This window comes from Variovorax sucrosi (assembly GCF_051216635.1).
Lineage (GTDB): Bacteria > Pseudomonadota > Gammaproteobacteria > Burkholderiales > Burkholderiaceae_C > Variovorax.
Genome location: NZ_JBPJZU010000008.1, coordinates 55,588 through 165,962 on the forward strand (window position 1 = coordinate 55,588; position 110,375 = coordinate 165,962).

Sequence of the window (110,375 nt, forward strand, 5' to 3'; positions counted from 1 at the left end):
TGAGGATTTCCTGGTAGCCGGTCATGGCGGTGTTGAACACCACTTCGCCGGCGGTGGAGCCGGTGGCTCCGATCGAGTTGCCGAGAAAGACCGTGCCGTCTGCGAGCGCCAGGATGGCGGGAGGGAAGGCTCCCTGAAGAGACAAAAGCACTGGGTTCTCCGGATGGATGACGCCCAAAGCGAACCCAAGTCACCCCATCGAGGATGCGAAGGTTGCGGCTTTCGTCGAAAAGTTGGCTTGCGTGCGCTGTGGGCGGGGGTGTGAGCGGGAAAGCCCCCGATTATAGCCGGCGAGCCTTCACCCTTTGGCGCCCGCGGCACTGGCGTGAAGACATATCGCGGCCGCCGCAGCCACGTTCAGCGACTCCTCGCCGCCCGGCTGCGTGATGCGGATGTGGTGCGCGGCGCGTGCCTCCAGCGCCGGCGACACGCCCTGGCCTTCGTGGCCCAGCAGCCAGGCGCACGGATGCGGCAGCTGGGTCCGATGCAGGAACGCGCCCTGGTGCGAGCTGGTCGCCACCAGCGGAACCGTCATCGCGTCCAGCGCGTCGGCATCGACGCCTTCGATCAGCCGCAGGCCGAAATGCGCGCCCATCCCGGCACGCAGCACCTTGGGCGCCCACAGCGCAGCCGTGCCCTTGAGCGCGATGACCTGGCCGAAGCCGAAGGCCGCGGCGCTGCGCAGGACCGAGCCGACATTGCCGGCGTCCTGCAGCCGGTCGAGCACGACCGTCGATGCATCGGGCTGGAGGTCGGGACGCATCGGCAGGTGCAGTACGAAGCCCATCGGTGCCGGCGATTCCAGGCCGCTCGCGGCGGCCAGCAGCGCATCGGCCACGACGACGGTCTTGTCGGCCGCCTCGGCCCACTCGAACTGCGCCTGCGGCCAGAAAGATTCGGCGAAGACCGCCAGCGCGGGGCGGACCCCACGCACCAGCGCCGCACGGCAGAGGTGATCGCCCTCCAGCCAGACGCGGCCGAGCTTGCGGTAGGCGCCGGGGTCCTGGGCCAGCTTGCGCAGGTCCTTGAGCAGCGGGTTGTCGCGTGCGGTGATGTGGGTCGGTTCGGGCAGGCTCACGGGTCGGCCCGGTCGGTCAGGCGCAGTGACACGCCGGCGCCATAGACCACATCGGTCACCGGCAGATCGACCGGTGCGGGCGCGGAGGCCGCCGCTGCCGCCCGCCCCAGGGCCGCCGCGACGGGCGCGAAGGAGCGCCGGTGGTGCACGCAGGCGCCATGGCGCAGCAGCGCCTCGAGATGCTCCGGCGTCCCGTAGCCCTTGTGCCCTGCGAAACCGTAGTGCGGGAACTCCACATGCAGCTCCTGGCAGAGCCGGTCACGGTGCACCTTGGCGAGGATCGAGGCGGCGGAAATCGCTTTCACCCGCGCGTCGCCCTTGACGATGGCTTCGGCCAGAACGTCGAGGGTCGGCAGCCGGTTGCCGTCGACCAGCACCTTGGCCGGCTTCAGCCGCAGCCCTTCGACAGCACGCCGCATGGCAATCATGGTGGCCTGCAGGATGTTGTGGGTGTCGATCTCTTCGACCGTGGCGTGCGCCACCGAGCAGCACAGCGCCCGGGCCAGGATCTGGTCGTTGAGGCGCTCGCGCTGCAGCGCCGTCAGCGTCTTGGAGTCGGCCAGACCACGGATCGGCCGACGGTCGTCCAGAATGACGGCCGCCGCCACGACCGGGCCGGCCAGCGGACCACGGCCGGCCTCGTCCACGCCGGCCAGCAGCCCGGGCGCGTCCCACAGCAGCGCGGCTTGCTCAGCCTTCAAGAACTTTCTCGATCGCATCGGCGCAGAGGGTCGGGGTGTCGCGCAGCAACTCGGCGTGCAGCGCGGTGAATCGGTGTTGCAGGGCCTCCACTTTGGCCGGCTCCGCCAGCCATTGCAAGGTGGCGGACGCCAAGGCCTGCGGCGTCGCGGCTTCCTGCAGCAGCTCGGGCACCACGAAGTCGTTGCACAGAATGTTCGGCAGGCCGACCCACGGCTGCAGTTGCTGCCGGTGCATGAGGTGCCACGACACGCGGTTCATGTTGTAGGCGATGACCATCGGCCGCTTGAACAGCGCCGCCTCCAGGGTGGCAGTGCCGCTGGCGATCAGCGTGGCGTCGCAGGCCGCGAGCGCCGCATGCGAACGGCCCTCGAGCAGTCGTACAGAGGCGGTTGTGCCGCTCGACTTCAGCGCGTCTTCGATCTCGGCTCGCAGCCCGGGAATGACCGGCACCACAAAGCGGATGTCCGGCTGCAGGCGGTGCATCAGCGTCGCGGCCTGGAAGAAGCGCAACGCGAGGTAGCGCACCTCCGACCGCCGGCTGCCGGGCAGCAGGGCCACCACGCGTGCCTCGGGATCGAGATCGAGCGCCGCGCGGGCAGCGCGCTTGTCGGGCTGCATCGGAATCACGTTGGCGAGCGGATGGCCGACATAGCTGGCGGCCACGCCCTGCTCCGCCAGCAGCGCCGGCTCGAACGGGAAGATGCACAGCACATGGTCGGCGGCGGCGCGGATCTTGTCGATCCGGTCGGCGCGCCAGGCCCAGATCGACGGGCAGATGAAATGCACCGTCTTCATGCCGCGGCTGCGCAGCCCGGCTTCCAGATCGAGGTTGAAATCGGGCGCGTCGATGCCGATGAAGAGATCGGCCCAGTCGCGCAGCAGCCGCGACTTCAGCTGGCGCCGGATGCCTGCGATCTCGGCGTAGTGGCGCAGGACCTCGATGTAGCCGCGCACCGCCAGCTTCTCCTGCGGCCACCAGCTGTCGAAGCCGCGCGCGAGCATCTGGGGACCGCCGATGCCGGCGCCCTGCATGCCTGGCCAGCGGGTCCGCAGGCCGTCGAGCAGCAGCCCCGCCAGCAGATCGCCCGACGGCTCACCGGCGACCATCGCGAACCGTCGCGTTGCGGTGTCGACCATGTTGCCGTCGTCAGCGCGCAATGCCGCTGACGGAGGTGGCGAGAAAGTCGTCCATCAACCTGGCGTCGGCGGCCGCCTCTGCATCCTGGGCAGCCAGCGCTGCGATGGCGACACGTGCCTCCTCCACCGTCTTGCCCTGGCGGTAGATCAGCTTGTGCATTTCGCGGATGGCGGCGATGCGCCCGGCCGAAAAATCGCGCCGGCGCAGGCCGACCAGATTGACCCCGCGCACGGCCAACGGGTTGCCGTCGACCACCATGAAGGGCGGGATGTCCTTACCGATGTGGCTGGCAAAACCGATCATCGCGTGGGCGCCGATGCGCATGCGCTGCAACACGCCGGTGAGCCCCCCGACGGTGACCCAGTCGCCGACCTCGACATGCCCTGCCAGCGTCGCGTTGTTGGCCATCGTGACCTGGTTGCCGATCTGGCAGTCATGCGCGATGTGCACGTAGGCCATGATCCAGTTGTCGTCGCCGATGCGCGTCACGCCGACGTCCTGGACCGTGCCGAGGTTGAAGGTGCAGAACTCGCGGATCGTGTTGCGGTCGCCGATGACCAACTCTGTCGGCTCGTCGGCGTACTTCTTGTCCTGCGGTGCGGCGCCCAGCGAGGCGAACTGGAAGATCCGGTTGTCGCGGCCGATGGTGGTGTGCCCTTCGATCACGCAGTGCGCGCCGACCGTGGTTCCGGCACCGATTCGCACGGCCGCGCCGATGACCGCGTATGGCCCGACCACCACCGACGGATCGAGTTCGGCTTTCGGGTCGACGATCGCCGTCGGGTGAACCTGCGTCATGCCGCGCGGCACTTCAGCTGATCTGGCGCATCGCGCACATCAGCGATGCTTCGCAAGCCAACTCCTTGCCCACCAGCGCGCGCCCCTTGAACTTGGAAATGCCGGCTTTCATCCGCTCGATCTCGACCTCGAGCGTGAGTTGGTCCCCCGGCTCGACCGGCCGCTTGAAGCGGGCGCCGTCGATCGCAGCGAAGTAGTACACGGTGTTGTCGTCCGGCACGATGTCGAGCGACTTGAAGGACAAGAGCGCGGCGGCCTGCGCCATCGCTTCGAGCATCAGCACGCCCGGCATCACCGGCCGATGCGGGAAGTGGCCGTTGAAGAAGGGTTCGTTCATCGTCACGTTCTTCAATGCGGTGATGCGCTTGCCTTTCTCCATGTCGAGCACACGGTCCACCAGAAGAAAGGGGTAGCGGTGCGGGAGCAGTTTGAGGATCTGGTGGATATCGAGCGTCGTCGTCATATTTTTTCTATCCTGCGTCGGCTTTTTTTTCCAACGCCTTGAGCCGGTCGCGCAGACCGTGCAGTTGCTTCAGCGTGGCAGCGTTCTTTTCCCAGGCGGCATTGTCGTCGATGGGGAACATACCCGTGTACTGGCCGGGCTTGAGGATCGACCGTGTCACGACCGTGGCCGCCGAGATGTGGACACCATCTGCCAAGGTCAGATGACCCAACACGATCGCACCGCCACCGACCGTGCAGTGCGCACCGATGACGGCACTGCCCGCCACACCGACGCAACCCGCCATCGCGGTGTGCTTGCCGATGCGTACGTTGTGGCCGATCTGGATCAGGTTGTCGAGCTTCACGCCGTCTTCGATGACGGTGTCTTCGAGCGCGCCGCGGTCGATGCAGGTGTTGGCGCCGATCTCCACGTCGTCGCCGATGCGCACGGCACCGAGCTGCTCGATCTTCACCCATGCGCCTTCGTGTGGTGCCAGCCCGAAGCCGTCGGCGCCGATCACCACGCCGGGATGCAGCAGGCAGCGCGCGCCGATCTGGCAGTCTTCGCTCACGGTGACGCGCGACTTGAGGACCGTGGCAGCACCGATGCGGGCGCCGCGCTCGACGACGCAGAGGGCACCGATCGATGCACTCGGGTCCACCTCGGCATCCGGATGGACCACCGCACTCGGATGCACACGCACGCCCTCGGGCCGCGCATGCGAGGCCTTCCACAACTGCGTCAGCCGCGCGAAGTATAGGTATGGGTCAGGCGTCACGATGAACGCGCCGCGGGCAGCCGCTGCTTCGCGCATGGCGGGCGACACGATGACGCACGCGGCCTGTGAAGCGGCAAGCTCCTTGCGGTACTTGGGATGGCTCAGAAAGGAGAGCGCGTCGGCGGGCGCCGTCTGCAGGGGCGCCAGTCGCTCGATCATCGCATCGCGCTCACCGTTCAGCTCGCCCCCCAGGGCATCGACGATGGCTCCGAGCCGCAATGCCACGCGGGTGCGGCCTACTTGCCGCCGGTGGACGCAGGGGCAGCGGAAGAAGCAGCGTTCAGCGCCTTGATCACCTTCTCGGTGATGTCGTGCTTAGGATTGATGTAGATCGCTTCCTGCAGGATGGCGTCGTACTTCTCGGCTTCGGCCACCTGCTTGACCACGCGGTTGGCGCGGTCGTACACCTGCTGCAGCTCTTCGTTCTTGCGCGCGTTGAGGTCTTCCTGGAACTCGCGACGCTTGCGTTGGAATTCGCGGTCCTGGTCGACCAGGCCTCGCTGGCGCTGGGCGCGTTGTGCCTCGGGCAGCGTGGGCGCTTCGCGCTCGAACTTTTCCGACGCGGCCTTGAGCGTCTCGCCCTGCGCAGTGAGGTCGCGCTCACGCTTCAGGAATTCCGACTCCAGCTTGGCCTGTGCGGCCTTGGCCGGCTGTGCTTCGCGCAACACGCGGTCTGGATTGACGAAGCCGATGCGGAAGCTCTCCTGCGCCTGTGCAGGCACGGCAAACAATGCGACCGAGGAGAGCAACAGCGCGCCGGCGACGCGGTACGGGTGATTCATCAGAAGGAGGTACCGATCTGGAATTGGAAGCTCTGCATTCTATCCTTGTAGATGCCGGCGGCCGTGTCCTCTTCCTTCTGGGAACGTACCGGCTTCGCGTATGCGACGCGCAGCGGCCCCAGCGGCGAAATCCAGCTGATGCCCAGGCCGACGGAGGCGCGGATCTTCTTCTGCGCCGCCCACTGCGCATCGGTCTGCGTGCTGCGATCGCTGAACACATTGCCGGCGTCGAAGAACCCGTAGAGGCGCAGGGTGCGGTCATTGCCGGCGCCTGGAAATGGTGTGCTCAATTCCGCATTGAAGATCGCCTTCTTCGTACCACCCAACGCTGCTTCGGTGACCGCGTCGCGCGGCCCGAGCGAATTCTGTTCGAAGCCGCGGATCGAGCCCAGGCCACCGGCGTAGAAGTTCTTGAAGATGGGGTATGTGCTGCCGCCGAGCGCCTTGGCGTAGCCCACCTCGCCATTGAGGGCCAGCGTGTACTGCTTGCTGAGCGGGAAGTACTGCTGGACCTGGTAACTGCTCTTCAGGTATTTCAGATCGCCGCCGGCGCCCCACTCCACGTTGGCACGCTGCAAGCGGCCCTTCGTCGGCACCAGCGCGCTGTCGCGGTCGTCGCGCGCCCAGCCGATCGTCACCGGAATGCCCCATTTGCTGTCGTCGGAGCACCCCGTGATGGTCTGCGACGCTGCGTCGAACTGGCAGTTGAAATAATCGCGGTAAGCCTGCGGCACGGCCCCTGCCACGTTCGAACCCGGCTGGAAGTTAAACCGCTCTAGGCCCGCGCCGAAGAACACGGTGTCGACTTCGCTGAACGGCACGCCGAACTTGACGCTGCCGCCCTCGCTGACCAGCTTGTAGTCGCCGTCGCTGTTGTAGTAAGGGCGGGTGGTCTGGTGGAACAGGCTGAAGGTGCGAGAGATGCCGTCCGACGTGAAGTACGGGTCGGTTGCGGTCAGCGAGATCGTGCGGTAGTACTTGCTGGTGTTGACCTGTATGCCCAGGAAGTTGCCCGAGCCGAACACGTTTTCCTGCGAGATGCCGAAGGTCAATGAGACCTTTTCCGAGCTGGAGAAGCCCGCACCCAACTGCAGCGAACCGGTCGGCTTCTCGGCCACGACGACCGTCAGGTCAACCTGGTCGGGCGAACCCGCCACTTCCTGCGTTTCGACATTCACATCGGTGAAAAAGCCCAGGCGGTCGACACGGTCGCGCGACAGCTTGATCTTGTCGCCGTCGTACCAGGAGGCTTCGTACTGGCGGAACTCGCGACGGATGACTGCGTCGCGGGTCTTGTTGTTGCCGCCGATGCTCACGCGGCGCACATACACGCGCCGTGCGGGCTCCGCCTGCAGCGTCAGCAGCACACGGTTGTTGACGCGGTCGATCTCGGGTTGCGACTCGACCTTGGCAAAGGCGTAGCCAAAGGTGCCGAAGTAGTCGGTGAAGGCTTTGGTGGTCTCGGTCAACTGTTCGCCGTTGTAGGGCTCGCCCGGCTTGATCGTCACCAGCGACTTGAACTCTTCCTCGCGCCCCAGGTAGTTGCCCTGCAGCTTGACCCCGGACACGACGAACTTCTCACCCTCGGTGATGTTGACGGTGACCGTCAGATCCTGGCGATCGGGCGAGATCGCGACCTGGGTCGAGTCGATGCGGAACTCGAGGTAGCCACGGGTCAGGTAGTACGAACGCAGCGACTCGAGGTCGGCGTTCAGCTTGGCACGCGAGTACTGATTCGACTTCGTGTACCAGCTCATCCAGCCACCGCTGTCCTGGTCGAACAGGCTCAGCAGCGTCGATTCGCTGAACGCCTTGCTGCCCACCACGCGCACCTCGCGGATCCGTGCCGACTCGCCCTCGGTCACGGTGAAGGTCAGGTTGACCCGATTGCGCTCGATTGGGGTGACCGTCGTCACCACCTCGGCGTTGTACAGACTGCGGCTCACGTACTGGCGCTTGAGCTCCTGCTCGGCGCGATCGGCCAGCGCCTTGTCGTACGGCCGGCCATCGGCCAGGCCCACCTCGCGCAGCGCCTTCTGCAGCGCCGCCTTGTCGAACTCCTTGGCGCCGACGAAGTCGACATCGGCCACCGTCGGACGCTCTTCCACGATCACCACCAGCACATTGCCGCTGACGTCCAGCCGCACGTCCTTGAACAGGCCCAGCTCGAACAGCGCACGGATCGCGGCCGAGCCGCGTTCGTCGTTGTAGGTGTCGCCCACCCGCAGCGGCAGCGAGGCGAAGATCGTCCCCGGCTCCACGCGCTGCAGGCCTTCGACCCGGATGTCCCGAACGGTGAAGGGATCGATGGCCCAGGCCGCCGTGGCGGCGAGCGTGCTGGCGATGAGCGCGGCCACGCTGCGCAGACGGAAGCGACTGTTTGAAGTGTTCATGAGTGAGTTGCTCCGGCGCACGAAGGGCCGGCGAGAGTTAACCAAAGAGCCCGAAGAGTCGGTTGACGTCGTTGAAGAGTGCGATGGACATCATCACCAGCAACAACGCCACCCCGCCGCGCTGAAGCCGTTCCATCCATGCATCCGAGACACTTCTACCGGTCAGGCCCTCCCAAAGATAATACATCAGGTGCCCCCCATCGAGGACCGGCAGCGGCATGAGGTTCAACACCCCCAGGCTCACGCTGATGAGGGCCAGAAACACCAAGTACTGGGTGAAGCCCAGGCTCGCGGACTTGCCGGCATAGTCGGCAATCGTGAGCGGCCCGCTCAGGTTCTTGAGCGACGCTTCGCCGATGACCATCTTGGCCATCATCCGGACGGTAAGTGCCGAAACCTCCCAGGTCCGGACGACGCCGCGCCAGAGCCCTTCGATCGGCCCCTGGCGCACCGTCAGCATGGCCGGCGGTGCACCGACATACGCGGCGATGCGGCCGACCTTGGCGCCGTTGTCGTCGCGCAGCTCGGGCGTGACCTCGACCGTCATTTCCTGGCCCGCACGAACAATCTGCCAAGGCTGCGTGCGCGGCTGCGCACCATCGACGGACGCGCGGATGAGTTCGCGCAATTGCTGGCCATCGACCACCGGCGTCGCACCGACCGCACGCACCAGATCGCCGGGTTGCAGTCCTGCCCGTTCCGCTGCACCGCCCGCCACAAGTTCACCGAGTTCCGGGCGCGTCAGCGGCGCGACCACGCCGATCCGGCGGAACAGCTGCGCGTCGGCGTCCTTGGCCTCGATCCGGCTGAGCGGCAGCACGAGGGTGCGCGCCGGCTGCCCGTTCTCGGCGGCCACTTCGAGCGTGAGGTCGCGGCCGTCGAGCGCACCGCGCGTCATGCGCCAACGCAGATCGTCGAAGGACTCCACCGGCGCGAGCGTGCCGTCGAAGCCGGCGCGCGCGATCCGCTCGCCACCGCGCAGGCCCGCCTGCTCTGCCAGTGATGCGGCCACCGGCCGGCCGAGCACGGCGGCCGGCTCCTGCACGCCGATCCAGTTGACGACGGTGTAGAGCGCCACCGCCAGCAAGAGATTGGCGATCGGTCCGGCCGCGACGATGGCGGCCCTGGCGCGAAGTGGCTGCGTGTTGAAGGCGCGATGACGCTCCTCCGGCGGCACCGGGCCCTCGCGCTCGTCGAGCATCCGGACATAGCCGCCGAGGGGAAAGGCGCCGATCACGAATTCGGTGCTCTGTCCGTGGCGCGGCCGCTTGGGCTGCCAACGGTACAGCGCGGGGCCGAAGCCGACCGAAAAGCGCAGCACCTTCACGCCGCAGGCCACCGCCACCCGGTAGTGACCGTACTCGTGCACCGCGATCAGCACGCCGAGCGCGACGATGAAGGCAAGGACCGTGAGCATGGGGAACTCCCTGGTGTGAGGGTGGAGGAAAGCGAACGTCCGGCCCGTCAGGCCGCGAAGCGCATGGCCGCCGCATTGGCTGCCGCACGCGCCGCCGCGTCGAGCGCCAGGAGGTCGGCCAGCGATGCAGGCTTCGAGGGCGCCACCGCCTCCAAAGTTTCCATGTTGACCGCATGAATGCGGTCGAAGCGCAGTCGCCGGTCGAGAAAAGCCTCGACGGCCACCTCGTTGGCGGCGTTCAGCACGGCCGTCGTTCCGGGTGTGGCGCGCAGGGCATGCCAGGCGAGCGACAGGCCCGGAAACAGCGCGTCGTCGGGCGCATCGAAGGTCAGCGCGCCCATCGCGCGGAAGTCGAGCCGGGCGGCGCCACTTTCCAGGCGCTCGGGCCAGGCCAGCCCGACGACGATCGGCACGCGCATGTCCGGAGTGCCGAGTTGCGCGATGACCGATGCATCAGTGAACTGCACCATCGAATGCACGACGCTCTGAGGATGGATCACGACCTCGATCTGCTCGGGTGCGACGCCGAACAGATGGCGCGCTTCGATCACCTCGAGCGCCTTGTTCATCATCGTCGCGGAGTCCACCGAAATCTTGCGCCCCATGCGCCAGTTCGGGTGGGCGCAGGCCTGCTCCGGCGTTACGCTGGCCAGCGTGCCCGCCTCGCGGGTGCGGAACGGCCCACCCGATGCGGTGAGGATGATCTTGTCGATGCGCCGCGCCCAGGTAGACGGATCCTCCGGCAGCGACTGGAAGATCGCCGAGTGCTCGCTGTCGATCGGCAGCAGCGTGGCGCCGCCGTGGCGCACGGTATCCATAAACAGCTCGCCCCCGACCACCAGGGCTTCCTTGTTCGCCAGCAGAAGCCGCTTGCCCGCACGCGCCGCCGCCAGGCAGGGCCCGAGGCCGGCGGCACCGACAATCGCCGCCATCACGCTGTCGACCTCGTCGTGCGAGGCAATGGTCTCCAGCGCGCCCTGCCCTTGCAGGACGCGGGTCGGCAGGCCGTTGTCGCGGAGCAGCGCCGCGAGGCGCTCGGCATGCGGCGCACTGGCCATGACCGCGAAGCGCGGCGAGAAACGGGCGCATTGCGCCAGCATCTCGTCGACCTTCGTGGCCGCCGACAAGGCGAAGACTTCGAATCGCTCGGGGTGACGCGCCATGACGTCGAGCGTGCTGACGCCGACCGAGCCGGTCGAGCCGAGCACGGTGACACGCTGTCGTGCCGGCCCGTTCACAGCGACGCCAACATCATCGCGATCGGCAACGTGGACAGCAGGGCATCCACCCGATCGAGCACGCCGCCGTGCCCCGGCAGCAGGTTGCTGCTGTCCTTGGCGCCGGCACTGCGCTTGACCAGCGACTCGACCAGATCGCCGACCACGCTCATCGCGGCCAGGAACAGCACGCCGATCAGGAGCAGCCACCAGCCGCGCGCGGCCAGTCGCGTGTAGAGACTCGCGACGCTGGCTTGCGCCGACGCATCGACCCAGACCCAGGCCAGTGCCAGAACCAGCACCCCGACCATGCCGCCCCACACGCCTTCCCAGCTCTTGCCGGGACTGATCGACGGCGCAAGCTTGTTGCGCGTGAACCGCAGACCGAAGCGCCGCCCGGAGAAATAGGCAAAGACGTCCGCCACCCAGACGAGGACCAGCAGCGACAGCAGGAAATTGATGCCCCAGGTGCGTGCCTGCACTGCCGCGAGCCAGGCCACCCAGAGCGCCAGCAGGCCTCCGACGAGCCGGACGGCCCGCGGGATGCGGGGCCACCCGGGCACAGCACCGCGCAGCAGCCATGCGCCGCCGAGCACCCATGCCGCACTGGCCGCCAGCCAGATGCCCATCAGGCGCTGTTCCAACAGGCCCAACCACCAGGACAGGGCACACAAGAGCACCATCTCGATGCCGAGGAAGACCGACATCCGCGGCCCGTAGCCGTTGAGCCGGCCCCATTCCCAGGCGGCAGCACCGATCATCACCAGCATCACGCAGGCAAAGGGTGCGGGAGACGGGTAGAACAGCGCCGGCAGCAGGATCGCCAACAGCACGAGCGCGGTGATGATTCGTTGCTTGAGCATCAGGCGATCTGCCGATCGGTGGGAGATCCGTTCAGCTGCGCGGAGGTCTTGCCGAAGCGCCGCTCACGGTTCTGAAAGGCGGCGATCGCTTCGTCGAGCGCCTTCTCGTCGAACTCCGGCCACAGCTTGTCGCTGAAGAAGAGTTCGGCGTAGGCACTCTGCCACAGGAGAAAGTTCGACAGCCGCTGCTCGCCGCCGGTGCGGATAAAGAGATCGGGGTCAGGTACATGGGCCAGCGCCATGGCGCGGTCGAGACTCGCCTCCGTCAGGGGTTCGCCTCGCCGCGCGAGGTCGGCCGCCGCACGTGCGATATCCCACCGGCCACCGTAGTTGAAGCACACATTGAGCACCAGCCGATGGTTCTGCGCGGTGGCCCCCTCGGCCTGCACCAGGGCACCCACCATCTTCTCGGACAAGCCGCCCCGTTCGCCCACGAAGTGCAATTGAACGCCGTCTTCCTTGAGTTTCGGAACCTCGCGAGCCAGGGCGCCGACCATCAGATCCATGAGGCCCGTCACCTCTTCGACCGGGCGGTTCCAGTTCTCCGAAGAAAAGGCAAACACCGTCAGCACGCCGACACCCCGGTCAGCGCAGGCTTTGACACAACGCCGGAGCGATTCGACGCCCTGCTTGTGCCCGGCCACGCGCGGCAAAAAGCGCCGCGTCGCCCAGCGACCGTTGCCATCCATCACGATGGCAATGTGTTGAGGCACCGCGGGCGATGCGCTCATCAGACCGCCATGATCTCGGCTTCTTTGGCCGCCACCAGCCGGTCGATCTCGGTGATGTGCCGGTCGGTGACCTTCTGGATCTCGGCCTCGGCGCGCTTCTGATCGTCTTCCGAGGCCAGCTTGTCTTTCACGAGCTTCTTGACTGCTTCGTTGGCGTCGCGCCGCAGGTTGCGCGTGGCGATCTTGGCGCTCTCACCTTCGTTGCGGACCAGCTTGGTCATTTCCTTGCGACGCTCTTCGCTCATGGCGGGCAACGGCACACGGATGAGTTCGCCCATCGACGCCGGATTCAGGCCCAGATCGCTCTCGCGGATGGCCTTCTCGATCTTGGCCCCCATGCCCTTCTCCCAAGGCTGGACGCTGATGGTGCGCGAGTCGAGCACCGACACGTTGGCCACCTGGCCGAGCGGCACCGACGAGCCGTAGTAGTCGACGTGGATCGAATCCAGCAGCGCCGGGTTGGCGCGGCCGGTGCGGATCTTGGTGAGATTGTTCTGGAAGGCGGCGATCGACTGGTTCATCTTCACGTCGGTCGCACTGCGGATGTCTGCAATGGTCATTTCAAGGTCTCCTCAAGCGTGCACCAGGGTGCCTTCGTCTTCGCCCATCACGACCCGCTTGAGCGCGCCATTCTTGAAGATCGAAAACACCTTGATCGGCAGCTTCTGGTCGCGGCACAGCGCGAAGGCGGTCGCGTCCATGATGCCGAGATTTTGCGCGATGGCTTCGTCGAAGCTCAACGACGCATAACGGGTCGCACTCGGGTCCTTCTTCGGGTCGGCGGTATAGACACCGTCGACCTTGGTGGCCTTGAGCACGAGCTCGGCGCCGATCTCTGCGCCACGCAACGCAGCGGCGGTATCGGTCGTGAAGAACGGGTTGCCGGTCCCGGCGGCGAAGATAACGACCTTGCCCTCTTCCAGGTACTGCAAGGCCTTCGGGCGGACATAGGGCTCGACCACCTGCTCGATGGCGATGGCCGACATCACGCGGGCGATCAGGCCCTGCTTGTCCATGGCGTCGGCGAGCGCCAGCGCGTTCATCACCGTCGCCAGCATACCCATGTAGTCGGCGGTGGCGCGGTCCATGCCGACCGAACCGCCTGCGACGCCGCGGAAGATGTTGCCGCCGCCGATGACGACGGCCACCTGCACGCCCATGTTCACCACCTCGGCCACCTCCTGCACCATCCGGACGATGGTCGCGCGGTTGATGCCGAAGGCGTCGTCGCCCATCAGCGCCTCACCCGACAGCTTCAACAAGATTCGCTTGTGGGCTGGGCGGGCATCGGGCATGGGCAATTCCTTCAAGTGGTGAGCGGGGCGAGTGTAAGACGTGGCGGTCGAAAATCGACGGCGCGGAGACCCCGCGCCGTCGTAGGCGGAAAGACTCAGGCAGCAGCCTTGGCTGCAGCGACCTGGGCCGCCACCTCGGCGGCGAAGTCGTCGACCTTCTTCTCGATGCCTTCACCGACGACGTAGAGCGTAAAGCCCTTGATCGAGGTGTTCACGGCCTTGAGCATCTGCTCGACCGTCTGTTTGTCGTTCTTGACGAAGGGCTGGTTGTGCAGCGAAACCTCCTTGAGGTACTTCTGCACGCCGCCTTCGATGCGCTTGGCGACGATGTCGGCTGGCTGGGGCTTCTTGCCTTCGGCTTCGGCCGTCTTGCGGTCTTCCTCGGCCTTGCCGGCGGCAACCGCACGTTCCTTCTCGATCAGATCGGCGGGCACGTCGGTGCTGGAGATCGCGACCGGCTTCATGGCGGCGATGTGCATGGCCACGTCCTTGGCGGCAGCGTCGTCACCCTCGAATTCCACCATCACGCCGATACGCGTGCCGTGCAGGTACGACGCCAGCTTGCCATTGCCACCGAAACGCTTGAAGCGGCGAAAGCTCATGTTTTCGCCGATCTTGCCGATCAGGCCCTTGCGCACATCTTCGAGCGTCGGACCGAAGCCGTCCTGCTCGTACGGGAGCGCGCCCAGGGCGGCGATGTCGGCCGGGTTGTTCTTGGCGACCAGCATCGCAGCGGCGTTGGCCAGCGCGAGGAAGCTGTCGTTCTTGGTGACGAAGTCGGTTTCGCAGTTGATCTCGATCATGCCGCCAGCTTCGCCGTCGACGAAGGCCGTGACCACGCCTTCGGCGGTGATGCGGCCCGAGGCCTTGCCGGCCTTGTTGCCGAGCTTGATGCGCAGCAGCTCTTCGGCCTTTTCCATGTTGCCTTCGGCTTCCGTCAGAGCCTTCTTGCATTCCATCATCGGCGCGTCGGTCTTTGCGCGCAGTTCGCCCACCATGCTTGCGGTGATTGCAGCCATTGTTCGTTCTCCGTATTCAAAAATCAGATCAAAAAAAGGGGCCACGAAGCCCCTTCTTCCAGGCTCGCGTGAAAGCGATCAGGCGGAAGCGCCCTCTTCGACTTCCACGAATTCGTCGCTGCCGGCTTCCTGCACCGCCTTGACCACGTCGTTGCCCGCGTTGTTGCGGCCTTCGATGATCGCGTCGGCGATGCCGCGGGCGTACAGCGTGACGGCCTTCGACGAGTCGTCGTTACCGGGGATCACGTAGTCGATGCCTTCGGGCGAATGGTTGGAGTCCACCACGCCGATCAGCGGAATGCCCAGCTTCTTGGCTTCGGCCACAGCGATCTTGTGGAAGCCCACGTCGATCACGAAGATGGCGTCGGGCAGCGCGGTCATGTCCTGGATGCCGCCGATGTCTTTTTCGAGCTTCGCGATTTCGCGCGAGAAGGTCAGTTGCTCCTTCTTGCTCAGCGAATCAAGGCCGGCTTCCTGCTGAGCCTTCATTTCCTTCAGACGCTTGATCGAGGTCTTGACGGTCTTGAAGTTGGTCAGCATGCCGCCGAGCCAGCGGGTGTCGACGAAAGGCACGCCGGCGCGACGAGCTTCGGCCGCAACGATTTCACGGGCCTGGCGCTTGGTGCCGACCATCATGATCGTGCCGCGGTTGGCGGTGAGTTGCTTGGCGTACTTCATCGCATCCTGGAACATCGGAAGCGATTTTTCCAGGTTGATGATGTGAATCTTGTTGCGATGGCCGAAGATGAACGGGGCCATCTTGGGGTTCCAGAAGCGCGTTTGGTGACCGAAGTGGACACCGGCTTCCAGCATTTCGCGCATGGTCGTCGACATAGGAATAACTCCAAAGGTTGGGTCTAAAATCCAGCCCGTTTTGCGGCTTCTGCTTGAGAGGCGCGCAACACCTTGCGTGGGCTGGTTTGCGGATATGTCTCGCGCTGCAGGATCCTGCTCGGCGAAACCCAAAGAGTATAGCACGCGTGCCCCCTCTCCCACCTCCTTCCCCTCTCCTCCCCACCATGCGCGCCGACCTTCACGCCACCCGCCTCGCCTTGCAGGCCGGCACCCGCACAGCGCGCACCGAAATCGAGCAGGCGATCGCCGCAGCAGAGGCGCCGGCGAACCGGCACACCTTCACCCGAACCCTGTTCGACGACGCGCGGCGCGAAGCCGTTTCGGCCGACCCCAGCCAGCCCTTGGCGGGGCTCGCGTTCTCTGTCAAGGACCTGTTCGATGTGGTCGGCCAGCCCACGCCCGCCGGATCGATCGTTCTGGCCCACGCACCGGCGGCAGTGGCGGATGCGCCTGCGGTCGCCCGGCTGCGCGCTGCGGGCGGTGCCCTGATCGGCCGCACGAACATGACGGAGTTCGCCTTTTCCGGTGTCGGGGTGAACCCGCACCACGGCACGCCCGCCAACGCCGCCGACCCGGCCACGCCGCGCATTCCGGGTGGGTCGTCGTCCGGTGCCGCGGTGTCCGTTGCCACCGGCGCCGCATTCATCGGCCTGGGGTCGGACACCGGCGGGTCGATCCGCATCCCCGCCGCGCTCAACGGCATCGTCGGCTTCAAGAGCACCGCGCGCCTGGTGCCGGCAGATGGCGCCGTGCCGCTGTCGACCACGCTCGACACCGTCTGCGCCATGACGCGCTCGGTACGGGATGCCGTCACCGCGCACGAACTGCTCGCAGCGCGGCGCATCGCCCTGGCCGACAAGCCGCTCGCGGGCTACCGCCTGGCCGTCGTCACCGATCTCTTCCTCGATGATCTCGAGCCGGCCGTGGCACGCGCCTTCGATGCGGCGCTCGCCCGCCTCACATCGGCGGGAGCCCGAATCGAGCGGATCGGCCTGGCGCCGCTGGCCGACCTGCCCGGCATCAACGCCACCGGCGGCTTTTCCGCCGCTGAAGCCTACGCCTGGCATCGCCTGCTCCTGGAGCGCAGCGGCGCCGGCTACGACCCGCGGGTGGCGCAACGCATCGTTCGCGGCGCGACCATGAAGGCCTGGGAATACCTCGAGCTGGGGAAGGCCCGCCGCGCCTGGATCGGAGCCATGGAAGCCGCGTTGCAGGGCTGCGACGCGGTGCTGTCGCCGACCCTGCCGATGACCGCGCCGACGATCGCCAGCGTGGCACCGGGCGAGGCGCGCGACGCCGAATTCTTCCGCGTCAACGGGCTGCTGCTGCGCAATCCGTCGGTGGTCAACATGCTGGACGGCTGCGCCCTGTCGCTTCCCTGCCAATCGCCCGGCGACGCACCGGTCGGTCTGATGCTGTGGCACGGCGCCCTGCACGACGACACCGTGCTCGCCCTGGCCGTCCAGGTGGAGCGCGCGCTGCAACAATAGCGGCCTGCGTTGCGGCTGCGCCCTGCGGCCGACGCCATTCCTTCACCGAAGATTCAATGAAAATCGCGATCGTGGGCGCTGGCATCATCGGCGTCACCACCGCCTGGGAGCTGGCCAGCGACGGCCATGAAGTGGCCGTCTTCGAGCGCCGCGGCGCCGCCGCCGAAGAATCGAGCTTTGCCAATGCCGGCGTTGTGGCGCCCGGCTATGTGACGCCCTGGGCCGCGCCCGGCATGCGGCTGAAGGTGCTGCGCTCCCTGCTGTCGACCCATGGCGCGATCAAGGTGCGCTGGCCGCTCGCGGCGCGCGATCTGCGCTGGATGAACCAGTGGCAGCGCGCCTGCAAGCTCGAGACCTACCTGGCGAACCGTGCCCGCATGCAGCGCCTGGCGTTCTACAGCCGCACCCGGCTGCACGAGATCAGCGAGGCGCGCGAACTCAGCTATGAGCGCAGCGACGGCTACCTGGTGCTGCTGCGCTCCAAGCGCGAGCGCAAGCTGGTGCAGCCCGGCCTCGAGGTGCTGCGCACGGCCGGCAGCGTGTTTCGCGAAATCGATGCCGACGAGGCGCGCAAGATCGAGCCCGCGCTCAGTACCGACACCGAGCTGGCCGGCGCCATCCACCTGCCGGACGACGAGGTCGCCAACTGCCGCCAGTTCGCACTGCTCCTCAAGCGCGAGGCCGAGAACCTGGGCGCGCAGTTTCACTTCAACTGCGACATCGCGCCGCTGAGCCGAGCGGCGCCCCGCTCGGTGGCGCTGGCCGCCGGCTCCGACGCGATCCCCTACGATGCCGTGGTGGTGTGCGCCGGCGTCGGTTCGGCCGCGCTGCTGCGTCCGCTGGGCATCCGCATGCCGCTGGCGCCGGTGTACGGCCATTCGGTCACCGCGCACATCCGCGAGCCGCTCAACGCGCCGCGCAGTGCGGTGATGGACGAGCGCTACAAGGTGGCCATCTCGCGCATGGGTCTGCGGGTTCGCGTGGCTGGCAGCGCCGAAATCGGCGGCGTCGCCGACCGCATGAACCCGAGCGCGCTGCAGACGCTCTACAAGGTTCTGCACGACTGGTTTCCGGGTGCGGCGACGCTGCAGTCCGGCGTGCAGCAGTGGAAAGGTGCGCGGCCCATGCTTCCGGATGGCCCGCCCGTCATCGGCCCGAGCGGCGTGCCCGGCGTCTGGCTCAACCTCGGGCACGGCTCGAGCGGCTGGGCGCTGTCCTGCGGCAGCGCCCGGGTGCTGGCGGACCTGGTCGGCGGCCGCGACGCCGGCATCGATCTCGAAGGCTTGGGGCTCGAGCGACTGCTCTGACGCGCAATGCTGCGCAGTGCCGCCGCACAATGAGCGCCATGCAACGCATCACCGCGAACGCCGCAGCGCCGCTCTTCGACATCGCGGCGACGCGCCGCATCGAACTGGCGGCCGCGGCCGCGCTGCCGCCCCACACTCTGATGCAGCGCGCTGGCCGCGCGGTCGCACGGCTGGCGATGGCGCTGACGCCGGACGCGCGCACGGTCTGGATCGCCTGCGGTCCCGGCAACAACGGCGGCGACGGCTTCGAGGCGGCAGCCGAGCTTCGACGCCACGGCTTCGAGGTGGTGGTCAGCGCGCTGCGCGAGGTGGGCCACCTGCCGCCCGACGCGCGTGCGTCGCTTGTCCGCGCCCGCGCTGCCGGCGTGGTGTTCGCCAAGGCGCCGCCCGCATGCTTCGACCTGGCGATTGATGCGCTGCTGGGCATCGGGGCCCGGCGCGCACCCGAGGGAACGATGGCCGACTGGCTGGCCCGGATGCACGCCGGTCCGGCACCGGTGCTCAGCATCGACGTGCCGTCGGGGCTCGATGCCGACACCGGCACCCGGTCCTTCATGCCCTCGCTCGGCGCGCCGCGCTTTTGCCTGACGCTTCTCACGCGCAAGCCGGGCCTTTTCACGGGCCACGGCCGCGATGCCGCCGGCGAACTGTGGTTCGATGACCTGGGCTGCGCGCCGGGCAACGAGACTGCGTCGGCCGGGCTCAATCCTCGACCGGCGCCTCCGATCCGCGCCCACGCCAGCCACAAGGGCAGCTTCGGCGATGTCGCGGTGGTGGGCGGCGCGGCGGGCATGGCAGGCGCCGCGCTGCTGGCCGCGTCGGCTGCACTGCACGCGGGCGCCGGCCGCGTCTATGTGGCACCGCTCGACGCTGCCGCGGCCATGCTCGACGTGCAGCAGCCGGAGCTGATGTTCCGCGCCCTGCCCGCGCTCGACATGGCAACGCTGACCGTGGTCTGCGGCTGTGGCGGCGGCGCGGCGGTACAGGCCGTCCTGCCGCGGGTGCTCTCGACGGCGGGCGCGCTCGTGCTCGATGCCGATGCGCTCAACGGCCTGGCACGGGACGCCTCCCTGAAGTCATTGACGTCGCAGCGCAGCACGCGCGCATGGCGCACCGTGCTGACGCCGCATCCGCTGGAGGCGGCGCGCCTGCTCGAAAGCACCACCGCGCTTGTCCAGGCCGATCGGCTCGGCGCGGCACGCCGTCTGGCAGACGCCTTCGGCTGCACCGTGGTGCTCAAGGGGTCCGGCACGGTGATCGCCGCGCCAGGCGAGACACCCCGCATCAACGCCACCGGCAACGCCCGCTTGGCCACCGCCGGCACTGGCGACGTGCTTGCCGGCATGGTGAGCGCCGCGCTCGCTGCGGGGCTGAGCGCCTTCGACGCGGCCTGCGAGGCCGTGTGGCGCCACGGCGACCTGGCCGACCGGTGGCCGGTCGCGCAGCCGCTCACGGCCGGCGCGCTGGCGAGCGGCCGGACGCCGCTCGCCTGAGCGTCGTCAGCCGCGCCCGACGAAGGGCATCTTGGTGGCCATGATGGTGTGGAACAGCACGTTGGCTTCCAGCGGCAGGTTGGCCATGTAGAGCACCGACTGGCCGACGATCTTGACGTCGATCAGCGGCTCGATTGCCAGCTCTCCGCTGGCCTGCGGTACGCCCTTGGCCATGCGCGCCGCCAGCTCGGTCATCGCATTACCCACATCGACCTGGCCCACCGCGATGTCGTACTTGCGGCCGTCGAGCGAAGCGGTCTTGGTCAGGCCCTTCACCGCGTGCTTGGTGGCCGTGTAAGCGATCGAGTTGGGCCGCGGCGTCGTCGCCGAGATGGAGCCGTTGTTGATGATGCGGCCGCCCCGCGGCGTCTGCGCCTTCATCACCCGGAAGGCCTGCTGGATGCAGAAGAACATGCCGGTGAGGTTGATGTCCACCACGCCCTGCCACTGGGCGGGTGTCCAGTCCTCGAAAGGCCCGGGCGGATTGCCGACGCCCGCGTTATTGAACAGCAGGTCGACCCGGCCGAAGCGCTCGACCGCGGCGGCGAACAGCGCCTCGACGGAGACAGCGTTCGCGACGTCGGTCGGCACGGCGAAGGCGCGCGCCGCGGCACCGGACTCGTCGGCCACCTCCGCCAGCGGCTCTGGCCGCCGGCCGGCCAGTGCCACGTTCCAGCCGTCGGCCAGCAGTGCCAGGGCGGCCGCGCGGCCGATGCCCGTGCCGGCGCCGGTCACGATGGCGGTGCGGGGTGCAGTGTTCTGTGTCATGGGTTCATGTCTCCTCGGTCCACGTTATCCACGGCGGGGCTTGCGCCCCTTCATCTTGTTGGCGGCCTTCTTCACCGCCGATTTGAAGGCCTGCATTGCAGACTGCGGACCGTCGGCCCGCTCCAGCGGCACCACGACCTCGGCGCTCTTCCCGCCGCGCGCACTGCGCTTGGCCGAGGCCTTCTGCGGCACGCCACCCGAGGCCACGCCCTTGTCTTTCATGGCGCGCGCCGTGAGCTCCTCGCCTTCGCGCACCAGGCGGAAGTCGATCTTGCGGCCGTCCAGGTCGACGCGGCTGACCTGCACCCGGACCCGCGTGCCGATGGCGTAGCGGATGCCGGTGCGCTCACCGCGCAGTTCCTGGCGCATCTCGTCGAACTTGAAGTACTCGCCGCCCAGTTCGGTGATGTGGACCAGGCCCTCGACGTACATGGCATCGAGCGTGACGAAGATGCCGAAGGTCGTGGCCGAACTGACCACCCCGCCGTATTCCTCGCCCAGGTGCTCGCGCATGTACTTGCACTTGAGCCAGGCCTCGACGTCGCGGCTGGCTTCGTCGGCGCGCCGTTCGTTGGCGCTGCAATGCAGGCCGGCGGCTTCCCAGGCCAGTGTTTCCTTGGTGGGCGCGACGACCGCTTTCTGCGGCTTGTTCGTCGGCACCTTCACGCGCGAGGCCAGCCGCTTGGCCAGCTTGGCATGCGCCTCGCCCGGCGTCGGCAGCATCGGCAGCGTGTACTTGTGCTTGTTGAGGATTGCCTTGATCACACGATGCACCAGCAAATCCGGATAGCGCCGGATCGGGCTGGTGAAGTGCGTGTAGGCCTCGTAGGCCAGACCGAAGTGGCCGCTGTTGATCGGCGTGTAGATCGCCTGGCTCATCGAGCGCAACAGCATCGTGTGGATCTGCTGCGCGTCGGGGCGTTCCTTGGTCGCTTCGGCAATCGCCTGGAACTCGCCCGGCTTCGGATCGTCGGTGATCGACAGGCCCACGCCCATCGCCTTGAGGTAGCCGCGCAGGACCTCCTTCTTCTCGGTGGTCGGACCTTCGTGCACGCGGAAGAGGCCCGGGTGCTTGCTGCCGGCAATGAAGTCGGCGCTGCACACGTTGGCCGCAAGCATCGCTTCTTCGATGATCTTGTGCGCTTCGTTGCGGGTGCGCGGCACGATCTTCTCGATGCGGCCCGCGTCGTCGCAGACGATCTGCGTTTCGGTAGTTTCGAAGTCGACCGCGCCACGCTTGGCGCGCTGCTTGAGCAGCGCCTTGTAGACGTCGGACAGGTTCAGCAGGTCCTTGACGCGGTCCTTGCGCTTGGCCGCCTCGGGGCCGCGCGTGTTGCCGAGGATCGCTGCCACTTCGGTGTACGTGAAGCGCGCATGGCTGAACATCACAGCCGGGTAGAACTGGTAGGCGTAGACCTCGCCGTCGGCCGCGACCAGCATGTCGCACACCATGCACAGCCGCTCGACCTCGGGATTCAGCGAGCACAGGCCGTTCGAAAGCTTCTCGGGCAGCATCGGAATGACGCGGCGCGGAAAGTACACGCTGGTCGCGCGGTCGTAGGCATCGATGTCGATCGGCGAGCCGGTCTGCACATACGCACTGACGTCGGCAATGGCGACCAGCAGCCGCCAACCTTTACCGCGGCCCACCTTGGCAGGTTCGCAGTACACCGCATCGTCGAAGTCGCGGGCGTCTTCGCCGTCGATGGTGACGAGCGGCACGTCGGTCAGGTCGACGCGGTCCTTCTTATCCTGCGGACGCACCTTATCGGGCAGCGCCTTCGCTTCGGCGAGGCCCGCCTCGGAAAACTCGTGCGGCACACCGTACTTGCGCACCGCGATCTCGATCTCCATGCCGGGGTCGTCGATCTCGCCCAGCACTTCCTTCACGCGGCCCACGGGCTGCCCGAAGAGCGCCGGCGGCTCGGTGAGTTGCACCACGACGACCTGCCCGGTCTTCGCCGTGCCGGTCGCGCCCTTGGGGATCAGGACGTCCTGACCATAGCGCTTGTCTTCGGGCGCGACGAGCCAGACGCCGCCCTCATGCAGCAGGCGACCGATGATCGGTTGCTCGGGCCGTTCGATGATTTCGACGACGCGCCCTTCGGGTCGACCGCGTCGGTCCTGGCGCACGATGCGCGCCTTGACGCGGTCCTTGTGCAACACCGCGCGCATCTCGTTCGGGGGCAAGTAAATGTCTGCTTCGCCGTCGTCGCGTTGCACGAAGCCGTGCCCGTCGCGATGCCCTTGAACAGTTCCTTCGAGTTCGTCCAGCAGCCCGCTGGAAGTGCCATTATTTTTGATATGATCTCCTTCTTTCCTGAAATTCAAAACATGACTGCTTCTTGCAGTCGTGAAGCCCAGATGGCGGAATTGGTAGACGCACTAGTTTCAGGTACTAGCGAGTAACATCGTGGAGGTTCGAGTCCTCTTCTGGGCACCAAGTTTAAACAGACCTTTACCAGGTCATTCGATTGAAGCCACCGCGTTCCGGTGGCTTTTTTCATGCCCGCTCGGTTCGCGAGATGGACGCTCCGACCGACGCGCAGTCGCGGCTTGCCAACAATGCACGCGTCGACCCGGCCGTTCTCGCAAAAAAGCCGACGGTGCGCCGCCAAGGTGCTTTGCGATACAGCATATAATTCGAGGCTTCGCTGAAATGCGAAACATGGCTGCTTCGGCAGGCATGAAGCCCAGATGGCGGAATTGGTAGACGCACTAGTTTCAGGTACTAGCGAGTAACATCGTGGAGGTTCGAGTCCTCTTCTGGGCACCAGATTTACACTGACCTCCGCCAGGTCATCCGAATGAAGCCACCGCTCTGCGGTGGCTTTTTTCTTGGTCATTCGAAACGACATCAAATGGGCAGCGCCACCAGATCGTGCCCCTCGACGCCGACGATGCGGGCGCGCGTGAACTCACCGACCTTCAGGGTCTTGCTGATCTTCTCGGGCGGCAGCAGGCGCACCGTGCCGTCGATCTCCGGTGCGTCGGCGTAGGTCCGGCCCACCCCCCCCTTGCGGCCCATGCCCGGCGCCGAATCGACCAGCACCTGCATCGTCGCACCGACGCGGCGGCGCAGCTTCGCGATCGACACCGCCTCGGCCACTTCCATGAAACGGGCGCGGCGCGCTTCACGAACCTCCGTCGGCAGCATGCGGGGGATGTCATTGGCCGCAGCGCCCTCGACCGCGCTGTACGCGAAGCAACCGGCGCGATCGATCTCGGCTTCGCGGACGAAGTCCAGCAGGTGCTCGAACTCCTCTTCCGTCTCGCCCGGGAAGCCGGCAATGAAGGTGCTGCGAATCACCAGTTCGGGGCAGGTTTCGCGCCAGCGCGCAATCCGCTCCAGGTTTTTTTCGCCGCTGGCCGGGCGCTTCATGCGGCGCAACACATCCGGGTGGCTGTGCTGCAGTGGCACATCCAGGTAAGGAAGCACCTGGCCGCTCGCCATCAACGGGATCACCTCGTCAACGCTCGGATACGGGTAAACGTAGTGCAACCGGACCCAGGCGCCGTAGGGCTCGGCGATCTCGCCGAGCGTGCGAACCAGTTCGAGCATCCGCGTCTTGACCGGCTTGCCGTCCCAGAAGCCAGTGCGGTACTTCACGTCGACGCCGTAGGCGGAGGTGTCCTGGCTGATCACCAGCAGTTCCTTCACGCCGCCTTCGAACAGGGCCTTGGCCTCGCTCAGCACATCGCCGACCGGACGCGACACCAAGTCGCCGCGCATCGACGGAATGATGCAGAAGGTGCAGCGGTGGTTGCAGCCTTCGCTGATCTTCAGATAGGCATAGTGCCGCGGCGTCAACTTGATGCCCGCCACGCCGAAGGCGTTGGGCACCAGATCGACGAAGGGATCGTGCGGCTTAGGCAGATTGGCATGGACCGCATCCATCACTTCCTGTGTCGCATGCGGGCCGGTGACGGCCAGCACGCTGGGATGCATCTGGCGCACGAGATTGCCGCCCTCCTCGCCGGTCTTCGCGCCAAGGCAGCCGGTGACGATCACGCGACCGTTGCTGGCCAACGCTTCGCCGATGGTGTCCAGGCTCTCGCGCACCGCGTCGTCGATGAAGCCGCAGGTGTTCACGATCACCAGGTCCGCGCCTTCGAAGGTCTTGGACGTCTGGTAGCCCTCGGCGCTCAGTTGAGTCAGGATCAACTCGGAATCGGTCAGGGCCTTCGGGCAGCCCAGGCTCACGAAGCCGACCTTGGGGGCGGCCGACGTGGTGGTTCGTTCGGGGGAGGCAACTTCGCTCATTGCCCTATTGTCCCAGTTAAACCAATGTCCATCGGCGGCGAGGCCTCCACGGGGCCACGCGGCGTTGCATTTCAGCTTTCCACAGCCGCGCGCATCGCACGAAACCGACGTAGGAGCATGCCAGGGATACCGCGGAACCGGCTCCGCCGGGCCGCTGGTATCGCCCCCTCGAGGGGGAGGCGGCGACACGCAGTGCGCCGCGTCGGGGGTGGGCTCATTTCAGGGGCGCTTGATACCAAAGGCGCCCAGCACCTGCTCGGTGTTCTTCTGCATCTGCTCCTGCATCTGCACGAACATGCTCTTCGACTGCTCGACGTAGTTGCCCATCAACCCGTGCAGCATCGGAGATTGGACCGTCATGAAACGCGCCCACATCTCGGGCGTCAGTTCCTCGGCTTTCTCGGCCAGTTGCGCCTGTACCTCGGTCATGGCCTGGATGTTCTTCTCCAGGTACGGCCCCATGTACCCTTGCATCGCCTGCCCGTAGAAACGGATGATGCTGGCCAGCACCGGCTCGGTGAACATCGGTGCGCCGCCAGCCTCTTCTTCGAGAATGATCTGCAGCAGGATGCTGCGGGTGAGGTCGTCGCCCGTCTTGGCGTCGCGCACGACGAAGGGCGTGCTCTGCATCACCAGTTGCTTGACCTCGGCGAGCGTGATGTAGGTGGAGGTGTCCGTGTCGTAGAGCCTTCGGTTCGGATACTTCTTGATCACGCGCTGCACCGGCTTGGAACCGGACTTCTTGCTCTGCACTGAGGACTCCTTCACGTGTTCACGCCGATGGCGCGCGAACGATTCTAGGGAGCGGTTTTGCTGCACCGCGCCAAGGTTTACCCTGACCAGTGCATCAGCCTCAGAGTGCGGTGACGTACTCCGCGCCACAGACCTTGCAGAGGGCCGATTCGGGCCGGTCCTCGCTCTGTTCGCGGTAGTGCAGTGGGCTCTTGATGCCATTGAACACCCAGCAGCGCGGGCAATGCTCCTGGCCGGCGCTCGGCAGGTAGGCACGCGCCCGTTGCTCTGCGCGCTCACGGGTCACCGGCGTGCCTTGACGCACGGTGCGCGCGACATCTTCTGCGGCCATCGTGCCGCTACGGCCGTTCGACTGGTCGTTGAGTCCATAGACGACGCGCGCGAACTCGAGCGGCGCATGCCGCAACAAGGCAGCCACGCGCAGTTCTTCGAGCGCGGGATCGGTCACGGGGGCTGAACTCATCGGGACACGGGGAGTGCGGAAATGGCGCTCAAGGTACCACATTCGGTACGTTTCATGCCATTCGTTCGAAGGGGATAGACCACGAGCAAAACCCGAGGTATCGGTTCGATGTGAGACCGGTGGTTGGCCGGTTCAGTGATCGAAATTGGTAGGCGCGATTGGACTCGAACCAACGACCCCCACCATGTCAAGGTGGTGCTCTAACCAGCTGAGCTACGCGCCTAAGGATGTGTCCGAGAAGCCTACGAGTATAGCAGGCAAAAACACGCTTTTTCAACGGCGACGCGAAGATCTCACACCAGACACCGCAGACACCACCTTCAGCACCTGCGAAAGCCGCGCCGTGTCGGGGATCTCCACCGTGAACGTCATCCACGCAGTGCCCTTGACCGACTGCGTCTGCACGCCGATGACGTTCATCTTCTCGCGCGCGAACACGTCCGAGATATCACGCAGCAGACCTTGCCGATCGGCCGCTTCGACGGCCACATCGACCGCGTAGAGCGATCCCTCTTCCACCTTGGGTCGACCCCATTCGACGTCGATCACGCGCTCGGGGTTGTGGCCGGCCATCGTGCGGAAATTGCTGCAGTCGCTGCGGTGCACGCTCACGCCGTGGCCGCGTGTGACGAAGCCGCCGATGGCGTCCGGCGGTGCCGGCCGGCAGCACTTGGCCAATTGCGTCATCAACGACGACACGCCCACCACCAGCACGCCGCCCTTGCCCGCCTTGTCGCTGGCACGGGACTTCTTCAGCAGCACGCCGTCGTCGGGCCCCGGTGCGGGCTCCGGCGGCCGCAGCAAGGTCTCGATGTTCCGCAATGAAAACTCGTCCTTGCCCACCACTTCGAACAGGTGGTCGGCCGACTTGAAGCCAAGCTGTGAGGCCAGGTCTTCCAGCCGCGTCGAGGTCTTGCCCTCACGCTGCAGCAGTTTCTCGACGGCTTCGCGCCCCTTGGCGATGGTCTCGTGCGTGACCTGTGCGTTGAACCATGCGCGCACCTTCGCGCGCGCCCGGTGGCTGGCCAGGTAGCCGAGCTCGGCGTTGAGCCAATCGCGTGATGGCCCCCCCTCCTTCGCTGCGATGATCTCGACGGTCTGGCCGTTCTGCAGCGGCGTGTTGAGCGGCACCATCGCGCCGTCGATGCGCGCGCCGCGGCAGCGGTGGCCGAGGCTGGTGTGCACCGTGTACGCGAAGTCGACGGCGGTGGCGCCTTGCGGCAATTCGACGATGGCGGCATCGGGCGTCAGCACATAGATACGGTCGTCGAACAGCCCCTGGCCCTGCTGGCCGCCCGACAGGTCGCGCTCCCATGCGAGCAGTTGCCGAAGCACCGCGATCTTGGCGTCGTATTCGCCACTGGACCACACGCCGGCGTAGCCCTTGGGGCCCGCCTCCTTGTACGCCCAGTGGGCCGCCACGCCATGCTCGGCGTGGTCGTGCATTTCCTCGGTGCGGATCTGGATCTCGATCGGCTTGCCGGCCTTGCCGTTCACTACCTTGCGCACCACCGTGTGCAGCGACTGGTAACCGTTGGGCTTGGGCCGCGCGATGTAGTCGTCGAACTCCTCGTCGATGGGCTGGAAGTGCGAGTGCACCCAGGCCAAGGTCGCATAGCAGTCCTTCACGTCGGGCACCACGACCCGCAGCGCCAGGATGTCGAACACCTGCGCGAAGTCGAGCGACTTGCCGCGCATCTTCTTCACGATGCTGTAGATGTTCTTGGGCCGCCCCTGCACCGTCGCACGGATGCCCTGCCCCCTCAGCTCCTCCTCGAGCTGCAGCCTCAGCTGCTCGACGTAGCCTTCGCGCTCGATGCGCTTCTCGTCCAGCAACTGGGCGATGAGCTTGTAGGTTTCCGGCTCGAGGAAGCGGAACGACAGGTCCTCGATCTCCCACTTGACCTGCCAGATGCCCAGCCGATTGGCCAGCGGCGCGAACACCTGCAGCGATTCGCGTGCAACGCTCTCGGGCACCGGTCGCTTGATCGACGCCGCATGACGCAGCGTTTGCAGCCGCGACGCCAGCCGGAGCATTACCACGCGCAGATCCCGCGAGAAGGCGAGCAGCATCTTGCGCACGTTCTCCGTCTGCGCACCGCCGCCATCGGCCCCATGGGCGCCGAGTGCGGCCATGCGCGCCTGCTTCTGCACATGCACGAGCTTGGTCGTCTCGACCGCGAGCGCTGCAAAGTTGTCGCCGAAGACCTTGGCGATCACCTCCTGCGGACGGTTCAGGTGCTGGCAGGAATAGACCAGGTAGCTGGCCGCCTGCATGGCCTCGGAGCCGCCCATGGCCGCCACGATGGCAGCGACCGCATCGGCATGGGCCAGCGTGTTCTCACCGGTGTCGAGCGTCTCGTCGGCGATCAGCGGTTCGGCGAACGCGCGGGCGCGCGCCAGCATGTTCTCCATGACAGGGCTGCGCTCGGCCGTCGCGGCCGACAGCGGATAGTCGATCACGGCATCGGCCGCAGGGCGCGCCGGAAGGTTGGAGGAATCGCGCTTCACTCAGTCGAGCAGAAAAGAGGTGACGGCCGCGACCTGGTCGGGCTTCACGAAAGTCGGCGCATGCCCCACGCCCGCGAATTCCACCAGCCGGGCCTTCGGCCCCCGCTGCGTCATCGCGAGTGCCGTGCCGTGCGACAGCAGGTCGGACTGCGCCCCACGGGTCAGCAGCGTCTGGGCGCGGACCGCATCGTAGAGCGACCACATGACCGTTTCGCCCTGGGCCGCGGCCTCGGGCGTGATCGCGCGGAAAGGCAGCGCGATCGCGGGATCGTAGTGCAGCACGAAAGGCGCATCGACCCCATCGCCGGCACGCTTGGCGGAGCCGTCGGGCGTGCGCCACGTCGCCGGCACGACCATGGGGCGCGAGAGTGCGAGCCATTCGTCCGGCGTGTGCGGTCCGAAGCCCTGCGAGATCGCCCACATCGCGTCGGCCGCCTGCTGCACCGATTCGAAGCGGCCGACGTGGCCGAGATAGCCGCCGATGCGCTCGATCGCGGCGGCGTCGATGGTCGGTCCGACATCGTTGAGCACCAACCGACGGATCGGCGCCGGCAGGGCCAGCGACGTGTTGCCGGCGAGCACCAGGCCGATGAGCCCGCCCATGCTGGTGCCCAGGTAGTCGAGCCGTTCGATCGCACGGTCCGCCTGCAGCTGAGTCAACAGCGCCAGCATGTCGGCCGCATAGAGCGGCAGCTGGTAGCCGGTCGGGTCGGCCAGCCAGTCGCTTTCGCCTCGGCCGACCACATCGGGGCAGATCACCCGAACGTCGCCCTGCGCGCGGGCGACCAGCGCCTGCGCAAGCAGGTCGAAATCGCGGCCCTGCCGCGTCAATCCGTGCACGCACAGAACAACGTGCGCGCTGCGCGCGTCGCCCCATTGCCAGAAGGCCATCCGGTGACCGCCCTGCGCATCCGCGCAGTCGACGAAGAAGAGGTTCGGCTCGGTCATGAAAACGGACTGAAACAGGGGGCTGTCGGCTGCAGATAATAGGCTCGCTGCATCCTAATTCATCCCGGGACGATCATCATGCGCCAACGCAAGACCGCCCTCCTGACGGGAGGATGGGACTACTTCAGCTGGACCGCGCCGGAGACGTTCACGACCACGCTCGTTTTGCCCGCCTCCACCGGCACCGGCGCATCGGCCGCGAAGGACTTGGCCTGCGCTGCCATCATGCGCGGGCGGATCGGACCGCCCTCGTTCGCGTTCACCGACACCTCGCGCAAGGTGTAGCCCGCGAAGCCGAAGCCCTTGGCCAGCTCGGCCGCCTTCTGCTTGAAGTTCTCGATGGCAATCGCTTGCGCCTCGGTTTCGACCTGCGCGCGCTGTTCGCGGCTCAGGCCGAAGCCGACGCCACCCACCGTGAGCGTGGTGATCCGGTTGGCGGCCTGCGTGATGCGAGGGAAATCACGCCCTTCCAGCACCAGCTCGGTCGAGCCCTGCCAGCCGTTGATCTTGCCTTCGCGGGTGTAGCGCGGCGACAGCGAGAAATTGCCGGTACGCACATCGAGCTGCCCGGGCTGCGCGCTCTTGCGTGCCTCGGTCAGTGCCGCATCGAGCGCGGCCTTGAGCTGGGACTGCACGGTGGCCGCCTCGGTCGCCTCGCGGGTGGTGCTGAGCGTCATGCTCAGGAGGTCCTGCTGGACTTCGACGATGCCGCTGGCCGACAGCTGAAGCACGTTCTGCGGTGGCTGTGTATCGGCCAGTGCGATGCCGGCACAGGCCATGGCTGCGCAGGCGGCCATCCATTTCATTGTTCTCAAAACGATCCTTCGGTGATGAACCGGCGCCCGACGGGCACCGGTGGGTGACGCTCACTGCCGCTGACTGCGCGGCAGCGTCAGTGCACGCTGGTCCAACGACGGCGGCGCCGCCGGAAGCTCCGGCAACGCTGCCGTCGCCCGCACGCCGACGTGCGGCGCATCGTAGCGCGGCGCCCACTGCTGCCGAACCTGGCTGCGCAGTTCGGACAATTCCGCTGGCGTGAGACGCCGCCCCGCCGACGCTTCCTCGCGCTGAAGCTCTTCCCGCTGTGCGGCGCGGTGCGCCTGGACGGCCTGCCGCACCTCCTGGCGAGTGGCACCTCCGACCTGCAGGAAGCCGGATGCGGCCGAGGACGTGGCGCAGGCCGCGAAGGCCAGCGCAGCGGGAATCGAGCGGACGGAAATCAACGGTTTCATGGGCGTTCGAGAGCGAGGACCCATGCACTGTGCCATCGCTGCTTGAAGCGGGAATCAACGCTCCGCGTGCGTCGGCAAGTTTTGTAACTTAGTGTCAGACAGCGACACAAAGCCGAAGAATGGCGACACAACGGCTTCAGAATCGCCCCTGTTACAAATCTCCGTTGTAGAAATGAATCAGACTCCCGCTCGTACAGACAAGGTCGTCATCGTCGACGACGACGCGCGCATCCGCGACTTGCTTCGCCGCTATCTCACCCAGGAAGGTTTCGAGGTGATCGTGGCCGAGGACGGCAAGGCGCTCAACCGCATCCTGCTGCGCGACACCGTCGATCTGATCGTGCTCGACCTGATGATGCCGGGGGAAGACGGCTTGTCGGTCTGTCGGCGCCTGCGCGCGGCGAACGACCGCACGCCCATCATCATGCTCACTGCCAAGGGCGAAGACGTCGACCGTATCGTGGGCCTCGAGGTCGGTGCCGACGATTACCTCGGCAAGCCCTTCAATCCGCGCGAACTGCTGGCCCGCGTGCACGCGGTGCTGCGCCGCCGCCCCCCGCTCGAAGCGCCAGGTGCCCCGTCGACCGACAACGAAACCGTCAGCTTCGGCCCCTTTACCTTCGACCTCGGCTCGCGCACGCTCAAGAAGGACGGCGAAGAGCTGTCGCTGACCACCGGCGAATTCGCCATGCTCAAGGCCCTGGTGCGCCATCCACGCCAGCCGCTGTCGCGCGAGAAGCTCGCACAGCTGGCCCGCGGACGTGAGTTCGAGCCCTTCGATCGCAGCCTCGACGTGCAGATCTCGCGCCTGCGCAAGCTGGTCGAGTCCGACGCCGCGGCGCCACGCTACATCCAGACGGTGTGGGGCGTGGGCTACGTGTTCGTGCCGGACGGCACGGCCTGAAGCGCGAGGAAATGCACGCGGAGGCCGCCGGCCCGAAGACGACCCAGCCGGCCCCTTTCTCGGACGAGGGCCCCCAGGTCACGATGCCTAGCCCGCTGGAGGGCACGACGCAGACCAAGCGGCGCGTCGGGTTGAAGCTCGGCTTCAGCCTGTTCTGGCGCACCTTCTTCCTGCTGGCATTGCTGCTGTTCGGCTGCACCGTGGCATGGTTGCAGACCTTTCGTGCGCTCGAGTACGAGCCGCGCGCCATTCAGACCGCGCACCAGATTGCCTCGCTGGTCAACCTGACCCGCGCCGCGCTGGTCTACTCCGATGCGATCACCCGGGTCTCGCTGATCAAGACGCTCGCCGACCAGGAGGGCGTGCGCATCCTGCCGCGCGAGCCGAATGACCGCTTCGAGCCCTACACCAGCGGCGCGCTCGACCAACGGGTGACAGAGGAACTCATCGACCAGCTTGGCGAAGGCACCACGGTGGCCAGCCGGGTCAACGACGAGCCCGGCCTGTGGATCGGCTTCACGATCGAGAGCGACACCTACTGGCTGCTGCTCGACCCGACGCGCTTCAGCCGTGTCGGCGGCCGGACCTGGCTGGTCTGGCTGATCACCGCCATGGGTCTGTCGCTGGCCGGCGCGGCGCTGATCACGCGCTTCATCAACCGGCCGCTCAAGCAGCTGTCGCGTGCCACGCGGCAGGTGCGCGAAGGCGAGTACGAGGCGCACCGCCTGGACGAACGCGCCCGCACCAACGAGATTCGGGCGGTCAACATCGGCTTCAACCGCATGGCGGACCAGTTGGCGAAGATCGAGCAGGACCGCGCCATCATGCTGGCCGGCATCTCGCACGACCTGCGCACGCCGTTGGCCCGCCTGCGCCTGGAGACGGAGATGAGCGTGGCCGACGAGGATGCGCGCGACCACATGGCGGCCGACATCGCGCAGCTCGACGCCATCATCGACAAGTTCCTCGACTATGCGCGGCCCGACCACGTGGACTTCAAGCCGGTGCTGCTGCGCGACGTGGTCGACGCCTGCACCTACGCCGTGCAGGAGTACGACGACATGAGGATCAAGGTCGAGGTGCCGACCGACCTGCGGGTGATGGCCGACGAGGTCGAGTTGCAGCGCGTGATCTCCAACCTGGTGGAGAACGCCCGGCGCTACGGCAAGACACCGGCAACCGGCGTGGCCGACGTGACGATCCAGGCCCAGGCGCACGACGAGGCGGTGCTGATCAAGGTGCGCGACCACGGCGCCGGCGTGGCGCCGGCCATGCTGTCGCAGCTGACCAAGCCCTTCTTCCGCGGCGACGCGGCACGCACCTCGGCCGCCGGCGCGGGGCTCGGCTTGTCGATCGTGGCGAAGAACATCGAGCGCATGGGCGGCACCTTCGCGCTCACGAGCACCCCGGGGCGCGGCTTCGCGGCGCACATCCGCATGCCGCGCGCCATGCCGCCCAAGCCGGTGGTGGCGCCGAGCAAGAAGGGCTGAGCCCGGACCGGCTGCCGCTGCTCAGCGGTGCAGCAGCACTGCGGCGCGCGCTTCCATGGCGCGGCCCTCGCCCACCGGGCCCAGCTTCTCGGCGGTCTTGGCCTTCACGTTGACCCGGTCGAGCGCGACCTCCAGTGTCTCGGCGATGCGCGCGCACATGACCGGGATGTGCGGCGCCAGCTTGGGTTCCTGCGCGATCACGGTGCTGTCGACATTGCCGATCTGCCAGCCGGCTGCGCGCACGCGCTTCGCGGCCTCGGCCAGTAGCACGGACGAATCGGCGCTTCGGAATTGCGCGTCGGTGTCGGGGAAATGCCGCCCGATGTCGCCCAGCCCCGCCGCGCCCAGCAGCGCATCGGTGATCGCGTGCAGCAGCACGTCGGCGTCCGAATGGCCCAGCAGACCGGTGCTGTGCGGCACCTCGACGCCACCCAGGACGAGCTTGCGCCCGGCCACGAGCTGATGGATGTCCCAGCCCTCGCCCACGCGGATGTCGAAAGAGGTCATGCGGGGCTCCGGTTGCGACGCGCGAGCAGCACGGCTTCGGCCAGTGCGAAATCTTCGGCGTAGGTGACTTTGAAATTCTGCGCGCTGCCCTCGACCAGCAATGGCGCCAGGCCGCGTGACTCGATGGCGCTGGCCTCGTCGGTGACGGCGTCGCCCACCTTCTCGAGCGCGTCGAGCAGGATGCCGATGCGAAACATCTGCGGCGTCTGCGCCAGCCACTTGTCGGCGCGCGCCAGGGTGGCGGCCACGCGACCATCAGGCGATGCGGCCTTCAACGTGTCGGGCACCCGGTGCGCCAGCAGCCCGCCGACCGCGTCGTGTTCGCAGGCGGCCAGCAATGATTCGATCTGCGTCGGCATGATCAGGCAGCGGGCGGCATCGTGCACGAGCACCCAGTCGTGGGGCGAGGCGCCGCGGTCGCGCAATGCGACCAACCCGTTGCGCACCGAAGCCGCGCGGCTGGCGCCGCCGACGCGGAGCAGCGCCTCGCCCGGGCCGGGGAAGCGCGGCAGCGCGGCATCCACCTCGCGATCCTCCGGCGCCACGACCAGCGCCACGGTGTCGAAGCGACCCGGCAGCGCCCGGAACGCTTCCAGCGTGTGCGCGACCATCGGGTGGTCGGCGATGCGCCGGTACTGCTTGGGCGTCTCGCCCCCGGCACGGCTGCCGAACCCGGCACTGGGGATGAGAACGAAGAAGCGGGAGGCGTGCATCGGAGGGTCGCGCGGTGCGCGACGGGCAGGAACGGGGCCGCCATTCTAGAATTGAGCCGTCTCACAACACCCCTCGTCACCCGACGCGGGGTGTTCTGCATTTCTCGAAGCACTTCATGGATCTCCCCGCTCTCCCTGCCGGCAAGCGATTCACGCTGCCGCGCCCTCCCCTGTCGGCCGACGCGCTGCTGCTCGCCCAGCTGGCCGAACGCGAAAAGAAGGCCGGCCGCGCCACCGCCATCTTCACCGCCGATGCCAACGACGCGCAGCGGCTCATCGACGAGATCGCCTTCTTCGCGCCCGAACTGCGTTGCGCCCTGTTCCCCGACTGGGAGACGCTGCCCTACGACAGCTTCTCGCCGCACCAGGACCTGATCAGCGAGCGGCTCGCGACGCTCTGGCGCATCAGCCAGAAGGAGGCCGACGTGGTGCTGGTGCCGGCGACCACGGCGCTCTACCGCGTCGCCCCACCCGCCTTCCTGGCGGGCTACACCTTCCACTTCAAGACCAAGCAGAAGCTGGAAGAGTCCAAGCTCAAGGCGCAACTCACGCTGGCTGGCTACAGCCATGTGACGCAGGTGGTGAGTCCGGGCGAGTACGCGGTGCGCGGCGGCCTGATCGACCTGTTCCCGATGGGTTCGCTGGTGCCCTTTCGCGTCGACCTGTTCGACGACGAGATCGACACCATCCGCACCTTCGACCCCGACACGCAGCGCAGCCTCTACCCCGTGCCCGAAGTGCGCCTGCTGCCCGGCCGCGAGTTCCCGATGGACGACGACGCCCGAGCGCGCTTTCGCAGCCGTTGGCGCGAACTGCTCGAAGGCGACCCGACCAAGAGCCGCATCTACAAGGACATGGGCAACGGCGTGGCCACCGCCGGCATCGAGTACTACCTGCCGCTGTTCTTCGAGGAGACGGCGACGGTGTTCGACTACCTCGGCACCGACGCAACGGTCGTGCTGCACGGCGACCTCGAACCGGCCTTCCAGCATTTCTGGCAGGACGCGGCCGAGCGCTACCGCCTGGTGCGCGGCGACCCGGAGCGGCCGGCGCTGCCACCCGAATCGCTGTTCCTGAATGGCGAACAGTTCTACAGCCGCGCCAAGCCCTACGCGCAGTTGGCGATCCGCGGCGCGGCCACCGAGGCGCCGTACGCCGAGTTCGACACGCTCCCGCCCTTCGCCGTCGTGCGCGGCGCCGAAGACCCGCTCACCAAGCTCAAGGACTACATCCGCGCGACGCCCAGCCGCCTGCTGCTGATCGCCGAGAGCGACGGCCGCCGCGAGAGCCTGCTCGACTTCCTGCGGGCCAGCGGCATCAGCCCGCCGGCCTTCGAGTCGCTGGCCGAGTTCGAGGCCGACGACGGCGAGAAGATCGGCATCGCGACGGCAGCGCTGGCCTCGGGCTTTGCCTGGCGCGAGCGCAACATCGACTTCGTCACCGAGACCGAGTTGTTCGCCGCCGCACCGACCACGCGCCGCCGCAACAAGCGCCAGGAACAGGTCAGCGACGTCGAGGCGCTGATCAAGGACTTGTCCGAGCTCAACGTCGGCGACCCGGTGGTCCACACCGCGCACGGCATCGGCCGCTACCGCGGCTTGATCAACATGGACCTCGGCCAGGGCAAGGACGCCGAAGGCAACCCGCTGCTGCAGGAGATGCTGCACCTGGAATACGCCGACAAGGCCACACTCTACGTCCCGGTGAGCCAGCTGCACCAGATCAGCCGCTACACCGGCGTGAGCGCCGACGAGGCGCCGCTGCACAAGCTGGGCTCGGGCCAGTGGGACAAGGCCAAGCGCAAGGCCGCCGAACAGATTCGCGATTCCGCCGCCGAGTTGCTCAACATCTACGCCCGCCGCGCCGCGCGCCAGGGCCACGCCTTCCGCTATTCCGCCGCCGATTACGAGGTGTTCGCCAACGACTTCGGCTTCGACGAGACGGCCGACCAGAAGGCCGCGATCCACGCCGTGATCCAGGACATGATCTCGCCGCAGCCGATGGACCGCCTCGTCTGCGGCGACGTGGGCTTCGGCAAGACCGAGGTCGCGCTGCGCGCCGCCTTCATCGCCATCACCGGCGGCAAGCAGGTCGCCTTTCTCGCGCCGACCACGCTGCTGGCCGAGCAGCACTACCAGACGTTGGTCGACCGCTTCAGCAAGTGGCCGGTGAAGGTGGCGGAGATGAGCCGCTTCCGTTCCACCAAGGAAATCACCGCGGCCGCCAAGGGCCTGGCCGACGGCAGCGTCGACATCGTGGTCGGCACGCACAAGCTGCTGTCGCCTTCCATCGACTTCAAGAACCTGGGCCTGCTCATCATCGACGAGGAGCATCGCTTCGGCGTGCGCCACAAGGAGGCGATGAAGGCCATCCGCGCCGAGGTCGACGTGCTCACGCTCACGGCCACGCCGATCCCACGCACGCTGGGCATGGCGCTCGAAGGCTTGCGCGATCTGAGCGTGATCGCCACCGCGCCGCAACGCCGGTTGGCGATCAAGACCTTCGTGCGCACCGAAGGCAACGGCGTGATCCGCGAAGCCGTGCTGCGGGAGCTCAAGCGCGGCGGCCAGGTCTATTTCCTGCACAACGAGGTCGAGACCATCGAGAACCGGCGGCAGAAGCTCGAAGAAATATTGCCCGAGGCCCGTATCGCCGTGGCCCACGGCCAGATGCCCGAGCGCGAACTGGAACGCGTCATGCGCGACTTCGTGGCGCAGCGCTACAACATCCTCCTGTGCTCGACCATCATCGAGACCGGCATCGACGTGCCGACCGCCAACACCATCGTGATGAGCCGCGCCGACAAGTTCGGCCTGGCACAGCTGCACCAGCTGCGCGGCCGTGTCGGGCGCTCGCACCACCAAGCCTATGCCTACCTCATGGTGCCGGACATCGAGGGGCTCACCAAGCAGGCCTCGCAGCGGCTCGACGCGATCCAGCAGATGGAAGAACTCGGCTCCGGCTTCTACCTCGCGATGCACGACCTGGAGATCCGCGGCACCGGCGAGGTACTGGGCGAGAACCAGAGCGGCAACATGATGGAGATCGGCTTCCAGCTCTACAACGAGATGCTGAGCGAGGCCGTGCGCGCCCTGAAAGCCGGGCACGAGCCCGACCTGCTCGCGCCGCTGTCGGTCACGACCGAGATCAACCTGCACGCGCCCGCCCTGCTGCCCGACGACTACTGCGGCGACGTGCACCTGCGCCTGTCGTTCTACAAGAAGCTCGCGACGGCCAAGACGCCGGACCAGATCGACACGCTGCTCGAAGAGATCGTCGACCGCTTCGGCAAGCTGCCGCCGCAGGCCCAGACGCTGATCGACGTGCACCGCCTGCGGGTGCTGGCGCGGCCCTACGGCGTGGTGAAGGTCGATGCGGCGCCCGGCGTCATCAACATCACCTTCAAGAAGGACCCGCCGATCGACTCGATGGCCATCATCCATCTGATCCAGAAGAACAAGCACATCAAGCTGGCCGGCAACGAGAAGCTGCGCATCGAGCGCGAACTGAAAGAGCCGAAAGACCGCGCCCAGATGGTGCGCGACGTGCTGCGCAGCCTCGGCCAACCCAAGACCCACCAGGAACCCGCCCCCGTATGAGCTCCACCGAATTCGCGCCCGGCCTCGTGGTGCAGCGCTTCACGCCGCCGCTCGCGCTCGGCGACTACAAGCTGATCGCCTTCGACATGGACTCGACGCTGATCAACATCGAGTGCATCGACGAGATCGCCGATGCCGTCGGCAAGAAGGCCGAGGTTGCTGCCATCACCGAAGCGACGATGCGCGGCGAGATCAAGGACTTCAAGGAAAGCCTGCGCCGACGCGTGGCGCTGCTCGAAGGCGTGCCGGTGGCAGCGCTGCAGCAGGTCTACGACGAGCGGCTGCAGCTCAATCCCGGTGCGAGCGAGCTGGTCGCGGCGTGCAAGGCGGCCGGGCTGAAGGTGCTGCTGGTATCGGGCGGCTTCACCTTCTTCGCCAACCGCGTGAAGGACAGGCTGGGCATCGACTTCGCGCGCTCGAACCTGCTCGACGAGGCCGATGGCCAACTCACCGGCCGCCTGGTGCAGCAGAGCTGGGGCGACATCTGCGATGGCGCCGAGAAGCGCCGCACGCTGCTGGAGGTGGCCTCGCTGCTGGGCGTGTCGCCGCAGGAATGCATCGCGGTGGGCGATGGTGCCAACGACCTGCCGATGATGGGCGAAGCCGGCCTGTCGGTCGCGTTCCATGCCAAGCCGAAGGTGCGCGAGCAGGCCATGGTGGCCATCAATGAAGGCAGACTCGACCGCCTGCTCGAAGTGTTGCGCTGAAGGCCAGGACGAAACCGGTTTCCTCCTAAGGGAAAACGACGCGCGCTACACCTAGGGTTGTTCAGGTGCCGGTCAGCTCTCCCGGATGTTGGAATGCCCTGTCGCATCGAAGAATGCGGCGGGATATCTCGATCCACAGAGCAGGAGACACCATGAAGCGCCGTCAATCCCTGAGCGTCCTGGCTGCAGCCGCGGTCGCCGCCACCTTCCCCGGACTGGCCTTCGCGGCCTACCCCGAACGCCCCATCACGCTGATCGTGCCCTGGGGCGCGGGCGGGGGCACCGACGCGGTGGCGCGCATCATCGCCGCGGAGCTCGAGCAAGAGCTCAAACAACCGATCAATGTGGTGAACCGCACCGGCGGCAGCGGCGTGGTCGGCCACCAGGCCATCGCTTCGGCCCCGCCCGACGGCTACACGATCGGAATCCTGACGGTGGAGATTGGCATGATGCGGCACGCCGGCCTCACCAAGCTCTCGGGCGAGGACTACACGCCGCTGGCGCTGATGAACTTCGATGCCAACGCTGTGATGGTGCGTGCCGACTCGCCCATCAAATCGGCGCAGGACCTGCTCGCTGCGGCCAAGGCGAACCCCGGCAAGCTCAAGGCCAGCGGCACCGGCCAGGGCGGCATCTGGCACCTGGGGCTGGCGCAATGGCTGGTCGACAACAAGCTGCCGGGCAACGCCATCGCCTGGGTGCCGAGCCAGGGCGCCGCACCCGGCCTGCAGGACCTGCTGGCGGGCGGCGTCGACGTGGTGTCGTGCTCGTTGCCCGAGGCGCGCGCGCTGATCGAGGCCGGCAAGGCCAACGCGCTGGTGCTGATGGGCTCCAAGCCCGACGGCATCTTCCCGAAGGTGCCGCTCTACAAGGCTGCGGACGGCACGCTGTGGAACATCGGCGCCTGGCGCGGCATCGCTGCCCCCAAGGGCCTGCCGAAGGACATGACCGACAAGCTCGCGGCAGCGCTCAAGAAGATCTATGACGGCAAGGGCTACCAGGACTTCCTCGCGCAGCGCGGTTTCGGTGCGCTCTACGCCGACCGCGGCGACTTCGCCAAGTTCATGGCCGAGAAGGACGCTGCGTCCGCTGCGGCGATGAAGGCCGCCGGCATCGCCAAGTGAGCGCATCGCACCGATGCGCATCCACGACAGCCTGATCGGCGGCGTCCTGCTGCTGCTGTCCCTGGCGGTGCTGTGGCACATCCAGGGCTTTCCACCTGCGGCGGGCCAGCAGTACGGCCCGGCGCTGTTCCCGGGCCTCGTCGCCATCGGTCTGGCGCTCGCGTCGGCCGTGCTGGCCTGGCAGGGCCTGCGCGTGCAGCAGCCCTGGGGGGTACTGAGCGACGGCCTGCGCTCGCCGCGGCACCTGGCGGCCTTCGCGATCACCCTGGGCAGCATGGTGTTCTACGTCCTGCTGTCCGAGACACTGGGTTTCATCGTGTGCAGCCTGGTGGTGCTGGTCGCGCTGCAGTGGGCGTGCGGGGTGCGCCCGCTGCTGGCCGTGGCGGTGGCCATCGGCGCCACGCTGGTGATCCACACCTGCTTCTACAAGCTTCTCAAGGTGCCGCTGCCCTGGGGCGTGCTGCAACGCTTCGCCTGGTGAAAGACCGCTGATGGACGCCGTCATCCTTGCCCTGCAGATGGTCGCCACGCCGACCGTGCTCGTCGTCATGCTGCTCTCGGGCATCTTCGGCATGTTCGTGGGCGCCGTGCCCGGCCTCACCGCCACCATGGCGACCGCACTGCTGGTGCCGATCACCTTCTTCCTGCCGCCGGTGCCCGCCGTCGCGGCCATCGTCACGGCCACCGCCATGGCGATCTTCGCGGGCGACATCCCGGGCGCGCTGCTGCGCATTCCGGGCACGCCGGCCTCCGCGGCCTACACCGACGAGTCGTACGCGATGACGCGCAAGGGCCATGGCGAAACCGCGCTGGGCATCGGCCTGGTGTTCTCGTGCATCGGCGGGCTGTTCGGCACCGTGGTGCTGATCGTGGCCGCGCCGGCGCTGGCCGAGGTGGCCATCAAGTTCAGCTCCTTCGAATACTTCTGGCTGGTGCTGCTCGGCCTGAGCTGCGCGGTGTTCATCACCAGCGACACGCCGCTCAAGGGGTTGATCACACTGTGCCTGGGCCTGCTGCTCGGTTCCGTGGGGCTGGAGAACCCGGCCGGCCATCCGCGCTTCACCTTCGACAGCCCCGACCTGCTGAGTGGCCTGAGCCTCATCCCGGCAATGATCGGCATGTTCGCCATTTCCGAGCTGATCCGCTTCACGCTCGACACCTCCAAGGTGGCCGAGTTCAAGGCGCAGATCGGCTCGGTGTTCAAGGGCATGGGTGGCCTGATGCGCAAGTACCCGAAGCAGACGCTGCGCGGCAGCGTGCTGGGCACGGCGGTCGGCATCCTGCCCGGTGCGGGTGCCGACATCGCGGCGTGGATGTCCTTCGCGATGAGCAAGAAGATGTCGAAGGAACCCGAGAAGTTCGGCACCGGCCACCCCGAAGGCCTGGTGGAAGCCGGTGCCGCCAACAACAGCGCGCTGGCCGGTGCCTGGGTGCCGGCGCTGGTGTTCGGCATTCCCGGCGACTCGATCACCGCCATCGTGATCGGCGTGCTCTACATGAAGAACATGAACCCTGGGCCGATGATCTTCATGAACAACCCGCAGAACGTCTACGCGGTGTTCATCGTGTTCATTCTGGCCAACCTGCTGATGCTGCCGCTGGGCTGGGCCTGCATCAAGGCCTCGGCGCGCATCCTGCGCATGCCGCGCAATGTGCTGATGCCGATCATCCTGGTGTTCTGCCTGGTGGGCGCCTTCGCCATCAACAATTCTCTGTTCGACCTGTGGATCCTGCTGGGCTTCGGCGTGGCCGCATGGGTGCTGGAAGAAAACGGCTTCCCGGTGGCGCCGGCCATCCTCGGCATGCTGCTGGGCAAGATGCTGGAGGAGAACTTCATCACCTCGATGATCAAGTCCGACGGCAGCTGGCTCGCCTTCGTCGAGCGGCCGATCGCCGCCGGCCTGGCCATCTTCACCCTGCTGCTGTGGGGCGGCTCGGCCTGGCTGGCCTGGCGCCGCCGCAAGCTGCGCCCGATCACCGATCCCGTTCCCGCATGACCGCTCCAACCGACACCGATTCCTTCGCTTCGTTGTACGAGGCCGACGCGCTGCGTCGCTATGCGACAGATCTCCTGCAGCGCGCCGGCCTCACGGCGCCGATGGCGGCGTGCGTCGCAAACACGCTGGTCGAAGGCGACCTGCTCGGCCACGACACCCACGGGCTCGCCCTGCTGGCCGGCTACGTGAAGGAGATCGAGTTGGGCGGCATGACGCACGACGGCGCGCCCGAGGTGCTGTCCGACCGCCCCGCCGCCGTGCTGTGGGACGGCCGCCGCCTGCCCGGCCCGTGGCTGGTGCACCAGGGCCTCGACCTGCTGATTCCGCGTGCCCGCGAACTCGGCACCGCGTCGCTCGTCATCCGACGCAGCCACCACATCGCCTGCCTTGCCGCGTATATGCTGCGCGCGCTCGACGAAGACCTGCTGATGCTGCTGGCCTGCTCCGACCCGAACACCGCGAGCGTCGCGCCCTTCGGTGGCACGCAGGCTGTGTTCACGCCCAACCCGCTGGCGATGGGCTTTCCGTTGACGGGCGGCGGCGTGATGGTCGACATCTCGGCCTCGATCACGACCAATGGCATGAGCAACCGCAAGCGCGCTGCGGGCGAGCGTTTCGCGGAAGAGTGGCTGATCGACGCGAAAGGCCAGCCCACGAACGACCCGCAGACCCTGTTCGACCAGCCGCCCGGCACGCTGCTGCCGGTCGGCGGTCGGAGCCACGGCCACAAGGGCTACGGCATGGCGCTGCTGGTCGAGACCTTGACGGCCGGCCTCGCCGGCCACGGCCGGGCCGATCCGCCCGAAGGCTGGGGCGCGACGGCCCACATCACCTTGCACGACCTCGATGCCTTCGGCGGCAAGGCGGACTTCCTGCGCCAGATGGACCATGTGGCCGCGCGCTGTCGAGAGAATGTACCGGCCGATGCCGGCAAGCCGGTGCGCCTGCCGGGCGAAGGGGGATTGAAGCGCCGAATGTCGCAGGAAAAGGACGGCGTGCGGCTGCACCCGTCGATCGCCGCCTCGCTGAAGGCGGCGGAAGCGCGCTACGGCCTGCAGCTGGCGCAGGCGCTGCGCTGAAGAAGCGGGGTCAGTCCTCGGCGTCCGCTTCGCCGGCCTCGGCGCTGTCGGTGGGCTTGTCGACCACCTTTCGCTCTCCACGCGGCCCGCGCTTGGCCGGCCTGGCGAGGATCTCGATGTAGAACTGCGTGCCCTCGGCTGTCACCACCGCGTCGATCGACGTGGTGATCTCCTCGACGTGAATGGCCTGGGCCGACTCGGCCTCGGCACCGAATCGGCAATCGAAGGCCCAGTAGTCCATGTCTTCCGGAAGGTCCCGGCGCTTTTCACGCTGGATGTACTTGCGGATCTCGTGCTTGACCGCTTCGAGGTGGCGGTCGGGGTGCTTGCCCTCGGGCTTGAGCTGAAATGTTTTTCTCATGATTGATCCTAACTGCGTGTGTACAGTCGACGTTTCGACGGACAACAGGTGAAAACGATGGCGCGAGCGAACGACTGGACAGGCAAGGTGATGGCGCTGGTGAACGGCGGCAACCGGGCGGCGGCCATCGCGCAGATCAAGGTCGCGCCGAGCGTGAAGGACCTGCAGGCCCTTCAGACGGTGATGAAGCTGTCGCGCCTGTCGGGCAAGTGGCCCGAGCTGGACGCGGCGATCGCGGACAACCTGGCGCTGCTGTCGTCGCCGCGGCTGCACCGCTCGCCCTGAGCGATCAAAGCGCCTTGCCGAGGCGGGCAATGCCCTCCTCGATCTTCTCGACGTTGGCCGTCGCAAAGCTCAGGCGCAGCGTCGACACATCCGGGTTGTTGGCGAAAAACGGCGCACCCGGCACGAAGGCCACGAGTTGCTCGATCGCCTTTTTGGCCAGCACGTTGGCATCGGCGATCTTGCCGTTCGCACCCGTGAGGCGCGCCCAGAAGAACAGGCCGCCGTTGGGCTGCGTGAATTCGATGGCATCGCCCAGTTCGCGTTTCAGCGCCGCGCCCATCGCCTTCGCGCGCTCGCCGTACACCTTGCGCACGTTGGCCAGCGTCGCCGGCATGCGGCCGCTCTTGAGGTACTGCGCGGCCGTGGCCTGGGCGAAGGTGCTGGTGTGTGCATCGCTGAACTGCTTGCACATCGTCGCTTTGGCGAGCAGTTCGGCCGGCGCGATCATCCAGCCGATGCGCAGGCCGGGGCTCAGCACCTTGCTCAGGCTGCCGCAGTGCGCGATGAGCTCGCGGCTGCCGGGCACGTCCTGGCTCAGCGCCAGGATGGACGGCGGCGGTGCCTCGCCGAAGTACAGGTCGCCGTAGGGGTCGTCCTCGACGATCAGCGTCTGGTACTTCACCGCCATCTCCAGCACCTTCTTGCGGCGCTCCAGGCTCAGCATGGCGCCGCTGGGGTTGCCGAAGGTCGGAATGAGGTAGACGAACTTCGGTTGGTGTTCGGCAATGAGCTTTTCCAGCTCGTCGGTCTTCACGCCGTTGGCATCGACCGGCGCGCTGATGAGTTCGGCGCCGTACAGGCGGAAGCACTGGATGGTCGCGAGGAAGGTCGGGCCTTCGACGATCACCTTGTCGCCGGGCGAGATCATGGTCTTGCCCAGCAGGTCGAGCGCTTGCTGGCTGCCGGTGGTGACGATCAGGCCGCTCGGCGCCACGTCCACGCCCTTGGTCTTCATGAATGCGCTGAGCTGCGTGCGCAGCGGCTCGTAGCCTTCGGTCGCGCCGTACTGCAGCGCACCGCCGGGTTCCTCGTCCAATGCCTTGGCGCTGGCTTCCTTCAGCCCTTCGACATCGAACATCGCGCTGTCCGGGAAGCCACCGGCAAAGCTGATGATGCCGGGCGTGCCCAGCAGCTTGAAGAGTTCGCGGATGGCGGAGGTTTCGACGTTGTCGAGGCGGGAGGCGAATTGCATGACGGAGTGGCTCACTTTCTGGGCGATATTGTCGCGGCGAAGCGATGGTGCTGCAGATACTACCCAAAGGTAGTTGATTGACTTTACTATTCATAGATAGTAATCTCGACTTACCACCTCAAAGTAGTAAATCATGCAATACCCCATCGAAACCAGCCAGCAGCTGAGCACGCTGCTGCGCGCGTTGCGGCAGTCGCGCCAGCTTACCCAGGCCGAACTGGGTGAACAACTCGGCGTGAACCAGAAGCGCATCGCCCGCATCGAGGCCGCACCGGGCGTCACCAGCTTCGACCAGATCTCGCGCCTGGTGGCGCTCATGGGTCACCGGCTGGTACTGGAGGAATTGCCGTCCGCCTCGGCGCCGCCGGTCGCGCGCCCAGCGGGAGACAAGACATGGTGAGCCCGAAGAAACGCGGCCGCGGCGCCCGCCACCCGCATCCGCTGGTGGTGTGGACCAATGGCCAGATCGTCGGCGAATGGTCCGTGCGCGAGGGCGAACACCGCTTCCAGTACGCCGACGAATGGATCGCCTCCCCGGCCGCGCGCCGGCTGTCGCTGTCATTGCCGCTGACACCCGGCAACGTGCCGCTGCGCGGCCCCGTGGTGCAGAACTACTTCGACAACCTGCTGCCGGACAACGACAGCATCCGTCGCCGCCTGCAGGGCCGCTTCGCCACCCCCAGCACCGACGCTTTCGACCTGCTCGAAGCCATCGGCCGCGAGTGCGTGGGCGCCGTGCAGTTGCTGCCGCCGGGCCGACCGCCGACCGGATTCGATCGCATCGAGGCCGAAGCGCTGGACGATGCGGGCGTCGAGCGCGCGATCAACGCCTCGCTGGCCGCCGGCCGCGTGCTGGGTCAGCGCGACGACGACGAGTTCCGCATCTCCATCGCCGGCGCGCAAGAGAAGACCGCACTGCTGCGGCGCGGCGAGGCCTGGTTCCGCCCGCTGGGCGCCACGCCGACCACGCACATCCTCAAGCTGCCGCTCGGCCTGGTGGGCAACATGCAGGCCGACATGCAGCAGTCGGTCGAAAACGAATGGCTCTGCTCGCGCGTGATGACGGCCTTCGGCCTGCCCACCGCGCACTGCGACATCGCCACCTTCGGCCAGCGCAAGGCGCTGGTGGTGCAGCGCTTCGACCGCGCGCTGCAGAGCGCCGGCACCGATGCCGAATGGATCGCCCGCCTGCCGCAGGAGGATTTCTGCCAGGCGCTCGGCGTGCCGGGCGCGCAGAAGTACGAGACCGACGGCGGCCCGGGCATGCGCGACATCCTGCGGGTGCTCGACGCCAGCGCCAACGCTCTGGCCGACAAGACCGCCTTCGTGAAAGCACAGATGGTGTTCTGGCTGCTGGCCGCAACGGACGGTCACGCCAAGAACTTCTCCATCTTCCTGGAGCGCGGCGGCGGCTATCGGCTCACGCCCTTCTACGACGTGCTCTCGGCCTGGCCGATCATCGGCAGCGGCGCGAACCAGCTTGCCCGGCAGAAGGCCAAGCTGGCGATGGCGCTGCGCGCCAAGAGCGCGCACTGGGGTCTGGTCGACATCCAGGCGCGGCACTGGGACGGCGTGGCCAAACTGGCCGGCCTGGGCGATTCGCGCGCGCTGTGCGACGAGCTGCTGCAGCAGTTGCCGGGCGTGCTGGGCACGGTCGCGTCGGAACTGCCGCCGGACTTTCCGCCGGCACTCGCCGAAGCGATCTTCGAAGGCATGACGACGACCGCGCAACGCCTGCACGACACCGAGCCCGCCCCTTCGCCCGCTTCGTGACCCGATGAAAAAAGAGAACATCGCCGCCTTCTTCGCCACCCTGGAGGCGGCCAACCCCACGCCCGAGACCGAACTCGAATACACCACGCCCTTCGAACTGCTGGCCGCCGTGCTGCTGTCGGCGCAGGCCACCGACGTCGGTGTGAACAAGGCGACACGCAGGCTCTACCCGGTCGCGAACACGCCGCAGGCGATCTTCGACCTGGGCGTGGAAGGGCTCGAGGGCTACATCAAGACCATCGGGCTCTATCGCAGCAAGGCCAGGCACCTGATCGAAGCCTGCCGCATGCTGATCGAGCTGCATGGCGGCGAGGTGCCGCGCACCCGCGCCGAGCTGGAGGCGCTGCCGGGCGTGGGCCGCAAGACGGCCAACGTGGTGCTCAACGTCGCCTTCGGCGAGCCGACCATGGCGGTCGACACACACATCTTCCGCGTCGGCAACCGCACCGGGCTGGCGCCGGGCAAGACGCCGCTGGAAGTGGAACTGAAGCTGGAGAAGCGCGTGCCGCCTGCCTACCGGCTGCACGCGCACCACTGGCTCATCCTGCACGGCCGCTACATCTGCATCGCACGCAAGCCGAAGTGCTGGGAATGCGCGGTGGCGCCCTACTGCGACTACAAGCCCAAGACGCCGGCGCCGAAGGCCTGACGCCACGCATCGACCGTCAGCGCGAGCCTGCGAGACCGCCCTGCCGCACCACCGTCACCCACTGGCCGAACGCGATCGGCTTGCTTGGCCAGGCCGCCGCGCTGTCGGGACACCGCACGCCGTGCTGCAACAGCATCACAGCGCGCATCACACCGGCATGCGTGACCCAGAGCGCGTCGCGCTGCGACGCCAGCCACTCGTCCCAGGCCGCGCCGACGCGGGCCATGAACGCACGGGTGCTCTCGCCATCCCGACCGGCGCGGCCGTCGGCGAAGTCGCTCATCCAGGCGTCGAAGTCGGCCCGGGGAATGTCCGCCCAGGGCTGGCCTTCCCAGGCGCCGAAATCCATCTCGGCCAGGCGCGGATCGCTCGACGGCCGGGCCTGGCCCGGCCGCTGTTCGGCGATGGCGTCGGCCAGCGCCGCGCACCGCCGCAGCGGCGAGCTGTGGATCGCGACCTCGGCCGGCAGCACGGCCGCGATGCCGGCGGCGACCTGCCGCGTGACCTCGGCCGAGGCCACGAGGTCGGTGCGGCCGTAGCACAGGCCGGCCGGCGCATCGACCGGGGCGTGGCGCAGCAGCCAGAGCGTGCTCACAGCCGTGCCGCCAGCGCCAGGTAGATCGCCAGCTCGCTGAGCTGTTGGGTCGCGCCCAGTCCGTCGCCGGTGAAGCCGCCGAGCCGCCGGCGCAGCAGCCGCACCATGAAGCCGGCCGTGAGCGCCGCCGCGGCCACGGCCGCCAGCCCGCTGACCCAGCCGCCGACGGCCAGCAGCAGCGCGGCGGCGGGCACCGACCACAGCAGCGCAATGGCCACCGACGCCCCGCTCACCGCATCGGCCATCGGCTTGGACTTGCTGCCCTCGCCGCCGACGTAGGGTGATGCCCGCATGACCGCCAGCGGCGCCAGCCGCGAGAGCACATGCGCACCGAGCAGCGCCGCACACGCGATGACGGCGCCCTGCCCCGCCAGCGACGCCAGCAGCGCGACCTTCAGGCCGACGGCTAGCACGAGCGCCAGCGCACCGAAGGCGCCGACGCGCGAGTCCTTCATGATCTCGAGGGCGCGCTCGCGGGTCGACGCGCCGCCCAGACCGTCGACCACGTCCGCCAGCCCGTCTTCGTGGAAGGCACCGGTGAGCAGGACCGTCGCGATGGTGCACAGCAGGGCCGCGACCAGCGGCGTCCACAGCAGGAGCGCAGCCGCCATCACCAACGCACCGACGGCCCCCACCACCCAGCCGACCGCGGGGAAATGCCCCGCGCTGGCGCGCAGCATCGCCGGGCTGTAGCCGACCCACTGGGCCAGCCGGCCGGTGACCGGAATGCGCGTGAAGAACTGCAGCGCCAGCAGGAAGTGGCGAACCGCGCTCATTCGCCGCCCTCGCCGCCCTTGCGCGCGACGCCCGCGGACTCGAAGCTGGCCATGTCGCGCAGGATGACGCAGGCCGACTCGAGCAGCGGCCAGGCCAGCGCCGCGCCAGACCCTTCACCCAGGCGCAGATCGAAATGCAGCAGCGGCTCGAGTCCCAGATGCGCCAGCAAGAGCGCATGGCCCGGCTCGGCCGACACATGCGCTGCCACGCAGCGCTGCACCACCTGCGGCCGCAAGGCCTGCGCCACCAGCACCGCAGCGCTGGCGATGAAGCCGTCGACCACGATCACGCGGCGCTCCACGGCGGCCTGCAGCACCGCGCCGACCAGCGTCGCCACCTCGAAGCCGCCGAAAGCGGCCAGTGCATCCAGCGGTGCGGTCGCCTGCGCATGCAGCGCCAGCACCTCGCGCAACACCCGCGCCTTGCGGCTGCGGCCTTCGGCGTCCAGGCCGGTGCCGGCACCGGTGCAGGCTTCGATGTCGTGCCCGACCAGTCGGGCCAGCAGCATCGCTGCGACCGAGCTGTTGCCGATGCCCATTTCGCCGAGCAACAGCGCATTGCCGGGCAGTGCACGCACCAGGTCCATGCCGTTGCCGATGGCCTCGGCGCACTGGGCCGCGCTCATGGCGGGGCCGAGCGAGGCGTCGGCGGTGCCGGCGGCGATCTTGCGCACCACCAGGCCGGCGCGCGGCGCGATGTCGCGGCGCACGCCGCAGTCGACCACGGTGAGTGCCAGCCCGTGCTGGCGTGCCAGCACGCTCACCGCGGCACCGCCGGCGAGGAAGTTGTCGACCATCTGCCAGGTCACATCGCTCGGGAAGGCCGAGACGCCGCGCGCCGCCAGGCCGTGGTCGGCGGCGCAGACCAGCATCTGCGGCTGTTCCAGCACCGGCGATTCGCTGCCGAGGATGGCGCCGATGCGCAGCGCCAGCGACTCCAGTCGCCCGAGCGCGCCCAGCGGCTTCGTCTTGTTGTCGATCACCTGCCGAAGGCGTGCCGCCAGCGCGGCGTCGTGCAGGTCGTCGATGGCGGGAAGCGTCAGGAGGGACATGGGGCTCGGTCGATGAGGGAGGAAAGCACACCGGGTTCGAAATGCGCGTCGATGAAGTCGGCCAGGCCGTCGAAGACGGCGTCGAGCGTGGGCACCGAGGCGCCGAACAGCGCCTGCAAGGCGGCCGGGTCTTCGAACAGGCCATGCAGGTACACGCCCAGCACGTTGCCGGCGGCGTTCTGCCAGGCCAGGCCGTCGGGCATGGCCGGGTGCGCACGGTCGCCGGCCGCTGCCATGGCGCTGTGCTCGGCCGTCTGGCCGTGGTGGATCTCGTAGCCGCGCACCGCAACGTTCGAGAGTGCGGCCCAGGCACCCGTGAGCGATGCGAAGCGCGCCTCGCGCTGGCGCACCGTCTTCTCGGGCGCGAACACGGTGACCAGCGGCAGCAGCCCGAGGCCGGGCGCGTTCCCGTCGATGCCGTGCGGATCGATCATGGCCTCGCCCAGCATCTGCAGGCCGCCGCACACACCCAGCACGCGGCCGCCCTTCGCGGCATGCGCGGCCACCGCGCGGTCCAGCCCCTGCGCGCGCAGCCAGGCCAGGTCGCCGCTGGTGTGCTTGGAGCCCGGCAGCACGACCCAGTCGGCATCCGCCAGCTCGGCCGGGCTGCGCACCCAGCGCAGCCGGACACCCGGCACGTTCTTGAGCGGCTGGAACTCGTCGAGGTTGCTGATGCGCGGATAGGCGATCACGGCGACGGTGCAACGGACCTCGCCCGTCGACCGGCTGCGGTCGTCGAACACGCCGTCCTCCTCGGGCAGGCCATGCTGCCACCACATCGGCAGTGTGGCGACCGTCGGCACGCCGGTGAGCGCCTCCAACTGCTGCGGCGCCGGGGCCAGCAGCGACGCATCGCCGCGGAAGCGGTTGAGCACGAAGCCGGCGAGCAAGGCGCGGTCCGCCTCCGGCATCAGCGCCCAAGTGCCGTACAGGTGAGCGAAGGCGCCGCCGCGGTCGATGTCTGTCACCAGCAGGCAGCGGGCATCGGCGTGGCGCGCGACGCGCAGGTTGACGATGTCACTGGCCATCAGGTTGATCTCGGCCGGCGAGCCCGCGCCTTCGATCACGACCACGTCGTTCTCGGCGCGCAGGGCATCGAGCGACGCGGCGATCTGCGGCCACACCCGCTCACTGCGGCCGCGCCAGGGCATGCCGGTCAGCTCGGCGCTGACTTGGCCGAGCAGCACGACCTGGCTGTGCGTATCGCGTTCGGGCTTGAGCAGCAGCGGGTTCATGCGCACCTCGGGCACCGCGCGCGCCGCCAGGGCCTGAAAGTACTGCGCGCTGCCGATCTCGCCGCCCGCCTCGCCCTGGCCGCCAGCCACGACCCGCGCGTTGTTGCTCATGTTCTGCGCCTTGAAGGGCGCGACCCGCAGCCCTTGGCGCGCATACCAGCGGCACAGCGCGGTCGCCAGCCAGCTCTTGCCGGCACCACTGGTGGTGCCGAGCACCATCACACAACGGGCACCTGCGCCCGGGACCGATTCGCTCATCGCCCGATTGTCCCTGACGGTCGGCCAGGCCCGGCGGTCGGCGACCCGGTCGAAAGCGGACGGTTCAACCCGGAATATTCGGCTCGACCAACTGGGCCAGCGCGACAAGCGACTCCTGCCAGCCCAGGTAGCACATGTCGGTCGGGATCACCTCCGGGATGCCTTCCTGCACGACGGACATTTCGGTGCCGCACGACACGGCGGTCAGCGTCACGGTGGTCTTCATGGTGCCCGGCAGGTGGGGGTCGTCGAAGCTCGCGTCGTAGGCAATGCGCTGGCCGGGGACCAGTTCCAGGTACGTCCCGCCGAAGGAGTGGCTGTGGCCGCTGCCAAAGGCGGTGAAGGACATGCGCCAGCCCCCGCCGACCACCGGGTCCATGCTGTGGACTTGTCCGGTGAATCCGAAGGGGGGAAGCCAGCGCTCGAAAGCCCGGGGTTCGACGAAGGCGCGGTAGATCCGCTCTGGCGGGGCGCGCAGCACGCGGTGCAGACGGACGGTATTGGTAGCCATGGCTGTGTTCTCCTGAGGGGCAGAGGATGACTCTCGGCGCATGCCCAAATGCCCTGAGGGCCCCGAGGGCGGCCGTGCGCCGAATCCCCAGGACAGGGCCTGCGCTCGATCACGTGCCGATGGCTCGGACTGTATGCCAGCCGCGGAGCCTCCGGCCGCCCTGCCGATGCCATGAAGCCAACATTAATACAATTGACTACATGCATTCCACCCACGACCTCGCTCTCACCGTCCAGCAACGCGCCGATGGCCAATACATCTGGGTGATGATGGAAGCCACGGAGCCGGCACCGGGCTCGGACGCCTTGTACTACCGCCCGGCCTGCATGGCCCTGGCGGCGCAGCCCACCTACTCGAGTGCCTTGGCGGTCGGAATCGCCGAGCTGACGCGGGTCGCCGCGGCCGGCTCCGCCCCCGCCGTCGCCTGAAGCTCGCCCCAGCCGCCGCCCAAGGCGCGGATCAGGCCCACCGTGGCTTGGTACTGCGCCGAGCGCACCTGCAGCGCCTGGCGACGGTTGCGCAGCTCGCTGCGTCGGGCGTCCAGCAGGTCGAGCTGGCTGATGTAGCCGTTGCGGTAGCGCGTGTCCGAGAGCGAGGTGGCACGCACCGACGAGCTCACGGCGCGGCCCTGCACCACCGCCTGCTCGTCCAGCAGCCGCAGCGATGCGAGCTGGTCTTCGACCTCGCGGAAGGCCACCAGCACCTGCGAGCGGTAGCTCGCCAGTGCGCCATCGAGCTGCGCGGACGCACTTTGAACCCCCGCCTCGCGCCGTCCGCCATCGAGGATCGGCAGCGACAGCAGCGCGCCGATGCCCCAGGAGCGGGCCGACCACTTGAACAGGTCGCCCAGTTCCGGTGACGCATAGCCGCCACCGCCGGTCAGCGAAATGCTCGGGAACCAGGCCGTCTGCGCGACGCCGACGCGGGCCTGCGCGGCCATCACCGTCTTTTGCGCCGCCGCGACGTCGGGCCGGCGTTCCAGCACCGTCGAGGGCAGCCCGGCCGGAATGCGCGGCAGCGCGGTGCGCCACTCGCCGCTCGGCAGGCTGAACTGCGAGGCCGCTTCGCCGGTCAGAACGGCCAGGGCATGCTCGACCAGCGCGCGCTGGCGGTCGAGCGCCAGGGCATCGGATTCGGTCGATGCGACTTCGGTCTGGACCCGCACCACGTCGAGTTCGGCCAGATCGCCGGCCCGCTCGCGCCGCTCCGTCAGGCGCAGCGTGTCACGGTAGGCCTCGACGGTGTCGCGCATCAGCGTGCGCTCGTCGTCCAGCGCGCGCAGCGCCAGGTAGTTCTGCGCTACCTCGGCCTGCACCAGCAGTCGGGCGCTCTGCAGCAGTGCTGCACTGCCCTGTGCATCGAGCGTCGCCGCATTGCTGGCGCCCGACAGGCGGCCGAACAGGTCGAGTTCGTACGACACGCTGGCTCCGGCGTTCAGCAGGGTCGACGGTCGGTTGCTCTGGTTGCGGTCCAGTCCCTGTGCACGGCTCGCACCGCCGTTCAGGCCGACTTGCACCGAGCGGTCCGAGTCGACGCTGCGCGCCAGCGCGCGGGCCTCCGCCAGCCGTGCGGCGGCCTGCTGGATGCTGGTGTTGTTGGCGGCAGCGCGCGTCACCAGGTCATCGAGGACCGGGTCGTTGAAGGCACGCCACCAGTCGCCTGCGGCCTGCGTCGGCGCCGTCGTCCCGGCCGGCGCAGCGGCGGCTTCCTTGAACTGCGCGGGGGCCGCCGGCGTGGCCGGCAGCTCGGCCACAGAGGCGCAGCCGGCCAGCACCAGGGCGGCGATCAAGGGCAGCAGGCGCTGCGGCCGGCCCAGCAAAGTTGAAAAGTTGGTCATGTTGAAGACTCCTCGTTCGGCGGCGTGCGCCTTCTTATTCGTTCGGATGGCGCGGGGCTGCCGGGTGCGGGTGCAGCGGCGCACCACCGCCGGCCCCGTGTGCCACGGACAGGTCGCCCGCCGGCGCGAAGGCCTCGACGTCGTGCGGCACGTCGCCGTGCTGCTTGAGCGGCTTGTTGCCCGCCAGGCGGCGCAGCAGCACGTAGAACACCGGCGTCAGGAACAGGCCGAAGGCCGTCACGCCGATCATCCCGGCGAACACCGCCACGCCCATGGCCTTGCGCATCTCGGAACCGGCACCGGTCGAGAGCACCAGGGGCAGCACACCCATCACGAAAGCCAGCGAGGTCATCAGGATGGGGCGCAGCCGCAGGCGGCTGGCCTCGATGGCGGCCTGGATCGGCGTTCGCCCGGCGAATTCGAGCTCTCGGGCGAACTCCACGATCAAGATCGCGTTCTTCGCACTCAGCCCCACCAGCACGATCAGCCCGATCTGCGTGAAGACGTTGTTGTCACCCCCCGAGATCCACACGCCGGTCATGGCGGCCAGCAGGCCCATCGGCACGATCAGGATGATCGCGATCGGCAGCGTCAGGCTCTCGTACTGCGCGGCGAGCACCAAGAACACCAGCAGCAGCGCCAGCGGGAACACCAGGAAGGCGGAGTTGCCGGCCAGGATCTCCTGGTAGGTCAGCTCGGTCCATTCGAAGCTGATGCCCTGCGGCAGCGTCTCGGCGGCGATGCGCTGGATCGCGTCCTGTGCCTGCCCCGACGAATAGCCGGGGGCCGGGCCACCGTTGATGTCGGCGGCGAGGTAGCCGTTGTAGCGCATCGCGCGTTCCGGGCCGAAGCTCGAATTGACCTTCATCAGCGCCGACAGCGGCACCATCTCGCCGGTGGTCGAACGCACCTTCAGCAGGCCGACGTCTTCGGCACGGGCGCGGTACGGCGCGTCGGCCTGGACCCGCACCGAGTAGGTGCGGCCGAACTTGTTGAAGTCGTTCGCGTACAGGCTGCCGAGGTAGATCTGCATCGTGTCGAAGATGTCCGTCACCGGCACGCCGAGCTGGCGCGCCTTGGTGCGGTCGATGTCGGCATACAACTGCGGCACGTTGACCTGCCAGCTGGTGAACATGCCGGCCAGCTCGGGTGCCTGCCGTGCCTTGCCCATGAAGGCTTTCACCGCCGCGTCCATCTGGTCGTAGCCGAGCGAGGCACGGTCTTCGATCTGCAGCTTGAAGCCGCCCGTGGTGCCCAGGCCCGCCACCGGTGGCGGCGGGAACATCACGATGAAGGCGTCCTGGATGGTCGAGAAGGCGCCATTGAGCTGGCCCGCGACCGCGCCGCCGCTCTGGTCCTTGCGCTCGCGCTGCGCGAAGGGCTTGAGCGTCGCGAACACGATGCCGGAGTTCGAACTGTTGGTGAAGCCGTTGATCGACAGGCCGGGGAAGGCGAGCGTGTCCTCCACGTTCGGGTTCTTCTTCATGATCTCGCCCATGCGATGGATCACGTCTTCGGTGCGGTCGAGCGTGGCGCCGTCAGGCAGCTGCGCGAAGCCGATCAGGTACTGCTTGTCCTGGGCAGGAACGAAGCCGCTCGGGACCGCCTTGAACAGGCCGAAGGTCACGCCGATCAGCGCCAGGTAGATCACCAGCATCAGCGCCTTGCGGCCGATCACGTTCTTGACGCCGCCGCTGTAGGACTCGGAACCGCGATGGAACAGCTTGTTGAAGCCGCGGAACAGCCAGCCGAGGTACTTGTCCATGAAGCGCGTGAGCGCGTCCTTGGGCTGGTCGTGGCCGCGCAGCAGCAAGGCGGCGAGCGCCGGCGACAGCGTGAGCGAGTTGATCGCCGAGATCACCGTCGAGATCGCGATGGTCACCGCGAACTGGCGGTAGAACTGGCCGGTCAGGCCGCTGATGAAGGCCAGCGGCACGAACACGGCCACCAGCACCAGCGCGATGGCGATGATGGGGCCCGACACCTCGCGCATGGCGCGGTAGGTGGCGTCGCGCGGACTCAAACCCGCCTCGATGTTGCGCTCGACGTTCTCCACCACCACGATGGCGTCGTCCACCACGATGCCGATGGCCAGCACCAGCCCGAACAGGGAGAGCGCATTGATCGAGAAGCCGAGGATGTGCAGCACCGCGAAGGTGCCGATGACCGACACCGGCACGGCCAGCAGCGGAATGATCGACGCGCGCCAGGTCTGCAGGAACAGGATCACCACCAGCACGACCAACAGGATGGCTTCCAGCAGCGTGTGCACCACCGATTCGATGGACGCGCGCACGAACTGCGTCGGGTCGTAGGCGATGCGGTATTCCACGCCCTCGGGCATGTTCTTGGCCAGCTCGTCCATGGCGGCGCGCACGTTGCTCGAAATGTCGAGCGCGTTGGAGCCAGGCGACTGGAACACGCCCATGCCGACCGCCGCGTCGTTGTTCAGCAGCGAGCGCAGCGAATAATCGGCGGCGCCCATCTCCAGGCGGCCGATGTCGCGCAGCCGCGTGACCTGGGTGGCGCCGCCGTCGGTGCCCGTCTTCACGATGATGTCGCCGAACTCTTCCTCGCTCTGCAGCCGACCCTGCGCATTGATCGACAGCTGCATGTCCACGCCGGGCAGGCCTGGCGACGCACCGACCACACCGGCCGCCGCCTGGATGTTCTGGCCGCGGATCGCCGCCACCACGTCGCTGGCCGACAGGCCGCGCTGTGCCACCTTCTGCGGGTCGAGCCAGACGCGCATCGCGTAGTCGCCGCCGCCGAAGATCTGCACCTGGCCGACACCGGTGATGCGCGCCAGCCGGTCCTTGACGTTGAGCACCGCGTAGTTGCGCAGGTAGTTGATGTCGTAGCGGTTGTTGGGCGAGACCATGTGCACGACCATCGTCAGGTCGGGCGCACTCTTGATGGTCGTGATGCCGAGGCGGCGCACCTCTTCAGGCAGGCGAGGTTCGGCCTGCGAGACGCGGTTCTGCACCAGCTGCTGGGCCTTGTCCGGGTCGGTGCCCAGCTTGAAGGTCACGGTCAGCGTCATCACGCCGTCGGTGGTCGCCTGGCTGCCCATGTAGAGCATGCCTTCGACCCCGTTGATCTGCTCCTCGATCGGCGTCGCCACCGTCTCGGCGATCACCTTCGGATTGGCGCCTGGGTACTGGGCGCGCACGACGACCTGCGGCGGCGCCACTTCCGGGTACTCGGAAATCGGCAACACCCGCATGGCGATCAGGCCGGCGAGCAAGATGAGCACCGACAGCACGCCGGCAAAGATCGGCCTGTCGATGAAGAATTTGGAAAGGTTCATGGTGTTCTTTCAGCGCCTCGTTGGGCCTGGGCTCAGTTGCTCGCGGCGACCTTGGTAGCGGCGGCCTGGGCCTCTGCCTTGGCCTGGGCCGCATCCATCGGCACGACCGTCGGCTCCACCAGCGCGCCGGGGCGCACGTGCTGCAGGCCGTTGACGACCACTCTGTCCCCCGACTTCAGGCCACGGGTGACCACGCGCAGACCATTGGCCGGCGCACCCAGCGTGACTTCGCGGTACTCGGTCTTGTTGTCGCCGTTCACCACCATCACGAACTTCTTGTTCTGGTCGGTGCCGACGGCGCGTTCGTTCACCAGCACCACGCGGCTGGTGTGGGCCTGGCCCATGCGAATGCGGGCGAACTGGCCGGGGATGAGCGAGCCATCCTTGTTGTCGAAGGCGGCGCGCACGCGCACCGTGCCGCTGCGGGCGTCGACCTGGTTGTCGATCAGTTGCAGCTTGCCCGCGAAGGGCGTGCCCTCGGTGGCGGCCGTGCCCATCTGCACCGGGATCTGCTCGAGCGGCGTGCGCGTGCTCGCGCTGCTGCCCGCCATGTCCTTGAGCGCCTTGCCGACGATCTGCTCGTCGGCGTCGAAGCTCGCGTAGATCGGGCTGACCGACACCAGCGTGGTCAGCACCGGCGCGCCGGGGCCGGCGGCCACCAGGTTGCCGACAGTGACCTCGATCCGGCCGATGCGGCCCGACACCGGGGCTTTCACCTGCGTGTAGCCCAGATTCAGGCGCGCGCTCTGCAGCGACGCCTGTGCGGCGCGCAGGCTGGCTTCGGCCTCGCGGCCGGCGTTGGTGCGTTCGTCCAGTTCACGCTGGGCGATGGCGCGCTCGTCCCACAGACGCTTGGAGCGTTCCTGCTCGCTGCGGCTGAAGGCAGCGCGGGCCTGGGCCGAGGCGACCTGCGCTTCGGCGCGGTCGACTTCGGCCGCGTACGGCGCCGGATCGATGGTGATCAGCAGGTCGCCCTTCTTCACCAGCGAGCCTTCGCGGAAATGCACCGACTGCACCGCACCGGCGACCCGGGAGCGCACGTCGACACGCTCGACGGCTTCGAGCCGGCCCGAGAACTCGTCCCAAGCGGTGATCTCGGTCTGCGCGGCCACGGCGACCGACACCGGCGTGGCGCGCGGTGCGGTGGCTGCGGGCGTGTTGGCTTCGGCCTCCAGCGGGCGCAGGCCGAAGATCGCCGACACGATGGCGGCGACCGCCGTGAGCGCGGTCACGGTGGGCCACAGGCCGCGGCGGGCGGTGGTGACGAGCGGGTTGTTGGGCAGCTTGTTCATGGTGATTTCCGTCCTCAAGGTTGTTTTTCGAAAGCAAAGAGCCGGCCGGCGGGCAGCGCCGGGCGACAGAAGGGGTGGCCGCCGGACAGGCCGGCCGCCGAATTCACGAAGCGGTGGAAAGGAAGGGGTGCCGGCGGCCTGGCTCCAAGGCCTGCCGGCCGGCGCCTAGTGCGGCGGAGGCGTCCGCGTGCTCTCGAAGAACTCGCGGAAGCGCTGCGTCACCACCGGTGCGCACGGACAGTCGATACAGGTTGCGGGGTCGGCCAGCGCTTCGGGCCAACCCTGGGCGGCCGTGAGCACTTCGCTGCGCACCGGAATGCCAGCCGCCTCGAGTCGCTGCGCATAGCGCAGCGCTTCATCCCGCATCGGATCGTTTTCGCCGGCCAGCACCAGCGTGGGCACCAGGTCGGCCAGGCGGCGCGACGAGCCCGGCACCGCATAGGGATGCTCTGCATCGCGCGGGCAGCGCAGGTACTTCTGCCAGCCTTCGCTGTACTTGCAATCGGTCGCGTCGCCGGTCGCCTGGCGCAGCGACGCGGTGCCGGCACAGGGGTCGAGCATCGGCGACAGCAGGATCTGGCCGGCCAGCGGCGGATGGGCCCGGTCTCGGGCGATCAGCGCCAGCGCCGCAGCCACGTTGCCGCCGGCTTCCTCACCCGCCAGGTAGATGCGCGCGCCCTTGCCGCCGAGCTTGGTGCGCTGCTTGTAGAGCCATTCCAGCGCCTCGTAGCCGACCTCGATCGCATCGGGGAACGGATGCAGCGGGGCCAGCGGGTAGGCCATCGACACCACCGTCGCACCCGCGGCCACCAGCATGCGCGCCACACTGCGCCCGTCGTCCAGATCGCCGTCGGCAAAATTTCCGCCGTGGAAATGCAGCACCAAGGGCCGGTCGGCCCCCATACCCCGGCCGGTGCGAACGCCGTAGGTCCGCGCCGCCACCGGTTCCCGCTTGGGCAGCAGGATCGTGATGTCGTTCTCGGCCGCTGCCGGCAGTGCGGCGGCACGGGTCGGCTCGTTGGCAGGGGACTCGGAACGGGTGGACATGGTGTACCTGTGGGCGGTCGATGGTTGAACGATGGATGAAATGTACGGGCGCCAGCCAGTGCCGAAAGCGGTACTTTGCCACCTCACCGTTTCCCCACGATGAACAATCGACGCCGCGCCTGCGTGTGAGAATCCTCCCACGCAGCAGGGCGCTGCGTCAGTCAGAGGCCACAAGCCGAAAAAAAGCAGGAACAACCGGATGGATCAGATCCAGGCAATGAGGGTCTTCGCCCGCGTGGTGGAAACCGGCAGCTTCACCCGCGCGGCCGACTCGCTGGCCCTGCCCAAGGGCACAGTCACCAAGCAGATCCAGGCGCTGGAGGCGCGGGTGCGCGTCAAGCTGCTCAACCGCACCACCCGCCGCGTGACCGTGACGCCCGACGGCGCCGCCTATTACGAACGCGCCTCGCGCCTCCTGACCGAGCTCGACGACCTCGACGCCAGCATGACCAACGCCCAGGCCAACCCGTCCGGGCGCCTGCGCATCGACGTCGGCTCGTCGATGGCCAATCTTTTGCTGATTCCAAACATCGAGAGCTTCTACGAGCGGTTTCCGGACATCCAGCTCGACATGGGCGTGTCGGATCGCATCGTCGACCTGATTGCCGACAACGTCGACTGCGTGATCCGGGTCGGCGAGATCAGCGACCAGTCGCTGGTGGCGCGGCGCATCGGCCACCTGCCCTTCGTCAACGTCGCGTCGCCCGGCTACCTGCGCCGCCATGGCGTGCCCAAGCACCCGCACGACCTGGAGAAAAGCCACCGGGTCGTGAATCATTTCTCCGGCAACACGCGGCGCATGTACCCGCTGGAATTCAACAAGGATGGCGAGCACATCGAGCCCGATGCGCCCTACCGTCTGGCGGTCAACGAGAGCAACTCGCACACCACCGCAGTGCTGGCCGGCCTGGGCGCCTCGCAGATGGTCACCTTCATCGCCCAGCCCTACCTGGAGCGCGGCGAACTGGTGCAGGTCATGCCGGACTGGACGCGCGAGCCGCTGCCGGTGTACGTGGTGTACCCCCCCAACCGGCACCTGAGTGCCAAGGTGCGCGCCTTCGTCGACTGGGCGGCCGAGCTGTTCGCGAAGAACCCGCAGCTGCAGCGGATCTGAACAGCCAGCCTGCGGCCTGGCTGTCGGCATCCGCCGACACGCAGGGGCGCATTGACCTGCCGCGCCCAGAGCCATCGGCGGGCCATGGTCATGCATCGCCAACGGAGAAGTCCATGACAGCAACGCCCACTCCCCACCAGCCTGCGCACAACGACGAGCCCGAGATCACCCAGGAAGACTCCGTGCCCACCGACGGCAAGGATGTCGAGGGTGAGGAGATGATGAAGAAGGTGCGCAACAAGAAACTCGAAGAGCAACCCGGCGAGGAGAAGTCCGAGGACTGACGGGCGCTTGCCGCGCGCCGTCGAAGGAAGCCGTCAGCGCGCTGCGAGCGCCTGTACCGCCGCGCGCAGCGCTTCCTGCGAGGCCGGCGAAAGCACGGCCAATCGCAGCGCTTCCGGCAGACCGAAGGACGCTGCCTCGCGCACCTTGACGCCGTGGCCACGCAAACCGGCCACCAAGGCGGGCAGACTGGCGACGCCGGGACGCACGCAGAAGAAGTTGGCCACGCTCGGCAGGCAGACCCACCCCAGCGATTCGCACACGGCGATCTGCCGCGTCTTCCAGTCGACCAGGGTTGCACGCGAACCGGCCAGATGCGCCTGCGCGTCCGGCGAGGTCCAGGCGGCCAGCAGCGCGACGCCGTGGCCGCCGACGGGCCATGAGGGCGCGAGCTGCGCGACAGCATTGCGCAAGGCACGTTCGCTGCGGGGCGCGATCGCATAGGCCGCGCGGATGCCGGTCAGGCCGAGCGCCTTGTTCGGCGTGACAAGCTGCCAGACCCGGTCGCGGTGCGCCGCCGTGAGCGCCAAAGCGGCCTCCAGGCGCAGTGGCTCGTAGGCAAGGTCGAGGACGCAGGCCGCGCCTTCGGGCAGCCGGTCGATGCGCGCTCCGAGCCCTGGCTCTGCCTGGCCCAGCGGGCTCGACGGATCACAGGCCCAGTGCAGCGACGGTGCGGGCCCGCCTGCCCATCCGTCCTCGCTCCATGTCACCGCGGTCAACCCCCAGGCACGCGCCGCACGTCGGTAATCGCCGTAGCTGTGCGGCGGCAGCGCGACATGGCGCCCGCCACACGATGCGAAGGCCGCAGTGATGCGGAAGATGAATTCGCTGGCGCTCGCCGCGATGACGATGCGCTGGGGATCGACCCCATGAAAGCGCGCCAGCGTTTCGCGCAGCGCGGTGTACTGCGGGTCGGGGTAATGCGCGGCATCGACCGTCTGCAGCGCCGCGAGCGCGACCGGACACGGCCCGCAGCCGTTGCCGTTGGTGGAAAAATCATGCAGCGGCACGCCCAGCGCGTCGGGGCCGCCATGCACGGCGTCCGATGAAAAGGTGGAAGAAGGAATCGTTGCCACCCGCCGAGGATACGAAGAAGCCATCGCGGCCTTCAGACCCGATCCCACAGCAGCGCCCCGACGGCGGCGGCGAGCGCGAAGACCACCACCACCCGCTCGCCCGCCGTTGCGGCGCGCGTCACATCCGCCGGAGACGGCATGCCCCCCGCGCTGTGGAGCGTGTACACGCCCGGCTTGCGCAGGCACAGCCCGAGTCGCATCGCCATCGCGGCCATCGGCCAGCCGCTGTTGGGCGACGGGGTGCGCGCGGCCTCGCGGCGTAGCGCCGTCCAGCGCACGCGCTGCACGCCCTGCGATGGGCCACCCAGCGGCAACCCGATCAGCAGCAGCGCCGTGAGCCGCGCCGGCAACCAGGACAACCCGTCGTCCACCCGCGCCGCCCATTTGCCGGCCCATTCCCAGACACGCCCGCCGCGTTCGCCGCGGTAGCCCCACATCGCATCGGCGGTGTTGGCGAAGCGGTACAGCGCCGCGCCGGGCAGGCCCAGCAGCAGGAACCAGAACAAGGGCGCGACGACCGAGTCGTTGAGGTTCTCGGCCAGCGATTCGATCGCGCTTTCGCGCACCTCGGTTTCGCTCAGCGCCGAAACGTCCCGGCTGACGAGCCGGGCCAGTTGCGCACGGCCGGCGTCGAGCGAAGTGCCCAGCGCCGCCTCGACCGCCAGCACTTCGCCCTGCAGCATGCGCCAGGCCAGCAGCGGCTTGAGCAGCAGGCCGAGCAGCGGCAACGCCGCCCAGGGCGGCAACCGGGACAGCGCCGACTGCAGCAGCACCGACACCGCGACCACGACGAGCGCACCGACGGACCAGCCGATCGCGCCGCGCACGAACGGGCCGCCGCGCGCGCGGGCCGCCCTGCTGCCGGTGGCCGGTGCCGCCCAGCGACCGACCCACGCCAGCCACCGGCCCATCCACACGACCGGGTGCCAGCGCGCCGACGGCTCGCCCCAGGCGCGGTCGACCAGCAACGCAATGCACAGCGCACCAGCCAGGGTCGTGAGCGCGGGCCAGGCCGTGAGCATGGCCATCAGGCGGCAGCAGCAGTCGCCACACCGGGCCGCCCGCGCCGCCATTGAGCCAGGGCGCCGAAGGCCAGGACCAGCGCCGCACCGAAGGCAGCCCAGAGGCTCTGCAGCACGGGCGCCGGCGGCGCGGGCGCCCGGTCCGGCACCGGCTCCAGCTTCAAGCCCTGCACCCGCATGCCGTCGGCGGGCGCGTCGGCCGGTTGCTCGGGCGTGGGAACCGTCTCGGCAGGCCGCTGCACTTCGATCGGCGCGGGCGCGGGCCGGCGCAGGGGCGGTGGGGCTGCCGCTGCCGCCTCGCCCTGCGCCGCCTGGGCTTGCGCCGCCGCGAAGCGCTCCACCGCGCTGTTGCGTTCCGCAAGCCCGGTCGCCTTCAGCGCCTGGGTGTAGGCCTGCACCAGTTCGCCGCGGGTCGCGGCGTCGGGCTGCCAATAGCCCAGGCGCACCGCGTCGAGCATGCGTTCGAGCGTCTGCGCGAAGGCGCCGCGGTTGTCGCGCTCCAGCCATTCGCGGGTGCCGAGCCGGTAGCGGTCGCGCACATAGACGTCGTGCAGCGACTGCCAGTGGTCCTGGCGCACCGCCTGCGGTGCGGTGGCTTGCCAGCCCCAGAGGAACTGCGCGGTCTTCAGCACCTGCAGCGTGCCGCTGTAGCCCTCGGCCTGCTGCGCCGCGATCCACTGCGGATGCAGGTAGCGGCTCTGCATCTCCTTGGCGATGGCGGTGTCGGCGCTGTCGGTGCGCACCTCGCTGCCGTCGCGCAGGTTCTGCACATACAGCGCCGGGTCGCGGCCGGTGAGCTGGCGCACCGCCAGCGCGATGCCGCCCAGGTACTGGAACGGGTCGTCGCTGGTGAGCATGCCGTAGGTGTTCGAGGTGCGCGACAGCAGCGCCGCGTCGACCTGCGCCAGGTTGGCCGCGTAGGCGGATCGGCGCCCGCCTGACGGCACGTCGTCGCCGCTGCCGCTGCCATCGCTCCACGCATGCCCCATGCGGTCGATGTAGAGCTGCGCCATCTGCGCGTCGCCGCCGGCCTGGCCCTGGCGCTGCCACGCCTCGGTGGCGAGCGTGGCCTCGGCCAGGCCGCTGCCGTAGCTGCCCTGCTCGTTCGAGAACACGCGGGCGGTCGACCAGCGCTGCGCCTGCGCCTCGGTCGCGCCGTCGGCCACCATGCGGCGCGCCAGCGCGTTGCTGTTGCGCGCAACGAGGTTGCCGGCCTCGGGCAGCGCGGCCACCTGCCGCACCGCGGTGTCGATCCAGCGCATCACGTTGGGGAACTGGTCTCGGTAGGAGCCGGTGACGCTCACCAGCACGTCCAGCCGCGGGCGCTTGAGCGTATCGGCCGGCAGCAGGTCGATGCCGACCACGCGGCCGTTCTCGTCCCAGCGCGGCTTCACGCCCATCGCATAGAGCGCCTGGCTCTCCATCACGCCCTGGTGGCGCATCGTCTCGCCGGCCCAGAGGGTGAAGGCGATCTTCTCCGGCGCCCGGCCGCCGTGCGTGCGCCGGTGCTCGGCGATCCACGCATCCATCGCGGCGACCGCGGTGTCCCAGGCTTCGCGCGTCGGCACCCGGCCCGGATCGAAGCCGTAGAGGTTGCGGCCGGTCGGCAGGCTGTCGGGGTTGCGCACCGGGTCGCCACCGTAGCTCGATGCGAGGTGCCGGCCATCGAGCGCGGTGAGGAAGCCCTGGATCTCCTCGTTGCGCGCCAGCACTGCTTCGAGCTTCTGGGCCCGCTCGGCCAGCGCAAAGAGCGCCGCGCTGTCGAGCGGCTTGGCCTCGGCGCGGTTCGGGATCGCGCTCGCCACATGCGGCGCCGCCGCGTCGAGCGCGCGCAGGTCGAGCGTGCTGGCGGCGCGCGCGTCGGTCAGCGCCACTTGCAACCAGCGTGCCGGCCGCGATTGGGCCAGGTTCTTCGCGTCGAGCAGGAAGACCTCGTCGATGTCCTCGCCCAGCGCCTCGATCAACGGCTTGCGCAGGATCTGCAGGATGGTGCTGCGCCGGCGCTCGGCATCGGGCACCTCGCCGAAGGCGGCCAGGCCGAGCGGCTGCGCCGTCATCGCGAGCTCGTCGAGGTAGGGGTGCAGCAGCTCCATGAAGCCGGCGAAGTTCGCGAGGATCTGCTCCTGCGTCCACTTCAGGTCGCGGTGGTACTGGTGGCCGACGAAGGCCGCGGTCAGCCGCGCTTCGAGCTCGGCCTTCACGGCGCCTGGCGCCACGTTCTCCCAGTCGTGCATCAGCTCGTGCATCTCCTGCACCTGCGGGCGGAAGCCGGCCGGCGAGAACATCGGCGTCGAATGGCTCACCAGCACCGCGCGGCCACGGCGTTTGGCGGTCACCGCCTCGCCGAGGTTGTCCATGATGTACGGGTAGACGTTGGGCAGCTCGCCCAGCGCGAGCATCGGGTCGTCCTGCATCGACAGGCCGCGCTCCTTGCCGGGCGCCCATTCCAGCGTGCCGTGGGTGCCGACATGCACCACCGCGCTGGCGCCGAAGCGGGTGCGCAGCCACAGGTAGGTCGCCAGGTAGCTGTGCGACAGCGGCGTGGCCGAGCGGTGGTAGATGGTCTTCGCCTTCTGCGCCGGGTCGTTGCTCGGCTCCTGCCGCGGCGGCTGCGGCAGCACCACCGCCTGGCCGTAGGCCACGCGCGGAATGACGAAGGCCGGCGCGCCGCCGACCGGCCGCAGCATCGTCGAGGCCTCGGGCGCGCCCCAGTGGGCCACGATGCGCTGCTGCGTGGCGGCCGGCAGCGTGCGGAACCAGGCCTGGTAGTCGGCCAGCGGCAGCGCATCGGCCAGGCCCTGGTCGAGCAGCGTCTGCAGCGTGGCTGGCCGGTAGTAGCCGGCCATGGCAGCCTGCACCTTCGGCGTGATGGCGTCGGCCTCCGGCACCTCGTTGCGGTAGCCCGCCTGCTGCATCGCGGCCAGCATCCGGTGCAGGCTCTTGGGCACGTTCAGAAAGGACGCGCCGAAGTTGCCCTCGCCGGCCGGGTAGTTGTAGACCAGCATCGCCACCCGCCGCTCGGCCGGCGGCGTGCGCTGCAACCGCGCCAGCGAGGCCGCCTTGTCCGCCACTGCGGCGATCTGTTCGGCGATCGGCTGCAGCGCACCGCTGACCGCATCGCGCGCGGTCACCAGCACCGGGTCGACCATGCCGGCCAGTTCGCTCGGCGTGTAGTAGTAGGCGACGTCGCTCTGCGCGATGCCGTCCTTGCTGCCGGCCCACTGGGCCGCGTCCATCGCGAGCGCGGGCATGGTCTGCAGCACCGGCACGCCGATGCGCTCCAGCTCCGCCTTGCGCTCGCTCGGGTTGAAGACCAGCGCGGCGTTGATCACCAGGTCGGCCACGCGGCGTTCGCCCGCGCCCTCCCCGGCATGCGTGGCGCGGAAGAACAGGTCCTTCTGCTGGCGCGGGCCGTAGAAGGCATAGGCCCGCAAGCCGCGCGACTCGAGCGCGTCGATCAGCGCATCGACCCAGCCGGTGTCGTCGCTGGTGAAGACGGCGTTGTTGACCGCGATGGCGACGGTCTTGGCGCCCGCGGGCGCGAGCGTGTCGACCGCTGCCACATCGGGCGCGATCTGCGGCCAGCGCGGATGGTAGAAGCCCGCCAGCGGTAACTGCACCGGCGGCGGCAGCCCGGCGCTGTCGCCGATGCGGCGCAGCGCCTGCATCGCGGCGGCCCGGTTGGCGCTGCCGCCGAAGCGCCAGTAGGCCCGCAGCCGCTGCGCCCAGGCGGCATCGACGCCATGCTCCGCCGCCAGCGGCGCGGCGGCCGACGAGGCCTGCTTGGCCACCAGCGCGAACTCGCCCACGACCACGTAGGGCGTGCCGGCGCGCAGCACCGCATCGCCGAAGCGGGCGGCCGTGTTCTGCGCAACGCTGGTGTGCGGCACGTCGACGATCAGCAGCGCCGCGCCCGCGAGCGCCTGGCCCAGCGCCTCGGGCGTGTCGCGTTCGGCCGAAACCGTCTGCAGCGGCACGCCGGCCGCCTGTGCCACGGCCCCGATGCGTGCCAGGCGCGCGGGCGAGACGAGGTAGGTGCTGAGCAGCACCACGCGGCCCGGCGCGGCTGCGGCGTCCTGCGCCGCGGCGTGCCCCGCCAGCCCGAGCAGGATCAGCGCGCCCAGGAGCACGCGCAGCCAGCGCTGGCGCATCGTCACGGGCGGGCGGGCGCCGATGGGACTGCAGCGTCGACCGGGACCGCGGTGGCCGGCACGTAGACCATCGTGCCGTCCTTCATCCGGTACGCAGTGCCGGCCTTCTCGCCATCGCCCTGCCCCGACGCGCCGCTGGCCTTGAAGCGCGTCACCTTCTGCCCGTCCTTGCTGAGGATCTCCATGTCGGGTCGGCCCTCGTTGCGGATGATGGTGAGCTTGTCCTGCGCGAACGGGTTCATCGGGTTGTTGATGACCGCGATCATCAGCATGCCGATGACCACCATGAACACGTCGATCAGGTTGATGGTGGAGAGCACCGGGTCGTCGTCTTCCGCGTCCAGGCTGTTCAGGATGGAAAAGGTGCGTCGGCTCATGCCACGGCCTCCGCCCGGTCGAGCAGCAGCACCAGTTCGCGCATCAGCCAGCGGCGCCGCACGGTGTAGACCACGAAGGTGATCGACGCCGCCACCAGCGCGACGATGACGCTCGCGAAGGCCGGCGCCAGGCTCTGCGCCACGCCCTGCGATTCGCCCGAGGCCACGGCGACCAGCGCCGGCCCCATCGGGATCATGGTGGCGATCAGCCCCAGCATCGGCGCGACGCGGCTGCACAGGCGCACGCCTTCGAGCTCCTTGAGTACGGCCAGCTCGAGCTGGTCCTGCCCGCCGGCGGCGTGGCGCTGCAGCACCAGCGCGCGCTCGGGTGCGCGGCGGCGCTGGAGGTATTCGATGCCGAAGGCGCCCAGGCAATAGACGGCGTAGACGAAGGCCAGCAGCACGCCCAGCGTGACCGGCCACAGGAACAGCCGGGCCAGTTCGAAAAGAATCGTGTCGAAAGCGAACATCACGCGGCCTCCCGTGCCGAAGAATCAAACAGGTCCGAGGGCTGACCCCAGCGGTCGTCGAACACCACCGACGACAAGGGCGCGCGACGCGCCCAGCGTTCCTTCTGCAACATGGGTTCCTCGTAGAAGGCATGCACCGGGCCCAGGCACAGCAAGGCGATCGGCTCGGCACCGGCAGGCAGGCCCAGCAGCGCCGCGACCTCGGCCGGATCGAACAGCGACACCCAGCCCATGCCCAGCCCTTCGGCACGCGCGGCGAGCCAGAGGTTCTGGATCGCGCAGGCGGCCGAGGCCAGGTCCATCTGCGGCAGCGTGCGGCGGCCGAACACGTGGGGCTCGCGCCCGTCGCTCAGCGTGACCGCGATGAGCTCGGCCGCGTCCAGCAGGCCTTCGACCTTCAGGCGCATGAATTCGTCTTCGCGCTCGCCGAGGGCGCGGGCGGTCCGCCCCCGTTCCTGCTCGACCGTGGCGTGCAGCCGCTGGCGCAGCGCCGCATCGCGGATGCGGATGAAGCGCCAGGGCTGCATGAAGCCGACGCTCGGCGCATGGTGTGCGGCGTCGAGCAGCCGGCGCAGCAACTCGGGTGCCACCTCGCCGCCCGCGAAGTGCCGCATGTCGCGGCGTTCGTGGATGGCGCGATAGACGGCTTGCGTCTCGCTGTCCGAGAAGGCATGCACCTCGTGCGCGCGCATCGTCATCAATCCTCGATGCCGCGCTGCGCCGGGATGCCGGCCTTGAACGCATGCTTGACCATCGTCATCTCGGTCACGGTGTCGGCCAGCTCGATGATCTCCGGCGGGCAGCGCCGGCCGGTGAGCACCACATGCACCTCCTTGGGCCGAGCGCGCAACGTGTCCAGCACGTCGTCCAGCGGCAGCCAGCCGTAGATGAGCGGATAGGTGATCTCGTCGAGCACCACGAGGAAGTACTCGCCCGAGAGGATCGATGCCTTGGCGCGCGCCCAGCCGTCGCGCGCGAGCTGGCCCGAATGCTCCAGGTCCTGGCTCTTCCAGCTGAAGCCGTCTCCTAAACCTTCGATCGGAATCCCGAGCTGCTCGAACATGCGGTGCTCGCCGAAGCGCGCCGTCGGCACCTTCATGAACTGCCAGATCTTCACGGCCTTGCCGCGGCCATGGGCGCGCAGGGCGAGGCCGAAGGCCGCGGTGCTCTTGCCCTTGCCGTCGCCGGTGTTGACGATGACGATGCCGCGGCGCTCGCCCTCGGCCTTCTCGTAGGGCTTGGTGCTGGGTGGGGTTTCGATCTGCATGGAGATTTCCTTGGTTGTCTAGCGGGGCAGCGCGATCCATTGTTCGGCCACGCGGTGCACGGCGATGCGCTCGTCGAAGACGGCTTCGAGCGCGCGGTGCGTGGACGCATCGGCCGCCTCGCCGTGGTGCAGCAGGCGGCCCTCGGCCATCACCGCCACGGTGTCGGCAGCGAGCGCCATCGAGAGTTCGTGCAGCACGCTGACCACCGTGTTCCCGTGAGCCACCAGCGCGCGCACCGTGTGCATCCAGTCGGCCTGGTGCGGCGGGTCGAGGTTGGCCAGCGGCTCGTCCATCAGCAGCACCTCGGCCTCGACGGCCAGCGCGCGCGCCAGCAGCACGCGCTGGCGCTCGCCGCCCGAGAGCTGGCCGAGCGGCCGTTCGCGCCAGTCCCAGGCCTGCGTGCTGCGCAGCGCGCGCTCGACCGCGGCATGGTCGGCCGGGCTCGGCGCGGCCAGCCAGCGCTGGTGCGGCAGTCGGCCGAGCATCGCGACGTCGTAGACCAGCAGGTCGTCGGCGCTGCCCTCGCCGGCACCGCCCTGCCCCAGCCAGGCCAGCCGCTGCGCGCGGGCGCGGCCCGGCAGGCGCTGCAGCGATTCGCCGAAGAGCCGCACCGCGCCCTCGTGCGGCAACAGGCCGGCCATCACGCGCAGCAGCGTCGACTTGCCGGCGCCGTTGGGGCCGACGATGGCGCTCCAGCGGCCCGCGGGCAGCGCCAGGTCGATGCCGTGCAGCACCACCGTCTGGCCGAGCGTGGCGCGCACGCCTTCGGCCTGCAGTGCGGGCGTACCGGCGGGCGTCATCGGCCACCCCGCACGCTGCGGCGGTGCATCAGCCACAGCAGGTAGCTGCCGCCGAGCACCGCGGTCAGCACGCCGACCGGCAGCTCCTGCGGCGCGATCAGCCAGCGCGCACCGAGGTCGGCGGTCATCAGCAGCAGCCCGCCCATCAGCGTCGACAGCACGAGCAGCCAGGCATGCGTGGTCTTGACGACCGAGCGCACCAGATGCGGTGCGGCCAGGCCGACGAAGGCGATGAGGCCGGTCTGCGCCACCGCGGCCCCCGTGGCCATGGCCAGCACCGCGACCAGCGCGGCGCGCATCGCGCCCAGCGGCAGGCCGAGGCTGGCGGCGGTCGATTCGCCCAGCGCCAGGCCGTCGAGCACCGGCGCCAGCGCCCAGCCCAGCAGCAGGCAACTCGCGCCGAAGATGGCCATCAGTGCGCAGGCGCTCCAGCCGACCAGGCCGGTGCTGCCCAGCATGAAGCCGGTGAGCGCGACCAGGATGTCGGCCGACTGAATAGTGATGAGGTCCTTCACCGCGCCGAGCACCACGCCGACGATCACGCCGGCCAGCAGCAGGCGCAGCGTCTGCTGCACGCCGCGTGCGAGCGCCAGCGTGAGCAGCACCGCCACGACCGCGCCCACGAAGGCGGCGCCGGTCAGGCCCAGCCGCACCACCCATTGCGTGGTGCTCGGCGATGCGCCGAAGAGCAGCAGCGCCACGGCGACGCCGAGCGCTGCGCCCGACGCACTGCCCAACAGGTACGGGTCGGCCAGCGGATTGCGGAACAGCCCCTGCGCCACTGCGCCCGCCAGCCCCAGCAGCCCGCCGGCCAGCCAGGCACCGAGCGTGCGCGGCAGCCGGATGTCCCAGACGATCTGCAGCGCGATGGGGTCGTGCCGCGCCGCCAGCACGCTCTGGAAGCCGGTGCTGCCGATGCCCAGGCCGAACAGCAGCGCACCGGCCGACAGCGCCAGCAATGCGAGGGCCAGGATCTGCGCGCGACGTCGGTGCTGCTTCATGGCGCCTTGTCGATCAGGCACTTCGCCATCAGGCGTGCGGCCTCGCCCATGCGCGGGCCGGGCCGCACCAGCACGTCGGACTCGGCAGCCGTAAAGCGGCAGACGCGCCCGTCGCGCACCGCGCGAATGCCGGCCCAGCCCGGCCGCTGCTCCAGCCCGGTGGCGCTGCGCTCGCCCACCATGATCAGGTCGGGGTTGGCGCGCACCACGTACTCGGGGTTGATCTTGGGGAACGGCCCGAGCGATGCCGGCACGATGTTCTGCACGCCCAGGCGGGCCATCGTCTCGCCGATGAAGGAACTCTCACCGGCCGCATAGGGGCCGTTGTTCACCTCGAAATAGACGCGCATCGCCCGCGCCGCGGGCGGCACCGATTGCGCAGCGGCCGACACGCTGGCATCGATCACGCGCCAGACGCGTGGGGCCTCGTGCGTGCCCAGCACCTCGTCGAGCTTGGCGAGCACGCGCTGCACGTCGGCATGGCTCTTCGGCTCGAGCACCAGCACCTTCAGGCCGAGTGCTTCGAGCCGCTGGGTGACGCGCGACGACTTGGCCAGCAACACCGCATCGGGCCGGAGCGCGACGATGGCCTCGACGTTCGGGTCGAGCCCGCCGCCGACCTGCGGCAGCGCGCGCACCGACGCGGGTGAATTGGAATAGCGGTCCACGCCGACCAGGCGGGCGCAAGCGCCCATCTCGCAGACGCCTTCGGTCAACGAAGGCAGCAGCGTGACGATGCGCTGGGGCGGCTGCGGCAGGTCGACCACGACACCGCGTTCGTCGGTCACCTGGAGCGCGTGGGCGGCATACCCGAAGCTCAGCCAGGCGCTGCATGCCAACAGCGCGCGCAGAAAGAAAGTCATGCAGGTTCCTTCAAGGTGAGCGGCAGGCCGGCCGCCATCAAGGTGACGCGGTCACAGGCCGCGGCCACGGCCTGGTTGAGTTGGCCGAGCGCATCGACAAAGGCGCGCACTTCGCGGCCCAGCGGAATCACGCCCAGGCCGATCTCGTTGCCGACCAGTACGACGGGGCCGCGCGCATCGCGCAGCGCGGCGACCAGCGATGCGACGGCCTCGCCCGCATCGGCCGGCGCGCCGTGCAGCGGCATCGTGAGGTTGGTGAGCCAGAGTGTCAGGCAGTCGACCACCACCAGCGTCGCGGGCGTCGACAGCGACGCGATGCGTTCGGGGAGCGCGATCGGCTCTTCGACCGTGCGCAGGCCGGGCACACGCGCGGCGCGGTCGGCCTGGTGGCGCGCGATGCGCTCGCGCATCTCGGCATCGTGCGGTTGCGCGGTGGCGATCAGCACGGCGTCGTGCGCGGGGTCAGCGGCCAGCCAGGCGGCCGCGGCCATCTCGGCGCGGCGCGACTTGCCGCTCTTCTGGCCGCCGAGGATCAGTTCGCGTTCAAAGGTCATGCGCACCCTTCAAGGGTTCGGGGAGAAAGAGCCGCGCCGCGGCCTCGGGGCTCGACGGGAACCAGGCGTGGAAGTAGCTGGCACGCAAGGCGCCCTTCACGTAGACCGCCTCGCCCGCGCCCACCGCTTGCACGGCGCCCGGCTTGGCGGTGCGCAGCGCGACGGGGTGCGGCGTCTCGCAGGACGAATAGTGGAAGGTGTGGCCGCGCAAGGACAGCGCACCGATGTCCAACTGCTGCGGCCCCAGGCCGGCCAGGCGCTTCTGCATCGTCACGCGGCCCGGCAGCAGGCCCCACATCCGATGCGCCGCGCCATCGGCCGTGACCAGCGTGTCGAACAGCGACATCATGCCGCCGCACTCGGCCCACAGCGCCTTGCCGTCCGCGACGTGCGCGGTCAGCGCATCGCGCAGCGCCGCACAACGCGACAGCGCCTCGGCATGCAGCTCAGGGTAGCCGCCCGGCAGCCAGACCGCGTCGCAAGCCGGCAGCGCGTCGCCCGCCAGCGGCGAGAAGAACGCGATGCGCGCGCCCAGCGCGGTCAGCTGGTCGAGGTTGGCCGGGTAGATGAAGGAGAAGGCCGCATCGCGGGCAATGGCGATGGTGCGGCCGGCGAGCCAGGGCTGCGTCGGTGCATCGGCCGGCGACGGCTGATCGTCGAAGCGCAATTGCGGCAGCGCGTCGAGCGCGCGCTGGCCCAGCGGCGTCGCGGCCAGCGCGTCGGCGGCGGCGTCGAGCCGCGCCATTGCATCGCCGAGCTCGCCCGCACCGACCAGGCCCAGGTGGCGCTCGGGCAAGGCGAAGGCCTCGCCCTTCGGCAGGCCGCCGAGCCATTGCGCCGGATCGCGCAGCGCGTCTTTCAGCATGCCGGCATGGCGCTCGCCGGCCACGCGGTTGGCCAGCACGCCAACCCAGGGCAGGCCCGGTCGGAAATTCTGCAGGCCGAAGGCCAGCGCGCCGAAGGTGCCGGCCATGGCCCGCGCATCGATGACGGCGACCACCGCCAGGCCGAAACGCTCGGCCAGGTCGGCCGCGCTCGGCGTGCCGTCGAAGAGCCCCATCACGCCTTCGACGATCACCAGGTCGGCCTCCGACGCGGCGGCCTGCAGACGCGCGCGGCAGTCGGCCTCGCCGGTCATCCAGAGGTCGAGCGAATGCACCGGCGCGCCGGTGGCGAGCGCCAGCCAGTGCGGGTCGAGGAAATCCGGCCCGCACTTGAAGGCGCGCACACGGCGGCCCTGCCGCGCATGCAGCCGCGCGAGCGCGGCCGCGACCGTGGTCTTGCCCTGGCCGGAGGCCGGGGCTGCCACGAGCACGGCGGCGCAGCCCGCGCGTGGGTTTACAGCGGCGACCATTTCAGCCCGACGTAGGCCGTGCGGCCCGCCGTCGCGTACAGGCGGGCGTACTGGTAGTCCTTGTCGCCGGCGTTGTCCAGGCGCGCGATCAGCGTCAGCGACGGCGTGAGCCGGGTGCTCGCCACCAGGTTGAGCAGCGTGTAGCCACCGAGCCGGCGGGTGTTGGCGGCATCGTCGTAGCGCATGCTCGACGTCTGCACCTCTGCGCCCAGCGTCCAGCCGGCGACGACCCAGTCGGCGCTCAGCGTGCCATGCCGGCGTGCGCGGCGGGCGAGTTGCCGGTCGTTGTCGACATCGCGCGGGTCCTGGAAGTCGGCGGAGGCGCGCAGGGTCACGCTGCCGATGCGGTGGCCCGCACTCAGCGTGAGGCCTTCGTATTCGGCGCGTGCGGTGTTGGAGTAGCAGCCGAAGTCCGATGCACAACCGGTGGCGGAACCCGCGAAGGTGATGAGGTCGGTCACCCGGTTGCGGTAGACCACCACGCCGGCGTTCGTCGCGCCTTCGGTCCAGCGCAGGCCGAGTTCGACGTTGCGGCTTTCCTCGGGCTTCAGGCTGGCCAAGCCGTATTCGCTGAAGCGTTGGTAGAGCGTCGGGGCCCGGAAGGCGGTGCCGACCGAGGCGGTCGCGCGCCATTGCGGCGTGATCGCGAAACCATACGCCGCGCTGCCGGTGGTCTTGCCGCCGAACTCGCTGTCGTCGTCGTGCCGTGCCTGCAGCTGCAGCGAATGCGGGCCTTGCACAAAGCCGTAGCCGAGCGACAGCGCGTTCTGCGAACGGTCGCGTGCGAGCCGCGGCGAGAAGGCCGACGTCGCCGCGTTGTCGAGTTCGTCCTCGCGGCGTTCCAGTGTCGCGGTGATGCGGTGTGCGCCGAAGTTCAGGTTGTTCTGAAACAGGTAGCCCCGCGTCTCGGTCTCGGTGCGATAGAACGAGGGCACGGTCTGGTAGGTGGTCTTGCCGTCGGTCAGCTGCAGGCGGGTGCTGTAGATGTCGTTCCACTTGGCGACCCAGGCCAGGCCGGCGGTGCGCAGCGTGTTGGTGCCGGTGTCGTCCGGGAACACGGCCGGCGGGCGGGCCGTCCGCGACGCGCTGTCGTACTGCGCGACGGTGTCGCTGTACAGGAAGGTGCCTTCGAGCCGGTGCGCCGGGTTGATCTGAAAGCCCAGGCGCGCATTGGCCGACGTGTTGCGGTAGCCATCCCGGTCGGGGCTGGTCCAGCCGTCGGCGCTGTACTGCGACGTGCGCACCGGGTTGCGCTTGTCGCGCGGCTGGACGTTGTAGCCGTCGCTCTCTTCGTGGGACACACCCAGGGAATAGTCGAAGGCACCGCCCTCGCCCGCCGAGCCGCTCAGGCCGGCCTCGGTCTTGCGCAGGTCGTGGCTGCCGATGCCCACGCCGACGAAAGGCGTCGCCGGGCCTTCGCCGCGCTTGGTGAAGAGCTGGATCACGCCGCCGATGGCGTCGGAGCCGTACACCGCCGCGGCCGGGCCGCGCAGCACTTCGATGCGGTCGATCTGACCGAGCGGGATGCCTTCCCAGGCGGCGCCGCCGGTCGATTGCGAATCGATGCGCACGCCGTCGATGTAGACGGCGGTGAAGCGCGACTCGGCGCCACGGATGAACACGCTGGTCGCATTGCCGATGCCGCCGCTGCGGCCGATCTCGATGCCCGGCAGGCGCGCCAGCACGTCGGCCACGCCGGTGGCGCCGCTGCGTTCGATCGTGTCGCGGTCGACGATGGACACGTCGGCCACCAGGTCCGACAGCGGTTGCTCGACACGCGTGGCGGTGACCACGGTTTCGCGCAGGGCAGGCACAGCGGACGGACTCTGCGCCAGAGCACAGATCGGAAAGGCCGCGGCGACGGCCCAGGGCAGCGTGGCCAAGCCGAAGCGCGCGCGCGAACGCACAGGCAGGAATGCGCCCGCGGAAGAGAAGCGATGAATCATGGAACGAACTCGAGAACAAAACCCTGTCCGGCTTCCCCGCCGGACGTGTGGGCGTCACGACCGCACGCACGCCAGGCGCACGCACGGTCTCCTCGTTGGCCGGTATCCGGGCTGACAGAGCGACCTTCATCGCCTTCCCAGGCACCTGTTTCAGGGCGCCCAGTGGCTGAGGATGAAAGTGGAACCGGTGAGGGTTCCGTCTGTTTGACCGTTGCGGGGGCAGCGCAGGCTGACCGCGGCCCGAAGGGCTCTGGCTCCTGCTTCCCGTTGAACTGCACCGCGTGAACCGCGGTGCGAGCACCAAACGCACGGGATTCTAAGGGGCCGCCGTGCCATAGGTCACGCCTATACCCGAATCGAAATTTCACATTTCTGTTCGGCGAGGCTCCTTTCGAGAATGACGCAACGATGACGTTCCCGGTCATCCATTCTCAAAGGACCCCATGTCGGACTACGACACCTCAGACGCGTGGAAGACCCCCGCCAGCCGCTACCTGGCCGCCCATCCGAATCGGTACCTGAGCGCGAAGAAGCCTGTCTCCCAGTACGTGGCGATGAGCGATGGCTGCAAGCTGGCCGTGGACGTGTATCTGCCCCACGACGCGTCGGGCCGGGTGGCCGAGGGCCCGTGGCCGACGATCGTGCTCTTCACGCCCTACTACCGCCGCTTCGTGACGCAGGATGCCGCTCTGGAATGCAGTCCGAACTGCGGCCGCTATCGCGATGCATTCGTGCCGCAGGGCTACGCCGTCGTCGTGGTCGATGTTCGTGGCACCGGCGCGAGCTTCGGCATTCGCGATGCGCTGCGCTCGCCGACGGAGCGGCGGGACTACGGCGAGACGGCCGAGTGGATCGCCAACCAGCCGTGGAGCAACGGTGTCATCGGCTCGACCGGCATCTCCTACCTGGGCGCTGCGGCCGTCTTTCTGGCGAGCACCGGACACCCTGCGGTCAAGGCCATCGCACCGCTGTTCGCCGTCACCGACATCTACAACGATCAGCTGTACGTCGGCGGCGTGCTCTCGACCATCTGGACCGGCCGCTACGACGAGCTCATGGTGGCCATGGACCACGACGACCGGGCCGCACTGTCGAAGTTCGCCTACTACGGCAACCCGCTGTACGCCGGGCCGAAGCCGGTCGACGAAGACATCGACGGCCAGCTTCTGGCGGCGGCGCTGAAGGAGCACCGGAACAACTGCCGGCTCAACGACATGGCGCGCGAGCTGCCCTACCAGCACGACGCGGTTTCGTACGACCCGTCGCTGACGCTGGACGTTTGCAGCCCCGGCTTCTACGGCCGCGAGATTCCTGCCGATGTCGCCATCTATTCCATCTCCGGCTGGTACGACGGCATGGGCTACAGCAACTCCGCCATCACCCGCTTTCTCACCTTGCCGAATCACCAGCACCGGCTCCTGCTCGGCCCGTGGGACCACGGGGCACGAACGAACATGTCCCCCTGGCGGGACCACGTCGGCTCGGACTTTCCGATGCTGGCCGAGGTGCTGCGCTTCTTCGACCACCACCTGCGCGGAATTCCCACCGGGCTGGACCAGGAAGCGAAGGTTCATTACTTCACCATCCACGATGAGAAATGGCAGGCTACGGACACCTGGCCGCCGGCGGCAGAGAAGACCTTGTTCTACCCCGACGTGGACCACACCCTGAGCCGACGCCCCTCGACGGACACGGGCAATGACGCGTACCAGGTCGACTTCTCGGCGTCCTCGGGCAACCAGACGCGGCTGGAGCGCCTCGGCGCCGTGGCCATCGAGAACTACTACCCCGACTGGTCCGAACGACAAGGCCAGTTCCTGAACTACACAACGGCGCCTTTGCCGACGCGAGCGGAGCTGACCGGTCACGCCACCGCCAGCATTGTCCTGGCGGCCAGCCAGCCCGACGCGGCGGTGTATGTCTACGTCAGTGAAGTGCTCGCCGACGGCAGCTGCCGCTATGTCACCGAAGGGGTGCTGCGCGCGCTGCATCGCGAAGGGTTCTCCGACTCGCCGGACTACGTTGCGACCTGGCCGGTCAACACCTTCGACCGCGCCTCCGCCAAGCCCCTCGTGCCTGGCGAACCGGCCCGACTCACCTTCGCGCTGATGCCTGTCTCCTGGACATTCGCGGCGGGCAGCCGCATCCGCATCTCCATCTCCGGCAGCGACGAGGGCCATGGGCCCCAGGTCCCCCACGGTCGCCCTCCACGGCTGGAGGTGCTGCGCGGCCCGGACGCCACCTGCTTCGAGTTTCCTCTGCGCGCCGCATCGAACTGACCTGCGCACAGCGCCATCTTTCCAATCCTCCTGGATGCCCCTCATGAACAAGCTCTCTCGTCGCTCCTTCATTCCCACTCTGGCGGCCATGGGCGCATCGATGGCCCTCCCCGGCGTGGTCCATGCCCAGCCCGGTGCCTGGCCCCAGCGCGCGATCCGCCTGGTCGCGCCGCAGGGCGCCGGCTCGGGCTCGGACGTCATCGCTCGCCTGCTGAGCGACCGGTTGGCACCCGTCCTCGGACAGGCCGTGGTCGTCGAGAACAACCCCGCCGCCAATGGCCTGGTTGCGCTGGGCACGTTGGCGAAAGCGCCCGCCGATGGCTACATGCTGGTGCTCACCGGGGTTTCGCAAATGGCATTCAACCCGGCCTTGTACAAGAGCCTGCCGTACGACCCGGCGAAGGACTTCACGTACATCGCGCCCATCGCAAACACGCCCTTCGTTCTGGTCACGAGCCGGAAGAGCGGCATCAAGACCTTCAAGCAGTTCCTGGACGCGGCCAAAGCCAAGAACGGAGAACTAACCTTCGGCAGCGCCGGCATCGGCAATTCGACGCACATTGCGATGGAGCTGATCGCGTCGAATGCCGGTGTCAAGCTTCTGCATGTTCCGTACAAGGGGTCGGGCGCCGCCTTGACCGCGGTGCTGTCGGGCGAGGTGGATGCGATGGTGAGCGTGGTCGGCACGGCACTGCCGCAAGTGCAGGCCGACAAGGTAAATGCGGTCGCCGTGTTGGGCGAGACCCGGGTTCCGCAGTGGCCGAACCTGCCGACCGTGCACGAGGCAGGCCTGAACGTGCCGCCGATGCCGGGCTGGTACTGCATCGTCGCGCCGGCGGGGCTCGACCGTCAGATCGTCGCGACCCTGAACAAGGCGATCGCGACAGTCATGGCGGAGCCTGCGGTCAAAGCCAAACTGGCTGAGCTTTCCCTTCCACCCATGAGCGGCGGCGATGCGGAAATGCGCCAACGCGCGGCGACGGATCTCGCCTACTGGAGTGCGTTCATCCGCAAGAACGGCATCGTGGTCGAGTGAGCGCGATCATGACAAAAGCGGTGTTGCTCTGCGCGGCCCTGGCCACCCTCGTCGTCAGCAGCGCGAGCGTTGCGGAAGATGCCTATCCGTCGCGGCCGGTGAAGCTGGTCGTGCCCTTCGCCGCAGGCGGCTCGACCGACCTGGTGGCCCGGCAGATCGCGCAGGAGATGACCACCCGCACCGGTCAGCCCTTCGTTGTCGACAACCGACCCGGCGCCGGCAGCACGATCGGCGCGGCGTCTGTCGCGAAGGCACCGGCGGACGGCTACACGCTGCTGCTGGGCACGAACAGCTCGCATGCCACCGCGGTCAGCGTGTACCCGAAGCTGCCCTACGACCCGCTCAAGGACTTCGCACCCATCACGCAGATCACGGAGATTCCCAATCTGATCGTCACCAGCCCGAAGAACGACTTGCTGGGGTCTGCGAAAACGCTGGCCGACGTCGTCGCCATCGCCAAGGCGAAGCCCGGAAAGCTGAGCTACGGCTCCAGCGGATCGGGAAGCTCGAACCACCTGGCCACGGAAGCCTTCAAGTCCGCTGCGAACGTCTTCATCACGCACATCCCTTACAAGGGGTCGGGACCTGCGCTCAACGACGTCGCGGCGGGACACGTCGACTTGATGCTGGACGTGGTCCTGACGTCCTTGCCGCAGATCAAGGCCGGCCGCCTGAAGGCCTTCGGCATCACCAGTCTGAAGCGCTCGCCCCTGCTGCCGGATGTCCCGACGGTCGCCGAGCAGGGCTATCCGGGGTTCGAAGCACTGGGGTGGTTCGGGCTCTTCGCGCCTGCCGGGACGGCGGCTCCCGTGCTGGACCGGCTGGGAACCGACTTCCGGGCGGTCATCCACTCGGAAAAGATGGCGGCGCTGCTGGTCTCTCAAGGCGGCAACGTCATCGGCAGCACCCCGGACGAATTCAGGGCCGTCATCCGAAAGGACATCGCGCGTTGGAAGGCGGTGGTCGAACGGTCGGGCGTGAAGCTCGACTGACCACGATGAAACGCCCACACATCGAGAAGGCGCTGCCGGCCATCCTCGCGGGCCACCGGCAGGAAGATCCCGCCGCCGCGGTGTTCGCAGCCGTCGATGCCTGTCTTGCCGCCAGTCCCGGACATCGCTTGCTGACCGTGCTGATGTTCGTCCCCGAGCGCAGCGAGTCCGTCCGGGTCTACAGCAGCCAACCCGGCGCCAACCCCGTGGGCGGACGCAAGACCTTGACCGAGGCGCCCCGGATGCAGAAGGTGCTTGCGTCGGGCCTGCCGTTCGTGGGGCATTCGCGCCAGGACATCGTCGACAACTACCCGGACCACCAGAAGCTTCTGGCCAATGGATGGGAAAGCATCATCAACATGCCAGTTCACTGGGGCCAGCGGGTGCTTGGAACCGTCAACCTTATGCACGCCGAAGGCCGCTACGCAGGCGCCGACCTCAGTTGGGTGGAGACCTGCGCACAGCTTTGCGTGCCGGCCTTTCTGGACCTGGGCTCGCGTCGCTGAAGAGCTTGACGCCCTGCCAGCGCTTCTGCGCGACCTCTTCCTCGATGACCCGCAGCAGGAGCTCGCGAACGCACTGAACGGCGGGGCTGCGAGAAGCCGATACGGAAACGCTGAGAGAAAGCTCTCGCACCAAGGGGCGGTCGGCAAGCCGAATGCCGCGCACCCGGCCATGCTTCTGCGCCAGCGCGAACGCTGAAAATGGCAAGACCGTTGCGCCGACACCCCGCTCCACCGAAAGAATGAGGATTTCGACGGCACTCGTCTCGGCGACCAACTTGAAGCGAAGCTGGTTTTCGTTCAACAGCCGTTCGGTCGCCACCCGCACGGAGTTCGGATGCGTGGGAAGCAGGAGTGGCAGCGCGGCGAATTCGCCGAGCGTGATGACGGCCGGCAGCGGATCTGCGGCCGCGACAACGGCGTAGAGCTCTTCCTCCAGGATGGGCTCGATGCGCAGCCTCGCATCCGCCCGGGTGTCCATCGTGATCGCCAGCGCCAGGCGGTCGGCCTGGACCTGGCCGACCAGATCGCCGCTCGACGCTTCGACCATTTCCAGTTCGATCAACGGATAGTGCTGCCGCAACCGTTCCAGGAGCGGCACGGCCACGACACGTGATGTGCTCGTGGGGAAACCGACCGCAACGCGCCCCGACGGGGCGTCGCTGCCCTTGCGCACCGCGAGATGCGCCTCGTCGACCTGACGAAGAATCGTCTTGGCATGGCGATACAGCAATTCGCCGACCGCCGTTGCGCGAGTCCCTTGCGGCGTGCGGTCGAGCAGATGCGTTTCCAGCTCTGCCTCCAGGTTGGTCATGTGTTGACTCAACGATGGCTGCGCGATGAAAAGAGCCTCAGCCGCGGCGGTGATGTTCTTGAGTTCCACCACCTTCACGAAATAGCGCAGCTGACGAATGTCCATGGCGCGGGAGTCTAGCCGCCGTCGCGCCGATCAGACCGGCAGTGGCGCGTTCCGCGCGATGAGTCCCTCGCGCTGGAGTGCGGTCCAGAAATCGGCTGCGATCGCGACCTTCATCGAGTCGGCGTTCGCACGCACCTGGCCGGGTGCGCGTGCGCCCGGGATCACGGCCGAGACGATGGGCGGCGCCGCCGCGAACTGGAGCGCTGCGGTGCGCACGTCGATGCCGAAACGGTCGGCCACGGCCATGATGCGGGCCCGCTTCTCCACCGCGCCGGCCGGGATCTGATCGCTGAAGTGGTAGCGGCTGCGTCCGCCCAGGAAGCCATCGTTCAGCGGCGTACCCACCACCACCGAAATGCCTTTCTTCTGCAAGGCAGGGAAGGTGCGGTCCAGCGTGGCCTGGTGATCGAGGATCGAGTACTGGCAAGCCAGCAGCACGATGTCCGGCGTCGGCACATCGGACTCGGCGGCCAGGACGGCCGCATTGGGCGTGTTGATGCCGAAGCCCCAGGCGCGGATCGTGCCTTCGTCGCGCATGCGGGCCAGTTCGGCCATCGCGCCCTTGGCGGCGATCTCGAAGTACGCCTGCCAGGGGCGGTCGAGTTCAGCGTTGTCCGGCGAAAGGTCGTGGATGAACACGACGTCGATCTTCGGGATGCCCAGGCGTTGCAGGCTGTCCTCCACCGAGCGGCGCGCGCCCGCGGCGCTGAAGTCGTAGGTGTACGAGAAAGGCGCCGGCGAGGGCCAGAAGGCCGGGTTGGGCAGCGTGGCCTTCGACGCCTTGAGCACGCGGCCGACCTTGGTGGAGACCACGTAGCTGTCGGCGGGCTTGCCGCGCAGGAACTGGCCGAGCCGGTACTCGCTCAGGCCGTAGCCGTAGAACGGGGAGGTGTCGAAGTAGCGCACCCCGGCCTCCCACGCCGCCTCCAGCACCGACTGCGCCTGCGCGTCGCTGATGGCCTCGAAGATGTTGCCCATCTGCGTGCCGCCCATGCCGAAGCGGAAAGGCGTGCGATAGCGCAGGCCGCCTGCGCCGTCGTTGCGCGGCAGGGCGTTGCGCACGATGGTGCCCCGTGTGGGCATGACGCTGCCGCGCGCAGCCAAGGCTGCGGGCACGGCCGTCGGGCCGGGCTGGGCTTGGGCCAGACGGACCGCGGCCAGGGAGGCCGCGGCACTGCCACCGGCGATCAGGAAGTCTCTGCGTTGCATGGTGTTTTTCCTTTGATGAAACAGGTGGGCACGGCCGACCGGCCCGCGTTCAGGTGCGTGTCCGTTGCGCAGCCTGCGCGCGCCGGATCAGGCCCTGGTATTGCTGCTGCTTGTCGGGGTACCAGGGGAGCGACGCGACCTGGTTAAAACCCGGCAACGCTTCGACGTGGCGCGCCATGCGCTCGCGCATCGCTGCATCCGGCAGCGGGCCACGCAGCGCGCCGAGGTTGTCCTGCGCATGGGCCGGGTTCGCGGTGGAGCTCAGGCAGCAGGTGACGGCCGGATGCGACATGACGAACTTCAGGAAGTACTGCGCCCAACTCTCGATGCCCAGCTCACGCGCGAAATCCGGCAATGGCGCCTGGCCGATCGCCTTGTGCAGCCGCCCCTTCTCCATCGACATGTTCACCAGCACCGAAACGCCGCGCTGCTGGGCCGCAGCGAACACCGTGCGCTCGGCCTGGCGGTTGGCGATCGAATAGTTGACCTGGACGAAGTCGACCGCGCCGCGCTGCACCCACTTCGTCAGCACGTCGTGGTAGTCGTTCTCGTGGTGCGTCACACCCACCAGCCGGGTGAAGCCTTCCTTTTTCCAGCTCTCCATGAGGGGAACCGCCACATCGACATTGACGAGGCTGTGACACTGCATCACGTCGAACCTGCTTCGCCACAGCCGCAGCTGCGATTCGCGCAAGCTCTTCAGTGCATGGCCCTCGTCCGCCAGGAACTCGCCCGTCACCCACAGCTTGTTGGCGATGAAGAGCTGTTCGTTGTTGCCCGTGCTGCTTGCGAGATCGCCGATGGTGACCTCGGCGCTGCCGTACAGCGGCGACGTGTCGAGGACGCGGACACCGGCGTCCCAGTAGCGCTTCGCGACCTCCGCGAGGTGGCTGCGCGGCGCGCCGGGGAGAAGATCGAAAGTCAGGAAGGTGCCCAGACCCAGCGCCGGCAGCACGTCGCCTGTGCGCTCGACGCGCTTGGTGATGATGCCGGGTGCGGCGGTAGCGAACCGTGGCGCCGTCGTGGCGCCTGCAGCCGTCTGGGCGTGGGCCAGGCTCCAGGGCAGGGCCGCGGCCGCAGCGCCGAGGCCCACACCCTGGCGCAGGAACCCACGCCTGTCCGATCGGGCGTGAAGGGAGCGATGAAATGAATCTGGCATGGTCGATGCTCCTGGTGCTGAAAAGAGGCGGGGCTTGCCGAGCGTTTCGGTCGACATGCGCGTCGGCTCGAGCCGGGCTCCATCTTTCAAGCTCAGATAACCGATGCATCGCGGGCTGATTACAGTTTCGTAATCAGGGGGCATTCGGCGGCGTCGGACAATGGCCGCCACGACGAAGAGGGACCATGCACAGACTGCTAGTCATCGAAGACGACCCCGGCGTGGCCGACTATCTGCGCCAGGGCCTGGCCGAGAGCGGCTATGCCGTCGATGTGGCCATGACCGGCCCGGAGGGCCGCGCCATGGCGATGGCGGGCAGCTACGCCGTGGTGCTGCTCGACCTCATGCTTCCCGGCATGGATGGCTTCGAGGTGCTCAGGGGCATTCGCGAAAGTGGCCACACGCCGGTGCTCATGCTCACGGCCCGCGATCGCGTGGACGACCGCGTCAAGGGGCTGAGCGCGGGCGCCGACGACTACCTGGTCAAGCCCTTCGCGTTTTCGGAGTTGCAGGCACGGGTGGCCGCCTTGATCCGGCGCGGCAACTCGGCCTTCACCGAACAGACGCTGCTGAGCGTGGCCGACCTGGCGGTGGACTTTGCCGCGCACACGGTGCGCCGCGACGGCAAGCGCATCGAATTGAGTCCCAAGGAATTCCAGCTGTTGTCGGTGCTGATCCGGCGCAAGGGCCAGGTCGTCACGCGCACGACCTTGGCCGAGCGGGTCTGGAATGTCCACTTCGACACCGAGTCGAACATGGTGGAAGTCGCAGTCCGCCGCCTGCGGGCGAAGATGGACGACGACTTCCCCTTGAAGCTCGTCCACACCATCAGAGGCGTCGGCTATGCACTCGAAGACCGCAGCTGAGTCGTCTTCCATCGTCTCGAGCCTGTCGCTGCGGCTGGCGTTGCTGGCGGCGGCCTTGCTGAGCCTCATGGCGGTCTGCGTCTACCTGGCGGTGACCGCGCTGCAGGTGAAGGCGCAGGAGCGCCTGCTCACGCTGAAGGTGAACAAGCTGACCGAGACCGCGCAGCTCCTGCTGCGCGCTGACGACAACCGCTTCGCGGCACTGCTGCAGAGCAACGCCGGCAGGCGGCCGGGCACCCGGCTGGAGATTCACGGCGCCGACGGCCGCCCGTTCTATGCCGACCCGTTCACCGAGCCGCACCAGCTCTCCCCCCATCAGCGCGCTCGCCACTTCAGCCTGCACGCTGCGCCGGGCGAGGTGGCGCCCGTACTGCAAGGCAGTTTCACCATCGACGTGGCACCGGACGTCCAGCTGGCACAGACGCTGTGGAACTTGTTGGCCCTGGCGACGCTCATCGGCACCGTCGTGGCCGGCCTGCTGTCCTTTCTGGTCGTCCGACAGGGGCTGCGGCCCTTGGGCCGATTCGCTGCCGAGACCGAAGCCATGAGCAGGAGCGCCACACCAGGCCATCTGGCGTTGGCTCCCCGCAGCAGCCGCGAACTCGCGCCCCTGGTGGCGCACTTCAACCAGCTGATGACGCGCCTGCGCGCGAGCCGGGAGCAGTTGGAGTCCTTCAATGCCGATGTGGCGCACGAACTGCGCACGCCATTGACGACCTTGATCGGCAACACTGAGCTCGCGCTGTCCCGGCCGCGCGGGGTGGAAGCGCTGACCAGCACCCTGGTTTCCAACCTCCAGGCGCTCCAGCGCATCGGCACCCTGGTCAACGACATGCTCTTTCTGGCGCGCGCCGACGGCGGCGACACCGCACGCCTCGGCCGGGCGAGGAGCCTGCGCGCGCTGATGCAGGACATGGTGGACTATCACGAGCCGGTCGCCAGCGAACGCGGCGTGACGCTCGCAGTACAGGGCGACCTGGTGCTGGCGGTCGACGAACCACTCTTCCTGCGCGGGCTGTCCAACCTGCTGAGCAATGCCACCCGCTATGCGACGCCGGGCACGGCAGTGACGGTCCTGCTCGACGCCGAGGGGGGCATGCCGCAGCTGGGGGTGCGCAACGAGGGGCCGGCGATTGCGCCCGCGGACTTGCCCCGGTTGTTCGACCGGCTCTACCGCGCCGACGCGTCCCGGTCCCGCGATGGCATGCATTGCGGCCTCGGCCTGGCCATCGTTGCGGCCATTGCGCGCATGCATGGCGGGCGGGCCTGGGCGCACTCCGATGCGGCCTGTACCGTCATCGGCTTCACCCTTGCGCCACCACGCCCATGGCGCCCCCCCGGAGAAGAGCTGCTGCGCGGCGAGCAACGCCCGAACGATGGCTTGAAGCGCGGCGCCTGGGTGGCGGGTTGAGGCGCAACCGCGCCCGGCGGGCCGCCCCCTACAATCTCCAACCATGCCCGCACCGAGCCCCATCGATCAGATCGCCGAGCGCGTCGAACGTTTGCTCGTGCGCCACGAAGAAGTCCAGCGCACCAACGCGTTGCTGCAAGCGCAGGTCGAGGCGCTCACGCGCGAGCGCGACGGGCTGAAGTCGCGGCTCACGGCGGCCCGCACGCGCATCGACGCGGTGCTCGAACGGCTGCCGATCGAACCGTCTCAGGATTCCAGCACCTCATGAAACAGATCGAAGTCCAGATCATGGGCCAGAGCTATCTGCTCGGCTGCCCCGAGGGCGGTGAAGCGCAGCTGCGCGAAGCGGTGGAACGCGTCGATGTCGCCATGTGCAAGATCCGCGACGCCAACAAGGTGAAGGCACGCGACCGCATCGCGGTGCTGGCGGCGCTCAACCTCGCCTTCGACCTGGGCCAGCAGCCGCCGGCCCCCGCACCAGCGGCGCCACCGTCGCTCGAGACCGCGCCCCATCTCGACGCCGAGCGCGCTGCACAGCTGGTCCGCCGCCTCGACCAAGCGCTGGCCGGCGACGGTCACCTGCTCTGACAAATAGTCCGTCGGCCTACACGGGCGAGGCGTTGGAGGCGTAAAATTGGACCGGTCTGCAGTGCGCGTCGGGCTTAATATTTCCTTGTTCCAATGCTCTCCGGAGCCGGGCTTGGTACATCGCTAGACGGGCGTGATCATCTCGCGTCAGATGAACCCGAAGTCTTGCTGCCCTCGCCCACCTGAACCCTGGTTCAGGATGCGGGTCCGGCGCATTCCACTGCAGACACCTTATTCACCGTCCAACGGCCCCTTTCGAGGGGCCGTTGTCCTTTCTGCCGAAAGCCACCTCGCATGCCGCTCGAACCGCTCCTGATCGCCGAACTCGCTCTGCTGGGCATCGCCACCGGTTTCCTCGCCGGGCTGCTGGGCATCGGCGGCGGCATGGTGATGGTGCCTTTCATCACGATCATCCTGGGCCACCGCGGCGTCGCGCCCGACCTGGCGGTGAAGATGGCGATCGCCACCTCGATGGCCACCATCATCTTCACGTCCATCTCGAGCGTGCGGGCGCACCACCAGCGCGGCGCGGTGCGCTGGGACATCGTGCGGCGGCTGGCGCCCGGCATCGTCATCGGCAGCCTGATCGGCAGCCTCGGCGTGTTCGCGCTGCTCAAGGGCACGGCGCTGGCCATCTTCTTCGCGCTCTTCGTCGGCTTCTCGGCCACGCAGATGTTCCTCGACAAGAAGCCCAAGCCGACGCGCCAGATGCCCGGCACCGCGGGGCAGCTCGGCGCGGGGGGCGTGATCGGCTTCATCTCTGGCCTGGTGGGCGCTGGCGGCGGATTCATCAGCGTGCCCTTCATGACCTGGTGCAACGTCGCGATCCACAACGCGGTGGCTACCAGTGCGGCGCTCGGCTTCCCGATCGCCGTGGCCAACGTGGCGGGCTATATCGTGAGCGGCCTGAACGTGCAGCAGCTGCCGCCCGGCGCCTTCGGCTACATCTGGCTGCCGGCGCTGGTGGTGATCGCCGCCTGCAGCGTCTTCACCGCGCCGCTGGGCGCCAAGGCGGCGCACAGCCTGCCGGTGAAGAAGCTCAAGCGGGTGTTCGCCAGCGTGCTGTACCTGCTGGCGGCGTACATGCTCTGGAAGGGCCTGCAGGGCTGAGCCCCGGCGACGGCAAGCGCCAGCGGCGCAGCGCCCTCAGCGGCGCAGCTTCGCCAGCTCGGCCTGCAGGTCCTTCAGGGTCGCCTCGCCCACGCTGGCGCTGTACTTCGCGATCACCGGCTTGATCTTCTCCTGCAGCTTGGCCTGTTCCGCCGGCGGAAGCTCCGTCACCTGCATTCCCGCCTTCTTCAGTTCGTCCAGTTGCGAGGCGGCTTGGTCCCGGGAGACGGTGCGCTGGTACTTGCCGGCTTCCAGTGCCGCGCTCTGCAGGATCTGCCGCTCGGCAGCGCTCATGCCGTCCCACACCTTCTTGCTGACGATCACCGACTGCGGGTTGTACTGGTGGTTCGTCATGGCGAGGTACTTCTGCACCTCGGCGAAGCGATTGGCGAGGATCACGCTGACGGGGTTCTCCTGGCCATCGACCGCCCGCTGCTCGAGGGCCGCATACAACTCGGGAAAGGCCAGGGGTGTCGGATTGGCATCCAGCGCCTTGACCCAGTCGATGTTGATCGGGCTCGGGATCACGCGCAGCTTGAGGCCGGCGATGTCGTCCACCTTCAGGATCGGCCGCTTGCTGTTGGTGAGGTTTCGAAAGCCCAGTTCCCAGTAGGCGAGGCCCACGATGCCGCGGTCGGCCAGCTTGGCATGCAGCGCGGTGCCGAAGGGCCCGTCGACCACCGCATCGACCTCGCGCGAATTCGCGAACAGGAACGGAAAATCGTAGACGGCGAATTCCTTGACGTGCGCGGCCAGGATGCCGGAGTTGAGCACCGTCATCTCGACCGTGCCGCCTTGCAGCGCCGACACCGTCTGCACATCGCTGCCGAGCACGCCGCCCGGGAACAGCGTGACCTTGATCTTGCCGCCGGAGCGGGCCGCCACGATCTCTGCGAAACGTTCGGCCCCCAGCACGGCCGGATGCCCCTTCGGGTTCTGCAGCGCGAGCTTGAGCGTGCGCTCCTTGATGTCTTGGGCGCTGGCGGTGCCGATCGCCAGGAGGGCGAAACTGGCGGCCACCGCCTGAATGAACGAACGTCGCATGGGAACTCCTTGGTCTGTGCACGCTGGCCGTCAAATAATGTACGAACTGGTTAGTTTGTCTATCGCGGGTTTCCCCGTGGCCGACCGTTGATTCAGGCGCGCACATAGCGCACCACCATCTCGGTGATGCTGTCGCGCCGGGCGGCCACGGCGGCGCGCGAATCCAGGTTGCGTTTGAAGATGAGCGAGAAGGTGTGCCGGTTCGCGACGTTGAAGAAACTCAGCGCACTGATCGACATGTGCAGGTCCACCGGATCGATGCCGGCGCGGAACACCTGGCTCACGACGCCGCGCTGGTACACGTCGCGGACGGCGTCGATCGCCGGCACGTTGAGCTGCTGGATGATCTTGCTCTGCGCCAGGAACTCGCCGCGGTGGATGTTCTCGTTCATCACCAGCCGGATGAAGTCCGGATTGGCGCGCTGGTAGTCGACGGTGAACGCCACCAGCTTGCGAAGTGCCGCCTCCGGCGCGAGGTCGGCGAGGTGCAGCTGCGCCTCGATGCTGCGGATCCGGCTGTAGGCCTGCTCCAGCACCGCGAGGTACAGGCCTTCCTTGCTGCCGAAGTAGTAGTAGATCATGCGCTTGGACGTGCGCGTGGCCTGCGCGATGAGGTCGATGCGCCCGCCCGCGAAGCCCTTTTCGGCGAACTCGCGCGTCGCCACCTCGATGATGTCGGCGCTGGTGCGCTGGCGGTCGTTCGTGCGTTCGGGCTTCGCGCGCCGTACCGGTTGGTCGGCAGGCGTCTTCGGCGCTGAGGTCATGCCCCCAGTTTACGGATCGCCGCCGCGGGGCGCGCCATCGCGCCGCCCTACGCGCACCAGATCGCGATCTGCCGGCTCAGGTCGTGCCACACGGCCTGCAGGGCCACGGCCGCCAGCAAGGCGCCCGCGATGCGTGTGCCCCACTCGCGCCGCACGGGGCCGATGCCGTTGCGCAGGTGCCGCCACAGCCAGGGCGCCAGCAAGAGCCACACGCCGCTGCCGAGCGCAAAGGCGGCCATGACCGCCGCGCCCTCCAGCGGCCCGTTGCCGAGCGCGGCGAGCATCAGCGCCGAATACAGCAGCCCGCAGGGCATGCCGACCCAGAGTGCACCGGTGGCCAGCACGCGCCAGGACGAGCCCGCGAGCGGCTTGAGCCCGCGCGCCAGCCATCGGCCCAGCCCATGCGCCCACAACGGCTGCCGGCCCGACGCGGCCAGCACGAGGCCCCACGCGAACACGAAGACGTGCATCAGCAGCCACGCCGGCCGCAGTGCGGCGACCTGCTCGCTGGCCAGCGCCAGGCTCTGCACGGCGGTGGCGGCGATGGCGCCGCCGAGGGCATAGCCGGCCGCGCGGCCCACATGGAATGCGATTGCGGCCGGCACGGTCGGCGTGGCCGCGGGCAGCGCCACCACCCCGCCACCGGGCGGCGACCGCACGATGCGGATCACGCCGGCGCACGCCGCGCCGCACATGGCGACGCAATGCGGCCCGCCGGCCAGGCCCATCAGCAGCGCGGTTCCGACAAGGGCGGTTTGCATGGCCGACCTAGATGATGCGTGAAAAGCGCGTGCGGTTGCGGTCGGCTTGCAGGTAGCGGTCGAACACCATCGCGATGGCGCGCACGAAGAACCAGCCGGTCGGCGTCACGTCGATCTCGTGCGCGCCGAGGGTCACCAGGCCCTGCGCGGCCAGCGGTTCGAGCGCTTCGAGCTCGGCGGCGAAATGCCGGCGGAAATCGATCAGGTGTGCCAGCCCGATCGACTCGAAGTTCACCTGCCCCTGGCACATCAGCGCCATGATCACCGCGCGCCGCAGCACGTCGTCGCGCGACAGCGCCAGGCCGCGCACGACCGGCAGGCGCCCCTGGTCGAGCAGGTCGCAGTACTCCTCCAGCGTTTTCGCGTTCTGGCTGTAGGTGGCACCGACGCGGCCGATGGCCGACACGCCCAGCGCCACCAGGTCGCAGTCGGGCTGCGTGCTGTAGCCCTGGAAGTTGCGGTGCAGCCGGCCCTGCCGCTTGGCGATGGCGAGCGCATCGGTCGGCAGCGCGAAGTGGTCCATGCCGATGTAGACATAGCCCGCCGCGGTGAGTGCGGCGATCGAGCGCGACAGCATGTCGACCTTGGTCGCCGCGTCGGGCAGCTCGGCCGCCTCGATGCGGCGCTGCGGCTTGAAGCGCTCCGGCAGGTGGGCATAGGCATAGAGCGCGATGCGGTCGGGCCGCAGTTCGCAGATCTGCGCCAGCGTGCGGTCGAAGGACGCCGCCGTCTGCTTCGGCAGGCCGTAGATCAGGTCGACATTGACCGATGCGAAGCCCAGGCGCCGTGCGGCCGCCACCAGGTCGAACACCTGCGCCGCGGGCTGGATGCGGTGCACCGCCTTCTGCACGGCGGGGTCGAAGTCCTGCACGCCGAAGCTCAGGCGGTTGAAGCCCATCGCCGCCAGTTTCTCGAGCCGGTTCTCGTCGATGGTGCGCGGGTCGATCTCGATCGAATACTCGCCGTCGGGCGCCAGCACGAAGGCGCTGCGCAGGATGTCCATGAGGCGGCCGAGCCCCGTATCGTCGAGGAAGGTCGGCGTGCCGCCCCCCAGGTGCAGCTGGCTCACCAGCGCGCCGCGCCCGAGCTGCGCCACCTGCAGGTCAACCTCGCGCGCCAGGTAGCGCAGGTAGTCGTCGGCGCGCTCGTGGTGCCTGGTGACGATCTTGTTGCAGGCGCAGAAGTAGCACAGCGAATCGCAGAACGGCACGTGTACATAGAGCGACAGCGGCAACGCCCGGGCGCTGCTGCCCAGGCGGCGCTGGCGCAGCGCCTGCGCGTAGTCGTCGCTGCCGAAGGCCTCGACGAAGCGGTCCGCCGTCGGGTACGAGGTGTAGCGCGGGCCGGAGACATCGAAGCGCTTCAGGGTCGCCAGCGTCATGGCGGGTGCGGCGAATTCGGAAAGGATGGTGGATGGCATGGTGGTGGGGCGCGGAGGGCTCGTCGACTGTGCCGCCAACGGGGCCCGTCTTCATTGACGCCCGTCAAGCCTGCGCGCCCGCCGCTCGCGAACAATTCCCTCAAACCACCGACGCGTCGGCAGCACCCTCCCCGCCTGCCCGCCCGCAGCCCATGACCCCCGAAACCATCAAAGTCGCCTGTTCCAACTGCAACCTGCGCGAGTTGTGCATGCCGATCGGCCTGCAGCCCGCCGACCTGAAGCGCATCGACGAGATCGTCGCCACGCGCCGCAAGCTGAAGCGGCGCGAGACGCTGTTCCACAACGGCGAGCGCTTCACCTCGCTCTACGCGATCCGTACCGGCGTCTTCAAGACCCGCGTCACCTCCGAGGACGGCCGCGACCAGGTCACCGGCTTCCAGATGGCCGGCGAGATCATCGGCCTGGACGGCATCGTGAACGACCACCACACCTGCGACGCCGTCGCGCTGGAAGACGCGGAAGTCTGCGTGATGCCCTTCGACCGCATCGAGGAACTCTCGCGCGAGGTGACGGCCCTGCAGCGGCATGTGCACCAGATCATGAGCCGCGAGATCGTGCGCGAGCACGGCGTGATGCTGCTGCTGGGCAGCATGCGCGCGGAGGAGCGGCTCGCTGCCTTCCTGCTGAACCTGGTGCAGCGCCTGCATGCGCGCGGCTTCTCGCAATCGGAGCTGGTGCTGCGCATGACACGCGAGGAGATCGGCAGCTACCTCGGACTCAAGCTCGAGACGGTGAGCCGCACGCTGTCGAAGTTCGTCGAGGACGGCATCGTCGCGGTGCAGCAGCGCCATGTGCGCATCGTCGACGCCGACAAGCTGCGCCGGTTGGTCAACCCTCCGGCGTGTTGACCTCGCGCCGCGACATCGCGAGCAGCGCGGTGAGAGCGCTCGAGCCCATCGCCAAAATCCAGAAGACGAAGAAGCTCGCGGTGTAGAGCCCCTGGCGCGACAGCGGCAGCGGCTCGCCGCGCCAGTGCACGTCGCTCGGGTCGACCAGGGCGAACACCAGCATCTCGACCACGCAGGCCAGCAGGAACGAGGGCCAGAGGATCCAGGCCAGGCGGCGAATGCGACGTTTCATCGGATCTGGCTCAGCGCTTGGGCAGCGGCACGTCATCGCTGGGCGTCGCGGCATGGTTGCGGCCGGCCTGCGCCGGCATCAGCTTCTTGTCGGCCAGCGTCTTGTTGATTTCGACGCCCCGGCGGTAGTAGTCCTCTGCCACCACCGGATCGGGGGTGTGGATTGCCAGCCACAGCGTGACGAAGCCGGCGACCACGACGATCGCCGGGCCGGCGATCACCATCCAGACCAGCGGGAACTTCCACCACGGTTCGGCGGGCGTGGGCACGGGGGCGGCTGCAAGGGTGTTCATGGCAATGTCTCTTTCGCGGTTCAGCGGGGGACGAGGAAGATGGCCTTTTCCGAAACACGCGCCGCGCCGTCGGCGGACTGCACCTCGAAATGGACCGAATGCGAGCCGGCCGGCGCGGCGCCGTACGGCAACTGAAGGCGCACCGCGACCCAGCGCGACTCGGCCGGCAGCACCTCGACGGCATCGCCCGAAGTCACGGCCAGGCCCGGCAAACCGGTCGCCGCGATGCGGTAGCGCTGCGGCCGCTCGGTCGCGTTCATGACCTGCAGGCGGTAGACGTTCTCCAGCATGCCGCCTTCGACGATGCGCGACAGCGAGGCGCGGTCGCGCACCACGTCGACCTTGAGCGGGGTGCGCACCACCAGGCTGGCGAGCAACCCGAGGCACAGAGCTGCCAGCACGGCACCGTAGATCAGCACGCGCGGCCGCAGCACACGGCGCAGCACCTGGCTCGGCGACCAGCGGCCGGCCATGCCGTTCTGCGTGGCGTAGCGGATCAGGCCCGGCGGATAGTCCATCTTGCGCATCACGCTGTTGCAGGCATCGACGCACAGGCCGCAGCCGATGCATTCGTACTGCAGGCCTTCGCGGATGTCGATGCCGGTCGGGCACACCTGCACGCACAGCGTGCAGTCGATGCAGTCGCCCCGGTCGCCGCGTGCGTGCTGCTTGCCGCGCGCGCCGCGCGGCTCGCCGCGCTCGACGTCGTAGCTGACGATCAGCGTGTCGCGGTCGAACATCGCGCCCTGGAAGCGCGCGTAGGGGCACATGTACTTGCAGACCTGCTCGCGCATGAAGCCCGCGTTGCCGTAGGTGGCGAAGCCGTAGAAGAAGGCCCAGAACACTTCCCATGAGCCCATCTGCGTCTGCAGGAAGGCCATGCCGAGTTCACGGATCGGCGTGAAATAGCCGACGAAAGTGAAACCGGTCCACAGCGCGATTCCGAGCCAGACCACGTGCTTGAAGGTCTTCTTCACGCCCCGCTCCATCGACAGCGCGCCCTTGTCCAGCCGCATGCGTGCACTGCGGGCGCCTTCGATCTTCTCCTCGACCCACATGAAGATCTCGGTGTAGACGGTCTGCGGGCAGGCGTAGCCGCACCACAGGCGCCCCGCCACCGCGGTGAACAGGAACAGCAGCAGCGCCGACACCACCAGCAGCCCCGTGAGGTAGATCAGGTCTTGCGGATAGAGCACCAGCCCGAAGAGATAGAAGCGGCGCGCCGCCAGGTCGAACAGCACCATCTGGCGCTCGCCCCACGCCAGCCATGGCAGACCGTAGAAGACGATCTGCGTGATGAAGACCATGGCCCAGCGCCAGCGCGCGAAGACGCCCTGGATGCTGCGCGCGTAGATCTTCTTGTGCGACTCGTAGAGGCCGACACTTTCGCCCTCGGCCGGTGCGATGCGGATCACCTTGCGCGGCGTGGAAGCCGGCGCCGGTACGGGTCGTGGGGATGAGGACATGCGCGGGTGGCGACTGAGCAGACGCGCTCAGCGCGACGCCGACGCCGGGTTGTTCGACAGTCCCCACACGTACGACGCCAGCACATGGATCTGCGCTTCGGTCAGGCGACCCTGCTGCGCCGGCATCTGGTTGGTCTTGCCGGTGTTGATGATCGAGATGATCGCGTCCTGCCCGTAGCCGTGCAGCCAGATGCGGTCCGACAGGTTGGGTGCACCCAGGGCGGGGTTGCCGCCGCCGGTCATGCCGTGGCAGGCCGCGCAGGCGGTGAACTTGGCTTTCCCCAGGCCGGCGCGCACCGAGTCGTGCGGGCTGCCCGACAGGCTCAGCACATAGTTGGCGACGTTCTTCACGTCGTCCGGCGTGCCGACCGCCGCGGCCATGGGCGGCATCACGCCGGTGCGCCCGAGCGTGATGGTTTCCTGGATCCTGGCGGGTTCTCCGCCGTGCATCCAGTCGCCGTCGCTGAGGTTCGGGAAGCCCTTGCTGCCGCGCGCGTCGGACCCATGGCACTGGGCGCAGTTGTTGAGGAACAGCCGCTCGCCGATCGCCATGGCCTGCGGGTCGCGGGCCACCTGCTCGGCCGGCATGGCGCTGTACCTGGCGTACACCGGCCCGAGCTCGGCATTCGCCTTGGCGATTTCCTTGTCGTACTCGCTGGTCGTGCTCCAACCCAGTTGGCCCTGCATGCTGCCCAGGCCGGGATAGGCGACCAGGTAACCCAGCGCGAAGACGATGGTCAGCACGAACAGCCCGACCCACCAGCGCGGCAGCGGGTTGTTCATCTCGCGCAGGTCCTCGTCCCAGACGTGGCCGGTGGTGTTGTCGCCACCGATGGGGGCGCGTGTGCGGTTGGTGATCCACAGCAGCAACGCGCAGGCCGCGATGCTCGCCAGGGAGACGAAAGTGACGTAGTGCGACCAGAAGTCGCTGATGAAGTCGCTCATGATGTTCGTTTCAGTCCTGCTCGAAGGGCAACTGCGCGGCTTCGTCGAAACCGCCGCGGTTGCGGCGCGCGAAGGCCCAGACCAGGATGCCGATGAAGGTGACGAAAGAGGCCAGCGTGGCCGCAATGCGAAGGGTGGTGATGTCCATGGTTCGCTCTTCCGGTTACTTGAGGGCCAGGCCGAGCGACTGCAGGTACGCCAAGATGGCGTCCATCTCGGTCTTGCCGGCCAGCGCGTCCTTGGCGCCGGCGATCTGCGCGTCGGTGTAGGGCACGCCCACGCGGCGCAGCGCCGTCATGTGCGCGCCGATGCTGGTCGCGTCGGCCGGCGAGGTGTCGAGCCAGCTGTAGGCCGGCATGTTCGACTCGGGCACCAGGTCGCGCGGGTTGTTCAGGTGAATGCGATGCCACTCGTCGCTGTACTTGCCACCGACGCGGTGCAGGTCGGGCCCGGTGCGCTTGCTGCCCCACTGGAAGGGGTGGTCGTAGACGAACTCGCCCGCCACCGAGTAGTGGCCGTAGCGCAGCGTCTCGGCGCGGAAGGGGCGGATCATCTGCGAATGGCAGTTGTAGCAACCCTCCCGGGTGTAGATGTCGCGGCCGACCAGTTGCAGCGACTCGAGCGGCTTGACGCCGGTCACTGCCTCGGTGGTCGACTTCTGGAAGAACAGCGGCACGATCTCCACCAGGCCGCCGACGGCGATCACCAGCAGGATCAGCACGATCATCAGGAAGTTGTTGGTCTCGATCTTCTCGTGCGAGAAGCCGGTCTTGGGTGCATTGGAACTCATGGCTTTCTCTTTTCAGGCGGGGGCCAGGGCAGTGGCGGTGCCGGATGCGGTCGGGATCAGTGCGCGGTGCGAGCGGCCTCCGACCACCGTCATCCAGACGTTCCAGGCCATGACCAGCATGCCGCCCAGGTACAGCAGGCCGCCGAGCAAGCGCACCACGTAGTACGGGTAGGTGGCCTTCACGCTCTCGACGAAGGTGTAGGTGAGCGTGCCGTCCGCGTTGATCGCGCGCCACATCAGGCCCTGCATCACGCCGGCGATCCACATGGCGGCGATGTAGAGCACGATGCCGATGGTCGACATCCAAAAGTGCATCTCGATCGCCTTGATGCTGTGCATCTCGGTGCGGCCCCACAGGCGCGGGATCAGGTAGTAGAGCGACCCCATCGTGATGAGGCCGACCCAGCCGAGGGCGCCGGCATGCACGTGGCCGACGGTCCAGTCGGTGTAGTGGCTCAGGGCGTTGACCGTCTTGATCGACATCATCGGCCCCTCGAAGGTGGCCATGCCGTAGAAGGACAGTGCGACGATCAGGAAGCGCAGGATCGGGTCGGTGCGCAGCTTGTGCCAGGCGCCCGACAGCGTCATCACGCCGTTGATCATCCCGCCCCAGCTCGGGGCCAGCAGGATCAGCGAGAACACCATGCCGATGGACTGCGTCCAATCGGGCAGCGCGGTGTAGTGCAGGTGGTGCGGGCCAGCCCACATGTAGGTGAAGATCAGCGCCCAGAAGTGGACGATGGAGAGCCGATACGAATACACCGGCCGGCCTGCCTGCTTGGGGATGTAGTAGTACATCATCCCGAGGAAGCCGGCGGTGAGGAAGAAGCCGACCGCGTTGTGGCCGTACCACCACTGGACCATCGCGTCCTGCACGCCGGCGTAGGCCGAGTAGCTCTTCATCCAGCCGGCCGGGATGGCCGCGCTGTTGACGATGTGCAGCAGCGCCACCGCGATGATGAAAGAACCGTAGAACCAGTTGGCCACGTAGATGTGGCGCACCTTGCGGATGGCGATGGTGCCGAAGAACACGATGGCGTAGGCCACCCACACGGCGGTGATCAGGAGGTCGATCGGCCATTCGAGCTCGGCGTATTCCTTGCCGCTGGTGTAGCCCAGCGGCAGGCTGATGACTGCGCCCACGATGACGATCTGCCAGCCCCAGAACACGAAGGACGCCAGCGCCGGCGCGAACAGCCGGACCTGGCAGGTGCGCTGCACCACGTGGAAGCTGGTCGCCATCAGCGCGCAGCCGCCGAAGGCAAAGATGACCGCGTTGGTGTGCAGCGGGCGCAACCGCCCGTAGCTGAGCCAGGAGATGCCGAAGTTGAGTTCGGGCCAGGCCAGCTGCGACGCGATGATCACGCCGACCAGCATGCCGACCACGCCCCAGACCACGGACATGATGGCGAACTGACGGACAGCGGTGTCGCTGTAGACCGCCGCGGGAGGGTTGGGAACTTGCATCGTCGGGCCTTTTCTATGAGACCCGGCCAGTGTCTTGGTGAGACACGCCTCACGGATTGATGCAGATCAATCGTCCTGAAGAATGCGCTCGCCTTCGCGCTCGACGTCGTCGAATTGCCCACGGTCCACCGCCCACCACAGGCCGCCGAGGATCAGTAGCACGAGCACGACCGAGAAGGGGATGAGCAGGAAGAGGATGTCCATCAGGCGCCCTGCCCCGTCGACGCGAACACCGGTTGCTTCATCGGCCGCGCAAGCCGTGCCGCGTTGAGCACGACCACCAGCGAGCTCGCTGCCATGCCGAGCCCGGCCAGCCACGCGGGCAACCAACCGGCCAGCGCGAGCGGCACGCACAGCGCGTTGTAGCCGGCCGCCCAGGCGAGGTTCTGCCGCACGATGCGCAGCGTTCGCCGCGCCTGCGCGATCGCTTCGGGAACGGCGCAGAGCGCATCGCCCAACACGATGAAATCGGCCCGCGCCTGCGCCAGCGGCACCGCCTTGCCGAAGGCGAATGACGCGTGCGCCTGCGCCAGCACCGGGCCGTCGTTGAGGCCGTCCCCCACCATGGCGACTTTGCATCCGGCCGCCTGCAGCGCCTGCATGGCGATGAGCTTGTCTTCGGGCGTGCAGCCGCCGCGTGCATCACGAATGCCGGCCTGCTGCGCGATCTCGCGCGCCGCGCCGTCGCGGTCGCCCGAGAGCAGCTGCACGCCGATGCCTTGCGCCTGCAGCGCGCCGACGGCCGCGGCGGCGTCGTCGCGCAGGTCTTCGGCGAGCGCGAAGCTCGCCACCCAGCCGGCCTCGTCCGCGAGATGGACCTGCGTCCCCTCGCACTGCAGCGGCGGCACGCCGCAGAAGTCGGCGGCGCCGAAGCGCAGGCGGCGCGGCACGGCGCCGGCGAAGGGTTGACGCCGCTGGAGCACCCCTTCGAGGCCCTGCCCCGCCTGTTCGGTGACCTGCGATGCGGTCCAGCCCGGCGGCACCCGGTGCTGCGACTGCCAGGCGTTCACCAGGGCCCGGGCGGCCGGGTGCAGCGACTGCGCACCGAGGGTCGCAGCCAGTTCCACTGCATCGCCCGGCAAGGTGCCGCGCCGGCTGTACACCCGGTCGAGCCGCGGCGTGTCGCGCGTCAGCGTACCGGTCTTGTCGAAGACCACGGTGTCGATCGACGCCAGCGCCTCGAGCGCCTGCAGGTCGTGCACCACCACGCCGGCGCGCGCCAGCGACCCGGCACTCGCCAGCATCGCGGCCGGCGTCGCCAGCGAGAGCGCGCAGGGACAGGTGACGATCAGCACCGCGACGGCGACCATCAGCGCATGTCCCGGGCCGGCCTGCCACCACAAGGCGCCGGCCAAGGCGGCCGCACCCAGCACGCCGATCAGGAAGGGCCGCGCCACGCGGTCGGCCAGTTGCGCCAGGCGCGGCTTGCCGAGCGACGCGCTTTCCATCAGCGCCACGATCTGCGCGAAACGCGTGCCGCTGCCTACGGCGTCGATGCGCACCTGCACAGCTGCGGCGAGGTTGTGGCTGCCGGCCAGCACGCGCGCGCCGCGGGGGCGCGGCACCGGACGCGACTCGCCGGTGAGCAGCGCCTCGTCGGCGCTGGTGTCGCCGAGCGTCACCACGCCATCGGCCGGGAAGGCCTCTCCCGGCAGCACCCGCACGGTGTCGCCCACCTGCAGGCGCCGCACGGCCACGCGCACGAAGCTGCCATCGGGCACCAGCCGCTCGACGCTGTCGGGCAGGCGGTTCATCAGCGCCTCCAGCGCACCGGCAGTGCGGTCGCGCAGCCGCGTCTCCAGCCAGCGGCCAGTCAGCAGGAAGAACACGAACATCGTGAGCGAGTCGAAGTAGACCTCGCGGCCGAGCGGCCCGGTGGGGTCGAAGGTCGCGGCGGTGCTGACGGCAAAGGTGATGACCATGCCGAGCGCCACCGGCAGGTCCATGCCGACGCGGCGTTGCCGCAGGTCGCGCCATGCGCTGCGAAAGAACGGGCCGCAGCAGAAGAAGACCACCGGCAGCGTGAGCACCCAGGAGGCCCAGCGCAGCAGTTGCGCGGCGTCGGCCGACATGTCGCCGGGCTGCGCGATGTATGCGGGGTACGCATACATCATCACCTGCATCATGCAGAAGCCGGCGACCAGCCAGCGCCACAGCGCCAGCCGTGCCACGCCGGCACGCTGGGCGCGGGCCTGCAGGTCGCCGGCCGGCACCAGCGGATAGCCGGCCGCGGCCGAGGCGGCGAACCAGCGCGAGGGCTGCACCTCGGCCGCCGACCACACGATGCGCGCACGCCGCGTGGCCGCGTTGACCTCGGCGCGCAGCACGCCGGGCACCTGCGCCAGCGCGGCTTCCACGGTGAAGGCGCAGGCCGCGCAGTGCATGCCCTCCACCACCACCTGCGATGACCAGCGACCGCCCGCGGGATCGCCGTCGATCGGCTGGCCGAAGGCGGTCCATTCGGCCGGGTCGTCGAGCACCGCCGCAACCGCCGGCGGCACGGTCTCGGCGGCGGACGGCTGGAGCAGGCCGGGCGCGGCGAACGGGAGGGCAGCTTGCATGCCGCAAGGCTAGCGGCGGGCACCGCGCCGCCGCTTGATCTGGATCAAGCCCCGCGCCAGGGTGCCGCCTAGGCTCGGGCCATCGACACACCCCGCAGGAAAATCCCATGTTCAAGCGCATCCTCATCGCCACCGACGGCTCCACCCTCTCGCGCAAGGCGGTCAGCAGCGGGATCGCCCTCGCGGCGCAGCACGGCGCGGACCTGGTGGCGCTGACGGTGGTGCCGCGCTATCCGAAGGCCTACTTCGACGGCGCCATGGTGTTCGCACCGGACGACATCGCCCGCATCGAGAAGCAGTGGGCCGCCGCCGCCGAGGAAACGCTGGCCGCCGTCGCGACGCGCGCCAGGAGCAGCGGCGTGACGGTGAAGACGGTGTCGGTCAGCTCCGACCTGGTCGCCGAGTCGATCGTCGCCGCCGCGAAGAAGCACAAGGCCGACCTGATCGTGATGGCCTCGCATGGCCGCAAGGGCATCAAGCGCCTGCTGCTGGGCAGCGAGACGCAGCACGTGCTGACGCATTCCACCCTGCCGGTGCTGGTGCTGCGCTGACGGCCCGGCCGCAAGACCGCAGCCATGCCGGGGACTTGGTTCGAAGGCCCGCCCCGCTGTGGTCACATCCGCGGTGTGGGGCGAGAGGCCCCACCGGTTTCCATGAACAACGAAAGGACAGACCATGAAAATTCTCGTCGCCGTCGACGGCAGCGCCTACACCCAGAAGGCGCTGGCCTACCTCAGCAGCAACCGCAGCATGTTCGGCCAGGGCAGCGATCTGGTGCTGGTGACCGTGAGCACCGGCCTGCCGTCCAATGTCACCCGCCACGTCACCAAGGACATCGTGGAGGGCTACTACGCCGAAGAAGCCGCCAAGGTGCTCGAGCCGGTCAAGAAGTACCTCGAGGCCCAGGGCGTCAGCGGCTATGCCGTTCAGCTGCGCCACGGCCATGCGCCGGAGGAAATCGTCGCCGCGGCCAAGGACACGGGCGCCGGCCTGATCGTGATGGGCACGCACGGCCACGGCATGTTCGGCCGAGCGCTGCTGGGTTCGGTTGCCAGCAAGGTGATCGCGGAGAGCCCGGTGTCCGTGCTGCTGGTCAAGTAGGGGCGGACCACCCGATTCGGGAAGGTGTTGCGTGAAACCGCCAAAAAAGCGAAGACAGGCAACAACTTAGAACAGATGTTGTACATTTCACTTCAATAAGTAGCCTTTTGTTTCCCGAATGCCGCCCAGGCGGTTTGAACGGAGGTCCCGAATGTTCGACGGTGTGATGAGTTCCTTTCCCCAAGCGCGTTGGCACGAGCTGACGGATCGCTATGCGGCGGCCGTCGCAGCCTTCCAGCGCGGTGACGCTGCGGCACGGGAGCAACTGCGCGCCGCGTACAACGAGCTTCGGCATCTCACCCGAAGCGAAGGGCTTCCCTTCCCCGAGAACGGCGACTGAAGAGGCGCGCCAACGCGCGACCAGCCACGCCGGTGCTCACACCACGCGCCGAAGCGCCAACCGGATGGTGCGTTCGAGCATCGCAGCCTCGACCGGCTTCGTCAGATGGTGGTCGAAGCCGGCCGCCTGGGAGCGCGCCACGTCGCGGGTCGCGCCCCAGCCGGTCAAGGCGATGAGGGCCATCCGGTCGGCGCCACGCTGCTGCCGCAACCGGCGCGCGACCTCGTAGCCGTCCAGGCCCGGCAAGCCCAGGTCGAGCAGCACCAGCTGAGGCAGCGTGTCCGCCGCGGCCGCAAGGGCGTCCTCGCCGTTCGACACGCCCTGCACCCGGTGCCCCATGCCTTGCAGCAGCTCGACCAGGGTTTCGCGGCCGTCGTCGTTGTCTTCCACCACCAGCACGCGCGTTCCCGGCGGGATGGCGGGAAGCGCATCGTCGACGCCTCCGGCCGGGCCCGCCGTGGCGCTGCCCTCGGCGTCGACACTCAGCGGCAGTTCGAGGGTGAAGGTGCTGCCCTGATCGAGCCCCGGGCTGCGGACGTACACCCGACCGCCGTGAAGCGCCACCAATTTCTCCACCAGCGCCAGGCCCAGCCCCAGGCCGCCCTGGGCATGGGCCTTGGTGTGGTCCAGCTGCGCGAAGGTCTGGAACACGCGCGCCAGATCGCCCGGCGGAATGCCCAACCCGCTGTCGGACACGGAGAGGACGGCGTGATCACCCTGAACACGGCCTTCGACCTCGATGCGGCCGGCCAGCGGCGTGTACTTGGCCGCATTGGCGAGCAGGTTGCCGATCACCTGCACCAGCCGCGCGGGATCCACGTTGACGCCGATATGCGGCGGCACGCGCACCTCGAGGCGGTGCTGGCGCACGTCGATCAGGCTCTGGGTGGTCTCGAGCGCCTGAGCGACCAGGACATCGAGCTGTGCCTGCTCGCGCCGGAGCTGGATCAGCCCGCGGTTGATGCGCGAGACGTCGAGCAGGTCGTCGATGAGCCTCGCCATCAGGCTGACCTGCCGGTCGATGACGGCGTGCTTGCGGCCGACTTCCACCGGCACCTCGTGGCGTGAGGCGATCGCCACCGCGTACTTGATGGGGGCCAGTGGATTGCGCAACTCGTGCGCCAGGGTCGCGATGAATTCGTCTTTCCGCGTGTCCTGCTCGCGCAGCATGGCGGCATCGCGCACCCGCTCGATGTGCGCCCAGCACCGGTCGACCACCTCCGACACCGTATGGACCTCATCGGCCGTCCAATGGCGCGGCTCGGCCTGATGCACCGCCATCATCGCGACCAGCCGCCCGTCCTTGACCAGTCCCGCGCAGATGATGGCCTTGACGCCGATCGCGTTGAACATGCGCGCACCGCCCTCCTCGCCCAGCTCCCGGTCGACATCATTCACGACCAGATGGCGGCCCACCCGCAGATTCGAGGTCGCCTGCGGCCCGAAGAGGTTCAGCGAGTACACGCCGGCGCTGCTCGGCACGCCGTCCATCGCCCAGTCGCTGCGGATGGTGAAGCGATCGCTGTCGCTGTCGACATCCGCGTAGGCGCATCGGGTGGCGCCCAGCGCCTGCCCCAGCAGGCGCGCGGTGGCGGCCATGATGCTGTCCGAATCGCGCAGATGGCGGGTGGCCTGGCTGATGGCATCGAGCACGCGAAAGCGCTCCTCGCTCGCCTTCAGCGCCTTCTCTGCGCGCAGGCTCTCGGTCGCGTCGACGACGAAGCCGACCCACTGGCTCAGCCTGCCGTGATCGAAAATCGGCGCGCCTTGCGCCACCACGTCGCGGTAGGCGCCATCGTGCCGACGCAGCCGGTAGTTCAACCGGATCGGCTCGCCGCTGGCGGCCGCCTCGGCCCAACGCTGCCGCACCCGACCGCGGTCGTCCGGGTGAATGGCGTCGAGCCAACCCCAGCCCTCGTAATTCCTGCGGCTCTGGCCGGTGAAGGCCTGCCACTGCGGATTCGGTTGTGTGACCGCGCCGTCCTCGGACGTGTACCAGACCACGGTGGCGGCGCCGGGAGCATCGTTGGCATCGTTGGGAAGTGACATCCGTCGATCGTGCCAGAGCCCGGTGGCCGCGCACGCGGGTCGACGCCTACACACCGCGCCAGACGGGACAAGGCCCACGAGGAGGCGCTCGGCGGCCGGGTCATCGGGTGGTGATCAGCAGGCGCGATGGGCTGCCGGCCATGCCCTGGCCCGGCATCGCGTCCGACGGCACATTGGGTCAAACAACCCTCGGCGCCGGGCTTTCGGGTCCCTACGCTGCCGCCATGGCGATTGTTCACCCGCTGCAGAAAGCATGCCGCACCGACCCACCGGGAAGCGCCCAGGCGGAGCTGGCGCACGAGGCGCTCTTGCAGCTGGCCAGACGCCTGAAGGCGGAGCACTACCGCTTCGACACCGTGACCCCGGAGACGCAACGGCGCGTGCTCGCGCGGCGCGCCGGTGCGGTTGCGTCCTCTGCGCGCGACCTCTGGGGCTGGAACCTGCCCTTCGCGCCAGGCACCTTGCCTCCGGAGCTGCATGCGGCCCTGGAATCCTCTGGCCTGATCGTGCGCGACGGCGCCCTGTGGCGCAGCCGGATCCGCTTCTCGACGCTGGCGCACCATCTCTTTCTACACTCCGGCTATCCGACGCTGGAATCGGACGCCGTGTTCTTCGGGCCCGACACCCATCGCTTCGTCTCGCTGGTCCGCGACGAGATCGAATTGCGCGGCGCCCGGGCGAGCCGACTGCTCGATGTCGGCTGCGGCGGCGGCGCCGGTGGGCTGGTGGCCGCGGCACTGCTCGGCAGGCTGGGCGGGGCCGACGCATTGCCGCCCCGCGTCGAGCTCGTCGACGTGAACGCCCGGGCCCTGTCGATGGCGGCCATCAACGCCCGCATCAACGGCGTCGCGCCGGTCGAGTGCCGGCAGGCCGACCTCTTCGCGGGCACCCGGCCCGGCCTCGACCTGATCATCGCCAACCCGCCCTACCTGCTGGACGCGGAGCAGCGCCTCTACCGCCATGGCGGCGGCAGCCTCGGCTTCGATCTGTCGCTGCGCATCGTCGCCGAGGGCATCCCCCTGCTGGCAGCGGGCGGGCGGCTGGTTCTCTACACCGGCGTGCCGATCCTCGGCGGCAGCGACCCGTTCCGGGAAGCGGTCGAACGCTGGACGCGCCAAGACGGATTGGCAACGCGCTACTGGGAGATCGACCCGGACGTCTTCGGCGAGGAACTCGACCAGCCGGGCTATCGCGAGGCCGACCGCATCGCGGCGGTCGCGCTCGTGGTGACCCGATCCGGTGGTCCGATCCCATGAGGTTTCTCGGCATCGGCGAGACCTGCGATCTGGGCGACATGTACTGGCGCCTGATGCAGGCCGGCCACGAGGTACGCGTCTACATCGAGGACGGCCAGGCGCACGACGTCTTCGGCGGGATGCTCACGCGCGTGGAGGACTGGCGACAGGCACTCGACTGGATCCGGGAGGTCGGGTCGGGCGGGATCGTCCTCTTCGAATCGGCAGTCAAGGGCGACTGGCAGGATGCCCTGCGCCAGGACGGCTTTCAGGTGATCGGCGGCAGCGCCTACGGAGACCGGCTGGAAGACGAGCGGGCCTTCGGCCAGTCGGAGCTGCGGCATGCCGGCCTGCGCACCGCGCGCAGTCATTCGTTCACCGACATCCAGGCGGCGCTCGACTTTTTGGCGCACGCGCCGGGTCGCTACGTCTTCAAGAACAACGGCGCCAACGCCGAGCGCACCCGCAACTATGTGGGCGAGCTCGACAGCGCCGCGGACATGGTCGCGTTCCTGCAACTCCAGCAAGCGCATCTTCGCTCCCGGCCCGAGCCGGTGAGCTTCGTGCTGATGGAGTACGTCCACGGGGTGGAGATCGGCGTCGGTGCCTATTTCAACGGCCGGGAGTTCCTGGGCCCTGCGCTCTTGGACTGGGAGCACAAGCGCTTCTTCCCCGGCGACCTGGGGGAACTCACCGGCGAGATGGGCACCATCGTGAGCTACCGCGGCGCCCAGCCGCTCTTCGAACGCACGCTCGCCTGCATGGCCGAGCCGCTGCGGGCTGCCGGCCATTGCGGCTACATCAACCTGAACCTGATCGTGAACGAGCACGGGCTGTGGCCGCTGGAGTTCACCAGCCGCTTCGGCTATCCCGGTTATGCGATCTGCGACGCGCTGCACCTCGAACCGTGGGACAGCATCTTCCGGAAGATGCTCTCGGGCGAACCAGCCCGCATCGCGACGCGGCCGGGCTTCGCGTGCGGCGTGGTGCTGACCGTTCCCCCCTTCCCCTATGCCCACGGCTATGCGGAGATCTCCAAGGGCTCGCCGATCTGCTTTCGAGAAACAGTGACGGCGGCCGAGCGCGACGCGGTGCATTTCGCGGAGGTGGCCTTGCAGGAAGACCACCTGGTCGCCAGCGGCAGCACCGGCTACATCGGCGTGGCGACGGGAATCGGTGCTGACATTCCAGCCGCGCAGCGGGCCGCCTACGACGCCGCGCGGCAGGTGGTGGTTCCGAACCTGCGCTATCGCACGGACATCGGAACCCGGGTGCATCAGGCCGAGCTGGACCTGCTCAGCCGTTGGGGCCTGCTCGATGGCGCCGCCGGGCCGGAGGCGCCCTGAGGAGCCGCAGCAGCGGCGTCGTGGTCTCAGCCTCCTGACTGTCCAAGTGGGCGCAACCTGACGTTCTGGATCACCGGAACGTCCGGCGAGCCTTTCACCGGGGTCAATCGGAACAAGAAAGACCTTGCCATTCTCTTCGCCAAGATGATGGAAAACGGCTTGTGACCATTAAGCGCGGCCATGTCAATGGTGTCGACGATCGCCCAATCCTGGCCGCTCCATGCCACCTCGAGGTTGAAAAGCCGTTCGCCTGCACGATGCCCCCATTGCTCCCAGAATTCGAGACTCACCTCCACATCAACAGGCTCCCTGAACTCGACCTGATACGCAAAGGCACCGTTACGATTCGTCTGGTACGAAGCGAGATCGTTGCGGATATCTGGGTGGCTGTAGACGCCATCAGCACCAGATAAGAGCCCATAGTTTTTCACCCAGGCACTCGTGGTAGGAGCCGGGTCGGCAAGCCTCTTATCGGGAAGCACATTCGAGGCTTCATGCTTCTTGCTTCCTAGATCCACGATGAATTCGTCGGGGTGTCCGATCGCCATCGCAAGCGTGTCACGCTCTATTCGGCGTCCGAAATCCTGGGAGATGAACTCGTCAAAACTGCCGAAGACATGAATTCCACGGCCGAGCGGGTCGTATTTCTCCAGCGCTAGATTGGCCACGACTACCACATTCTTGTTATCGAGGGCTATTGGCTTTGGAGGGTATGCCCATTTCGAGTCACAAGATAAGGAACCGCCCTTCCGTTCGTCTGTTGCACCCGACCTGCAATGCGACGTCATCGCAGCGTATTCAAAGCCAAGGAAGTCAACGGCATAAGACTTCGCCGTCCAATAAACCCCCCAGGGAGATTCAAAAAGTTCGCGCCGGTCAACTGTGTCGGTTTTCGGCCCGAGGGTCGGAGTATCGCCCGATCCACTCCAGTATTCTTTGTCGCTTGCGACGAAGAACAACACTGCCTTTCCACCGCTGGCGAGGGTGCGATCACCCTTGGCCTTCAGAATTCGTGCAGTGATGGCTTCGTCAGTCGCTCTCTGCGAGGGCAAAGCATGAATATGCAATGTTCCTGCCATCGTCGCAACGAAGAACAGCACAACCGAATAGCCCAACCGCCTGACCCCGAAGATGGGCCATGAGAGCGCATTGACGATCTCGCCAATGACGACGGCGAACAGGATCACAAACAGCGTGAGGGAAACATACCCATACCGCCTGGGCACAAGAAAGTCCTTTTGGCCGAGAAGCACAGCCAGGACAACATAGATCGAAAAGGAGGCAAAGCTCAATAGAAGGAACACCGTGGCGGTGCGAGTTTCTATCTTGCCCACGGGAGCGCCACGTCGCTCTAGCGGGGCGGTGCAAAACAGGAAGCACCCTGTGACCACGATCGCAAAGACCACTCCGACCGCCACACCCCCGCTCGCAATTTCGGTGGATTGCCGCTCCAACAGGGCGAACATGGCGTGGGTTGCTGCCCAGACACTCGCCGCCGACGCCCCGAGGTCCAGCGCTTCAAATCGAATGTTAAAGCGTTGCACTAAGCTTTCATCGCGCAAAAACATCCACCAATTCAGGCGATGCAATGCAAGAGTGGCAATAAACGCAGCCAATGCCGTCCACGCCAACTTTTTCGCGCTCGAGTGTTTCGATAGAAGCGCCATTGTCGTTAGCGCCAGGATGGTCGCTGGCAGCTGCATTTCGCCTGTCAGCGCACAGGCAAAACCCAACAATAAAGGAATGAGGTAGACACGAGTATGCCTGGGCGGCCCGCCGAGCAGGTAGACCGTCAGAATCAACATTTGAAACGGCAGAATCAAATATGAGTAATGATGAAAGGTCCATGTCATGCAGAATGGCGACATCAGCCAAAGTGCCGAAACGGCCAGTGCCGTGGGGTCCGATAGACCGGCGCGCCGGAGAATCTTCATTAACAGGAAAGCCGCGCCCCCCTGCGATGAAGAAATGACGAGGGGGTAAACCGTACTCGCACCGCCAAATATGCTCCACAGCACGAACTGCAGCAGGCGAGACAGACCATACGTACGATATTCTCGAGGCAGGTCTGCACCTGTAAATATCATCGCTGCCGCATGCCATCGGCCCTCTTCGCGAACTAATTCGGCAAAGTGCCTGGGCATGTAAAGGTCATCGAACATGACGACCGCGTTGAACAGATAACCAAAAACCAATAACGCGCCCAAGATAAACAATAAAATGCTCGGCCTGCCAATTGCTCGATATTTGGTACGCACAAACTCCAGGATCATCATATTTTTTTGCTGTGGCCGAGCTGCGTAGTGTGCGGCCAATTCGCATGTCTCGCCCAGTGTTTCATTACAGGCGACGACCTCCGTTAGCGCCGAAGCGTGAGGGCCGTGCGCAGGGATGGCGCTGCAGCGTCAGTTGATGTTCGCCCCCGCCGCATGGAACGGCTTGCCCGGCAGCTCGTAGCCGCCGCCGTACTCGAAGGGCTGGTCGTTCAGCAGCTTGCAGCCGCGCGGTGCCGGGCAGATCGTCCAGCCGTCTTTCGCCGGGTAGGTCCAGGCGATGATCGGGCCGTAGAGGTAGCTGCGCACCGCCTTGCCACCGTAGTCGGCCAGCGTCAGAACATAGCTCTCGGTGCCGTGCGTGGCGCCGTCGTCGGCGGCGATCGGGTCGACAATGCGGCTGTCAGTCAGGGTCTTCACGGTCTTCGCGCTCGCGTAGGCGGCGTCGAAGCTCAGGAGCGTCACCTTGCGCTCGCCGCGCGAGGTCACCCAGTACGAGCGGTCGTGCTTCAGGCCCAGCGGCCCGAACAGCGCCGTGGTGTCGTTCCAGCCGCGCTCCTTGACGTAGGTGATGTCCGTGGGGTTCTTGCCAACCTCGACCGCGAACTTCTCGACGATGTCGGCGGGCTTGCCCGTCGCCTTCGCCGCCTGGTCGAGGTAGCCGGTGCCGAGGTCGAACACGCGCAGCTTGCCCTCCTGCGTCGCGATGAAGGCGCGGTACGGGGCGGTGAGGCCCAGCTTGACGGCCGTCGGGCGTGCCGGCAGGTCGACGGTCTTGATCAGCGTCGGCCTCTGCGCCGGTGCAACGCTGAACGCGAGCGGCCACTGGTTGGGTGCATCGCCGCGGCTGGCGATCAGGGTTTGCCAGCCGGCCTGGTCCTTGCCGAGGTACTGCGCGCGGTAGTACTGGAACAGCGGGCGCAGGTCGATGAAGGCGGCGCGCTTCTCGTTCTTGCTGATCACCACTGCGATGCCGGTGCGTGCGATCGCCTTGCTGCGGGGGTCGCCGTCGAACCACTTGGCGCGGCTGTCGGCGGTGTCGATGTCGTGGGCCCAGAAGTCGCGCACGATCTCGTAATCCCACAGACTCTTGCCGGTGCTGGCGCTGATCTCGGTGGGCGTTTTCAGGGTGTCGGGCAGGTCGACGTAGCCGATCACCTTGGCGGCGATGTAGTTGCCCAGGCCCGGGAAGCCGTGATAGACGCGCCGGGCGCTGCCCCAGTTGCGTTCCCAGGCGCTTTCCTTGGCCGGGTCGCACCACTGGCAGCCGTCGGCGAGCGCCACCACCGCGACCTGGCCACGCACCGCGGCCGTGTCCCAGACGGTGACGAGCGCGAACTCGCCGCTGTTGGTGACTGCGATGGCGGTCGGCACCTTGCCGTCGGCCAGCTTCACCATCATGCGGTTATGGGCGGTGTTGGAGCCGACGCCCATCAGCCAGCCGTTGGCGAAGACCGCGATCGAATTGGTGCACCAGCCGCCGCGGCCGTGGCACTTGCCGACCGCCACCGGCTTCTGGTCCATCGGGACGGTCTGCGCGGCCAGCTCGATGTTGGCGTCGTTGGCACCGCCATCCTTGGTCGGGCCGTCGTAGGTCGTCCAGGAGTGTTCCGGTTTCACGGCCACCACGTCGTGCGCGATGGCGAACTGCTGCAGGCTCGCCACGCCGAAGTATTTCTTCGGGAAGAACGACGCCGCGGGCACCGCATCGGGCACGTAGGCCACGTTAACGATCGACGAGCTGTAGTCACCAGGGTCTTTCGACGGCGCATTGCCGATCTGCCAGGTGCCGCACCAGCCACCGGACGCCACGCAACTGCGATTGCTCCAACCCAGCCGGCTGGAAATCGGGTCGTAGCTCTTGTCGGGCCGCTTGGCGTAGGTCACCGTGGCGGCCGGGTAGCCGCTCTGCGCGGCGCTGGGGCCGTAGCGGTAGGCGATGCCGGCATCGGTGCCCATGGCGGCGGCCGTAGCTCGGTACTTCGCCGCATCGACGATACCGTTCAGCAGCACATCGCCCGGCAGGGCTGGGTCGGT

The 110,375-nt window shown here is 68.1% G+C and carries 104 protein-coding genes, 3 tRNA genes and 1 riboswitch (2 of these 108 only partly in view); of the genes, 35 read left to right on the forward strand and 72 right to left on the reverse strand.

Annotated features, from left to right (window positions below; all coding sequences use genetic code 11):
- From carA to rpsB, 17 genes are all read right to left on the reverse strand, one after another.
- Window positions 1–151, reverse strand: the beginning of a protein-coding gene (gene carA / locus ACSFBE_RS16530) for a glutamine-hydrolyzing carbamoyl-phosphate synthase small subunit (RefSeq protein ID WP_435491498.1). Its footprint begins 1,034 nt before the window's first position; only the first 151 of its 1,185 coding nucleotides appear in the window; the start codon lies at window positions 149–151; the stop codon falls past the left edge of the window.
- A 147-nt stretch (window positions 152–298) separates the two neighbouring features.
- Window positions 299–1,078 carry a TrmH family RNA methyltransferase gene (locus ACSFBE_RS16535; protein ID WP_435491499.1) on the reverse strand — a complete coding sequence of 260 codons (780 nt, stop codon included), beginning with the start codon at window positions 1,076–1,078 and terminating at the stop codon, window positions 299–301.
- On the reverse strand, window positions 1,075–1,797 hold the full coding sequence (gene rnhB / locus ACSFBE_RS16540) for a ribonuclease HII (RefSeq protein ID WP_435491500.1): 723 nt from the start codon (window positions 1,795–1,797) through the stop codon (window positions 1,075–1,077). The genes ACSFBE_RS16535 and rnhB overlap by 4 nt, the downstream gene beginning before the upstream one ends.
- Complete coding sequence (lpxB, locus tag ACSFBE_RS16545) at window positions 1,769–2,917, reverse strand: lipid-A-disaccharide synthase (protein ID WP_435491501.1); 1,149 nt, start codon at window positions 2,915–2,917, stop codon at window positions 1,769–1,771. Before lpxB ends, rnhB begins: the two co-directional genes overlap by 29 nt.
- A 10-nt stretch (window positions 2,918–2,927) precedes the next feature.
- On the reverse strand, window positions 2,928–3,716 hold the full coding sequence (gene lpxA / locus ACSFBE_RS16550; RefSeq protein ID WP_435491502.1) for an acyl-ACP--UDP-N-acetylglucosamine O-acyltransferase: 789 nt from the start codon (window positions 3,714–3,716) through the stop codon (window positions 2,928–2,930).
- A gap of 13 nt (window positions 3,717–3,729) precedes the next feature.
- Entirely contained in the window at window positions 3,730–4,179 is a 450-nt protein-coding gene (gene fabZ / locus ACSFBE_RS16555; RefSeq protein WP_435491503.1) for a 3-hydroxyacyl-ACP dehydratase FabZ, read from the reverse strand.
- Between the two features lie 7 nt (window positions 4,180–4,186).
- On the reverse strand, window positions 4,187–5,164 hold the full coding sequence (gene lpxD, locus ACSFBE_RS16560; RefSeq protein WP_435491504.1) for a UDP-3-O-(3-hydroxymyristoyl)glucosamine N-acyltransferase: 978 nt from the start codon (window positions 5,162–5,164) through the stop codon (window positions 4,187–4,189).
- 11 nt (window positions 5,165–5,175) lie between these two features.
- A complete protein-coding gene (locus tag ACSFBE_RS16565) occupies window positions 5,176–5,721 on the reverse strand; it encodes an OmpH/Skp family outer membrane protein (RefSeq protein ID WP_435491505.1) in 546 nt (181 codons plus the stop codon).
- Complete coding sequence (bamA, locus tag ACSFBE_RS16570) at window positions 5,721–8,114, reverse strand: outer membrane protein assembly factor BamA (RefSeq protein WP_435491506.1); 2,394 nt, start codon at window positions 8,112–8,114, stop codon at window positions 5,721–5,723. Before bamA ends, ACSFBE_RS16565 begins: the two co-directional genes overlap by 1 nt.
- Before the next feature lie 37 nt (window positions 8,115–8,151).
- Window positions 8,152–9,531, reverse strand: a complete 1,380-nt coding sequence (gene rseP / locus ACSFBE_RS16575; protein WP_435491507.1) for an RIP metalloprotease RseP — start codon at window positions 9,529–9,531, stop codon at window positions 8,152–8,154.
- Between the two features lie 47 nt (window positions 9,532–9,578).
- Window positions 9,579–10,769 (reverse strand): 1-deoxy-D-xylulose-5-phosphate reductoisomerase, encoded by a 1,191-nt coding sequence (ispC, locus tag ACSFBE_RS16580; RefSeq protein WP_435491508.1) that lies wholly within the window; start codon window positions 10,767–10,769, stop codon window positions 9,579–9,581.
- Window positions 10,766–11,611 (reverse strand): phosphatidate cytidylyltransferase, encoded by an 846-nt coding sequence (locus ACSFBE_RS16585; RefSeq protein ID WP_435491509.1) that lies wholly within the window; start codon window positions 11,609–11,611, stop codon window positions 10,766–10,768. Before ACSFBE_RS16585 ends, ispC begins: the two co-directional genes overlap by 4 nt.
- On the reverse strand, window positions 11,611–12,342 hold the full coding sequence (uppS, locus tag ACSFBE_RS16590) for a polyprenyl diphosphate synthase (RefSeq protein ID WP_435491510.1): 732 nt from the start codon (window positions 12,340–12,342) through the stop codon (window positions 11,611–11,613). The genes ACSFBE_RS16585 and uppS overlap by 1 nt, the downstream gene beginning before the upstream one ends.
- A complete protein-coding gene (gene frr, locus ACSFBE_RS16595) occupies window positions 12,342–12,902 on the reverse strand; it encodes a ribosome recycling factor (RefSeq protein ID WP_435491511.1) in 561 nt (186 codons plus the stop codon). Before frr ends, uppS begins: the two co-directional genes overlap by 1 nt.
- A 12-nt stretch (window positions 12,903–12,914) precedes the next feature.
- Entirely contained in the window at window positions 12,915–13,637 is a 723-nt protein-coding gene (pyrH, locus tag ACSFBE_RS16600) for a UMP kinase (protein WP_435491512.1), read from the reverse strand.
- A 95-nt stretch (window positions 13,638–13,732) separates the two neighbouring features.
- Window positions 13,733–14,656 (reverse strand): translation elongation factor Ts, encoded by a 924-nt coding sequence (gene tsf, locus ACSFBE_RS16605; RefSeq protein ID WP_435491513.1) that lies wholly within the window; start codon window positions 14,654–14,656, stop codon window positions 13,733–13,735.
- Window positions 14,657–14,734: 78 nt separating this feature from the next.
- Window positions 14,735–15,490 carry a 30S ribosomal protein S2 gene (gene rpsB, locus ACSFBE_RS16610; RefSeq protein WP_435491728.1) on the reverse strand — a complete coding sequence of 252 codons (756 nt, stop codon included), beginning with the start codon at window positions 15,488–15,490 and terminating at the stop codon, window positions 14,735–14,737.
- Window positions 15,491–15,675: 185 nt separating this feature from the next.
- Between rpsB and ACSFBE_RS16615 the strand changes: the two genes are divergently transcribed.
- Genes ACSFBE_RS16615 through ACSFBE_RS16625 form a run of 3 tightly spaced genes read left to right on the forward strand, consistent with a single transcriptional unit; the run spans window position 15,676 to window position 19,801 of the window.
- Entirely contained in the window at window positions 15,676–17,001 is a 1,326-nt protein-coding gene (locus ACSFBE_RS16615) for an amidase (protein ID WP_435491514.1), read from the forward strand.
- 56 nt (window positions 17,002–17,057) lie between these two features.
- A complete protein-coding gene (locus ACSFBE_RS16620; RefSeq protein ID WP_435491515.1) occupies window positions 17,058–18,308 on the forward strand; it encodes a D-amino acid dehydrogenase in 1,251 nt (416 codons plus the stop codon).
- A 38-nt stretch (window positions 18,309–18,346) separates the two neighbouring features.
- Window positions 18,347–19,801 carry an NAD(P)H-hydrate dehydratase gene (locus tag ACSFBE_RS16625; protein ID WP_435491516.1) on the forward strand — a complete coding sequence of 485 codons (1,455 nt, stop codon included), beginning with the start codon at window positions 18,347–18,349 and terminating at the stop codon, window positions 19,799–19,801.
- Window positions 19,802–19,807: 6 nt separating this feature from the next.
- Here the strand turns inward: ACSFBE_RS16625 and ACSFBE_RS16630 are convergent, their stop codons facing one another.
- Together ACSFBE_RS16630 and rnr are read right to left on the reverse strand one after the other, a co-directional pair.
- Window positions 19,808–20,569: an SDR family oxidoreductase gene (locus ACSFBE_RS16630; protein WP_435491517.1), complete on the reverse strand. Its 762-nt coding sequence runs from the start codon at window positions 20,567–20,569 to the stop codon at window positions 19,808–19,810.
- Window positions 20,570–20,593: 24 nt separating this feature from the next.
- On the reverse strand, window positions 20,594–22,846 hold the full coding sequence (gene rnr, locus ACSFBE_RS16635) for a ribonuclease R (protein WP_435491729.1): 2,253 nt from the start codon (window positions 22,844–22,846) through the stop codon (window positions 20,594–20,596).
- A gap of 81 nt (window positions 22,847–22,927) precedes the next feature.
- Here rnr and ACSFBE_RS16640 point away from each other — a divergent pair.
- Window positions 22,928–23,012, forward strand: a tRNA-Leu gene (locus tag ACSFBE_RS16640).
- Between the two features lie 248 nt (window positions 23,013–23,260).
- Window positions 23,261–23,345: transfer RNA gene (locus ACSFBE_RS16645), tRNA-Leu, on the forward strand.
- An 81-nt stretch (window positions 23,346–23,426) separates the two neighbouring features.
- Here ACSFBE_RS16645 and rimO read toward each other — a convergent pair.
- From rimO to ACSFBE_RS16685, 8 genes are all read right to left on the reverse strand, one after another.
- The gene (gene rimO, locus ACSFBE_RS16650) at window positions 23,427–24,833 is read right to left on the reverse strand and encodes a 30S ribosomal protein S12 methylthiotransferase RimO (protein ID WP_435491518.1); all 1,407 of its coding nucleotides are present in this window, start codon (window positions 24,831–24,833) and stop codon (window positions 23,427–23,429) included.
- Between the two features lie 219 nt (window positions 24,834–25,052).
- Window positions 25,053–25,586, reverse strand: coding sequence for a polyhydroxyalkanoate synthesis repressor PhaR (gene phaR / locus ACSFBE_RS16655; protein ID WP_435491519.1), 534 nt, complete (start codon window positions 25,584–25,586; stop codon window positions 25,053–25,055).
- Window positions 25,587–25,686: 100 nt separating this feature from the next.
- Entirely contained in the window at window positions 25,687–26,049 is a 363-nt protein-coding gene (locus tag ACSFBE_RS16660; RefSeq protein ID WP_435491520.1) for a hypothetical protein, read from the reverse strand.
- A gap of 146 nt (window positions 26,050–26,195) precedes the next feature.
- A tRNA-Val gene (locus ACSFBE_RS16665) sits at window positions 26,196–26,272 on the reverse strand.
- Window positions 26,273–26,322: 50 nt separating this feature from the next.
- Window positions 26,323–28,560 (reverse strand): RelA/SpoT family protein, encoded by a 2,238-nt coding sequence (locus tag ACSFBE_RS16670; protein WP_435491521.1) that lies wholly within the window; start codon window positions 28,558–28,560, stop codon window positions 26,323–26,325.
- Window positions 28,561–29,508, reverse strand: a complete 948-nt coding sequence (locus ACSFBE_RS16675; protein WP_435491522.1) for an alpha/beta fold hydrolase — start codon at window positions 29,506–29,508, stop codon at window positions 28,561–28,563. It lies immediately after the preceding gene.
- Window positions 29,509–29,627: 119 nt separating this feature from the next.
- Window positions 29,628–30,305 carry an SIMPL domain-containing protein gene (locus ACSFBE_RS16680; protein ID WP_435491523.1) on the reverse strand — a complete coding sequence of 226 codons (678 nt, stop codon included), beginning with the start codon at window positions 30,303–30,305 and terminating at the stop codon, window positions 29,628–29,630.
- A 69-nt stretch (window positions 30,306–30,374) separates the two neighbouring features.
- Window positions 30,375–30,740, reverse strand: a complete 366-nt coding sequence (locus ACSFBE_RS16685) for a hypothetical protein (protein WP_435491524.1) — start codon at window positions 30,738–30,740, stop codon at window positions 30,375–30,377.
- A gap of 172 nt (window positions 30,741–30,912) precedes the next feature.
- On the opposite strand from ACSFBE_RS16685, the gene ompR reads away from it, so the two are divergent.
- Window positions 30,913–31,644 (forward strand): osmolarity response regulator transcription factor OmpR, encoded by a 732-nt coding sequence (ompR, locus tag ACSFBE_RS16690; protein ID WP_262075457.1) that lies wholly within the window; start codon window positions 30,913–30,915, stop codon window positions 31,642–31,644.
- An 83-nt stretch (window positions 31,645–31,727) separates the two neighbouring features.
- Window positions 31,728–33,134, forward strand: a complete 1,407-nt coding sequence (locus ACSFBE_RS16695) for a sensor histidine kinase (protein WP_435491730.1) — start codon at window positions 31,728–31,730, stop codon at window positions 33,132–33,134.
- 21 nt (window positions 33,135–33,155) lie between these two features.
- Here the strand turns inward: ACSFBE_RS16695 and ispF are convergent, their stop codons facing one another.
- Together ispF and ispD are read right to left on the reverse strand one after the other, a co-directional pair.
- Window positions 33,156–33,641, reverse strand: a complete 486-nt coding sequence (gene ispF / locus ACSFBE_RS16700; RefSeq protein ID WP_435491525.1) for a 2-C-methyl-D-erythritol 2,4-cyclodiphosphate synthase — start codon at window positions 33,639–33,641, stop codon at window positions 33,156–33,158.
- Window positions 33,638–34,354: a 2-C-methyl-D-erythritol 4-phosphate cytidylyltransferase gene (gene ispD / locus ACSFBE_RS16705; RefSeq protein WP_435491526.1), complete on the reverse strand. Its 717-nt coding sequence runs from the start codon at window positions 34,352–34,354 to the stop codon at window positions 33,638–33,640. Before ispD ends, ispF begins: the two co-directional genes overlap by 4 nt.
- A 116-nt stretch (window positions 34,355–34,470) precedes the next feature.
- On the opposite strand from ispD, the gene mfd reads away from it, so the two are divergent.
- The 6 genes from mfd to ACSFBE_RS16735 all read left to right on the forward strand — a co-directional run bounded on the left by mfd (window position 34,471) and on the right by ACSFBE_RS16735 (window position 42,860).
- Entirely contained in the window at window positions 34,471–37,953 is a 3,483-nt protein-coding gene (gene mfd / locus ACSFBE_RS16710; protein WP_435491527.1) for a transcription-repair coupling factor, read from the forward strand.
- Window positions 37,950–38,660, forward strand: coding sequence for a phosphoserine phosphatase SerB (gene serB / locus ACSFBE_RS16715; RefSeq protein ID WP_435491528.1), 711 nt, complete (start codon window positions 37,950–37,952; stop codon window positions 38,658–38,660). The genes mfd and serB overlap by 4 nt, the downstream gene beginning before the upstream one ends.
- Before the next feature lie 152 nt (window positions 38,661–38,812).
- Window positions 38,813–39,784 carry a tripartite tricarboxylate transporter substrate binding protein gene (locus ACSFBE_RS16720; RefSeq protein ID WP_435491529.1) on the forward strand — a complete coding sequence of 324 codons (972 nt, stop codon included), beginning with the start codon at window positions 38,813–38,815 and terminating at the stop codon, window positions 39,782–39,784.
- A 13-nt stretch (window positions 39,785–39,797) separates the two neighbouring features.
- On the forward strand, window positions 39,798–40,265 hold the full coding sequence (locus tag ACSFBE_RS16725) for a tripartite tricarboxylate transporter TctB family protein (RefSeq protein ID WP_435491530.1): 468 nt from the start codon (window positions 39,798–39,800) through the stop codon (window positions 40,263–40,265).
- Between the two features lie 10 nt (window positions 40,266–40,275).
- Window positions 40,276–41,781 carry a tripartite tricarboxylate transporter permease gene (locus ACSFBE_RS16730; RefSeq protein ID WP_435491531.1) on the forward strand — a complete coding sequence of 502 codons (1,506 nt, stop codon included), beginning with the start codon at window positions 40,276–40,278 and terminating at the stop codon, window positions 41,779–41,781.
- Window positions 41,778–42,860 (forward strand): Ldh family oxidoreductase, encoded by a 1,083-nt coding sequence (locus ACSFBE_RS16735; protein ID WP_435491532.1) that lies wholly within the window; start codon window positions 41,778–41,780, stop codon window positions 42,858–42,860. Before ACSFBE_RS16730 ends, ACSFBE_RS16735 begins: the two co-directional genes overlap by 4 nt.
- Before the next feature lie 10 nt (window positions 42,861–42,870).
- Here the strand turns inward: ACSFBE_RS16735 and ACSFBE_RS16740 are convergent, their stop codons facing one another.
- Window positions 42,871–43,221: a DUF6172 family protein gene (locus ACSFBE_RS16740; RefSeq protein WP_435491533.1), complete on the reverse strand. Its 351-nt coding sequence runs from the start codon at window positions 43,219–43,221 to the stop codon at window positions 42,871–42,873.
- Window positions 43,222–43,278: 57 nt separating this feature from the next.
- Between ACSFBE_RS16740 and ACSFBE_RS16745 the strand changes: the two genes are divergently transcribed.
- Complete coding sequence (locus ACSFBE_RS16745; protein WP_435491534.1) at window positions 43,279–43,506, forward strand: hypothetical protein; 228 nt, start codon at window positions 43,279–43,281, stop codon at window positions 43,504–43,506.
- Between the two features lie 4 nt (window positions 43,507–43,510).
- Here ACSFBE_RS16745 and ACSFBE_RS16750 read toward each other — a convergent pair whose 3' ends face one another.
- Entirely contained in the window at window positions 43,511–44,698 is a 1,188-nt protein-coding gene (locus ACSFBE_RS16750; RefSeq protein WP_435491535.1) for an aminotransferase-like domain-containing protein, read from the reverse strand.
- 133 nt (window positions 44,699–44,831) lie between these two features.
- Here ACSFBE_RS16750 and ACSFBE_RS16755 point away from each other — a divergent pair, with 133 nt between their 5' ends.
- From ACSFBE_RS16755 to nth, 3 genes are read left to right on the forward strand one after another with little or no spacing between them, the layout of a single operon-like run.
- Window positions 44,832–45,098: a helix-turn-helix domain-containing protein gene (locus tag ACSFBE_RS16755; RefSeq protein WP_435491536.1), complete on the forward strand. Its 267-nt coding sequence runs from the start codon at window positions 44,832–44,834 to the stop codon at window positions 45,096–45,098.
- Window positions 45,092–46,471, forward strand: coding sequence for a type II toxin-antitoxin system HipA family toxin (locus ACSFBE_RS16760; RefSeq protein ID WP_435491537.1), 1,380 nt, complete (start codon window positions 45,092–45,094; stop codon window positions 46,469–46,471). The genes ACSFBE_RS16755 and ACSFBE_RS16760 overlap by 7 nt, the downstream gene beginning before the upstream one ends.
- 4 nt (window positions 46,472–46,475) lie before the next feature.
- Window positions 46,476–47,120: an endonuclease III gene (nth, locus tag ACSFBE_RS16765; RefSeq protein WP_435491538.1), complete on the forward strand. Its 645-nt coding sequence runs from the start codon at window positions 46,476–46,478 to the stop codon at window positions 47,118–47,120.
- A gap of 16 nt (window positions 47,121–47,136) precedes the next feature.
- Here nth and ACSFBE_RS16770 read toward each other — a convergent pair whose 3' ends face one another.
- From ACSFBE_RS16770 to ACSFBE_RS16790, 5 genes are all read right to left on the reverse strand, one after another.
- A complete protein-coding gene (locus tag ACSFBE_RS16770; RefSeq protein WP_435491539.1) occupies window positions 47,137–47,715 on the reverse strand; it encodes a histidine phosphatase family protein in 579 nt (192 codons plus the stop codon).
- A complete protein-coding gene (cobS, locus tag ACSFBE_RS16775) occupies window positions 47,712–48,491 on the reverse strand; it encodes an adenosylcobinamide-GDP ribazoletransferase (RefSeq protein ID WP_435491540.1) in 780 nt (259 codons plus the stop codon). The genes ACSFBE_RS16770 and cobS overlap by 4 nt, the downstream gene beginning before the upstream one ends.
- The gene (gene cobT / locus ACSFBE_RS16780; protein WP_435491541.1) at window positions 48,488–49,543 is read right to left on the reverse strand and encodes a nicotinate-nucleotide--dimethylbenzimidazole phosphoribosyltransferase; all 1,056 of its coding nucleotides are present in this window, start codon (window positions 49,541–49,543) and stop codon (window positions 48,488–48,490) included. The genes cobS and cobT overlap by 4 nt, the downstream gene beginning before the upstream one ends.
- Window positions 49,531–51,036: a cobyric acid synthase gene (locus ACSFBE_RS16785; RefSeq protein ID WP_435491542.1), complete on the reverse strand. Its 1,506-nt coding sequence runs from the start codon at window positions 51,034–51,036 to the stop codon at window positions 49,531–49,533. The genes cobT and ACSFBE_RS16785 overlap by 13 nt, the downstream gene beginning before the upstream one ends.
- A 64-nt stretch (window positions 51,037–51,100) precedes the next feature.
- A complete protein-coding gene (locus ACSFBE_RS16790) occupies window positions 51,101–51,547 on the reverse strand; it encodes an SRPBCC family protein (RefSeq protein WP_435491543.1) in 447 nt (148 codons plus the stop codon).
- A 200-nt stretch (window positions 51,548–51,747) separates the two neighbouring features.
- On the opposite strand from ACSFBE_RS16790, the gene ACSFBE_RS16795 reads away from it, so the two are divergent.
- The gene (locus ACSFBE_RS16795; RefSeq protein WP_435491544.1) at window positions 51,748–51,975 is read left to right on the forward strand and encodes a hypothetical protein; all 228 of its coding nucleotides are present in this window, start codon (window positions 51,748–51,750) and stop codon (window positions 51,973–51,975) included.
- Here ACSFBE_RS16795 and ACSFBE_RS16800 read toward each other — a convergent pair.
- From ACSFBE_RS16800 to ACSFBE_RS16815, 4 genes are all read right to left on the reverse strand, one after another.
- Window positions 51,897–53,384 (reverse strand): efflux transporter outer membrane subunit, encoded by a 1,488-nt coding sequence (locus ACSFBE_RS16800; RefSeq protein WP_435491545.1) that lies wholly within the window; start codon window positions 53,382–53,384, stop codon window positions 51,897–51,899. The two genes, ACSFBE_RS16795 and ACSFBE_RS16800, sit on opposite strands and share 79 nt — an antisense overlap.
- A 34-nt stretch (window positions 53,385–53,418) precedes the next feature.
- Complete coding sequence (locus ACSFBE_RS16805) at window positions 53,419–56,694, reverse strand: efflux RND transporter permease subunit (RefSeq protein WP_435491546.1); 3,276 nt, start codon at window positions 56,692–56,694, stop codon at window positions 53,419–53,421.
- A gap of 32 nt (window positions 56,695–56,726) precedes the next feature.
- Entirely contained in the window at window positions 56,727–57,986 is a 1,260-nt protein-coding gene (locus ACSFBE_RS16810; protein WP_435491547.1) for an efflux RND transporter periplasmic adaptor subunit, read from the reverse strand.
- Window positions 57,987–58,151: 165 nt separating this feature from the next.
- Window positions 58,152–59,033: an alpha/beta hydrolase gene (locus ACSFBE_RS16815; RefSeq protein WP_435491548.1), complete on the reverse strand. Its 882-nt coding sequence runs from the start codon at window positions 59,031–59,033 to the stop codon at window positions 58,152–58,154.
- A 199-nt stretch (window positions 59,034–59,232) separates the two neighbouring features.
- Here ACSFBE_RS16815 and ACSFBE_RS16820 point away from each other — a divergent pair, with 199 nt between their 5' ends.
- Window positions 59,233–60,147, forward strand: a complete 915-nt coding sequence (locus ACSFBE_RS16820; RefSeq protein ID WP_435491549.1) for a LysR family transcriptional regulator — start codon at window positions 59,233–59,235, stop codon at window positions 60,145–60,147.
- Between the two features lie 113 nt (window positions 60,148–60,260).
- The gene (locus ACSFBE_RS16825) at window positions 60,261–60,431 is read left to right on the forward strand and encodes a hypothetical protein (protein WP_435491550.1); all 171 of its coding nucleotides are present in this window, start codon (window positions 60,261–60,263) and stop codon (window positions 60,429–60,431) included.
- Window positions 60,432–60,464: 33 nt separating this feature from the next.
- Here the strand turns inward: ACSFBE_RS16825 and ACSFBE_RS16830 are convergent, their stop codons facing one another.
- From ACSFBE_RS16830 to ACSFBE_RS16890, 13 genes are read right to left on the reverse strand one after another with little or no spacing between them, the layout of a single operon-like run.
- Entirely contained in the window at window positions 60,465–61,529 is a 1,065-nt protein-coding gene (locus ACSFBE_RS16830; RefSeq protein WP_435491551.1) for an aminotransferase class I/II-fold pyridoxal phosphate-dependent enzyme, read from the reverse strand.
- 8 nt (window positions 61,530–61,537) lie between these two features.
- On the reverse strand, window positions 61,538–62,533 hold the full coding sequence (gene cbiB, locus ACSFBE_RS16835; RefSeq protein WP_435491552.1) for an adenosylcobinamide-phosphate synthase CbiB: 996 nt from the start codon (window positions 62,531–62,533) through the stop codon (window positions 61,538–61,540).
- A complete protein-coding gene (gene cobN / locus ACSFBE_RS16840) occupies window positions 62,533–66,678 on the reverse strand; it encodes a cobaltochelatase subunit CobN (RefSeq protein ID WP_435491731.1) in 4,146 nt (1,381 codons plus the stop codon). Before cobN ends, cbiB begins: the two co-directional genes overlap by 1 nt.
- A 2-nt stretch (window positions 66,679–66,680) precedes the next feature.
- Complete coding sequence (locus ACSFBE_RS16845) at window positions 66,681–67,055, reverse strand: DUF2149 domain-containing protein (RefSeq protein WP_435491553.1); 375 nt, start codon at window positions 67,053–67,055, stop codon at window positions 66,681–66,683.
- Window positions 67,052–67,525: a MotA/TolQ/ExbB proton channel family protein gene (locus ACSFBE_RS16850; protein ID WP_435491554.1), complete on the reverse strand. Its 474-nt coding sequence runs from the start codon at window positions 67,523–67,525 to the stop codon at window positions 67,052–67,054. The genes ACSFBE_RS16845 and ACSFBE_RS16850 overlap by 4 nt, the downstream gene beginning before the upstream one ends.
- Window positions 67,525–68,223: a 5,6-dimethylbenzimidazole synthase gene (bluB, locus tag ACSFBE_RS16855; RefSeq protein ID WP_435491555.1), complete on the reverse strand. Its 699-nt coding sequence runs from the start codon at window positions 68,221–68,223 to the stop codon at window positions 67,525–67,527. Before bluB ends, ACSFBE_RS16850 begins: the two co-directional genes overlap by 1 nt.
- Window positions 68,223–68,792: a cob(I)yrinic acid a,c-diamide adenosyltransferase gene (gene cobO / locus ACSFBE_RS16860; protein WP_435491556.1), complete on the reverse strand. Its 570-nt coding sequence runs from the start codon at window positions 68,790–68,792 to the stop codon at window positions 68,223–68,225. The genes bluB and cobO overlap by 1 nt, the downstream gene beginning before the upstream one ends.
- Window positions 68,793–68,810: 18 nt before the next feature.
- The gene (locus ACSFBE_RS16865; protein ID WP_435491557.1) at window positions 68,811–69,593 is read right to left on the reverse strand and encodes an ABC transporter ATP-binding protein; all 783 of its coding nucleotides are present in this window, start codon (window positions 69,591–69,593) and stop codon (window positions 68,811–68,813) included.
- A complete protein-coding gene (locus tag ACSFBE_RS16870) occupies window positions 69,590–70,594 on the reverse strand; it encodes a FecCD family ABC transporter permease (protein ID WP_435491558.1) in 1,005 nt (334 codons plus the stop codon). The genes ACSFBE_RS16865 and ACSFBE_RS16870 overlap by 4 nt, the downstream gene beginning before the upstream one ends.
- Window positions 70,591–71,457 carry an ABC transporter substrate-binding protein gene (locus ACSFBE_RS16875; protein ID WP_435491559.1) on the reverse strand — a complete coding sequence of 289 codons (867 nt, stop codon included), beginning with the start codon at window positions 71,455–71,457 and terminating at the stop codon, window positions 70,591–70,593. Before ACSFBE_RS16875 ends, ACSFBE_RS16870 begins: the two co-directional genes overlap by 4 nt.
- A complete protein-coding gene (locus ACSFBE_RS16880; RefSeq protein WP_435491560.1) occupies window positions 71,454–72,011 on the reverse strand; it encodes a bifunctional adenosylcobinamide kinase/adenosylcobinamide-phosphate guanylyltransferase in 558 nt (185 codons plus the stop codon). Before ACSFBE_RS16880 ends, ACSFBE_RS16875 begins: the two co-directional genes overlap by 4 nt.
- Window positions 72,001–73,365: a cobyrinic acid a,c-diamide synthase CobB gene (locus ACSFBE_RS16885; RefSeq protein WP_435491561.1), complete on the reverse strand. Its 1,365-nt coding sequence runs from the start codon at window positions 73,363–73,365 to the stop codon at window positions 72,001–72,003. The genes ACSFBE_RS16880 and ACSFBE_RS16885 overlap by 11 nt, the downstream gene beginning before the upstream one ends.
- Entirely contained in the window at window positions 73,350–75,311 is a 1,962-nt protein-coding gene (locus ACSFBE_RS16890) for a TonB-dependent receptor domain-containing protein (RefSeq protein WP_435491562.1), read from the reverse strand. The genes ACSFBE_RS16885 and ACSFBE_RS16890 overlap by 16 nt, the downstream gene beginning before the upstream one ends.
- Window positions 75,312–75,392: 81 nt before the next feature.
- Window positions 75,393–75,631, reverse strand: a riboswitch (cobalamin riboswitch).
- 123 nt (window positions 75,632–75,754) lie between these two features.
- Here ACSFBE_RS16890 and ACSFBE_RS16895 point away from each other — a divergent pair.
- From ACSFBE_RS16895 to ACSFBE_RS16910, 4 genes are read left to right on the forward strand one after another with little or no spacing between them, the layout of a single operon-like run.
- Window positions 75,755–77,590: a CocE/NonD family hydrolase gene (locus ACSFBE_RS16895; RefSeq protein WP_435491563.1), complete on the forward strand. Its 1,836-nt coding sequence runs from the start codon at window positions 75,755–75,757 to the stop codon at window positions 77,588–77,590.
- Between the two features lie 43 nt (window positions 77,591–77,633).
- A complete protein-coding gene (locus ACSFBE_RS16900; protein WP_435491564.1) occupies window positions 77,634–78,626 on the forward strand; it encodes a Bug family tripartite tricarboxylate transporter substrate binding protein in 993 nt (330 codons plus the stop codon).
- Between the two features lie 8 nt (window positions 78,627–78,634).
- A complete protein-coding gene (locus ACSFBE_RS16905; RefSeq protein WP_435491565.1) occupies window positions 78,635–79,618 on the forward strand; it encodes a Bug family tripartite tricarboxylate transporter substrate binding protein in 984 nt (327 codons plus the stop codon).
- Window positions 79,619–79,623: 5 nt separating this feature from the next.
- Complete coding sequence (locus tag ACSFBE_RS16910) at window positions 79,624–80,124, forward strand: GAF domain-containing protein (protein ID WP_435491566.1); 501 nt, start codon at window positions 79,624–79,626, stop codon at window positions 80,122–80,124.
- Here the strand turns inward: ACSFBE_RS16910 and ACSFBE_RS16915 are convergent.
- The 3 genes from ACSFBE_RS16915 to ACSFBE_RS16925 are packed head-to-tail and all read right to left on the reverse strand — an operon-like array spanning window position 80,057 to window position 83,408.
- Complete coding sequence (locus ACSFBE_RS16915) at window positions 80,057–81,040, reverse strand: LysR substrate-binding domain-containing protein (RefSeq protein ID WP_435491567.1); 984 nt, start codon at window positions 81,038–81,040, stop codon at window positions 80,057–80,059. The two genes, ACSFBE_RS16910 and ACSFBE_RS16915, sit on opposite strands and share 68 nt — an antisense overlap.
- Before the next feature lie 30 nt (window positions 81,041–81,070).
- Window positions 81,071–82,249, reverse strand: coding sequence for an aldo/keto reductase (locus ACSFBE_RS16920; protein ID WP_435491568.1), 1,179 nt, complete (start codon window positions 82,247–82,249; stop codon window positions 81,071–81,073).
- Window positions 82,250–82,298: 49 nt separating this feature from the next.
- The gene (locus ACSFBE_RS16925; RefSeq protein ID WP_435491569.1) at window positions 82,299–83,408 is read right to left on the reverse strand and encodes an aldo/keto reductase; all 1,110 of its coding nucleotides are present in this window, start codon (window positions 83,406–83,408) and stop codon (window positions 82,299–82,301) included.
- Between the two features lie 185 nt (window positions 83,409–83,593).
- Between ACSFBE_RS16925 and ACSFBE_RS16930 the strand changes: the two genes are divergently transcribed.
- The 5 genes from ACSFBE_RS16930 to ACSFBE_RS16950 all read left to right on the forward strand — a co-directional run bounded on the left by ACSFBE_RS16930 (window position 83,594) and on the right by ACSFBE_RS16950 (window position 87,383).
- Window positions 83,594–84,274, forward strand: a complete 681-nt coding sequence (locus ACSFBE_RS16930) for a heavy metal response regulator transcription factor (RefSeq protein WP_435491570.1) — start codon at window positions 83,594–83,596, stop codon at window positions 84,272–84,274.
- Window positions 84,252–85,685, forward strand: a complete 1,434-nt coding sequence (locus ACSFBE_RS16935) for a heavy metal sensor histidine kinase (protein WP_435491571.1) — start codon at window positions 84,252–84,254, stop codon at window positions 85,683–85,685. The genes ACSFBE_RS16930 and ACSFBE_RS16935 overlap by 23 nt, the downstream gene beginning before the upstream one ends.
- A 43-nt stretch (window positions 85,686–85,728) precedes the next feature.
- A complete protein-coding gene (locus tag ACSFBE_RS16940; RefSeq protein WP_435491572.1) occupies window positions 85,729–85,953 on the forward strand; it encodes a DUF904 domain-containing protein in 225 nt (74 codons plus the stop codon).
- A complete protein-coding gene (locus tag ACSFBE_RS16945; protein ID WP_435491573.1) occupies window positions 85,950–86,273 on the forward strand; it encodes a cell division protein ZapA in 324 nt (107 codons plus the stop codon). Before ACSFBE_RS16940 ends, ACSFBE_RS16945 begins: the two co-directional genes overlap by 4 nt.
- Window positions 86,274–86,567: 294 nt before the next feature.
- Window positions 86,568–87,383: a sulfite exporter TauE/SafE family protein gene (locus ACSFBE_RS16950; protein WP_435491574.1), complete on the forward strand. Its 816-nt coding sequence runs from the start codon at window positions 86,568–86,570 to the stop codon at window positions 87,381–87,383.
- A 36-nt stretch (window positions 87,384–87,419) separates the two neighbouring features.
- Here ACSFBE_RS16950 and ACSFBE_RS16955 read toward each other — a convergent pair whose 3' ends face one another.
- The 4 genes from ACSFBE_RS16955 to hemN form a co-directional block, all read right to left on the reverse strand.
- The gene (locus ACSFBE_RS16955; RefSeq protein WP_435491575.1) at window positions 87,420–88,427 is read right to left on the reverse strand and encodes a TRAP transporter substrate-binding protein; all 1,008 of its coding nucleotides are present in this window, start codon (window positions 88,425–88,427) and stop codon (window positions 87,420–87,422) included.
- 92 nt (window positions 88,428–88,519) lie between these two features.
- Entirely contained in the window at window positions 88,520–89,191 is a 672-nt protein-coding gene (locus tag ACSFBE_RS16960; RefSeq protein ID WP_435491576.1) for a TetR/AcrR family transcriptional regulator, read from the reverse strand.
- Between the two features lie 47 nt (window positions 89,192–89,238).
- Window positions 89,239–89,952, reverse strand: a complete 714-nt coding sequence (locus ACSFBE_RS16965; RefSeq protein WP_435491577.1) for a sulfite exporter TauE/SafE family protein — start codon at window positions 89,950–89,952, stop codon at window positions 89,239–89,241.
- Between the two features lie 7 nt (window positions 89,953–89,959).
- Complete coding sequence (gene hemN / locus ACSFBE_RS16970) at window positions 89,960–91,372, reverse strand: oxygen-independent coproporphyrinogen III oxidase (RefSeq protein ID WP_435491578.1); 1,413 nt, start codon at window positions 91,370–91,372, stop codon at window positions 89,960–89,962.
- 152 nt (window positions 91,373–91,524) lie between these two features.
- On the opposite strand from hemN, the gene fnr reads away from it, so the two are divergent.
- Window positions 91,525–92,241, forward strand: a complete 717-nt coding sequence (gene fnr, locus ACSFBE_RS16975; RefSeq protein WP_435491579.1) for a fumarate/nitrate reduction transcriptional regulator Fnr — start codon at window positions 91,525–91,527, stop codon at window positions 92,239–92,241.
- Here the strand turns inward: fnr and ACSFBE_RS16980 are convergent.
- From ACSFBE_RS16980 to ACSFBE_RS17020, 9 genes are all read right to left on the reverse strand, one after another.
- Complete coding sequence (locus tag ACSFBE_RS16980) at window positions 92,222–92,473, reverse strand: hypothetical protein (RefSeq protein ID WP_435491580.1); 252 nt, start codon at window positions 92,471–92,473, stop codon at window positions 92,222–92,224. The two genes, fnr and ACSFBE_RS16980, sit on opposite strands and share 20 nt — an antisense overlap.
- A 10-nt stretch (window positions 92,474–92,483) precedes the next feature.
- Window positions 92,484–92,765: a FixH family protein gene (locus ACSFBE_RS16985; protein WP_435491581.1), complete on the reverse strand. Its 282-nt coding sequence runs from the start codon at window positions 92,763–92,765 to the stop codon at window positions 92,484–92,486.
- A 20-nt stretch (window positions 92,766–92,785) separates the two neighbouring features.
- Window positions 92,786–94,231 carry a cytochrome c oxidase accessory protein CcoG gene (gene ccoG, locus ACSFBE_RS16990; RefSeq protein ID WP_435491582.1) on the reverse strand — a complete coding sequence of 482 codons (1,446 nt, stop codon included), beginning with the start codon at window positions 94,229–94,231 and terminating at the stop codon, window positions 92,786–92,788.
- Between the two features lie 27 nt (window positions 94,232–94,258).
- A complete protein-coding gene (ccoP, locus tag ACSFBE_RS16995; RefSeq protein WP_435491583.1) occupies window positions 94,259–95,176 on the reverse strand; it encodes a cytochrome-c oxidase, cbb3-type subunit III in 918 nt (305 codons plus the stop codon).
- 10 nt (window positions 95,177–95,186) lie between these two features.
- Window positions 95,187–95,324 carry a cbb3-type cytochrome oxidase subunit 3 gene (locus ACSFBE_RS17000; protein ID WP_435491584.1) on the reverse strand — a complete coding sequence of 46 codons (138 nt, stop codon included), beginning with the start codon at window positions 95,322–95,324 and terminating at the stop codon, window positions 95,187–95,189.
- 15 nt (window positions 95,325–95,339) lie between these two features.
- The gene (ccoO, locus tag ACSFBE_RS17005) at window positions 95,340–95,966 is read right to left on the reverse strand and encodes a cytochrome-c oxidase, cbb3-type subunit II (protein WP_435491585.1); all 627 of its coding nucleotides are present in this window, start codon (window positions 95,964–95,966) and stop codon (window positions 95,340–95,342) included.
- A gap of 12 nt (window positions 95,967–95,978) precedes the next feature.
- Window positions 95,979–97,433, reverse strand: coding sequence for a cytochrome-c oxidase, cbb3-type subunit I (gene ccoN, locus ACSFBE_RS17010; RefSeq protein ID WP_435491586.1), 1,455 nt, complete (start codon window positions 97,431–97,433; stop codon window positions 95,979–95,981).
- A gap of 66 nt (window positions 97,434–97,499) precedes the next feature.
- Window positions 97,500–97,637: a cbb3-type cytochrome oxidase assembly protein CcoS gene (gene ccoS / locus ACSFBE_RS17015; protein WP_435491587.1), complete on the reverse strand. Its 138-nt coding sequence runs from the start codon at window positions 97,635–97,637 to the stop codon at window positions 97,500–97,502.
- Window positions 97,637–99,994, reverse strand: a complete 2,358-nt coding sequence (locus ACSFBE_RS17020; protein ID WP_435491588.1) for a heavy metal translocating P-type ATPase — start codon at window positions 99,992–99,994, stop codon at window positions 97,637–97,639. The genes ccoS and ACSFBE_RS17020 overlap by 1 nt, the downstream gene beginning before the upstream one ends.
- A gap of 107 nt (window positions 99,995–100,101) precedes the next feature.
- On the opposite strand from ACSFBE_RS17020, the gene ACSFBE_RS17025 reads away from it, so the two are divergent.
- The 3 genes from ACSFBE_RS17025 (at window position 100,102) to ACSFBE_RS17035 (ending at window position 101,435) form a co-directional block, all read left to right on the forward strand.
- Window positions 100,102–100,545, forward strand: a complete 444-nt coding sequence (locus ACSFBE_RS17025; RefSeq protein WP_435491589.1) for a universal stress protein — start codon at window positions 100,102–100,104, stop codon at window positions 100,543–100,545.
- A gap of 124 nt (window positions 100,546–100,669) precedes the next feature.
- Complete coding sequence (locus ACSFBE_RS17030; protein ID WP_435491590.1) at window positions 100,670–101,095, forward strand: universal stress protein; 426 nt, start codon at window positions 100,670–100,672, stop codon at window positions 101,093–101,095.
- Window positions 101,096–101,261: 166 nt separating this feature from the next.
- Window positions 101,262–101,435: a hypothetical protein gene (locus ACSFBE_RS17035; protein WP_435491591.1), complete on the forward strand. Its 174-nt coding sequence runs from the start codon at window positions 101,262–101,264 to the stop codon at window positions 101,433–101,435.
- Window positions 101,436–101,471: 36 nt separating this feature from the next.
- Here the strand turns inward: ACSFBE_RS17035 and ACSFBE_RS17040 are convergent, their stop codons facing one another.
- On the reverse strand, window positions 101,472–103,484 hold the full coding sequence (locus ACSFBE_RS17040; RefSeq protein ID WP_435491592.1) for an ATP-binding protein: 2,013 nt from the start codon (window positions 103,482–103,484) through the stop codon (window positions 101,472–101,474).
- Between the two features lie 224 nt (window positions 103,485–103,708).
- On the opposite strand from ACSFBE_RS17040, the gene ACSFBE_RS17045 reads away from it, so the two are divergent.
- Complete coding sequence (locus ACSFBE_RS17045) at window positions 103,709–104,740, forward strand: methyltransferase (RefSeq protein ID WP_435491593.1); 1,032 nt, start codon at window positions 103,709–103,711, stop codon at window positions 104,738–104,740.
- Window positions 104,737–106,065 carry a phosphoribosylglycinamide synthetase C domain-containing protein gene (locus ACSFBE_RS17050; protein WP_435491594.1) on the forward strand — a complete coding sequence of 443 codons (1,329 nt, stop codon included), beginning with the start codon at window positions 104,737–104,739 and terminating at the stop codon, window positions 106,063–106,065. The genes ACSFBE_RS17045 and ACSFBE_RS17050 overlap by 4 nt, the downstream gene beginning before the upstream one ends.
- Before the next feature lie 26 nt (window positions 106,066–106,091).
- Here ACSFBE_RS17050 and ACSFBE_RS17055 read toward each other — a convergent pair whose 3' ends face one another.
- Window positions 106,092–108,341 (reverse strand): hypothetical protein, encoded by a 2,250-nt coding sequence (locus tag ACSFBE_RS17055; protein WP_435491595.1) that lies wholly within the window; start codon window positions 108,339–108,341, stop codon window positions 106,092–106,094.
- 129 nt (window positions 108,342–108,470) lie between these two features.
- Window positions 108,471–110,375 carry the 3' portion of a hypothetical protein gene (locus ACSFBE_RS17060; RefSeq protein WP_435491596.1) on the reverse strand. It continues 147 nt past the right edge of the window, so only the last 1,905 of its 2,052 coding nucleotides appear in the window; its start codon lies off the right edge, out of view — the gene reads right to left on this strand; the stop codon is at window positions 108,471–108,473.

Bases quoted from the DNA above. Each gene is read 5' to 3' on its own strand.
- ACSFBE_RS16945 (WP_435491573.1), top strand. From the start codon at position 85,950: ATGAAACAGATCGAAGTCCAGATCATGGGCCAGAGCTATCTGCTCGGC.
- lpxA (WP_435491502.1), bottom strand. From the start codon at position 3,716: ATGACGCAGGTTCACCCGACGGCGATCGTCGACCCGAAAGCCGAACTC.
- ACSFBE_RS16735 (WP_435491532.1), top strand. From the start codon at position 41,778: ATGACCGCTCCAACCGACACCGATTCCTTCGCTTCGTTGTACGAGGCC.
- ACSFBE_RS17055 (WP_435491595.1), bottom strand. From the start codon at position 108,341: ATGATGATCCTGGAGTTTGTGCGTACCAAATATCGAGCAATTGGCAGG.
- ACSFBE_RS16935 (WP_435491571.1), top strand. From the start codon at position 84,252: ATGCACTCGAAGACCGCAGCTGAGTCGTCTTCCATCGTCTCGAGCCTG.
- ACSFBE_RS16660 (WP_435491520.1), bottom strand. From the start codon at position 26,049: ATGAGTTCAGCCCCCGTGACCGATCCCGCGCTCGAAGAACTGCGCGTG.
- ACSFBE_RS16940 (WP_435491572.1), top strand. From the start codon at position 85,729: ATGCCCGCACCGAGCCCCATCGATCAGATCGCCGAGCGCGTCGAACGT.
- ccoN (WP_435491586.1), bottom strand. From the start codon at position 97,433: ATGCAAGTTCCCAACCCTCCCGCGGCGGTCTACAGCGACACCGCTGTC.
- ACSFBE_RS16850 (WP_435491554.1), bottom strand. From the start codon at position 67,525: ATGTTCGCTTTCGACACGATTCTTTTCGAACTGGCCCGGCTGTTCCTG.
- ACSFBE_RS16900 (WP_435491564.1), top strand. From the start codon at position 77,634: ATGAACAAGCTCTCTCGTCGCTCCTTCATTCCCACTCTGGCGGCCATG.
- ACSFBE_RS16615 (WP_435491514.1), top strand. From the start codon at position 15,676: ATGCGCGCCGACCTTCACGCCACCCGCCTCGCCTTGCAGGCCGGCACC.
- rnhB (WP_435491500.1), bottom strand. From the start codon at position 1,797: ATGCGATCGAGAAAGTTCTTGAAGGCTGAGCAAGCCGCGCTGCTGTGG.
- ACSFBE_RS16750 (WP_435491535.1), bottom strand. From the start codon at position 44,698: ATGCAATTCGCCTCCCGCCTCGACAACGTCGAAACCTCCGCCATCCGC.
- ACSFBE_RS16785 (WP_435491542.1), bottom strand. From the start codon at position 51,036: ATGAGCGAATCGGTCCCGGGCGCAGGTGCCCGTTGTGTGATGGTGCTC.
- ccoP (WP_435491583.1), bottom strand. From the start codon at position 95,176: ATGAGCGACTTCATCAGCGACTTCTGGTCGCACTACGTCACTTTCGTC.
- ccoO (WP_435491585.1), bottom strand. From the start codon at position 95,966: ATGAGTTCCAATGCACCCAAGACCGGCTTCTCGCACGAGAAGATCGAG.
- ACSFBE_RS16675 (WP_435491522.1), bottom strand. From the start codon at position 29,508: ATGACCGAGCCGAACCTCTTCTTCGTCGACTGCGCGGATGCGCAGGGC.
- ACSFBE_RS16865 (WP_435491557.1), bottom strand. From the start codon at position 69,593: ATGACGCCCGCCGGTACGCCCGCACTGCAGGCCGAAGGCGTGCGCGCC.
- ACSFBE_RS16930 (WP_435491570.1), top strand. From the start codon at position 83,594: ATGCACAGACTGCTAGTCATCGAAGACGACCCCGGCGTGGCCGACTAT.
- ACSFBE_RS16955 (WP_435491575.1), bottom strand. From the start codon at position 88,427: ATGCGACGTTCGTTCATTCAGGCGGTGGCCGCCAGTTTCGCCCTCCTG.
- ACSFBE_RS17030 (WP_435491590.1), top strand. From the start codon at position 100,670: ATGAAAATTCTCGTCGCCGTCGACGGCAGCGCCTACACCCAGAAGGCG.
- ACSFBE_RS16870 (WP_435491558.1), bottom strand. From the start codon at position 70,594: ATGAAGCAGCACCGACGTCGCGCGCAGATCCTGGCCCTCGCATTGCTG.
- ACSFBE_RS16925 (WP_435491569.1), bottom strand. From the start codon at position 83,408: ATGCCAGATTCATTTCATCGCTCCCTTCACGCCCGATCGGACAGGCGT.
- ACSFBE_RS16875 (WP_435491559.1), bottom strand. From the start codon at position 71,457: ATGACTTTCTTTCTGCGCGCGCTGTTGGCATGCAGCGCCTGGCTGAGC.
- rimO (WP_435491518.1), bottom strand. From the start codon at position 24,833: ATGAGCGAAGTTGCCTCCCCCGAACGAACCACCACGTCGGCCGCCCCC.
- ACSFBE_RS16685 (WP_435491524.1), bottom strand. From the start codon at position 30,740: ATGAAACCGTTGATTTCCGTCCGCTCGATTCCCGCTGCGCTGGCCTTC.
- cobS (WP_435491540.1), bottom strand. From the start codon at position 48,491: ATGAGCGCGGTTCGCCACTTCCTGCTGGCGCTGCAGTTCTTCACGCGC.
- ACSFBE_RS16720 (WP_435491529.1), top strand. From the start codon at position 38,813: ATGAAGCGCCGTCAATCCCTGAGCGTCCTGGCTGCAGCCGCGGTCGCC.
- cobT (WP_435491541.1), bottom strand. From the start codon at position 49,543: ATGTCCCTCCTGACGCTTCCCGCCATCGACGACCTGCACGACGCCGCG.
- ACSFBE_RS16825 (WP_435491550.1), top strand. From the start codon at position 60,261: ATGACAGCAACGCCCACTCCCCACCAGCCTGCGCACAACGACGAGCCC.
- ACSFBE_RS16820 (WP_435491549.1), top strand. From the start codon at position 59,233: ATGGATCAGATCCAGGCAATGAGGGTCTTCGCCCGCGTGGTGGAAACC.
- ACSFBE_RS16745 (WP_435491534.1), top strand. From the start codon at position 43,279: ATGGCGCGAGCGAACGACTGGACAGGCAAGGTGATGGCGCTGGTGAAC.
- tsf (WP_435491513.1), bottom strand. From the start codon at position 14,656: ATGGCTGCAATCACCGCAAGCATGGTGGGCGAACTGCGCGCAAAGACC.
- ACSFBE_RS16845 (WP_435491553.1), bottom strand. From the start codon at position 67,055: ATGAGCCGACGCACCTTTTCCATCCTGAACAGCCTGGACGCGGAAGAC.
- ispF (WP_435491525.1), bottom strand. From the start codon at position 33,641: ATGACCTCTTTCGACATCCGCGTGGGCGAGGGCTGGGACATCCATCAG.
- bamA (WP_435491506.1), bottom strand. From the start codon at position 8,114: ATGAACACTTCAAACAGTCGCTTCCGTCTGCGCAGCGTGGCCGCGCTC.
- ACSFBE_RS16895 (WP_435491563.1), top strand. From the start codon at position 75,755: ATGTCGGACTACGACACCTCAGACGCGTGGAAGACCCCCGCCAGCCGC.
- ACSFBE_RS16730 (WP_435491531.1), top strand. From the start codon at position 40,276: ATGGACGCCGTCATCCTTGCCCTGCAGATGGTCGCCACGCCGACCGTG.
- ACSFBE_RS16805 (WP_435491546.1), bottom strand. From the start codon at position 56,694: ATGAACCTTTCCAAATTCTTCATCGACAGGCCGATCTTTGCCGGCGTG.
- ACSFBE_RS16830 (WP_435491551.1), bottom strand. From the start codon at position 61,529: ATGGCTTCTTCGTATCCTCGGCGGGTGGCAACGATTCCTTCTTCCACC.
- ACSFBE_RS16950 (WP_435491574.1), top strand. From the start codon at position 86,568: ATGCCGCTCGAACCGCTCCTGATCGCCGAACTCGCTCTGCTGGGCATC.
- rpsB (WP_435491728.1), bottom strand. From the start codon at position 15,490: ATGTCGACGACCATGCGCGAAATGCTGGAAGCCGGTGTCCACTTCGGT.
- ACSFBE_RS16985 (WP_435491581.1), bottom strand. From the start codon at position 92,765: ATGAACACCCTTGCAGCCGCCCCCGTGCCCACGCCCGCCGAACCGTGG.
- ACSFBE_RS16625 (WP_435491516.1), top strand. From the start codon at position 18,347: ATGCAACGCATCACCGCGAACGCCGCAGCGCCGCTCTTCGACATCGCG.
- ACSFBE_RS16725 (WP_435491530.1), top strand. From the start codon at position 39,798: ATGCGCATCCACGACAGCCTGATCGGCGGCGTCCTGCTGCTGCTGTCC.
- bluB (WP_435491555.1), bottom strand. From the start codon at position 68,223: ATGACGATGCGCGCGCACGAGGTGCATGCCTTCTCGGACAGCGAGACG.
- uppS (WP_435491510.1), bottom strand. From the start codon at position 12,342: ATGAGCGCATCGCCCGCGGTGCCTCAACACATTGCCATCGTGATGGAT.
- ACSFBE_RS16965 (WP_435491577.1), bottom strand. From the start codon at position 89,952: ATGCAAACCGCCCTTGTCGGAACCGCGCTGCTGATGGGCCTGGCCGGC.
- pyrH (WP_435491512.1), bottom strand. From the start codon at position 13,637: ATGCCCGATGCCCGCCCAGCCCACAAGCGAATCTTGTTGAAGCTGTCG.
- lpxB (WP_435491501.1), bottom strand. From the start codon at position 2,917: ATGGTCGACACCGCAACGCGACGGTTCGCGATGGTCGCCGGTGAGCCG.
- cbiB (WP_435491552.1), bottom strand. From the start codon at position 62,533: ATGGCCATGCTCACGGCCTGGCCCGCGCTCACGACCCTGGCTGGTGCG.
- ACSFBE_RS16960 (WP_435491576.1), bottom strand. From the start codon at position 89,191: ATGACCTCAGCGCCGAAGACGCCTGCCGACCAACCGGTACGGCGCGCG.
- ACSFBE_RS16565 (WP_435491505.1), bottom strand. From the start codon at position 5,721: ATGAATCACCCGTACCGCGTCGCCGGCGCGCTGTTGCTCTCCTCGGTC.
- ACSFBE_RS16755 (WP_435491536.1), top strand. From the start codon at position 44,832: ATGCAATACCCCATCGAAACCAGCCAGCAGCTGAGCACGCTGCTGCGC.
- ACSFBE_RS16810 (WP_435491547.1), bottom strand. From the start codon at position 57,986: ATGAACAAGCTGCCCAACAACCCGCTCGTCACCACCGCCCGCCGCGGC.
- fabZ (WP_435491503.1), bottom strand. From the start codon at position 4,179: ATGACGACGACGCTCGATATCCACCAGATCCTCAAACTGCTCCCGCAC.
- ACSFBE_RS17050 (WP_435491594.1), top strand. From the start codon at position 104,737: ATGAGGTTTCTCGGCATCGGCGAGACCTGCGATCTGGGCGACATGTAC.
- ACSFBE_RS16630 (WP_435491517.1), bottom strand. From the start codon at position 20,569: ATGACACAGAACACTGCACCCCGCACCGCCATCGTGACCGGCGCCGGC.
- mfd (WP_435491527.1), top strand. From the start codon at position 34,471: ATGGATCTCCCCGCTCTCCCTGCCGGCAAGCGATTCACGCTGCCGCGC.
- ACSFBE_RS17045 (WP_435491593.1), top strand. From the start codon at position 103,709: ATGGCGATTGTTCACCCGCTGCAGAAAGCATGCCGCACCGACCCACCG.
- ACSFBE_RS16585 (WP_435491509.1), bottom strand. From the start codon at position 11,611: ATGCTCAAGCAACGAATCATCACCGCGCTCGTGCTGTTGGCGATCCTG.
- ACSFBE_RS16680 (WP_435491523.1), bottom strand. From the start codon at position 30,305: ATGGCCGCCTGCGCAGCCATGGCCTGTGCCGGCATCGCACTGGCCGAT.
- ACSFBE_RS16890 (WP_435491562.1), bottom strand. From the start codon at position 75,311: ATGATTCATCGCTTCTCTTCCGCGGGCGCATTCCTGCCTGTGCGTTCG.
- ACSFBE_RS16920 (WP_435491568.1), bottom strand. From the start codon at position 82,249: ATGCAACGCAGAGACTTCCTGATCGCCGGTGGCAGTGCCGCGGCCTCC.
- ACSFBE_RS17040 (WP_435491592.1), bottom strand. From the start codon at position 103,484: ATGTCACTTCCCAACGATGCCAACGATGCTCCCGGCGCCGCCACCGTG.
- ispD (WP_435491526.1), bottom strand. From the start codon at position 34,354: ATGCACGCCTCCCGCTTCTTCGTTCTCATCCCCAGTGCCGGGTTCGGC.
- ACSFBE_RS16800 (WP_435491545.1), bottom strand. From the start codon at position 53,384: ATGACCAACTTTTCAACTTTGCTGGGCCGGCCGCAGCGCCTGCTGCCC.
- ompR (WP_262075457.1), top strand. From the start codon at position 30,913: ATGAATCAGACTCCCGCTCGTACAGACAAGGTCGTCATCGTCGACGAC.
- ACSFBE_RS16905 (WP_435491565.1), top strand. From the start codon at position 78,635: ATGACAAAAGCGGTGTTGCTCTGCGCGGCCCTGGCCACCCTCGTCGTC.
- ACSFBE_RS16740 (WP_435491533.1), bottom strand. From the start codon at position 43,221: ATGAGAAAAACATTTCAGCTCAAGCCCGAGGGCAAGCACCCCGACCGC.
- ACSFBE_RS17000 (WP_435491584.1), bottom strand. From the start codon at position 95,324: ATGGACATCACCACCCTTCGCATTGCGGCCACGCTGGCCTCTTTCGTC.
- ACSFBE_RS16815 (WP_435491548.1), bottom strand. From the start codon at position 59,033: ATGTCCACCCGTTCCGAGTCCCCTGCCAACGAGCCGACCCGTGCCGCC.
- ACSFBE_RS17020 (WP_435491588.1), bottom strand. From the start codon at position 99,994: ATGCAAGCTGCCCTCCCGTTCGCCGCGCCCGGCCTGCTCCAGCCGTCC.
- ACSFBE_RS16880 (WP_435491560.1), bottom strand. From the start codon at position 72,011: ATGACCTTTGAACGCGAACTGATCCTCGGCGGCCAGAAGAGCGGCAAG.
- serB (WP_435491528.1), top strand. From the start codon at position 37,950: ATGAGCTCCACCGAATTCGCGCCCGGCCTCGTGGTGCAGCGCTTCACG.
- cobN (WP_435491731.1), bottom strand. From the start codon at position 66,678: ATGCGCCAGCGCTGGCTGCGCGTGCTCCTGGGCGCGCTGATCCTGCTC.
- hemN (WP_435491578.1), bottom strand. From the start codon at position 91,372: ATGCCATCCACCATCCTTTCCGAATTCGCCGCACCCGCCATGACGCTG.
- ACSFBE_RS16915 (WP_435491567.1), bottom strand. From the start codon at position 81,040: ATGGACATTCGTCAGCTGCGCTATTTCGTGAAGGTGGTGGAACTCAAG.
- ACSFBE_RS16760 (WP_435491537.1), top strand. From the start codon at position 45,092: ATGGTGAGCCCGAAGAAACGCGGCCGCGGCGCCCGCCACCCGCATCCG.
- ACSFBE_RS16885 (WP_435491561.1), bottom strand. From the start codon at position 73,365: ATGGTCGCCGCTGTAAACCCACGCGCGGGCTGCGCCGCCGTGCTCGTG.
- ACSFBE_RS17025 (WP_435491589.1), top strand. From the start codon at position 100,102: ATGTTCAAGCGCATCCTCATCGCCACCGACGGCTCCACCCTCTCGCGC.
- ACSFBE_RS16620 (WP_435491515.1), top strand. From the start codon at position 17,058: ATGAAAATCGCGATCGTGGGCGCTGGCATCATCGGCGTCACCACCGCC.
- cobO (WP_435491556.1), bottom strand. From the start codon at position 68,792: ATGCAGATCGAAACCCCACCCAGCACCAAGCCCTACGAGAAGGCCGAG.
- ACSFBE_RS16695 (WP_435491730.1), top strand. From the start codon at position 31,728: ATGCCTAGCCCGCTGGAGGGCACGACGCAGACCAAGCGGCGCGTCGGG.
- nth (WP_435491538.1), top strand. From the start codon at position 46,476: ATGAAAAAAGAGAACATCGCCGCCTTCTTCGCCACCCTGGAGGCGGCC.
- ACSFBE_RS16910 (WP_435491566.1), top strand. From the start codon at position 79,624: ATGAAACGCCCACACATCGAGAAGGCGCTGCCGGCCATCCTCGCGGGC.
- ACSFBE_RS16980 (WP_435491580.1), bottom strand. From the start codon at position 92,473: ATGAAACGTCGCATTCGCCGCCTGGCCTGGATCCTCTGGCCCTCGTTC.
- ccoG (WP_435491582.1), bottom strand. From the start codon at position 94,231: ATGTCCTCATCCCCACGACCCGTACCGGCGCCGGCTTCCACGCCGCGC.
- fnr (WP_435491579.1), top strand. From the start codon at position 91,525: ATGACCCCCGAAACCATCAAAGTCGCCTGTTCCAACTGCAACCTGCGC.
- ACSFBE_RS17035 (WP_435491591.1), top strand. From the start codon at position 101,262: ATGAGTTCCTTTCCCCAAGCGCGTTGGCACGAGCTGACGGATCGCTAT.
- ACSFBE_RS16795 (WP_435491544.1), top strand. From the start codon at position 51,748: ATGCATTCCACCCACGACCTCGCTCTCACCGTCCAGCAACGCGCCGAT.
- rseP (WP_435491507.1), bottom strand. From the start codon at position 9,531: ATGCTCACGGTCCTTGCCTTCATCGTCGCGCTCGGCGTGCTGATCGCG.
- ACSFBE_RS16790 (WP_435491543.1), bottom strand. From the start codon at position 51,547: ATGGCTACCAATACCGTCCGTCTGCACCGCGTGCTGCGCGCCCCGCCA.
- frr (WP_435491511.1), bottom strand. From the start codon at position 12,902: ATGACCATTGCAGACATCCGCAGTGCGACCGACGTGAAGATGAACCAG.
- ccoS (WP_435491587.1), bottom strand. From the start codon at position 97,637: ATGGACATCCTCTTCCTGCTCATCCCCTTCTCGGTCGTGCTCGTGCTA.